We start from the raw sequence: 97,556 nt of genomic DNA, 5'->3' as shown, positions 1-97,556 counted from the left end.
GAACACAGCATCCATGATGAAGCATGGAAATATGACGATACCGAGCACTGGCAGGAATGCTCCTGCGGCGAAAGGCTGAATGTGGCAAACCATATCTACGGCGATTGGAAAGTAACCAAAGAGGCCACCGAGACCAAAGAAGGTTCCAGAGAGCGCGGCTGTGCGGTCTGTGAATATGTGCAGACTGAAGCCATCCCTGCAGCGGGAACCGGCAGCCCCCAGACTGGGGACAGCAGCGATATGGCGCTGTGGATCAGCCTGATGCTGGCCTCCTGCGGCGGCGTGCTGGGAATGCTGTTCTACAGGCGGAAAAAGGCGGCGGCCGGGAAATAAGGCTGAGTAATAAACAAAACCGGCAAAAGCGCCTGCGGGCGGGCTTCGTGCAAAATCCACAGCCCGCTCCGGCGCAGCCGGTATCCTTTTCAAGAAGGAATATCCCTTCTATCCTTTGGTACATACCAAAGGATAAGCAATCTTATTTGACAAGGAGAAACCAAATGCAAGCAAAAAGGAAACTGACGGCGCTGCTGCTTTCCCTGTGTATGCTGCTGGGGATGCTGCCAATGACCGCTTTTGCGGCGGGTGTACCGGCTGCGCCAACAAATCTGAAGCTGGAACTGACAGAAACCGGCTTAAAAGCCAGCTGGGATAAGCCGGAAACCACCGGCGGGCTGGATATCTTTGAGTATGAAGTGACCCTTTACGGACACTTTGACGGCACTGCCGGAGAAAAGACAAAGGTAGAGACAAAGACGGTTCAGCGGGAGACCACCTGCACCTTTACAAACACAGGAAATGCAGAAGGCGTTATCAATCCTACCTACGAGGTAGAGGTAAGAGCGAGAGAGGGCGTCTCCGGCACCGGCGACCCGGACAATCTATCGGGCTACTATGTGACGGAGTGGACTGGCTGGAGCAGTTCGAGCTCAGCATCGTATAAAACGTACGATTTCTCCGTTATAACGTCCGTCAATAAGGACAGTATCTGACGGAGTGGAGCTGAGAGTCCTTTCGAAGACTCCGCCGACCGGGAACGCAGTACAGACAGCGGCAACACTGGAGGATGCATTTCTTCTGTATTTTGGAGAGAAAGCAGGTGATAAAGTTGATGTTGAAATTTGAGCTGAAAAAGATTTTTTCAAAGCGGATTAATCAGGTCTTGCTTGCGGCAGTGCTTGTGGTGACGATTATTTATTCCGGTATGGCGATCGGGAGCATGAGTTATACGGATGAAGAGGGGCAGAGTCACACGGGGATTGAAGCGGGACGGCTTCTGGCTGAAGATAAAAATCAGTGGAAAGGAGATCTGACACCAGAGGTAATTGCTCAGGTGATAAAAGATTACAAAGAATTATCAGCTAAGTATCCCGATGGATTACCGGAGGAGGAATGGGGAAAGCAGGTACAGTCATATTACGATATCTATAGCTTTGTAATTGATGTAATGACTCCGGATTCGGAATGGAATGAAAGTGTAGTGTATCAGCTTTCAGATGAACAACTACAGGATATCTATACGATCTACCAAGACAACATGAAAAAAATGGCGGAAGAGTATGGGACTACACCTGAAAAGAGAAGTTATCTGGAAAGTATTTATGAAAAGATAGAAATACCTCTTATGTTCGAAGCGAAAGATTCCTGGGATACGATGACAATGTATGTACAAACCTATGTACTGTTGATGGCAGTGATCATAGGATTTCTGGCAGCCGGTATTTTTTCCGGAGAGTTCCGTCCGGGAACAGAGGATGTCTTTTTGGCCGCTAAGTATGGGAGATCGAAGGCAATAAAAAACAAGATTATCGCGGGAATCCTCGTGTCAACTGTTGTCTATTGGATCGGAGTGGGAATATTATCTTTCATTTCCTTTGCAGTAATGGGAACGAGCGGATTTTTCACGCCGTATCAGTTAGGAGATCCCTACAGCATTTATGTTATGACGTATGGAGAATATTATTTACTGATTCTTGCAGGCGGTTACATCGCAACAATGTTCTGCGCGGCACTGACTATGCTGGTAACTGTAAAAATGCACACGCCTAATCTGGCGATATGCATTCCGTTTTTCCTGCTTTGTATGATGCCGTTTATCGCAAGGGCATTACCCGCATTTGATGCATTTTTCAATTTGCTGCCGACTGTATTGACCAATATTTTTAATGCTGTAAGGACACCGAACCTTTTCCAGATCGGGCCGTTTGTATTCCGTCAGATTTCATTCCTGATGTTTCTGTACAGTGTATTATTTATTGTTTTGCTGCCTTTTATATTCAGAGGATATAGTCGGTACGGACTTAAAAAAAGATAGAAGCTTCCTCTTGACAAATAGAAAAATCGGAATATAATATGGGTATTGTAAAAAGTAAATGCAAGGAACAGGACAAGATTTCCGGGAAATGTGTTTTCAGAGAGCTTTCGGTTGATGCGAGAAAGCAGCACACCAGGAGAATCATCACCTGCAAGCAGTCAGGATGAAAATCGATGATCGGTAATTCTGAACGGAGTTCCACCGTTAAAGGGAAGCCTGTTGGGACAGCAGTCTGACGTGCAGTGCACCGGATGAAATCAGACAGGACTAAGAGACCGTATGTGTATGCCGGTAATGGAAGTGGTATCGCGGAGAGAAATCCTTCGTCTTCTTACAGAGTAATCTGTAAGAAGGCTTTTTTTATTTCACAGGAGATTTTTCCTTGAGAAATAAAGACTTTGCTGCTTTTTACAAGATAACGCGGCCAATGAGGCAGGACGGTCAGCCTCGGACTATTATGCCGTAAAAAACGAAGGAGAGTGAAAAACATGAACACGTTAATAATTGTTCTGATTGCCGCCGTCTGTCTGTTCGCCGCATATGTATTGTACGGACGCTGGCTGGCAAAGAAATGGGGAATCGATCCCAGGGCGAAAACTCCAGCGGTGAAGTATAATGACGGACAGGATTACGTCCCCACAGACGGATGGACGGTATTTGCCCATCAGTTTTCCTCCATCGCCGGCGCGGGCCCTGTCACCGGAGCAATCCAGGCGGCGGCATTCGGATGGGTGCCGGTGTTTCTGTGGATTCTTCTGGGAGGTATCTTTTTCGGGGCGGTTACTGATTTTGGAGCCCTGTACGCAAGCGTGAAAAATGATGGAAAGTCCATGGGTCTGCTGATCGAAAAATATATCGGAAAGGCCGGGCGAAAATTGTTTCTGGGATTCTGCTGGCTGTTTACGCTGATCGTTCTGGCGGCTTTTGCAGATATGGTGGCAGATACCTTTAATGCATACGTGGTGACCGACGGCGTGAGAAGTCTGTCGGAAAATGCAAGAGTGAATGGGGCGGCAGGCAGTATTTCTCTTTTCTTCATTCTGTTTGCGGCAGTGTTTGGTCTGATTCAGAGGAAGATGAAATTTACGGGCTGGAAAGAAGTGGTAATCGGTCTGGTCTGCACGGTGCTAGCTTTCGTTTTCGGAATGAATCTGCCGGTGACTCTGGGCAAAGAGGCCTGGATCTATATCGCTTTCATCTATATTTTCCTGGCGGCGGTTCTGCCTATGTGGTTCCTGATGCAGCCAAGAGATTATATGTCAACCTTTATGTTTATCGGGATGATCGCGGGAGCAGTACTGGGACTGATCTTTGCGCATCCCACCATGAATCTGCCTGCATATACTGGATTCGACAATGAAAATCTTGGAACGCTGTTCCCGATTTTGTTTGTGACAGTTGCCTGCGGAGCTGTTTCAGGATTCCACAGTCTGGTATCTTCGGGTACTTCCTCCAAAACCATTTCCAATGAAAAGGACATGCTGAAGGTAGGATATGGCGCCATGGTTCTGGAAAGTCTGCTGGCAGTCATTGCGCTGTGTGTGGCAGGCGCCGCAGCAAGCCCAGACGGAACCGCTGCTGTCGGAACACCGTTCCAGATCTTTTCCTCGGGCGTTGCAGGATTTCTGGAGATGTTCGGAATTCCGGTTTATGTGGCCCAGAGCTTTATGACCATGTGCGTGTCTGCCCTGGCCTTTACGACGCTGGATTCCGTGGCACGGATCGGACGAATGTCTTTCCAGGAGCTGTTCAGTGTGGATGATATGGAGCACGCGGAGGGGTGGAGAAAACTTCTTTGTAACAAATACTTTGCAACCCTGATTACCCTGGCCTTCGGCTACATCCTGACACAGGTTGGATATTCCAATATCTGGCCGCTGTTCGGAAGCGCCAACCAATTGCTGAGCGCTTTGGTGCTGATTACTCTGTGTGTATTCCTGAAAGTGACCGGCAGGGAAATGAAAACGCTGGTTCCGCCTTTTGTGATAATGCTTTGCGTGACATTTACGGCTCTGGTACAGCGTACCATCGCCCTGGTGAAAGCTTTTACGGCAGGGACCGGTGTATTCATGGTGGAAGGTCTTCAGCTGATTGTAGCCATCCTGCTGATGATCCTGGGTGTGACCATTGTCTTTACCTCAGGAAAAGAGCTTATCAAAAAGAAAGCGGTAAAGAACAACTGAGGATTCTCTATTATACACAGGGGACCATGTGTTGAACATGGTCCCTGCTTTGTGGTATACTTTATTCATTCCAGACAAGGCTGGTGATCTCATGTAAAAGCATTGACAACAGCCGTGGAAGAAATCTCAGATATTCATGATCCGGTCGCTCTGAGAGCTTATACGGCATGTATTGTGGGACAGACCGTGTATTTCTATCTGTCCCGGAATCTGACCGGCGAGCTTCTGGGAGTGTCCGACATCCGGGGGGATGAGGATATCCGGGAGCTGAGCAGCAGAGTTTATACATTTTCCATGGCGGCTCTGCGTGGATTGAGAGAATGATATTGTTACATTGAGAAAATAAAGTAAGAAGGCACTCTGTTATGAATGGAGAAATAAAAGAAAAAAATCAAAACCGTCTTTTTGACAACCGGAAGCTGGCCGCGCTGCTGATTCCTCTGGCACTGGACCAGCTTCTCAATTCGTTTATGGGAAGCGTGGACACTTTTGTGGTCAGTAATCTCGGCTCCGCGGCGATTTCTGCGGTGTCGCTGGTGGATTCCATCAATATGCTGATTGTGCAGGCTTTTTTTGCCCTGGCTTCCGGAGGTACTGTTGTGTGTTCCCACTATCTGGGGTGCGGGAACCGGAAACTGGCCAATGAGGCGGCTGGACAGCTGGTGTTTATCACCTCTTTTATGTCGGTTATCATAGCGGTGCTCTGCCTGATTTTTAACGGCCAGATACTTGGGCTTATTTTCGGAGATGTGGAGGCGGCGGTGATGGAAAATGCGCGGCAGTATTTCTTTATCTCCGCGATCTCGTATCCGTTTATTGCGCTGTATGACGATGGCTCATCCATTCTGAGGGCACAGGAAAACAGCCGGTTCCCCATGATGATTTCCGTGGCGGCGAACATTCTGAATCTTCTGCTGAATCTCCTCTTTGTGTGGGGGCTGCACTTCGGTGTGGCGGGTTCTGCGTTTGCAACGCTTCTGGCGCGGATGTTCTCTATGGTTGTGGTAATGATCCGGCTCAGAAAGAACGATCTGGCGATCACCCTGCAGAATTATCTGTCTATCCGTCCGGACTGGAAGGAGATCAGGAGAATTCTGAATATCGGTATCCCCTCCGGTGTGGAAAACGGAATGTTCCAGTTCGGAAAGCTGGCGATCCAGTCCACCGTATCGATGATGGGGACGGCTGCCATTGCCGCTCAGGGAATGGCGAGCACGTTCGAGAATCTGAACGGCATTCTTGCCATAGGAATCGGCGTGGGGCTGATGACTGTGGTGGGAGAGACGCTGGGGGCAGGACGAAAGGAGGAGGCAGTCTATTACATAAAGAAACTTTGTGTTGTGTCGGAAATCGTTCTGATTGCATCCTGTCTTGTCATGTACGCGCTTGTCCGGCCGGTTACATATTTCGGCGGCATGGAGCCGGAGAGCGCAGACCTCTGTGTTTATATGGTGACCTGGATTACTGTCGTAAAGCCGGTTGTATGGGTGATGTCCTTCATACCGGCATATGGATTCCGGGCGGCAGGAGATGTGAGGTTTACCATGACCGTATCCGTGATTTCCATGTGGTTCTGCCGTGTGACACTGACGATCATTCTGGCGAGAGTATTCGGTATGGGACCGATGGCGGTATGGATCGGTATGTTTACGGACTGGACCGTGAGGTGTATGATCTTTACAGTTCGTTTCAGAAGCCGGAAATGGCTGAACCATCAGGTAATCTGAGTTTTGAAAGAGAGCAGAAAAGAAGGGAGATAAAAAATGGAACTGATCAGAAATTTTGAGTGGTTGCGGGAACCGGAGAAATGTGAAATAAGTGGCGGGAAAGTTGAAATTACGACGAAGCCGCACACGGATTTGTGGCAGAGAACATACTATCATTTCCGGAATGATAATGCTCCTGTATTTCAGATGGAAACGGAAGAAAAATATTTCAGTTTTACCGTGAAAACAGATTTTACAGGAAGCCATCACAGATTTGACCAGTGCGGAATCGTCATGTATCTGGACAGCGAAAACTGGCTGAAGGCTTCGGTTGAGTATGAGAACAGCGAATTTCAGCATCTGGGCAGTGTGGTGACGAATCACGGATATTCGGACTGGGCAACTACGGAGATCGATGCTTCGGTGAAAACCATGTGGTACCGGTTCAGCCGGAGAGAAGATGATTACTGTGTCGAGTGTTCGTCTGACGGAAAGAGATTTAAACAGATGAGAATCTGCCATATGTTCCAGGGCGCGGGAAAGATACGGTTCGGTATCTATGCCTGCTCGCCGGAAGATTCGTCATTTACGGCGGTGTTTACAGATATGGAGATGTCGGAGTGCCAGTGGAAAGCACATGACGGTCAGCAGCCGGATGAGGCGTAATACCGGAAAGGTATACAGTACTGCAGGAAAATATTATAGGAAAATATCATTTTAAGGAGAATCCGGAGCCGGTGGGCGTTCGCGTTGTGGAAGGCTGGGCACTGTCCGACAGCCCGCTGTCCGCGAAGCAGTAAGCGTGGAAAAATAACAAAATTCATATTTGAAATTTCGAATTCAGATCCGTCCCTCTACCAGATCTTCCAGCGTAATATGATAAAAGAAATCATGGACAAGTGCGTCAAATTTCTTCCACATGGGAAGCGTGACGCACTTGTCTTTTCGCGGACAAGATTCTGCTTCCGGCATCAGGCAAGCCACGGGGGCGAGCGTTCCCTCCGTCATCTCGATGATCTCTCCCAGGGGATATTCCCCGGGAGCGCGGGTGAGCATATAGCCGCCTCCTTTTCCCCGCAGTCCTTTGACGATCCTTTCTTTTACGAGTATTTTCAGGATACTCTCCAGATATTTTTCTGATATTTCCTGCCGCATGGCGATGTCCTTCAGAGGAATATAGCCCTCCTGGCGATGCTGCGCCAGGTCGGCCATGACCCGGAGTGCATAGCGTGCTCTGGTTGAAATCATGGATAATCACTCCTTTTTACCGTATTTTATCTGAAATATATGTTGTTTATTATAAACGCCTGAAGAGGATATTTCAATAAAAACATATAAACCTATTGACTTAGTAGGTTTATGGTGGTACTATTCCGTAAAAAGAGAAAGAAGGAGATTATTATGGCAAACATTTATAAAAGCGCAGCAGAACTGATCGGGAGAACACCCCTGATGGAAGTGTCCGGTATCGAACGGGATCTGGGACTTCCGGCGAAGATTCTGGTGAAACTTGAATATCTTAACCCTGCGGGGAGCGTGAAGGACAGGATAGCAAAAGCTATGATTGAGGATGCTGAGGAGAGAGGGAAGCTGAAGAAAGGTTCTGTTATCATTGAACCCACATCCGGAAATACGGGGATCGGGCTGGCGGCAATCGCAGCGGTGAAAGGATACCGGATTATCCTGACCATGCCGGAGACAATGAGCGTAGAGAGAAGGAATATTTTGAAGGCATATGGAGCGGAACTGGTTCTGACGGAGGGAGCGAAAGGAATGAAGGGAGCGATTGAGAAGGCGGAGGAGCTGGCGCGTGAGATTCCGGACAGCTTTATGCCCGGACAGTTTACCAACCCTGCCAATCCGGAGATACACAGAAAAACGACAGGTCCGGAAATCTGGCAAGACACCGACGGAAATGTGGACATTTTCGTGGCGGGAGCCGGGACAGGCGGGACAATTACCGGTGTGAGTGAGTATCTGAAGAAGCAGAATCCGGCTGTGCGGGCGGTTGTGGTGGAACCGGCAGATTCCCCGGTACTCTCTGAAGGTAGACCCGGGAGCCATAAGATTCAGGGAATCGGTGCGGGATTTGTACCTGAGGTTCTTAATACAGAGATTTACGATGAGATCTTCTGCGTAGAAAATGCAGACGCCTTTGCCGCTGCAAAATATCTGGCGGCCAGGGAGGGAGTTCTGGCGGGAATCTCCTCGGGGGCTGCACTTCATGCGGCGATAGAGCTGGCGAAGCGTCAGGAGAACCGTGGAAAGGTTATTGTAGCGCTGCTGCCGGATTCCGGGGACCGCTATTATTCTACGCCACTGTTTACAGAAGCCTGAGCGAAAGGAACAAAAAGCACCGGTTTTTGACTTTCGGAGGGACGAAATGCACTCGTTTCGCAGCCGGGTATAGAAGTGTGTACCCGGCTGCGTTATACTTTTCTTGTGCTGTTTTGACAGTATTTTTTTAAGAAAGGAACGAGACAGATATGAACATTACCATGAACAGATCAGAGATTATTTCGTCCGTAAACCGTGCTCCTATGCATACACCTTTCGGCGCATATGAGACGGCGGAGCAGGCACTCACGCTGGACCGGACAGCGTCGAAATACATGGTCAGCCTGAACGGAACCTGGCAGTGCGGCGTTTATGAAACACTTGAGCAGGTGCCGGAGGACTGGTATGAAAATATGCCGCAGTGCCGGGAAATAAAGGTGCCGGCCTGCTGGGAGTTTGAGGGGATCGGAAAACCGGTGTACACGAATATTCCCTACCCCTTTGACAGAACCCGTGGAGACCACAGTTTCGAGACGGAAGTGACCCCGGGAAACTATGAGTTGAACGCCCCTTACATACCAAAGGAGAATCTGACGGTATGCTATTACCGGCATTTTGAACTGCCGGAGAGCTTTGCGGGAAGGAAAGTGTTCCTGAATTTCGGTGGTGTGGAGACGGCTTTTGAAGCGGCATTAAACGGTGTGAAGTTTGGATTCTCCGAGGACAGCAAGCTGGACGCGGAATTTGAAATTACGGATCTGATCCGGGAAGGGGAGAATTTCCTGGCTGTAAAGGTGATGAGTTTCAGCCCGCAGAGCTATCTGGAAGATCAGGATTACTGGCATGTACACGGTATTACAAGAAATGTATCCCTATACAGCAAGTCGCCTGTGAGAATGGTGGATTACCAGGTGCAGACCCTGTTTGGAAGTTCTATGGAGGATGCCTTTGTCAGAGTGCGGATCTGGCCGGATCATGACACGCCGCTTTTCGGAACCGGCCGTGTATTCATGACGCTGTATGATGCAGAGGGAAAACCTGTGGCAGAGAAGGAGACGAAGCCGTTCGCGGAATACCGTTCCTATCTGGGACCGGATAAGATTGCAGAAGAGAAGTTCCCGGTGCCTTCACCCTGTCTCTGGAACAGTGAAGAGCCATATCTGTATACCCTTGTCCTGGAAATGCGGGACGGGGAGGGGAATGTCACGGATATCGAGAGCTGCCGTGTAGGATTCCGTGAAGTAAGGATTCAGAACGGAATTCTGGAACTGAACCGGAAACGGCTTGTTATCCGGGGAACCGATCTGCATGAGTGGAGTTCGGATACGGGAAGGACTGTCCCGGAAGATGAATTGAGAAAGACGATCTGTTCCATGAAGGCACTGAATTTTAACGCCGTGCGCACCTGTCATTATCCGAAAGACAGTGCGTTCTATGACCTGTGCGATGAACTGGGAATTTATGTGGTGGATGAGACAAATATCGAGACCCATGGATATGGCGGGGGACTGAGCGATTCGCCGCTCTGGCTGTCTGCCTACATGGAGCGGGCAAAGAGGATGTGCCTGCGGGATAAGAATCATCCCTGTGTAATTATCTGGAGCCTGGGGAATGAGTCGGGAGCAGGGGCAAATCATGCGGCCATGTACGGCTGGCTGAAGGCCTTTGACAATCGTCCTGTTCAGTATGAGTCAGGCGGATCCAGACCGGAGATGAGCGATATCATCTGCCCTATGTATCCGGACCGTGACTGGATCGAGACATGCATGTCAAACGGGGATAACCGTCCGTTTATTATGTGCGAATATATTTATGCAAAGGGGAACAGTAACGGAAACATGGATCTGTACTGGGATATGATCCGGAAATATCCGAGATGCCAGGGCGGTTTCCTCTGGGATTACCATGACAAGGGAGTATACGTGAAGTCGGCGGACGGGAAAAAGCAGCTCCGCTATGCGGGAGCCTTTGGGGAATCCGTGAAAGATCCGGTGCCGGATATGTGTCTGAACGGCATTGTCTTTGCAGATCTCACTCCCAAGCCGGCAGCCTGGGAGCTTCAGTCTCTGCAGTCTCCGATTCAGCTTGTCTACAGGGACTGGCATGGGATAATCGGTTCTTACTATGTTGTAAATGAGAACCTTTCCATGGATACGTCCGCATATGTCTTTGAGTGGGAACTGGTCTGCGACGGGTTTCCGGCAGAGAGCGGCATCCTGGATCTTCCGCCTGTGAAGCCGGGAGAAAGCCGGCGTGTGGAACTTCCGTATGACAGGAACCTGGTAGAGGGAGAAGCATTTTTCAATCTGACTGTACGCCAGAAAGAGGCATGCCAGTATGCGGAAGCCGGACATATCATCTACCGGAAGCAGATTCCGGCAGAGGGAAGCCGGACGTATCGTCCGGAGCGGCTGCCCGAGTACAGGGGACCGGAAAGGCTTACTGTCCGCGGCGAAGAAGATGGAATCCTGCGGATCGGGGATGAGAATAGTCTCGAGATCCGTTTTGACAGAGAAAGAGGTGCTCTGAAGGAAGTAAGAAAAGACGGGAAGGTGATGATGGGAGGAGAGCAGGATGTGTTCTACCGTGCGCCTACCGGAATCGATGAAGGGCAGGGGACAAACTGTTATAATGAGGACTGGATCCGCGAGGGGCTGGACGACCCGAAGGGGAAAGTGGAGTCCTTCCACGTATATCAGGCGGAGGATGCGGTATTCGTGAAAACAGAGCTTTCCCATCTGGACGGAAAGATTTCTCTGGAAAAGATGTACGAGATCAGCGGAAGCGGAATCTCCCTGAAAGTCAGTGCTGTGAACGCTACCTGTCTTGAGACACTTCCGAGAATCGGACAGACCGTGATTCTCCCGGAGGAATTTCATGCGGTCAGGTACTATGGAAGAGGTCCCTGGGAGAACTACAGAGACAGAAAAGAGGCGGCTTTTGTCGGAATATATGATTCAATGGTTTCGGATATGCATGTGCCATACGTCAGATGCAGCGAGTGCGGCGGAAGAGAGGACGTGCGCTGGCTGGAAATCTGCAGTGACAGCGGAGAAGGAATCCGTATTTCCGGCAGCAGGTATTTCCATTTCTCCGCACTTCCCTGGACCATCCGCCAGTATGCGCAGGCGGATTACCAGGATCAGCTCGGAGAAAGCTGCGGGACTGTACTGACGTTGGACGGCGTTCATGCGGGCCTTGGCGGAGATACCGGCTGGACGAAAAATATTCATCCGGAGTACCGGATTACACCGGGATGCTACGAATATGAGTTCCGGTTCCGGTGGATCGGCAGAGAGGACAGAGCGTAAGAAAATTTAACGTTACAGAACGGAACAGTTGTGCTATCCTTATTACAGTAGATTATTTTACAGAAAGAGAGGATTCACAGTATGACATTTCCGGATAATTTTTACTGGGGAGCGGCAAGTGCCGCATATCAGGTGGAGGGAGCGTACAATGAGGACGGAAAAGGCCCGGGGATCTGGGATGCGCTTTCCGAAGGACATGTAAAGCACAGGGAGAATGGAAACGTGGCGTGCGACCACTACCACAGATACAAAGAGGACGTGGCGCTGATGAAGGAGATGGGGCTGAAGGCCTATCGGTTCTCCGTGAGCTGGCCCAGGATCATGCCTTCTGAGGGCGTGATAAACGAAAAAGGCCTGGAGTTTTACCGGAATCTGGTAAAGGAACTGACCGATGCGGGGATCGAGCCCATGTGTACGCTGTTCCACTGGAATCTCCCCATGTGGCTTCATGAAAAGGGCGGATGGTACTGCACGAAGATCAGTGACTATTTTGAAAAATATACAGAGACGGTCGTGGAGGCTCTCTCCGACAAGGTGAGTTACTGGATGACATTTAACGAGCCTGCTTGCTTTATCGGCTGCGGCTATGTGATGGGGAATCATGCGCCCTTTGAAAAATGTATGGATATGGAACATCCCGAAGAAATGGCGCAGAAAATTGCACTCCTGAGTAAAAATGTGCTTTTATCCCACGGGAAGGCAGTACAGGCGATCCGCAGATGTGCGAAAAAAGCACCGAAGATCGGTATGGCGCTGAACGCATCCCTGTTTACGCCGGAGAATACGTCGGAGGAGAGCGTTGAGGCGGCAAGAGCGGCGACGTTCAGCGAACAGGGCGCTTTCTGGAATCTGAACTGGTGGGCGGATCCCATGGTGAAGGGAGAGATTCCCCGGGCGATGAAGGATGTCATCAGCGGGGAAGAGCGGGAGATTATCTGTCAGCCCCTGGATTTCTTCGGATTTAATAATTACAATACAAATGATTATGATGAGTATGAGGGCAGGAATGAGCGTGCATGGCCGGGAATGCCGCGCACGGCCATGGACTGGCCCATCACGCCGGATGCGCTTTACTGGGCGGTGAAGTTTATTTACGGGCGCTACGGGCTTCCGGTGCTGATCACGGAAAACGGCATGGCGAATCTTGACTTTGTCATGAGCGACGGGAAGGTGCATGATCCTCAGAGAGTGGAGTTCCTTAAAGTCTATCTGGCAGGACTGAAAAAGGCAGTCGGCGAGGGGGTGCCGGTGATCGGATACATGTACTGGTCCATTCTCGATAATTTCGAGTGGGCGGAAGGATATGACAAGCGGTTCGGGCTGGTCTATGTGGATTACCGGACACAGAAGCGTACGAGAAAGGATTCTTCTTACTGGTATGCGGAAGTTATAGCAAATAACGGTGCGGATTTATAGAGATTTGCAGAATGACAGTCCGGCGGGAAGTTCAAAAATGGAGCAGCCTGACTGTTCGGGACTTTCAGGAGTCAGGAAATCGTGATATAATAGGGACGCCAGGCGGGATTACCCCAACGGGTGTCCCTGTTATTGTTCCGGATATTTTTTTCGGAGATACATCGCGGTCAGGAGGATATATGAAGGAAATATTTATCAGAAAACTGAGTTTGGAGCGGGTGAGGAATCTTCCGCATATAGAAATTCCCCTTTCGGAAGAGAAAAGGAAACATCTGATACTTACAGGAAAAAACGGCAGCGGGAAAACGACAGTTCTGGAGGAACTTGCATTCACATTAAGTAAAGTTTTCAGGGCGGACGAAATAGGAGAGCCGGAAAATCAGAAAAGCGGAGAAGTGTCTGATTCGATAGATTTTCTCGTCAACGGGATAACGGTCGAATATAGCCGGAATCGTGAAGAACAGAGGAATAAGCGTCTGAAAGCTTATGCAGAGCAGTTAAAGATGATAAAGCCTGCGGTTGAAATATATCTGAATGATTCGCAGAAAGAAGAGGATTTAGATAAGGCTTTTGCATCGGGAGAGTTTATTATCGCGTACTATAAGGCAGACCGTAAATTTGCGGCAGAGGTTCCCAAGCATGTAGCAAAGATTGAACTTCAACCGGTGTACACGATACAGGAGAATCCAAGGAAAGATTTCGTGAAATATCTTCTGGATTTGAAGATGACCCAGGCACTTGCAGCTTCCGGAGGTAAAGAGGAAAAGGCACAGGAAATTCAGAGATGGTTTGACGGTCTTGAACATCTGCTCCGGACGATTTTTGAAAATGATCAGCTTAAACTGGCGTTTGATGAAGATACATTTCGATTCAGCATAAATGAGCCGGGGAAAGATCCCTATGATTTTAATACACTTTCCAGTGGATATGCAGCAATAATGGATGTAGTTGTGGACATTATGATCCGAATGGAAAGGTATACCGGCAGGAAGTTTCAATATAATCTTCAGGGAATTGTGCTGATTGATGAGATCGAAGCACACCTTCATCTCGAGCTGCAGAAGACAGTGATGAAGCTGCTGACGACAGTATTTCCGAATATCCAGTTTATCGTATCTACACATTCGCCGTTTGTGCTGAACAGTCTGGAGGATGCGGTGATCTACGATCTGGAGCAGAAAATCCTTGTACAGGATGGGCTGTCGGATATTCCGTATGACGGGATTGTAGAGGGGTATTTCAAGGCAGACCTGCTATCAGATAAGTTGAAGGAAAAGTTTGCAAGATACAAAGAACTGGTAAAGAAAAAAGAACTGTCGGATGATGATTTTGAGGAAATCGCCGGGCTGGAGATGTATCTCGATGAGATCCCGGATTATCTTGCGTTAGGAATTACAACAGAGTATCAGAAGTTGAAACTGGAGTTTTCAAGGCGGGAGGATATTTGATGGTAAAGATTGAACGGTCATTTCCCGCACCGGAATCGCTGTCCAGAGAAGCCCTGAAAAAGAGTGGAACCTATAATCAGGAAGACGTTTTTAAACGTCTTGTACAGGATTTTCATGGGAAATGTTATATCTGTGGTCTTGGAAATCTCCAGGACCCTCAGATCGAACACCGTCTGCCGCACAAAGGTGGAAAATACCGTGACAGAATGTTTGACTGGGAGAATCTGTTTTTGGCCTGTGGACATTGTAATGGTGTAAAAGCACAAAAGAAATATGATGAAGGCATAATAGACTGCTGCAGGGAAGATCCGGAGCAGTATATTAATTTTCGATGCAACAGCAAAAATGTGGAGCTGACAAGTAAGGTGTCTGAAGAAAACAGGGAAGTGGAGCTGACGATTATGCTGATCAGGGAGGTTTTTAATCTGAGAAGCCCGGCGATGCGCAGTTATAAAAGCGCCAGGAGATTTCAGGGACTGCAGATGGAAATGAACATGCTTCTGGATAATCTGGAGGCACTGAGAGATCAGCCGGATTCAAAAGTTGTTTTGCGAAAATTGAAGGCTTTGCTGCGAAGAGAGTCCCAGTTTGCAGCTTTTAAGAGGTGCTATGTCAGAGATCATTTGTCGGAATATCCCGAGCTTAAAAAGTATCTGGTATAGCGGAGTGAATGATGGAAGGAGAAGATTGATGCAATGAAATATGCAGTTGTCTATGCAAGTTCCACGGGAAATACCGGGATGCTTGCACATGAAATTCAGACATATATGGAGAAAAGAAACGGGGAATGTGTGTGGTTCGGAAAAGCTGCGGACGCAGTATCCGCGACGGGGCTCCCCGGCAGGGATTCAGCAGCCGGTCTTCCGGAGGCAGACATTCTGTTCGCCGGTTTCTGGACGGACAAGGGAAACTGCAGTGAGGAGATGGGGACATTCCTGGAAAGTCTCCATGGGAAAAAGCTCTTTCTTTTCGGCACCGCGGGATTCGGCGGCTCCGAAGAGTATTTTTCACGGATTCTCGGTCAGGTCAGAGGCCATATAGCCGGAGACAATAAAGTGATCGGAACATATATGTGCCAGGGAAAGATGCCCGTGTCCGTGAAAGCGCGGTATGAAAAAATGCTGGAGAGCGATCCGGAAAATGAGCGGATGAAAGCCATGATTACGAATTTTGACCAGGCTTTGTCGCATCCGGATGAGCGGGATCTTGCAGGACTTGCGGACGCCGTGGAAGACAGTATCCGGACCTGCTTTGCTGATTAGTTCCGGCTGCCGGACCAGAAAAGCGGATCAGTTCCGTTTCCCCAGACCGGAGAAATAGCGGATCAGAAATTCTTTAAATTCCAGAGTTGACGGGGAGAGATAGCGGCGGCTGTCCCATTTCAGGATGATGTGGCGGATACATTCCAGATTCCGGACCGGGAGGAGACGGATGGAATCATCTTCCAGACCGGACCAGGTCAGTTCCGGAATAAATGCGATCCCCAGATTCAGGTGGAGCAGGCTGCGAAGGGTGGAGGGACTGTCGCTTTCAAAGACTACGTTGGGAACAAATCCGCACAGATGGCAGTAGTAGTCTGTAATGTTGGAAAGCCCCATTCCTTTCTGCAGACTGATAAACGGTTCTTCTTTTAATTCAGACAGATCTACGGAGGTTTCCCCTGCAAGTCTGTGGGTAGAGGGCAGGGCGATGAGGATATTTTCCCGGAGCAGGGAACAGCAGTCTGTACCGGATGCCGGACTTAAGGAGGACTCAATGGTAAAGTCGTGCTCGGCGGAAGACACGGAAGCAGTACCGGACTGACTCACGGAAAAGCGTACTCCGGGATGGGACTGGCTGTATGTCTGCAGAATCTCCGGAAGAAGTTTCGAGGCGGCTTTGACGCAGAGGGAGATGGAAGGTGCCTTGTTTGTATTGGCCTCTTCAAGCTCACGGCGGGCATTGTCCAGGCTGCAGAATATTTCCCGGACATGCCGGAGGAGAATTTCTCCGTTTCGGTTCAGACGGATATTTTTACCGATATGGTCAAAAAGCGGATATCCCAGTTCTTTCTCAAGAGCGTGGATATTCTTGCTCAAAGCGGGCTGCGAGATGGAGAGCATCTGCGCGGCCTTTGTGATGTGCGAAAGTTCTGCGGCGGCTTTAAACTGTTCCAGCTGATATAATTCCATGGCGTCCTCCTTGCTGACCGTATTGTGCGGGCAGACCTCATGAATGGGTCAAATATATAACTATGTGAATATAAATATATAAAAAAATATAATTTTACAGAATGATAAAATTATTATATTCTTTTTATAAGAACCGTGTCAATGAGAAGATAGAGACATGGGATATAAAGAGAATTCCAAAAGCGGGAGGAGACGGAAGAAATGAATCTTATGGAATTAAACGATCCGGAGAAACTGGAAAAAGTCACACGTGAGGAACTTCTGCAGATGATTTCCGGCATGGGACAGTCTATGTTGGAACGGAGCAGAATGGAGCAGAAGGAGAAAGTCCGTTCCTACCGGGATCTGAACCAGAGAGCCGTGAAGGGACAGATTCTGTTTACCGGTTCTTCCCTGATGGAGCAGTTCCCGGTCAATGAGATCGCCATGAGCGACGGCCACAGCGAAATTATTTACAACAGGGGAATCGGCGGGACGAATACGGATGATTTCCTGGAGGAGATCGACACGGTGCTGCTGGATCTTAAGCCGTCGAAGCTTTTCATCAATATCGGGACAAACGACATGAATGAGCGCCAGGACGGAAAAGACTGGGAGGAACATCTTCTGGATAATTATGACAAGATCATGACTATCATAAATGAGCGCCTGCCGGAGACGAAAGTCTATGTCATGGCATACTATCCGGTCAATCCGGAGGTGAATCCGCAGATGGCAGCCTATATGCTGCGCACACGCACCAATGAAGCTGTGAACCGGGTTAATGGAGAAGTCAGGAAACTGGCGGAGAAACATGGGTTTGAGTATATTGACGTAAATGACGGAATAAAGGATGAGGAAGGAAAGCTGCGGAGTGATCTTTCCAAAGAGGGAATGCATATGTATGCAGCAGCGTACCAGATTATTTATGATGCGTTGAAACCATATCTCTGGGACTGAGAAAAAGTGAGAATAGAAAGAATCGGGACACGGAGTCAATGATGACTGCCGTGTCCGTTTTCATGTCCTCTGCTGGAATTCCCGGAAGTTTCTACAGAACCATCATTGCTGCAGGAACCGGGAATATCCCCGGCATTGTCGGGATCCCCGGCACTGTCAGAAGGTTTGGAGTACTCTTCAATGAGATCCAGGATTTCCCTCATGGACAGATCCCGGACATCATCGGCTGTGACGGCCGGATCCAGCTCCTGGAGTCTGAGAAATGCCTGATATTTGCCAAAAGACATGCCGCATTCGTGGGCGTCGTGCATTTCTGTCACATCCCCGGAATGGCACCGGACATTTTCCTGATCAGAGACGCAGGACTCCACATTTTCCAGAATCGTGCTGCTCTGAGATTCGGATTTCCCGGCAACGGTCAGAGACATGACGGCGTCACCGGAGAGATAGCTTTCAACCGTCTCGTCTTCAAGAAGCTGTTCGATGGCGTCCTGGTAATCCAGAAAACGGATATTCAGGGAAGCGGCGAGAGCAGTCCCGTCATCATTATATCCCTCCACGGAAATAATGCGGTCAAAGCGGTTCACCCCAAGTTCAAGAGACGGATTGATGTCGATTCAGGAACACAGTCTGAAATATGTCCTCTGTGTCAGCATAATTTTTCAGATGGACCATGCAGATACGGCGGACCGTATCCGCATACAGATCCATTGCTCTTTTTGCTTCCGCCTCGCTTCGCATAACCCTTTTCGCAACCCCCTCTGATTTTTGCGGCTGTCTGAGGAAAGGGACAGTTCCGCTCCACCTGCCGTGTGGTTTATCTGTGACCGTAACTGTGATGCCCCTGTCCGCCATGATGCATTCCGTTCTGAAGACTGCTTTCTGTCCCCGAGCCGCAGTAATTGTAGTGATGAGTCTGAGCGTGGGTGCCCGCGTAGTCACAGACGCCGTCCCCGTTGCTGTCTGCAAAGCAGTGCCCTGCATTCAGACAGTATTCACAGACCTGGGAGGAAGTGTTTCCCGGGCTCCCCGCAGCCGGGGAACTGTTCTGACGGTACTGCTGGCCGAACCCGGCAGCCAGCACGGTGGCGCCTCCAAGTACTGCGACACATGCTGTCACAGCGATTCCTGCAACAATTTTCTTCATAATGAATCCCTCCTGAGTGATAACGGTACATTTGTTTTTCCTGTTTCACTATGAATACGATTCACAGGGAAGGTTTCATTCATCAATTACAAAAAAACAGAAAATGACTGCAACAATATAATATCACAGAAGAAGCTGGGAGGATCTATCTTTTGTAAAAATCAGCGGACGTAGTTTATTTTGATGGAAAATTTATACGCCGCATGTTAGAATTGTAATAAATCAGGTCCGGGCGTGACACTGAAGATATGGTAAAGTGCTGATTGAGGCGGTTGTGTAACCATGTCTGGAAGGGAGGTCTTTTTATGCCTTGGAAGCCGTTGCCGATAGGGGTAGATGATTTCAGAAAACTGATAGAAGGCGGATATTATTTCGCAGATAAGACGCTGTTTATCAAACAGCTTCTGGATATGAAAGGCGAGGTAAATCTCTTTACCCGTCCCCGCCGATTCGGAAAGAGTCTGAATATGAGCATGCTCCGGTATTTTTTTGAAAAGAGCAAAAGCGATTATGGAGCTCTTTTCCGGGGATTAAAAATTATGGATGCAGGCGACCGGTATCTTGCGTATATGAACCGGTATCCGGTGATCATGCTTTCGTTTAAATCTATGAAGCAGCCCTCTTTCCATCTTTCTTTTGAGATGATGAAACGGGCGTTGGGAGAAGAGTATTCGCGTCACTGGGAAGATGTGGAAATCAGCGGGAAACTGACAGAGGCCGAGACAGCCCGGTATTTACGGATACGTGATCTTGGGGGTGAAGATGCTGACTATGCAGATGCACTGAAATTCCTGTCAGAGTGCCTGTATAAATGTATGGGACAAAAGGCGGTTATTCTGATCGACGAATACGATGTCCCTCTGGAAAACGCCTTTTTCTGTGGATTTTATGATGAGATGATCGATGTGATCCGATCCCTTTTCGAGTCAGCCCTTAAGACCAACGGAAATCTTGAGTTTGCAGTCGTGACGGGATGTCTGCGGATCAGTAAGGAATCGGTTTTTACCGGGTTAAATAATCTTGCCATTAATTCGGTCATAACGGAGCTTTATTCAGAACAGTTTGGCTTTACTCCGGAAGAAGTAAGGCAGATTCTGAAAGAGTATGGCCTGGAGGATAAAATGGGGGATGTACAGGCATGGTATGACGGATATCAGTTCGGCAGTACGGAAGTGTATAATCCATGGAGCGTGATCAATTATGTGGCATCCACTTATGAAAGCAAAAACATTCTGCCAAAGCCATACTGGTCTAATACCAGTTCAAACAGTATTGTCCGCCTGCTTATTGAACGTGCAGATCTTTCTGCAAAGCAGGAGATCGAGGCTCTGATCGCGGGAGAGACGATCAGGAAACCGGTTCATGAAGATATCACCTATGAGGATATTGAATCCACCCAGGACAATCTCTGGAATTTTCTGTTTTTCACCGGATATCTGAAAAAGGTCAGTGAACATCAGGAAGAGGAGATTCTGTATCTTGAGCTGGCAATCCCGAACCGGGAAGTCCGGTATATTTATAAGACTACAGTGCTCAGATGGTTTGAGGATAAGACGAAGGAAAAAGATCTGACGCCGCTCTTTGAGAGTATTCTCAATGGAGATACCGGGAAAATGGAAGAAATTCTCTCTGAAAATCTGATGGAGACGATCAGTTTTTATGATTATCAGGAGAGTTATTATCACGGTTTTCTTGCCGGTATGCTGAAAAATATCGGCAGTTATATTGTATTGTCGAACCGGGAGTCCGGAAAGGGCAGACCGGATATTCTGCTGAAGTATCCGAGCGTCAGAGGCAAGGCTGTGATCCTGGAAATCAAGGTCGCGAAGACATATCAGGAAATGGGGCAGAAGTGTGAAGAAGCTCTGGAACAGATCCGCACGCAGGATTACGAAGCAGAACTCCGGCAGGAGGGCTATCAGAATATATTAAAATACGGAGTTACATTTTACAGAAAAGAGTGCATGGTAAAGGAAGAGAAAGGAGAGCAGCAATGGGATTGATCAAAGCAGCGGCAGGAGCAGTCGGGGGAACTCTGGCAGATCAGTGGAAAGAATTCTTCTACTGTGAGGCCCTGGACAGTGACGTTATGGTCACGAAAGGAAGAAAGAGGACCGGAGGACGCTCCTCCAACACAAAAGGGGATGACAACATTATCACAAGCGGTTCCGGTATCGCGGTGGCGGACGGACAGTGCATGATCATCGTGGATCAGGGGAAAGTCGTGGAGGCCTGCGCCGAGCCGGGAGAGTTCACTTATGACGCGTCTGCCGAGCCCACGGTGTTTTCGGGAAATCTGGGAGACTCGCTGGATGCGGTGCTTGACACGATCCGGAAGAGATTTTCCTATGGCGGAAGCACAGGACGCGACCAGAGAGTCTACTATATTAACACCAAGGAACTGGTGGACAACAAGTTTGGAACGCCCAATCCGGTGCCTTTCCGTGTGGTGGACCAGAATATCGGACTGGATATCGATGTGTCCATCCGCTGCAGCGGCGTCTATTCCTACCGGATCGCCAATCCGCTCCTTTTCTATGAAAATGTGTGCGGAAATGTGGAGCAGGATTACCGGAGAGAAGAGATTGCCACGCAGCTGAAGGCGGAATTTATCAGCGCACTGCAGCCTGCTTTTGCCAGGATTTCGGCCATGGGAATCCGTCCCAGCGCGATCCCGGGACATGTCCAGGAGCTTTCCGACGCCATGAACGAGGCGCTTACGGAAAAATGGCGGAAGATCCGGGGGCTTGCCGTGGTGTCGGTAGCCATCAGTTCACTGACCCTGCCGGATGAGGATGCAGAGATGATCAAGCAGGCACAGCGCATGTCAATTCTGCGAAACCCGTCCATGGCGGCGGCAGCCATGACCGGCGCCCAGGCGGACGCAATGAAAGCTGCGGCGTCCAACAGCGCCGGGGCAATGTCCGGATTCATGGGAATGGGAATGGCGTCCAAGGCGGGCGGCGTAGATGTGCAGCAGCTCTATCAGATGGGAGCGCAGCAGCAGGCAGCCGGGCAGACACAGTACGGCGGATCTGCACAGACGCCGGGAAACGGCGCCGGACAGCCAGACGGACAGCAGGGCACCTGGCGCTGTAACTGCGGTGCAGTAAACGAGCTTGCGTGGAAGTTCTGCACCAACTGCGGAAGCCCCAGACCGGCGCAGGGATGGATCTGTACATGCGGCGCCCGGAATACGGGGAAATTCTGCACGGAGTGCGGAAAACCGCGTCCCGTATGACAGGGAACACGGATCTGCGTGAAAGAAAACGGAGGCTCCGGCAGCCGGAAAGCGGCTTCTTTATGAGGAGGAATAACACAGATGTCTGAATTATTTGAATACAAGTGCCCGTGCTGTGGAGGGGCGATTTCCTTTGACAGTACGGCGCAGAAAATGAAATGCCCGTACTGCGATACCGAGTTCGACGCGGAGGCGCTGAAAAAATATGACGAAGAGCTTCAGAAGGAAACCGACGACGACGGCGGGATGGAGTGGAAAGAAAAGCCGGGAAGCCGGTGGCAGGAAGGAGAGGCAGAGGGGATACATGTGTATGTCTGCCAGTCCTGCGGAGGGGAGATTGTCTGTGACGATACGACAGCCGCGGCCAGATGTCCGTACTGCGACAATCCGGTGGTGATGAAAGGACAGTTTGCAGATGAGCTGAAACCGGATTATGTGATCCCGTTCAAATTGGATAAGAATGCGGCAAAACAGGGATTTTTAAATCATCTGAAAGGAAAGAAGCTCCTGCCGAAAGTGTTCCGGGATGAGAGTCATATCGATGAGATTAAAGGGATCTATGTGCCTTTCTGGCTTTTTGACGCAGATGCAGATGCGGATATCCGCTATAAGGCAACCAGGGTGAAAAGCTGGAGCGACAGTGACTATACCTATACGAAAACCAGTTACTATGCAGTATACAGAAGCGGCAGGATCGGTTTTCAGCGGGTGCCGGTGGATGGATCCTCCAAGATGGCAGATGAACTGATGGAGTCGGTGGAACCCTATGATTTCCGGGATGCGGTTGACTTTCAGACCGCTTATCTGGCGGGTTATCTGGCGGACCGGTACGATGTGACGGAAGAACAGAGCGTGGACCGGGCAAATCAGCGGATCAGAAAGAGTACAGAGCAGGCTTTTGCTTCTACGGTGAAGGGGTATGCCACGGTTGTGCCGGAACATACATCCGTCCGTCTGGACAACAGCGCGGCAAAATACGCGCTCTACCCGGTATGGATTTTAAATACGACCTGGAAAGGGGAGAAGTACGTCTTTGCCATGAACGGGCAGACGGGGAAATTCGTGGGAAACCTGCCGTTGGATAAGACGGCTTATATGAAATGGTTTTTGGGTCTTGGAGGAATATTTGCAGCAGCGGCATTTGCAGTAAACTGGCTGCTCTGGTTCATATAGGGAGGGCACAGAAGATGAAAGAAAGATCACTTACATATCCCGGAAGGCGCCTGGCAGCTGCCGCTTTTGCCCTGGCAGCAATATCTGCCGCCCTGATCCTTACGGATGGAACTTTTCCCGAAAATACTGTCCTGACGGCATATGCGGAGACAGTGGGGGAATATTCTCTGGAGGGGGAGATGCCGGAAGAAAGGCAGCTTCCCCGTCTGGTGGACAATGCGGACCTGCTGACAGAGGAAGAAGAGTCGGAACTGCTTGCCGAACTTGATGAGATCAGCGAGCGCCAGGCGTTTGATGTGGCGGTTGTCACTGTGGACAGTCTGGAAGGGAGGACACCCCGGGAGTATGCGGATGATTTTTATGATTATAACGGATACGGCATGGGACCCGGCAATGACGGAGCCCTTCTGCTGATCAGCATGGAGGCGCGGGACTGGTATATCACCACAGCAGGATACGGCATCACTGCGCTGACAGATGACGGTCTGGAATATATTTCAGACGAGATTGTGCCGTATCTGAGTGATGGGGAATATAAAGAGGCGTTTGAGACTTATGCCAGGCTGTGTGATGAGTTTGTCACAGAGGCGAGATCAGGCCATCCTTATAAGGGGGATCATATGCCGAGAGGTTCTTTTAACTGGGCGGTGGCGCTGCTGATTTCTCTTGTGATTGGAGGAATCGCGTCGGCTGTTGCAGTGGAAACGATGCGGAGCCGGCTGAAAACCGTCCGGCCCCGGGGGTCTGCCGCAGATTATGTGAGGCCGGGGAGCATGGTTCTGGTAAGACAGGAAGACTGTTTCCTGCATGCGTCTGTGAGCAGGCGGGCGAGACCGAAGGATACGGGGTCCGGTTCCAGTACGCACCGGTCCTCATCCGGAGTAAGCCACGGCGGAAGAGGGGGAAAATTCTAGGGCTGTATCTGTCTGGAGAGGAAAAAACATGAAGGAGACAACGACGATTCTTATCCTTGAGGATGATGTACAGATGAATGAGGCGCTCAGACTCAGTCTGGGGAAAGCCGGCTATGATGCAGTGCAGGCGTTTGACAGTTATCAGGCGGAGAAAATCCTGCAGGACTGCTCTTCACGCAGGCTGCCCGCTCTTCTTCTGGCTGATGTGAACCTTCCGGGAGAATCCGGTATCTCTTTCTGCCGTAGGATACGGCAGAAATACCCGGTCCCGGTTATCTTTCTGACTGCGCGGGACGAGGAGAGGGATATCCTGGAAGGCTATGAGGCAGGATGCGAAGAATATGTAACCAAACCGGTTTCTCCGAAAGTGCTGGTCAAAAAGATCGGAGCTGTGCTCCGGAGAAATCCGGAGCTCCTGACGTATCGGGAGCTTAGTATCGATAAGGACGGACGCAGAGTATGGAGAAACCGGGAGGAGATCTGTCTGACGGCCAGAGAGTGGAAGGTGCTTATGCTTCTTGCAGAGAACCGGGGACGGATCATAACGAAGGAAACCCTGCTTGAAAAAGTGTGGGATGCGGAAGGAAACTTTGTGGATGACCATGCGGTGACAGTGGTGATCAACCGCCTGCGGAAGAAACTGGAGCCTGATCCGGGAAAGCCGGTATATATACGGAACATTTTCGGTGTGGGTTACACGTTCGGGGAGTGAGATGAGGTGGAAAGATGGAGAAAGAAAAGCGGATATCACATATTGTTACAGAATGGATGGTCCCGGTGCTCACTTCAGCATCCGGGGCTTTCTGTGCTGTTCTTCTGATCCTGCAGGGACAGTGGGGGCCGCTGCTGCTTTTCCTGGCTGCGCTGGCGGGCGCGGGATTCCTATTCCGGCACAGCAGGAGAGAGTATGCCCGGGAACTGGAGACGCTCTCGGATCTGGCAGAACAGATTCTGGAGAAAAAAACGCTGCATATGGGAACGGAAGACGTCAGAAAGCGCAGTGCTGAGACTATGGAAGGGAAAATTATAAACCAGCTCGTGCGGCTGGATGAGATGAACCGGGGAGTACAGACAGCACTGGAACAGGAGAGGGACGGGATCCGGGAAATGATCGCGGAAGTTGCCCACCAGGTCAAAAATCCTCTCGCCAATATGGAAGCCTGGCTGGAACTTCTCAGGGATCAGGAGGATTCTGCGGAGCCGCGGCAATGTCTGGACGCCGTGGCGGATTCGGAAAAGAAGATCCGCTTCCTGATTGAAAAATTCATCACCGCCGCAAGACTGGAAAACCGCGTTATCCAGATAAGAAAAGCGGATACGGATCTGAAAGAAACGGTCGCCCGGGCGGTGTTTCAGGTATATAAAAAGGCGGAGGAAAAACATATTTTTATCGAGATCTGCCAGGAGGGAAAACGGCCTGTTCTCGTGCCGCACGACAGAAACTGGATCTGCGAGGGCATTTACAATCTTCTGGACAACAGCATAAAGTATTCTCCCAGAGATTCACGGATCACGGTACTTCTGCGGAAAAATGAGATGTTTACCGAGATCCGTGTGGACGATGAGGGATGTGGTATCCGGGAAGGAGAAGAGAACAGGATTTTCCAGATGTTCTGCCGGGGAGAAAATGTAAATGGCGAAGAAGGCTACGGAATGGGACTTTTTATCACCCGGGAGATCGTGAAGAAGCATGACGGATTCATGAAAGTAAGGCGCAGGGAGAGGGGACTTTCCATGTCTGTCTATCTGCCGGAGGGAACGAAGGGCATGTCTGAAAAATGAACGGACATGCTTTTTTTGTTACTCTTTTGAGAGATTTATCTGTTATGATGCAGGGGAGAAAGCAGAGAGTGGATATTTGCTCTCGGAAATCAGAAGGAAGACAGGAGGAGCAGAAAGGCATGATTATCGCAGAGACAAGAAATCTGAAAAAGACGTACCGGACGGGGAGCACCAGTGTATATGCCCTGCGGGGCGTGGATCTGTCCATAGAAGAAGGAACATTTGCCGCTATCGTGGGCGCCTCCGGAAGCGGGAAATCGACACTTTTGAATCTCCTGGGCGCCCTGGACACGCCGACTGAGGGAGAAGTACAGATCCGGGGGTGTTCCCTGGCAGAGCTGAACCAGGAGGAGAGGACCATCTTCCGGAGGAGGAACATCGGATTTGTTTTTCAGAATTATAACCTGATTCCCGTGCTCAGCGTCTATGAGAATATTGTTCTGCCCCTGAAACTGGACGGCAGGAAGACTGACCGGGAATTTACAGACCAGATGATCGAGTCCCTGGGACTGAAGGAGAAGCGGTATCAGATGCCGAATACGCTTTCAGGGGGACAGCAGCAGAGAGTTGCCGTGGCAAGAGCATTAATTACACGCCCTGCGATTGTGTTGGCAGATGAACCTACAGGAAATCTGGATTCCCATACAGGGATGGAAGTGATTGCTCTCATGAAAGGAATGGCAGAGAAATATTTTCAGACTCTGGCAGTGGTGACTCATAACGAAGAGATCGCCCAGATAGCGGACCGGATCATCCGTATCGAGGACGGCAGGATCTGCGGGAACGGGGAGGAGTGCGCATGAAGGTGAGAAATAATAACCGGACAGTCATAAAAGAACTTGCCCGGGCGTATTACCTTGGAAATAAAAGGAAGAACCGTATCCTGACCGCAGCGGCTGCCATGGCGGTGTTCCTGCTCTATGCGGCATTTTCCATTGCATATGGGAAGATCCGTGCCGATTATCTGATCGACGTGAGGGGGATGGGAACCGTAGCATCCGTTTCTCTGGAAAATGGCAGCAGGCGGCAGTACGAGGCCATGAGAAAACTTTCCTATCTGGAGGATGTAGGCGTGAAGAAGAACGCAGGTACCGGAAGATATGAGGGGACGGAGACGACTGCCGGGGATGGAGAAAACAGCGGAACGCCGGGCGGCGCCTGGGAAGGCAATCTGGTCTTTCTGGATGAGACAGCCTATGAAAAGCTGATGCTCCCGGCATATACGGATGTAGCAGGGCATTATCCCAGGCAGGCGGATGAGATCATGTTCCCTGTGCGGATTCTGGAACAGATGGGGATCACAGAACCGGAGACAGGAATGGAGATTACACTGCAGGTGGAGACGGAGGGCGTGAGCATCCCCGGAGGGGAGCAGGGTGATACTGCATGCGATATACATATGGAATTCACTCTGTCCGGATACTATACGGATTATATCGATGCCTCCGTCTCCGAGCCGGAAGCTTATATTTCAGAAGCCTTTCTGGAAAGGGAAGGAATTGCGATATTCCCCGCGGACCGTATCATGGCGTCGTCGGGAGTCTCTGAGGATGGCAGGAGCGTTGAGAGCCGGGTGTATACCGATGTCCCCATGGAATATGAATCACAGCAGGCTTTCGGTGAGAATCCCATGGCCAGACAGAGCGTGGAAGGTGTGTTCGGAAGTGTTACGATCGCAGGCGGGTGCGGGATCGTTGTGGTCCTGTGTATGTTTCTGCTGATCTTCAATGTCATCGCCGTATCCCTGGGGCGGGATATCCGCCAGTATGGGATGCTCAAAGTGCTCGGGGCGACGAACCGCCAGTTAAAACAGGTTGTATACCGCCAGAATATGAAAAATGCTCTGCAGGGGAGTGCCATCGGGGCTGTCTTTGCAGCTGCGGCTGTGAAACTTTTCCTCTCCCGGGTGCTTGCCGGGCTGTTCCTGGAAGGACTGGGCCCTAGCGACGTGGACGGATTTTATCCGGTGTTTCTTTTCCTGGCTGCCGGATCTGTTCTGGCGGTATCCTGGCTGGCGGGAAGTCTGGCTGTCCGGCGGGTGATACGTTGGGAGCCTGTGGATTCTATCCGGTATGTGGAGGCGGACGTTCCGCGGAAGAAGCAGACGGTATCTTCGGAAGAAGGAACCGGAATGACTGGGCTTGCCTGGAGGAATGTGACAAGGTCGAGAAAACGGCTTGCTGTGAGCATCCTGTCCCTGGCTGTGGGAGGCGTTACGGCGCTTGGAGCCGCGGTGATCACAAGGGGTGTGGATATTACGAACCGGTTAGAGCAGGATCCGGATTTTCAGCTCGGGATCCTCTCCGGCATCGCCAGATTTCCCGAGCTGGTGCCGGAGAAGATCAACGATGATACTCCGGTACTGCCCCCGGAGATCCTGGACGATGTCCTGCAGATGGATGGCGTTGTGCCGGAGAGTGTGAAAGTGACGGCGGGCAGTTATGCGCTCATCGACCTTTCCGCAGACGAGGCCCTCGCCCCGAAGAGAAAATCTCTGGAGAATCCGGAAAAGACACTGGACTTTGCCACACTGCAGGTTGTCGGGAAGGAGGAGGCGGAAAGCCTGGCACAATATATATCCGAATATGGGAAAGAATACGGGCTTTCCGTGGACACAGAGACATTTCTTGACGGAAGGGGATGCATCCTTCTGCATCACCGGGAACTGTCCCGGGAGCTGGAGATTCAGGCGGGGAAAACCGTGGACATGCCGGTTCATTTCTATTCTCTGGAGGCATACGGTCAAGGCAAAACTTCGGAATCTGCAGGGAGTGCCGCTTCTGGAGAAAAAGAGGAAAAGGGAAGCCTGCTCTGCTCCGGTTACCTGGATATGACGGCGAAGCATTTTCCGGTACTGCAGACTACCAGTGTGGGAAATAATATCAGCTATTTCATCATGACGGAGAAGGCTTTCGCCAGTCTGGGTTTTCCGGAAAAATATTTTGATCTGTCTTTTGATGTTTCTGAAAGGGAGCGGACCCGGGTGAACCAAAGCCTCACACAGGTGATACAGAAGGCAAACCGGGAGAGCGGAATTATGGATACCTTCTACCTGACGCCAGGGTATGAACTTCTTGAGGCGGAACAGAACCGGATTCGCACGGCAAATACACTGCTCGGAGGTTTAAGCCTTCTGCTCACTGCCATCGGTATTATGAATTTCGCCAATACCCTTGCAGCAGGATTCGCTTTCCGGAGAAGAGAACTTGCGGTCATGGAGAGTATCGGCATGACGAGAGGGCAGATGCGCAGGATGCTCCTCATGGAAGGCGCGTATTACTGGGGGATTGTCATGTGCGTCCTGCTGACGGTCGGAAGCGTGAGCGCCTGGCTCCTGGGAGAGGCGGTGCGGATGAAACTGGCGTATTTCCGGTTCTTCTATCCCTGGCAGACCATGCTCGCCCTGGCAGCCGGGATGGTGGCGGTCTGCTTTGTATGTGTATGGAATGTTTACCGGGCGGACAGGGAGAGGAGCACGGCGGAGAAACTGAGACAGAATGTTTATTAATTCCGGCACCGGACGGATATCCGTGTCAGATAATCTTCCTCCCGGGCGGAGAGTTCATCCAGGACTGCTTCCTTATATACGAATTCTCCGGTAAGGAGTCCCTGCCGGTCCACATATTCCAACAGGGTGCGGAAGGCTTCTTCCGAGGCGTAATAGTCTCCCCGCAGATAGACCGCCGCATAGGTTCCGGCTTCCTTCCGGTGAACGTCTATGTGGCGGGGGATTTTTTCAGGGGGCAGCTTCGTTTTTGTGAAGAAATATGCATATGTCTCGCAGTCCCCCTCTCTCAGGGAGGAGACGGGCATCATAGCCCCGTAAGGATGTCCGGAATTGAGGTGTGCCTGGCTGCAGGAGGCGATGTGACTGCAGAGCACGGAAAAGATCCGGTCGTGATCGTTACTGTAGAGAGGATCGCTTAAAACCAGGAATTCCTCTTCCTCACAGGTCTCCAGAAAAACTTCTGAGAGATCTGTGACGTCTTCAAGTTCTTCTGCCCGGGCCAGAAGAGAGAGCTTTGTGTCAATGACCGTCTGAATGCGGCTGAGCTGTTCGAGTTCAGCCGCTACTTTTTTCTGCTGTTCTTCAAGGAGACGGCGGATGTCTGCGGGATCCCGGTGGCTGATATACTCCCGGATCTCTTTGAGCGGCATGCCCAGTTCTTTCAGACAGGTGATGGTGAAAAATACATCGCACTGGTTCTCGCTGTAATAGCGGTATCCTTTTTCATCTGTATAAGCGGGTGAAAAGAGTCCGATCTCATCATAGTGGAAAAGAGTTCTCTTGTTTGTGCCGCATAATCTGGCAAAGTCTCCTGTCTTTATGCATGGATTATTGAATTTTTGCATATTATTTGCCCTCTTTTCTGCATATTTATACATTTTCTTCTTGACTATACCGTAACGTTATACTTTATTATATACAGGCTGATACAACGAGTCAATTCATTGGAGAGAAAAGCCGGTTGGAAAAAGTAAATCAGAAAAAAGAAAGGAAGAGTGTATTATGCCGAAATTGAGCGAGCGGGTCGGGACGTTTACAGATTCCGTGATCCGCAGGATGACAAGGATCAGTGACGAGTACGGGGCCATCAACCTGTCTCAGGGATTTCCGGATTTTGACCCGCCAAAAGAGATCATGGACGCCCTGGCGAAAGCCGCATATGCGGGACCGCACCAGTATTCCGTCACGTTTGGAGCCGAGAATTTCCGTGAGGCCCTGGCGGAGAAACAGGGGAGGGCGATCGGGAGGACCATTGATCCGGAAACGGAGATCGTGGTGACGTGCGGGGGCACGGAGGCGATGATGTGCGCCATGATGACGATCTGCAACCCCGGCGATAAGGTTATGGTGTTCTCGCCTTTTTATGAGAATTACGGGGCGGATGCCATCCTCTCCGGAGCAGAGCCCATTTACATCCCTCTTGTACCGCCGGAGTACGGTTTTGATATCCGTCTTGTGGAAGATGGATTCCGGGCAGGAGCGAAGGCAATCATCGTCTGCAATCCCTCCAACCCATGCGGGAAGGTGTTCTCCCGGGAAGAACTGATGCAGATCGGGGAGCTGGCTGTAAAATATGACGCCTTTGTGGTGACGGACGAGGTATATGAGCATATGGTGTATGCGCCGTATCATCATACGTGTATGGCATCCCTGCCGGGCATGTATGAACACACCATCACCTGCAATTCACTGTCCAAGACCTACTCGATCACAGGATGGCGGCTTGGATATCTGATCGGACCGGAAGAAGTGATTGAGGCTGCAAAAAAGGTCCATGATTTCCTGACTGTGGGAGCTGCGGCACCCCTGCAGGAGGCGGCGGTGACCGGGCTGAAGTTCCCGCCCTCCTACTATGAGGAACTTTTACGGACCTACACGGAAAAGAGGAATTATTTCCTCAAGGGACTGGATGAGATCGGGCTGAAACACAACGTGCCCCAGGGAACTTATTTCGTGCTCATCGACATTCAGGAATTTCTCGATCTTCCCATGTTTGCGGGATATACGGATCTGGAGTTCTGCGAGTGGATGATTAAAAATATCAAGGTGGCTGCAGTGCCGGGATCCAGTTTCTTCAAGGAAGAAGTGAATAATCTGATCCGTCTGCATTTTGCCCGCGAGAAGGAAACAATTGACGAAGCACTGCGCCGCCTGGCAAAGTTAAAGGAGCTTGTATCATGAAATCATATACGGTTTATTTTGCAAATTATACGATCGGGGAAGACGCATATGACCTTGTGCCGGAAGTGTGTGCCCCTTATGGAGAGCGGATCCTGCTGATCGGCGGGAAGAAGGCGTTTGAAGCGGCGGAAGATCTGCTTGGGAAGGCTCTGGAAGGTTCCGGGCTTCATATTGTCGGGAGAGGTGTGTTCGGCGAGGACTGCACACCGGGAAACATTGAGAGATGGGCTTCTGAGGCAAAAGAGCTGAAGGCGGATATGATCTTCGGCATGGGCGGAGGCAAGGCTCTGGATACCGCAAAAGGCGCTGCGGACAGGGCGGGGCTTCCTGTATTTACCTTCCCTACGATCGCGGCAACCTGTGCGGCGACAACAGCTCTGTCCGTGGTCTATAAAGAGGACGGCAACTTTGACAGCTTCTATTTCTTTGAGAAGCCGGCGAGACACTGCTTTATCAACACCCGGGTGATCGCGGATGCGCCCTGGAAATACCTGCGGGCAGGCATGGGTGACACTATGGGTAAATTTTTCGAGTGTCATTTTGCAGCCAGAGGAGACCGCCTGGATCACAGCTCATCTCTGGGACGGGAGATCAGCAATCTCTGCTACGGACCGCTCCTGGAACATGGCGTCCAGGCATTGAAAGACTGCAGAGAAAACATAGCATCCTATGATCTGGAACAGGCGGTACTGGCAAATATTGTCAGCACGGGAATGGTATCCCTGATGGTGCTCGACGACTACAACTGTGCCATTGCCCACTCCGTATACTACGGTCTGGTGCTGCTCCCGGGATTTGAGGAGAGATATCTTCACGGGGATGTGGTGGCATATGGTGTGCTCGTGCAGCTTGCAGTGGATAAAGACACAGAGCGCCTGAAAGAGGCAAAGGGATTCTTAAAGGAGCTGGGCATTCCTTCCACCCTGAAAGAGATGCAGGTACCTCTTGACCGGGATTACCTGAAGGACGTATTGAAGGAGACCGTCAGCGGCCCGGATATGGAGCATATTCCGTATCCCGTAACAGAAGATATGATCTTTGAAGCCATGAAAGTGGTGGAAGAACTGGCATAGAAAAGAAGAAGGGAAAAAAGAAGAATGAAAACAGAAGAAAAAAAACCCCAGGCCAGTGAAGCGGGGAAAGAACAGACCGGAATTAAGGCTGCCGGATCGTATGTGAACAGGAAAAACATGATCAAATTTCTTGTGGGCTCGGCTTTCGGCGTGCTGATGTTCCTTGTGCCGATTCCCTATGAGTCGTCATTTACCACACTGCTTGATTTTGTGAAGATGTGGATTCAGGCGCTTCTGGGCGGAAGTCTGATCTACATTGTGACCCTGCTTCTGGTGGTGTCGGCGGCGGTAAGCCTGGCTGATTTCATTTTCAAACCGGACCTGATCCGGAAGAACCGCTACTTGAGCAAGGCGTTCTGCACCACGCCGCTGTACCTTATCTCCAAGATTATCGGCGCGGTTGTGGGCGTGATGGTGCTGTTTGGTGTGGGACCGGAATTTGTGATCTCCGCGGATACAGGCGGAACGATCATCGACCTGTGCGGGACTCTGTTCTGCATCCTGATCGCCTTCAGCTTTGTCCTGCCGTTCCTTACAGACTGCGGAATCATGGAATTCCTGGGTGTGATCACCCGCCCGGTGGTGCGTCCGCTGTTCCATGTGCCGGGGCGGGCGTCCGTGGACCTGATTGCATCCTGGTTCGGCGCTGCCAATGCGGCAGTGATCCTGACAAGAGAGCAGTATATGAAGGGATTCTACACCAAGCGGGAGGCCGGGTATATTATGACGAATTTTTCTCTCGTATCCGTGCCCTTCTGTCTGATGGTGGCGGAGACTATCGGACTGGATTCCAGTTTCCCCATCTTTTATCTCTGCGTCTGTGTGGTGGGAGTGATACTGGCGGTGATCATTGCCAGAATTCCTCCGATCCGCACGATCCCCAATACTTACCGGGAAGCGACGGGAAGACGGGTGGCAGAGGACCGGCCGGAAGAGAAAGGCGTGCTTTCCTTTGCCCTGGAGTCGAGCTGTAAGCGTGCCAGTGAATTCCATGTGGATACCGTGCTGGTCAGCGGGCTGGAGGTTATGATGGGAACCCTCTTTGACCTGATCCCCATCGTGGCATCCTGGGGAGTTATAGCCCTGGCTATCGCCACTTATACGCCCTTCTTTGACTGGATCTCCTACCCCATGGGACTCTACCTTCAGCTCTTCGGCGTGGAGGATGCTTTTGTTGTGGCACCGGCGACCCTGGTCGGATTTACCGATATGTTTATCCCGGCGCTGCTGCTGGCAGGTTCAGATGTGGCAGTTAAGACCACGTTTATTATCGGGGCCCTGTCCCTTGTACAGATCATCTATCTGACCGAGGTGGGAACGGTTGTGATCAAGAGCGAAGTGCCTCTGGGCTTCTGGAAGCTGCTCCTGATTTTCCTGGAGAGGACGCTGATAGCGATTCCGATCCTGGTACTTCTGGCGAATCTGATCTACTGACCGGGAGCGCGGTCGTGCTGCTGACGGTACATAAGCCGGTACTGTCGGGGCGTCATGTGAAAGGAACCTTACACCCGGAAGGATCTTAACTGGATGGACAAAAAAGCCTGGAAGAACACTGCCCGGCAGCAGAATGGAGAGAGGGAAAGCTTCTGAATGGTATCGATATCAAGAGCTGGGTAAAAGAAAACTTATAGATAAAAAAGAAGTGATGGCAGATGCGGTCTTCAGGCGGGAAGATCTGCATCTGCTTTTTCTGTAAGAAATGAGACAAAGCGGAATTTCCGATCTAAAAGTGAGCCTGCCAGTCCCACTGCTTTTCCGGTTGTAAAAGCCGCCAGAACCGTGCCGATTCCGAGCCCGTCCAGATGCCCCAGGAAAACAAAGGTCATGACCGCTGTAATGGCAAGGCAGATCACGTCAAAGCTGATTTTGATTACCGGGTATCCGATACCTGTGATCTGGGAAAGCTCCCGGGGAAAGAGATCGGTAGGTATGATGGGGAGCCCGCAGCGGTTGGAAAGAGCGATCCCCAGACTGATCAGAATGTAACTGATCAGAAAATACAGGATCCGGCATGGCAGAGTATCCGGCAGTACCTGTATCCATGATTCATGCACATCAAGCAGTTCACTGAACACAAATCCAACTGCAAAACTGAACAGATAGACCGGGACAAAATGTTTCCTCAGAATCATCAGGCTTAAGATCAGAAGACCCTGAAAAAGATAAGTCCATGTCCCGAGTGTAAGCTGGGGAAATACATCGGTAAAGGCATATGGCACACTGGAGATGGCAGAGATCCCTGCGTTGGAGTACAACATCAGTACAACGCCGAAACTGTTGATGACCACGGCGACGATAAGGGCCAGTTCACCCCGCCATATGTGCCGTTCATCTTTGTTCATGTTCATTTTCACTCCTTCTGGCATTGAATAATAAAGAATTACGCCGAATTACAGTCTAGCGATTCTGTACAGCTTTGGCAAATAAATAATTTTCATGGAATGATAGATATTTTCTATCAGAGTACGGTGTGATAGTATTCTATTGTATAAAATAATCTTGTGCAGAAGGGATGGGAAAAATTGAATCTGTTTTATCTTCGTTATTTTGTAAAATTAGCTCATGTAAAGCATTACAGGAAGGCCGCCGAAGAGCTTTTTATCACACAGCCAAGTCTGAGCCATGCGATTATGCAGCTTGAGAGTGAACTGGGAGTTCCCCTCTTTGAAAAAAGCGGGAGAAACACAGAACTGACACGCTTTGGGAAGGAATTTCTTGTGTGCGCCGAAAAAACACTGGCGACTCTGGATGAAGGGATCGCTTCGCTTCAGAAGAGCGCGAAAGGGGAAGGACTGATCCGGCTTGGATTCCTGAGGACTTTGGGAGTGGAATATATCCCGGATATGGCTGCACGTTTTTTGAAGGAGAACGAAGGGCGGGACATCCGCTTTACCTTTCATACCGGAATCACTTCAGAACTGATCGAAGGTCTGAAAGAAAAGAAATATGACCTGGTGTTCTGCTCCAGACCATTAGAAGAGACGGGGCTGAATGCCGTGCCGGTCAGAAAGCAGAAGATGGTAGTGATCACACCGCAGGACCATCCGCTGGCAGAGAAAGAAAAAGTCAGTCTTGAGGAACTGCTGCCCTATCCTTTCATCGGTTTTTCCAGATCTTCAGGACTGCGAAGTGTTGTTGATCAGATGTTTGAAAAGGCGGGAGGACATCCCCTGACTGTTGCAGAAACGGAGGAGGATCAGGTTGTGGCGGGACTGACGGCACAGGGATTTGGCGTCTCCGTGGTTCCCTTTATGGATCTGCTGAAAAGACTGAGTGTGAAGATACTGGAGATTGAATTTCCGGAGAACGACAGATATTTTTATATGATCAGCGACGGACGGGCATTTCTCCCGCCTGCTGCACAGCGTTTCCGGGAGTTTGTGATGGACGATGATCATGATTTGTAACCGGAAAAAACGGTTCCCTTCTTGACACTTTTTGCCTGAGTGCTATAATAACGTCGGTACGCGAAAAAGAAAAATGTGAGAGGAGACGAATCGCTGTATGGACGAGACGGCACAGTATGAGACAAGGCTTCATTATACATTATCATTTATCGGAGGATTCCTGGGGGTCTACGCAATCCTTGCAAGATGTGATTTCCTCGGGTCGGCCCAGACATCGAATATGATCTATCTTGTGACTGGCATCCTGGGGCGGAATTTCTACGAAGTTCTCTTAAGGGTGGGAGCGATGCTTCTCTACATGGCAGCCGTTGCGCTGACTGTTTATCTGCCGAAACATACTAAGATCAATATTCAGGTCATGAGTATATGTGTCACAGCTGTGGCGGCAGTTATTCTGGGGTTCCTGCCTCTGGACATGAACCCGATCCTCGGTCTGTACCCGATTTTTTTTGCCACGGCATTTCAATGGTGCAGCTTTAAGGGGGCAAGAGGATTTTCCAGCTCGACGATTTTTTCGACAAATAACTTCCGGCAGTTTACTGCAGCTCTTACGGAAGTGGTTCTTAATCAAAATGAGGAGCAGAAGGACAAGGCAAGATTTTTCGGTGGTACACTTGTTTCTTTCCATGCAGGCGTGGCTGTATCCTTCCTGCTCTGGCAGATGTTCCATGTCCATGATGCCTGGTTTGTCGTGATTCCGGCGGTTGCGGCAGGAGTGCAGATGGTAAGACACCTGGCTGCAGAGAAGGAAAAAGGGAGAAGTAATACCGGAAAGAGCGGTCAGATTCTGCGAGCAGGGCTTTGATAGATAAAGAGACTGCAATGATCTGAAAATATAAAAAGTATCCGCAGCGAAACAGCGGGAGCATCTTTTTACAGATGTATCATCCGTTTCGCTGCGGTTTTATTTTCTCCCGAAGAACTTCAACTTCACAGGAATGTCTTTTATAAGATTTCTCATCCATTTCCCGAAAATCAATGTTATAATAGTAGCTGATATGTTCCCGGCATAACATCCCGGGCCCATCAAAAAACGAAGGAGGCATTATATTATGGACAGAAAAGTAAGGACAGCCGTGGTGGGATGCGGAGCAATCAGCGACATCTATCTCACCAACATGATGAAGAAATATTCCACTCTGGAAGTTGTATCCTGCGCCGCAGCTCATCTGGAGAGCGCACAGAAGAAAGCGAAAGAGTACGGAATCCGGGCGTGTACCTATGATGAGATTCTTGCAGATGACAGCATCGAACTTGTGGTGGTGCTGACGCCTGCCCCCACTCATTTTGAACTGATCCGGCAGGCGCTGGAGGCAGGAAAACATGTCTACACGGAGAAAACTCTCACCGACAGGCTGGAGGACGGAAAAGTGCTCCTTGATCTGGCGCGGGAGAAAGGGCTTCTGCTGGGAGCTGCGCCGGAGACATTTCTTGGCTCCTGCTTTCAGACGGCGCGAAAGGCGATCGATGACGGGCTGATCGGCGAGGTGACTTCCTTTACGGTCTGCGCCAACCGGAATATTGATCTTCTGGCGAGCATCTTTACGTTCCTGCGGATGCCGGGAGGCGGGATCTGTTATGATTACGGCGTCTATTACCTGACCGCACTGGTCAGCCTGTTAGGACCGGTGGACCGGGTATCGGCTGTGGTGGAGAACCGGAAAAAGGTGCGGACGAATATATTCCCGCAGAGTCCGGAATTCGGCAAAGAATATACTTATGACAATGAGAGCCAGGTGACGGCAATCCTGAAGATGGAGAGCGGTGTTGCCGGAACGCTTACCCTCAACGGGGAGTCCCTGATGAAAGATCTGGGTGTATTTACCATATACGGCACGAAAGGGGTTCTCTTCCTTGGCGACGCCAACCAGTTCGGCGGCGAGGTGCAGTATATCCCGGAGATAACCGGTATGGAGGATATGGACAGGGATAACAGAAGAACACTGGAGCCGGTGTCTGATCTGTCTGACAACTGCCGGGGCATCGGACCGGCGGAGATGGCGCGGGCGATCCTCAGAGCCGGAAAAGCGCAGGGCGGAGAAACCGGGAAAACAGCCGGAAAATCTCCGGAAATGCCGAGGATCCGGGTGGACGTGACTATGGCTTACCATGTGCTTGACACCATCTGCCAGATCATGAAGAGCGGCGGGACGGACAGGATGGAACATGTGGAGTCGACCTGTGAGCGGCCGGAAGCGTTTACCGACTGGAAAGAACTGATTGCGGAAAAGAGGGAAGGATCATGTTGAAGACAGCGTTGCTATTTCAGGATCATATGATCATTCAGCGGGAGAAGAAGGTCTCCGTGTGGGGAGAAGCTGCCCCGGGGGCAGAAGTCACAGTGACGATGCAGGGGAAAACGTCAGCGGCCACAGCCGATGCAGAGGGAAAATGGACTGCAGTGTGCGGACCGTTTGACACATCTTTCGGAGAAGAGATGGAGATCGTATCCGGAGAAGAGAGAATTTCGTTAAAGGACGTTCAGGTGGGCGAGGTGTGGCTTGCCGGGGGACAGTCCAATATGGAGTTTCACATGCGCTATGATGCGGACATGGAGACGGAAAAAAGGCAGTGTGCCAATGACGCTGTCCGGTTTTTTGACTATCCGGAAGTGTCTTACGTGGGGCAGATCGACGAGGCGGATTACGGGAAACATTACGGATTCTGGCGGAAGGCAGAGCCGGAGCAGTTGGAGCGCTTCTCTGCAGTGGGTTACTATTTTGCAAAAGAACTTCAGAAGAAATATCAGGTTCCGGTTGGAATCGTGGGCTGCAACTGGGGCGGCACTCCGGCATGTGCATGGATGCCCCGGGAGGCCGTGGCGGAAGGCGGCGGACAGGTTTTTCTGGATGAGTATGACGAGGCAGTGAGCCGGCTGGATCTGGAAAAATATGAGGAAAACTTCCGGAATAATCCGGCGTCCTATCAGACGGATCTGCTTGGAAATCCTATCAGCGACATGATGATGCGGGGCTGTACACAGGAGGAGTTCGCTGCGAAGATGATGGAGCAGGGGATTGACCTTACGAAAATTGATCCGGAGGCTATGGCGCCCCAGATCGGACCGAAGTATGAGCGGCGCCCGGGAGGACTGTATGAGTCCATGCTCTGCCAGGTGGCGCCTTATACGGTGCGCGGCGTGATCTGGTATCAGGGGGAGACGGACGGGGATACCCATCCGGAAGTCTACCATACGCTGTTCCCGGAGATGATCCGTTCCTGGAGGCGACTCTGGAATGAGAATCTTCCCTTCCTGTTTGTCCAGATTGCACCGCTGAACCAGTGGATGCAGTGTATCGGCGAGCCTTATGCGAAAATCCGTGAGGCGCAGCAGTACACGGCGGACACCGTTGAGAATACCGGTATGGCAGTGATCACGGACGTGGGGATGGAGTGGGATATCCACCCGAAGAAAAAGCAGCCGGTGGGGCACAGGCTTGCCCTTCTGGCGGAAAACAGAGTGTATGGGGAGAATGTTCTCTGTGAAGCGCCCACACTGGTAAAGGCGGAGACGGAGGACGGAAAGCTCACTCTTACTTTTGAAAATGCAGGGGAAGGGCTGCACCTGACGGAGAAGGTTCCCTACGGACAGACTGTGGGGAAGAAAAAAGCGGGCGGCCTGCAGGTATTTCAGGATGGAAGAGCGCTTGATCCGGAGAAAATGGAGGCGTCTGCCGCAGGAAGGCAGATGATCATTTCAGGCGATGAGATCCGGGGCGGCGTTCCCACGGAAGTGAGGCTTGCCCGGACGGGATGGTATCTGGTGAATCTGTACAACAGTGCGGATATTCCGGCAAGACCGGCAGAGGTACAGTGCGGATGAAGAAAATACTGATTGTAGAAGATGACAGAGTGCTGCGAAATGAGGTGAAAACGCTTCTGGAAGGGAGCGGTTATGAGACGGCGGTCCTGGAGCAGTTCGACCGGGTGCCGGAAGAGGCGGAGGAGCTTAAGCCGGATCTGATCCTTCTGGACATCATTCTTCCCGGAGCCAACGGGCAGGCGATCCTCCGGGAGCTCCGGGAGAAATCGGATGTTCCGGTGATCATGCTCACCAGCAGGGACGGGGATGTGGAGGAGATCTTAAGCCGCAGCGCCGGGGCGGATGATTATATTACAAAGCCCTATAATCCGACGCTTCTGCTCCTTCGGATCGAGTCGGTGCTTCGCCGTGCATCCGGTCAGCCCAAAGAGGAAGAACTGACATACCGGGGGCTGAAGATCAGTCTGCCCCGGAGTTCAATCATACGGGATGGGGACGAGATCGTTCTCTCCCACAATGAAATGACGATTCTGCACTGCCTTCTGAAGAACAGGGGACGGATCGTATCCAGGGATGAGCTGATGGATTATCTGTGGGATTTCAGTGAATTTGTGGACGACAATACGCTCACGGTGAATATCAACCGGCTGAGGAAGCGCCTGGCTTCCATCGGTCTGGAGGATGTGATTGAGACAAGGAGAAAGCAGGGGTATATGCTGGTATGACATTCGGAGAATACTTGAGAGATCATGTGTACCATATTCTGATCTGGCTTCTCATGACTGCGGTGACGGAGGGGGTGCTGCTGCTTTTCGGCAGCATCCCGGCTCTGTCTGTTTTTGTTCTGGGGATTCTTCTGTGCGGGGGCGCCGGGATACTGGCGTATGATTTTCTGCGGAAAGCGGCATTTTATAATGATATGGCGGAGAAAATGGAACACCTGAAAGAAAAATACCTTTTTGCGGAGATGCAGGAGGAGCCCCGTTTCCTGGAGGGGAAGATCTGGCACAGGAACCTGGAGGATATATCCAAGTCCATGAACGATGAGATTGCGCGGCATGAACGGGTGAGTTCGGAATTTAAGGAATATACGGAGCGGTGGATCCATGAGATCAAGATCCCCATAGCCAGCGCCAAACTGATCCTCCATAACAGCCGTGGTGAGAGCCGCGTCAGTGACGAATCCGGGGAGAACAGCCGGAGGCTCAAAGAACAGATCGGGAGGATCGAGAGCGATGTGGAGAAGGTGCTCTATTATATCCGGAGCGAAGTCCCGCGAAACGATTACCGGATCGGGGAACATACTCTGCGGGAGATCGTCCGGGAGGCGGTAAGAGAGAACAAGGACAGCCTGATTCTCAACCGTTTTTCCGTGCAGATGGAGATCGGGGAGGAGAAAGTGTACACAGACCGGAAATGGCTGGTTTTCATGCTCGGACAGATGATCAGCAATTCCGTGAAATATGCCCGGGAAGAGAAGCATGGTGATTTTCCGGGAAGCGGAAAATCGGATACGGGCAGGGTAATCCGCTTCCGTGCGGAAACAAAAGCGGACCGCATCCGGCTTTTTGTGGAGGACAACGGCATCGGGATCAGCACCGGGGACCTGCCCCGGATCTTTGACAAGTCATTTACCGGAGAAAACGGCAGAAAAACCGCTGCCTCCACAGGCATGGGGCTCTACATCTGCCGGAAACTCTGCACAGAGATGGGACACTGCATCGGCGCAGAGTCTGAACCGGGCGCAGGGACACGGATTATCGTAGAGTTCGGAACCGTGCGTCTGTGAGAAAACTTACAGGATTGTAAGTTTAAGTCAGGAGGATCGATGTTGCGCGCTTACAGGATTCCGTATACTTAAGGTGAAAATACTACTGTCATGAAAGGACGGATATTATAATGAGTGAACTGTTAAAGATTGAACACCTTGTCAAGTATTACGGAAACCGGTCCAGCCTGACCAAAGCGCTGAACGATATTTCGTTTTCCGTGGAGAAAGGAGAATTTACTGCAATAATGGGGGCTTCCGGATCCGGCAAGACGACTCTGTTAAACTGCATCTCCACGATCGACCGGCCGACAGCCGGGCAGATCTATATTGACGGAATCTGTACGTCGGACTTAAAGCGCAATGCACTGGCGGATTTCAGAAGGGACCGGCTGGGATTTATTTTCCAGGACTTTAACCTGCTGGATACGCTGACAGCATTTGACAACATCGCCCTGGCACTGCAGATCCAGAAATGTGATCCCAAAAAGATCCGGGGAAAGGTGGAACAGGCGGCCGACAGGCTCGGCATCCGGGAAGTGCTGGACAAATACCCCTACCAGATGTCCGGCGGGCAGAAGCAGCGCACCGCGGCGGCGAGGGCAGTCATTACCGGTCCTTCCATTATTCTTGCGGATGAGCCGACCGGGGCGCTGGATTCCCGCAATTCCCGTACACTTCTTGAGAGCCTGCGGGCGCTGAACGAGGAGGAGCACGCCACCATCCTTATGGTGACCCACGACAGTTTTGCGGCGAGCTACGCGTCAAGAGTGCTGTTCATGAAAGATGGGGAAATCTTCAATGAACTGCGCCGGGGCAAAGAGGAGCGGAGAGCCTTCTTCGACAGCATTATGGATGTTGTCTCTCTGATGGGAGGTGACCTGAATTATGCTGTTTAGGATTTCCATGAAAAATCTGAAGAAGAGCATCCGGGATTACTCCATCTATTTCTTTACCCTGATTCTGGGCGTCTGCATTTTCTATGTGTTTAATGCAGTAGATTCCCAGACAGCGCTGATGGATCTCTCGAAAAAGCGTTCGGATATGGTAGATATTCTTGTGACAGTTCTGTCTGCCATGAGTGTGGTCGTCTCCTGTATCCTGGGATTCCTCATCGTGTACGCCAGCCGTTTCCTGCTGCGGAAGAGAAAGAAGGAGTTCGGCCTGTATCTGACTCTGGGTATGAAAAAGTCGGACATTGCCAGGATCCTTCTCACAGAGACGGCGGTGATCGGGCTGATCTCCCTTGCTGTCGGTCTGCTGGCGGGTGTGGGGCTGTCCCAGTTTATGTCCCTTTTTGTGGCAAATCTCTTCCAGGCTGACATGACCGGTTTCGTCTTTACTTTATCGGTTCCCACCCTGCTGAAAACAGTGGGATATTTCGCTATTATTTACGTGGTGGTGATCGTGATGAACACCATTGTGGTCATGCGTTCCCAGATCATCGACCTGTATGTGGGAGCGAGGAAAAAAGAGAAAATGCATCTGAAGAATCCCTGGGTCTGCCTGGCGGTATTTCTCTTTGCCTGCGTGATACTGGGCATAGCTTACTATAATGTGACTGCAAACGAGGCGAACATGACGAGCGAGGCGCTTGTGATGGTGCAGATCGTCCTGGGAATCATCGGGACGTTCCTGGTGTTCTGGTCGGTGTCGGGATTTGCCATCAATGTACTGAAAAAGATCCCCGGCATCTATCACCGGCGGCTGAACTCCTTCATTATCAGCGAGACGGGAAGCCAGATCAATACATTTGTGGCGGCTGCCTCGATCATCTGCCTGCTTCTGTTCGTCACGATCTGCCTGCTCTCGTCCGCATTTACGCTGAAGTCATACCGGGAGGGCAGGATCGACCGGCTGGCCCCCATTGATGTGTCCATGAGCCGGAATATGACCGGGGAAAGCGATGATGAAAGCGCCGGGGAAAGTACGGCAGATGTGAAAAACCAGCCGGACGGGAAAACGGTGGCAGATGTGCTTGCAGAGAAGGAATTTGATATGAACTCTTTGGACATTCTTGAAGAGTTTGTCGCTTATAAGACAGAGACCGTGACAAACCAGACTGTCATGGGAAGCTATATGGAAAGCCTTCTGGAAGCGGATTCTTCCTTCCGGTATATGGCGGCGGAAGAGATTGAGATGATCCGGGTCGGCGATTATAACCGGGCGGCGCAGATCTACGGGTTCGATCCGGTCAGCCTGGGCGAAAATGAATATGCCATAAGCTGTGATTACCCCAACATGGTGAAATTCTTCCAGTACGGCCTGGCTGTAAATGATACGATAGAAGTGAAAGGACGGACCCTGACCGCAGCGAAGGATACCTGTCTGGACGGATTCCTCATGATGAACTATTCCGAGTCCAACATGGGAATTATCGTTGTGCCGGATGACATTCCCTTTGAGGAAAATGATGCGGCAAAGAGCTATCTTCTGGCAGATTATTCCGGAGGTTATGATACGAAAGAATTCCGTTCCTATATGGATGACGGGGCGTTTAACAGACAGGTAAACAGTGATGCGGAGGATGGAAAAAGGGTGATTTCCAGTACCCGGTCATATATTGCAGACGACAATATCGGCTCCAGCGGCCTGGTGGTATTCCTTGCCCTTTACCTGGGATTCGTGTTCATTATCAGCGGCGCCGCAATCCTGGCATTAAAAGAAATGTCGGATGCCATTGACAGCCGGGAAAAATACAGAATACTCCGGGAGCTGGGCGTGGGAGACCGGGAGCGGAACCGGGCGCTGTTTATCCAGATGGGCGTGTTTTTCGGACTTCCGCTGATCCTGGCTGTAATCCACTCTGTATTCGGCATCCAGGTCTGCAACAACATGATGACCATCAGTGATTCCGGAAGCATCTCGGTATCTCTGGTAGTCACGGCGCTGCTGATCGTGGCGGTGTACGGCGGATATTTCCTGCTGTCGTACCTGTGCTGCAGAAGAGTGGTCGGGGAGTAAATCTGACAGGAAATTCAGAATTTACGGAGGTGACAGTAATGGATTTCAGGAAAACATTTGACAGGATCCCGGAAAGATTCGAGAAATACAGACCGAGATACTGCGATGAATTATTTCATGAACTGACAGAAAGATGCGTATGATCTTGTCTATTCCGCGGCAACGATACCGTTGTATCTTGTGCAAAAGCCGGTATGGAAGATAAATGGCGGGTGTGGTAGAATGGAATTAAATCTGAAAGAAAAGAAAGGCGGTGGCGTGTGTGAATTATCTGAATACCGGAATCCCCATCGTACGATATCAGAAAACCTGTACACAGATCCCTTATGTGGATAAAAGCGGCATGATTGAACTGCTGAACCAGAAAATAGGAATCAATGACTGTTATGTCTGTGTGACCCGTCCCCGCAGATTCGGGAAGACGGTGAATGCCAATATGCTCGGAGCGTACTATACGAAGGGCTATGATACAGCGGAACTGTTTCAGAACAGACAGATTGCCGCTGCGCCGTCGTTTGCTGACCACCTGAACCGACATAACGTCATATATATTGATTTCAGTCGAAGACCGGATCTGTGCGAGGATTACCACACTTATATTTCAAGTATCAGGGAATGTTTTATTGAAGACCTGACAGAGTGCTATCCGTTTCTGAAAGAAAAGAAATATGACAGTATCAGCAGAATGTTGTGGGATACAAAAGAATCTTTCATTTTTATTATGGATGAATGGGATTCGATTTTTTATGAGGAATATATGTCGGAAAGGGACAAAAATGCTTATCTCGGATTTCTGAAGAATCTGCTGAAAGATCAGCCTTATGTGGATCTGGCATATATGACAGGCGTGCTTCCGATTGCAAAATATTCGAGCGGCTCTGAACTGAATATGTTTGCCGAATACAATTTTATCAATGATAATATATTTGACAGATATTTTGGTTTCAGTGAAAGTGAAGTAAAGGGGGTATGCCTGAATTACTGGACTGAGACGGGACCGATGAATGAGGTGGCAGAATGTGTAGAAAATAATGCTGCAGAGGTCAGGGAAGATGTTGTAAAGATGGTATCAGGGATACCGGTCCGGGTTGAGCTGACCGGATACAGTGCATTACAGCCAAGCATGAAGACAAGGGATGAAATACTTTCAGCGATGGTTGTCTATGGATTTCTTTCTTATCATAACGGATATCTGCAAATACCGAATCTGGAACTGATGGAGAAATTTCAGCAGGTTCTTACACGGTCGAGCATGGGTGAAATACGGGAAATCGTGGAATCTTCCAGAAATATGCTGCAGGCGACATTATCCGGGGATGAAGGAAAAGTTGCATCTTTTCTCGAAGAAGTGCACGACAGAGAGATCCCGTTTCTGGAATACAATGATAAGACTCATCACTGCAGAATAGAAAAATTATAAATGGGTCATGAAAAAATAATGGTGTGAAAGAGAGAAGTTGTATTGCTTTAAAGTTCTAAAAACAATACAACTTCTTATTTTTTTATAAAATGTGACTTTGGTATTTATCAATACTGCGAATTGTTATTAAAGTTGTATTGTTGTATAGTTATAACAGGCAGAAATATCTGTCTGTAATTTAGTATGTTAGGGAAGAACCTGTACCGGGAAAGGAGGCAGAAGCTCATGAAGAAAGACTCTGGCGGACCGGCAGAGAGAGCCGGCAGATCACAGAAAAAATATGAGACAATCGTATCCTGGGTCCATGCACAGCTTGACAGCGGAAGTCTTGTCTGCGGCAGCAGGCTCCCCTCGGAAAAGGATCTGATGGAACAGTTTCAGGTGAGCAGGCAGACGGTCCGGCGTGCTCTGGAAGAGCTTGCATCTGCCGGAATTACGGAGAGCCGCCGGGGAAGCGGCACATATATTGCCGTGAACCGCCGGAAGAAGCCGGGAGATACCGTTCGTATCGCGGTGATGCTGACCCATGTGGATACCTACATTTTCCCTGCGATCGTAAAGGGGATTGAGTCTGTGCTCTCGGGAAAAGGGTGTATGCTTCAGATCTCCATGACGGACAATGCAGTGGAGAAGGAACGCATGCTTCTGAAAGATTTCATCCGCGGGCAGACGGTGGACGGGCTCATCGCCGAGCCGGTAAAAAGCGGTCTTCCGAATCCCAATCTTGAGCTCTACAAAGAGTTGGAAAACGCGGGAATTCCGGTTCTGTTTATCAACAGTTTTTACCGGGACATTGACATCCCCCACGTCAGCCTGGACGACAGGGCAGCAGGATATGCGGCGGCAAAGCATCTGCTGGACTGCGGGCACAGAAAGATCGGCGGGATCTTTAAATCCGATGACGGGCAGGGGCATCTGCGGTACGCGGGATATACCCGGGCGCTGATGGAACAGGATATCCGGGTGAGAGGCGGAAAGATCATCTGGATCGATTCTGATGAGATCCGGGAGATGGAAGAGGAGAGCGCCCGCATTATAAAAAGACTGAAGGAATGTACAGCCTGTGTCTGCTATAATGACGAGATCGCCTACCGGCTGGTGGGAATTCTGCAGAGTGCGGGGATTGCAGTCCCGGGGGATATTTCCGTGGTGGGAATTGACAATTCCAGTCTGGCACAGTTCGGTCCGGTACCCCTTACTTCCATCGAAAATCCGGCGGAAGAGCTGGGAAGGACTGCCGCGGAGCTGATGGTGCAGAAGATACGGGGAGAAGGAGTGCTTGCAACACGGGAATTCCAGCCCCGGCTTGTCATGAGAAATTCCGTCAGAGTATGGAGTGAGCTGTTGTAGAAGAAATTACAGAATAAAGCAGAAAAGAGAGGAGAAGATCACAATGTTAGAAGCACTGAAAAAAGAAGTTTACGAGGCAAATATGCTGCTTCCCAAATATAATCTTGTGACATTTACATGGGGAAATGTCAGCGGAATCGACCGGGAGAGCGGTCTCTTTGTCATCAAGCCGAGCGGAGTAGAGTACGATCTGCTTACTCCCGACGACATGGTTGTGGTAGATCTGGAAGGAAACAAAGTGGAGGGAAGATATAATCCTTCTTCTGACACGCCGACCCATGTGGTGCTGTACAACCGTTTCCCGAACATCGGGGGAATCGTACACACCCACTCACCCTGGGCGACAAGCTGGGCACAGGCGGGAAGAGACATCCCCTGCTACGGGACAACCCATGCGGATTACATTTACGGGGAGATTCCCTGTGTACGCAACCTTACAAAGGAAGAGATCGAGGAAGCCTATGAGAAAAACACAGGCGTTCTGATCGCTGATGAATTCGAGGCGAGGAAGAAGGACTACATTGCAGTTCCTGCCGTCCTGTGCAAGAACCACGGCGTATTTACCTGGGGCAAGGACGCCCACGAAGCTGTTCACAACGCGGTGGTGGCAGAGGAAGTGGCAAAGATGGCGGCGCGCTGCGAGATGATCAATCCGGAGGTGAAGCCCGCACCGCAGGAACTGCAGGATAAGCATTACTACAGGAAACACGGAGCAAACGCATACTACGGACAGAAATAAGGAGGATTTTAGAGATGCTGAAAAGAAAAGATTACAAATTCTGGTTTTGTACGGGATCGCAGGATCTTTACGGGGATGAGTGTCTGGCGCATGTGGCGGAGCATGCGAAGATCATTGTGGAGAAATTAAATGAGTCGGGGGTTCTGCCTTATGAAGTGGTGTGGAAACCGACGCTGATCACAAACGAGCTGATCCGCAGGACGTTCAACGAGGCGAATATGGATGAGAACTGCGCGGGCGTGATTACATGGATGCATACATTTTCTCCGGCGAAATCCTGGATCCTCGGACTGCAGGAATACAGAAAACCGCTTCTGCATCTGCACACACAGTTTAATATGGAGATCCCTTATGATACAATAGATATGGATTTCATGAATGAGAACCAGTCTGCCCACGGCGGCCGCGAGTTCGGCCACATTTTCACCCGCATGGGAATCGAGCGCAAGGTGGTTGTGGGACACTGGTCGGACGAAAATGTGCAGAAGAAGATCGCTTCCTGGATGCGCACTGCAGTGGGCGTGATCGAGAGCAGTCATGTCCGTGTCATGAGAGTGGCGGACAACATGAGAAATGTAGCTGTCACGGACGGCGACAAGGTGGAAGCACAGATTAAGTTCGGCTGGGAAGTAGACGCCTATCCGGTAAATGAGATCGCCGAGGCTGTAAATGATGTCAGCGCGGGAGAGGTAAATGCGCTTGTGGACGAGTACTATGATACGTACCAGATCCTTCTGGAGGGCAGGGATCCGGAAGAGTTTAAGAGACATGTTGCTGTCCAGGCACAGATCGAGATCGGATTTGAGCGGTTCCTGGAAGAGAAAAACTACCAGGCGATTGTCACTCATTTCGGGGATCTGGGAAGCTTAAAGCAGCTCCCGGGACTTGCCATGCAGAGACTGATGCAGAAGGGCTACGGATTCGGCGCGGAAGGAGACTGGAAGACGGCAGCCATGGTGCGCATTATGAAGATTATGACAGAAGGAATGAAGGATGCAAAGGGTACCTCTTTCATGGAGGATTATACATACAACCTTGTGCCGGGCAGGGAAGGAATTCTTGAGGCGCATATGCTTGAGGTGTGTCCGACGATCGCGGACGGCCCTGTCAGCATCAAGGTTCAGCCGCTGTCCATGGGTGACAGGGAAGATCCGGCGAGACTGGTATTTACATCGAAAGAAGGCCCTGCCATCGCCACATCCCTGATCGACCTGGGAGACCGGTTCCGCCTGATTATCAATAATGTAAACTGCAAAAAGACAGAAAAACCGATGCCGAAACTTCCGGTAGCAACTGCATTCTGGACGCCGGAACCGAACCTGCAGACCGGCGCGGAGGCGTGGATTCTCTGCGGAGGCGCACACCATACCGCGTTTTCCTATGACCTGACTGCAGAGCAGATGGGAGACTGGGCGGCAATGATGGGAATCGAGGCTGTTTATATTGACAAGGATACGACGATCCGGAACCTGAAAAATGAGCTGAGATGGAATGATGTTGCATACAGAAAATAGTGAACCGAGAAGGAATGACATTTCACACAGAAAACTGTGAATCGAGAAGGAGGTTAATGGAATGCGTGAAAAAAATCAGATCAGAGAAGCAATCCAAAGCGGTAAGACGATTCTGGGAATCGAACTTGGCTCCACGAGAATCAAGGCCGTGCTGATCGACGAGGACAGATCCCCGGTTGCGGCGGGCAGTTTTGAGTGGGAAAACCAGTATGTGGATCATATCTGGACCTATTCCCTGGAGGATGTATGGAAAGGCCTTCAGGGCTGCTACCGGGATCTTGCGGAAAATGTGGAAAAGGAGTACGGCGTGAAACTGACCCGGCTTGCGGCAGCCGGAATAAGCGCCATGATGCACGGCTATCTGGCGTTTGACGAAAACGATACCCTGCTTGTTCCGTTCCGCACATGGAGGAACACGATCACCGGCGAGGCTGCGGCAAAACTTTCTGCCCTGTTCAACTACAATATTCCTCAGCGCTGGAGTATTGCGCACCTGTATCAGGCCATTTTAAACGGAGAGGAACATGTGGACAGAGTCCGCTTTATCACAACGCTTGCCGGGTATGTACACTGGAAGCTGACCGGGCAGAAAGTAATCGGAAACGGAGACGCTTCCGGAATGTTCCCCATCGATCCTGCAACAAAAGACTACAACGCCAGGATGATCGGACAGTTCGAAGAGCTGGTTGCAGAAAAAGGATTTTCCTGGAAACTCAGGGACATTCTGCCGAAGTCGCTTCTGGCAGGAGAAGACGTAGGAACGCTGACAGAGGAGGGGGCAAAACTTCTTGACCCCAGCGGGAATCTGGAAGCGGGAATCCCCATGTGTCCGCCCGAAGGTGACGCCGGAACAGGAATGGCAGCGACAAACAGTGTGGCGGTCCGCACAGGAAACGTGTCTGCGGGAACCAGTGTATTTGCCATGGCGGTACTGGAAAAGGAACTGACGAAACCGTATGAGGAAATTGATCTTGTGACTACTCCTGCAGGAGATCCTGTGGCCATGGTCCACTGCAACAACTGTACATCCGATCTGAATGCCTGGGTCGGCCTGTTCAAAGAGTTTGCCGACTGCATGGGAATGGACGCAGATATGAACAGGATCTTCGGAACTCTCTACAACAAGGCGCTGGAAGGCGATGCCGACTGCGGCGGGCTTCTGGCATACAACTATTTCTCCGGAGAGCCGGTAACCGGATTCGACGAGGGCAGACCGCTCTTTGTCCGCTCTGCGGAGAGCCGGTTTAACCTGGCGAATTTCATGAGGGTTCACCTGTATACCTCCCTGGGAGCGCTGACTTCGGGTATGGATATCCTTCTGAAAAAGGAGAATATCAAACTGGACAAAATGATGGGACACGGCGGTCTCTTCAAGACGAAAGGCGTGGGCCAGCGGATCCTCGCCGGAGCCATCAACACGCCGGTCTGCGTCATGGAGACGGCAGGAGAGGGCGGCGCCTGGGGAATCGCGCTTCTGGCAGATTACATGGTCAGCCGGGATGAGGGCGAATCTCTTACGGATTTCCTCGCCAATAAAGTATTCGCAGGCACCGCAGGAGAGGAGATGGATCCTGTGGAAGCAGATGTAAAGGGATACGAGGCATTTATGGAGAGATATAAGAAAGGGCTGGCTGTGGAGAGAGCAGCAGTGGAGAGCGGAATATAAAAATAAAGGGCATACTGCATGAGAAAAATAAATTCCCATGCAGCATGCCCTTTTCATGTCATCTTTTATTCACACAGTTCTCCAAGGGGCCGGATCTGATATCCCATTTCTTCCCATTTCGTCAGCAGTTCATCCAGGATTTCCGCGTTGGTGGAAGATGTGCTGTGGAGCAGGACGATGGCGCCGGGATGGATCCTGCCGAGCAGTTTGTCGAAAGCTTCCTCCTTTGAAGGCTGGTCATCCTGGTACCAGTCCACATAGGCAAGACTCCAGAAAAAGGTTGTGTAACCCAGTTCCTGTGCCATTTTCAGGTTTTCTTCACTGTATTTTCCCTGGGGCGGGCGGTAGAATTTCGTCATTTCCTGACCGGTGGCCTCTCTGTAGGCGTTTTCTACATATTCCAGCTCTTTTTTGAAGGATTCCATGGTTGAGATCTGCGACATGTCCGGGTGATGCCAGGTGTGGTTCCCGACAGTGTGTCCTTCTTCCGCCATTCTCCGGATCAGTTCCGGTTCCGAATCTATGTAGGTTCCTACCACAAAAAAGGTGGCGGATACATTGTGCTTCTTCAGTGCATCCAGAATGGGGGCTGTATTTCCGTTTTCATATCCCGCATCAAAAGTAAGATAGATCACTTTCTCATCGGTATCTGCCGCATAATATGCATTGTACTGCGCCAGTTCGGTGGAGGTGGCGTTCCCCACCGGGGGCTGCCCCTCCTCCTGAAAGCTCAGACCCCAGTTTCCTTCAGCGGAGACGGGAAGGGCGTCGTCAGAACCTTCCCCGTCCAGATAAAAGTGTTTCACCGTAAATCCGGCAGTGGCGCCCAGGGCGTACACGGCGATGAAAAAGAGCAGGAGATGGGCGGCCCTGGCAGTCAGAATATGATTTTTCAGAAGGGAGAGGGTTCTGGGCAGCAGGACTTGTTTGAGAAAATGTTTCATGATGTTGTCACCGGAAGAACGTTTGTAAACAGTATATGCGGGAGGAAGAGGGAAAATGTTATTTTCCGGTTATTCCCGTCCACCCGTACAATGGCCAGACTGAAAACCATCTCATAATGCTCAGCCCCATTTGCGCCAGAACCAGCGGAACAGCCAATAATAGCAGCGCTAAAAACAGTGTTTGAAAATAATTTTTTCTCCATTTGGATATGAACAGCACCACAGCACAGATCAGCCCCGTCGATATAAGCTGGCTGAAGACTGTCAGTGTTAAAAACAGTAAAATCGGCAGATTGACAGGAAAGTTCTGGTATTGCGGAATGCTCTGTATTCCTGCCCGGATCTCACCCATGGGATAGACAGATGAAATCGCCAGACCGCGGAAGAACCAGGGAAGCAGCGTAATCCCTGCGCAAGTAACGCTGCACACCATCCATTTATGCCTGACGACCTGTTTTTGTCCCAGCTTCGTCGCAGAAAGAAGGCCCCAGAGTCCTTTGCTGTCTTCCATTGCCATAACATTTGCAAAAGCGAAACAGAAGCATAACGAAAGCAGAAGAAGATTTGTCAGCAGATCGTCGTCCATCCGACCCAGGAGATAGAGGTATCCTGTATCGTAGATAAATACACCGCCATCTGACAGAATCCGTTCATACTGCGTCTGAACCCGCTGAAACCATGGATAGAAAGCTAATTCGCTGTACCATGGTTCTTTCATGCTGTCACCGGTACTTTCACTGATATTTCCGTCCGCTGCCATTTGATCAATTCGCTCAATCTGGGCAAATGCCTCATCATAGCGGGACTGTTCTGCCTTTATGCGGGCTTCCTTTTCCCCGGTAAGCTCACCCTCTAAAGAGAGCATCATACTCTGATAGTACTGCTCGCCGGCTGAAGGGGTGTAGTTCTTCCCAAGCGCGTCCCATCCCAGAAGGACGGCAAAGGCCAGCAGAATCAGAAGCCCGCGGCTGGCAATGAGAATTTTATATCCTTCATGTCGAAACAAGCTGTTATGCGGATGAAACGGCAAACGGAAATGTCCCGATGTCTGTTTGATACTCAGCCGGTTTCCATATCGGAACAGCAGCAGAACGGCTGCAAAGCCTGCGGAAAGCAAAAGGACCAGTAATACCAGAACACAGCTTGTGCGGCTGAATGGGAATCCCATGATATTCAGGTTGAGATAAGTCCCGAATAAGGCATCCGTCCGAAGCATGCTGAAGTAGGAAAGATGTTTCAGCAGATTCAGATGCGAATAGGACGGAATGAAAGTATATAAAATCCAGTTCAGGCCTAAAAAGGCAATTCCCACAAGCGTTGGCGTAAAACTGTGGGCGCTGTAAACTGCACAGGCAGTCAGCAGTAATCCCAGGAGAAATACCACGCCGATCTTTGTGATCAGACATAGGACCAGAAATGCCGCTAAAGAAATCGGGAAACTGCTTTCCATATAGGGAGCCAGGGATTGAAGGGATGCAGATAAATTTCCTATCCCGGCCATTCTGCCGGCATAAATCAAATTGGAACCATAAAGCAGCAGGCAAACTGCTGCGTCATGGATCAGTACGGCAATCATTTTCGCCGCCATATCCGCCCATATTCCCCGTCTGGTGGAACGGGTAACAGTAAATAACCCCTTCTCCTTTTCGTCTGTTATGAGCTGGCCGACGAATAGAAAGACAGAAAGAAGCAGCAACAGGTCGGTTGCCTGACTGTCCACTGCCATTGTAATCCCTTTCGATGGAAACCAGCAGATATTTTCTGAGGACAGCCCTGCATGGTCTGCGGCACTTTTTGCAATATTACGGCTTCCGAAATTTTCTTCCGATGCAGATGATTGAAAAATGGATATTTCCCCAAGTTGACTGCTGTTTTTTTGTACAGAAGCCAGATAGTCGTCATAGCCGGACACAGCAGAAATTTCTTCATACAGTTCGTCAGGCAGAGCGGACTCCTGACATTCTTTTCGATCACGGATAAAGTCAAGCTTTTCTTGTTCTGTCATGCCGGAGATATCCCGGCAGACAGCTTTGTAGGCGGAAAGCGTCGGCTCGTCCTCTGCGGGCCGGTTTAAATACCAGAGGAGGAAGACATTCAGAAAGAGCAGCAACACCATGAGGCTTAGAAAACTCCCTTTCCGCCAGATCTTTTGCAGTTCAAACCGTATGAGTGCCGTCATTTTCTTCCTCCTCTCCAAATACCTGCAGACAGACCTGTTCCAGGTTCTTCACATCTCCGTGCTTTTTACAGAGACCTGATACGGTATCGTGGCCCACAATCTTTCCCTCCCGGAGAAGGATAATCTCTTTCGCAATCGATTCAATATCGGAAACCACATGGGTTGATACCAGGATGATTTTGTCCCCGGAAATGCTGCGGATATTTTCCCGGATTCTCACCCGCTCTTTTGGATCTAATCCGGCAGTAGGCTCATCCAGAACGACCAGATGCGGATCGCCTAAAATAGCCTGGGCAACCAGGATGCGCTGTTTCATTCCGCCCGACCAGGTGCCAATGGGCCGGCAGGCTTTTTCTGTCAGATTCACATAGTCAAGAACCCTCCGGATTTCACCTCTCTGTTCTTTCTTCGGGATGCCTTTCAAGGCAGCCATGTAAGAGAGAAAACGAATTCCGGTAAAAGTATCATAAAGTCCCTGCTGCTGGGGAGCATATCCCAGCAGACTTCGATAGGCTGCGCCCATTTCACGGGCATTTTCCCCATTCCAAAGTACCGTACCGGAAGTGGGTTTCAAATTGCCAATGATGATATTCATCAATGTTGACTTTCCTGCTCCGTTTGGTCCGAGCAGACCGTAAATGCCGTTCTCCAATGTCAGAGATACATGATCCAGTGCCTGTCTGGCGCCATAATACTTTGTAATGTTCTGCAATTCCAGCATCTCTAAATTCCCTCCCCAACCATTTGGATCGGTGTGTAGTCCGGCACACTGTTCAGAAGATCATCCATAGAAATCAAGCCGTATTGATACCGGGTAATATCATAGGAGTCGTCTCCCAAAGGGGTATATTCATAGTCGTATACCACCAATGCACGGTCTCCTGTCATAGCCATCAGATCCAGCCGCCATCCCAGGGCCTGGTTGGTCAGACTACAGTGTGTGATTTCTCCGTTGTCCACATTTACCAGGTAATATCCGTAATCTGCTGTCAGATCATGGCTGGTACAGCACAGATAATTTCCCAGCGTGCCATACAGATAATTGTTTTCCAGACTGCACAAAGTGCTTTTTTCTCCTGTGGCAAGATCAATTTTCACAATGTCCTGGCTTGACTCATTAGAGGCATACAGACATCCACTCAAGACAGCTTCAGAGGAGGAATTTCCTCCGGCCGACTGAGAATACACCTGCGTTTTTTCCCCGGTAGAAAGTTCCAGAGAAGCATAGACAATCTGGCTGTTTTTCAGGAGATCCAGATAGCTGTTTTCATCCAGAGCGGCAGCTTCTTCCTCCGTCATACCATCGGGGTACTGATATGCTTTCAATATAACTTTATCATCTGATGAACCGATGATTTCCCAGTTCAGACCATCGCCAAAATCCAGAGAGCAGACGGATCTGGCCTCGCCACTGTCCGGATCCAGACAGATAAGCTGCCGGTCAGATGTTGTGGTATAGGTACCAGAACCAGAATCACTTGCGCCCAGTTTCTTTGTAACAAAATATAAGCCGCTGTCACTCCCCAGAGCTGCATCCTCCACTGTGGCATCGGCGTCAAAACTGTAAATACGCTCCCGTCCGGAACCGTCCAGATTCATACGATATAACTCAGCCGGATCTGCTTCAATACTGGCAGATCCGGAATCTCCAAGAATATTGAGGATGGTAGAGCCACTGGTATCCGGAGAACGGTCAAGGAAATACAGGTATCCATCCCAGATAAAAATCCGGCCATCCGAAGACGCTCCGGCCAGGACGGAAGTACAGTCTTCTGTGTCGTGCCGACAGCTGCTGTCGCTGCAAAGGTATACCTCCTGACAGGTGGCATAATCCATATACATCAGATGAGGGGCATAACTGCCATCCGCAAGGGGCGAATCTTCTTCCGTCAGGTAATAAAAACCGTCCTTTGTACTGCAATAACGATTGAACAGCCCCGTCCGGTGAATGAGCGACGTCAGACCGCCTTCCGGAGCAGTTCCATCCGATGCCTGCGTATTTTGATTATCCTGATCTCCTGTACTGCTGTACTCGTTTCCTTGGCTGATGTTCTGATCAGAGTTACCGCTACCGCAGGCAGAAAGGTTACAGATGACCAGGCCGGCCAGCAATAATGCAATCCATTTTTTGTGCATAAAAAAGACCTCCTTGTATGATTGCCGTAAACACAGCTTTTTGAATACAAGGAGATCTTAATGGGAAAAGGTCAGATTTTGGTCAAGATAAGAGGACAAATTTTATGACAGCGCCGCCCCGGTCGGAGTTTGACAAGGTCAGCTGCCCGCCGTGTTTCCGGCAGAGAACCCGGCAGATGGACAGTCCCATGCCAAGATGATTTTTGTCATCGCTTCCCATATAGGCATAACTGTCCCTGCTGTCTAAAACCTTTTGGGGAAATCCCGGTCCGTCATCGGATACTGTGACTGTTAAAAGCCCCTGGCAATAAGAAAATTGAACCTTTATTTTTCGGTTGGCAAATCGAACGGCATTGCTGATGAGGTTTTCTAAAATGCGGTACAGGATCTTGGCGTCCAGATTTAATTCTTTCTCATCAACCGTATTTCCCCAATCCAATTCTAAATGCTTTTCTTCTGTCAATAAACTTAAATCTTCGCACATATCGGACGAAAGCAAAGCGAAATCCACTGGCTGAACCTGCACTTCCAGTTCCTCCAGACGGCTGATGGCTCGGAGAGAATCTGTATATCGTTCCAGCCGCTGCGAAGTATGAAGAATATTCGCAGCCACAGAAGACATTTTTTCTCTGCTGAGCTTATCGCCGGAGAGACTGAGCTGAAGATACTGGGCGTATCCCTGAATAATGGCGATGGGATTTCTCAGATCATGAGCTACAGAGTCCTGGAGACGCCTGCGTTCTTCCAGCATATCCCACAGCTTTTGATTGTTTTCTTTCAGGATCTGCCTCATTTGCTCAAAAGAAGCGCACAGCGCGCCCATCTCATCTGCGCAGGGATAAGAAATCTGAAAATCCAGGTTTTGATCCGCAATCTGTTTTGTGGCCGAGGACAACAGCAGGATAGGTGTTTTCAGCTTTCTCCGGTAAAATAAAAGGCCGCAGAGAAGGATTCCTTCCAGGGAAAAAAGTACCGGTAAGGCAATCATGCCGATCCGGCTGGCCTGATAAACAAGCTGCCGTCTGGGGGAAAGGGCGGTAAAACTGTTTTCTATTTTTGTTACAGAGTATTTTACATTCTGCCCGTCAGACGAAATACTGCTTTCCTCATCTTTCATGGAAATCATAGAAGGAATTTCCTTCAACACATCATTCAGGGGCATCGGGACCGTAGTTGTTGTCTCGTTTCCTTCGGAATCGCTTCGCTGGATTGTGAGATAGACCAGATCGGAGTCCGGCAATAAAGTTTTCTGCAGCGTTACACAGCCCCAGATTGTCAGAACGGACAGGACTGCTGCAATTACCAGTGTAGTCAGTACATACAGGATAAAGGAACTGCGAAGTCCGCGGAATTTTATTGTTTCCATCGATAGCCAACCCCCCAGACAGTTTCAATATAGTCCTTTCCGGTCACACTTTGCAGTTTCTGACGGATTTTACGGATATGTTCTTTCACTACGCCGCTGTCCCCGGAAGCATCCAGACCCCACACGGCTTCATAGATCCGTTCCCGGTCAAAGACCTGCCCGGCATGGGTCAGAAGAAGCTCCAGAATATCAAATTCCCTCTTTGAAAATTCGATTTCTGTCCCCTTAAAATGCACTGTGCGGCGGGAAAGATTTACCAGAAGTTCCCGGGAGGCCAGCAATCGTGAAGAATCATGTGTACGTGCTTCTCTCCGCAGGTGAGCAGAAATTCTGGCTGCAACTTCCGGAAGACTGAACGGTTTGGTAATATAATCATCGCCGCCGATGAGCAAACCGTTAATTTTATCCTGTTCTGCATCCCGTGCAGTAAGGAAGAGGATGGGGCAGGTGACTTCATCCCGTATGGTTCTGCAAAGTTCCAGACCATTCATACCCGGCATATTGATATCCAGCAGGATCAGGTCCGGAGATTCTTTCAGTTTTTCCATGGCCTGTACACTATCGGCAGCTGTAAGAGGCAGATATCCCATTTCACCCAGATAGTCGGCCAGAAGCCCGGTCAGCATCGGTTCGTCATCTACGATTAAAATTTTGTATTGCATGAGCAGGACCATCCTTTCGCTGTTTATTTTTTATTATCTCCTGTAAAAGTCAAAATTCAGTCAAGGTGCTTTAAGAGAGAGCATGTTTCTGTGAGAGGACTGAAGACCTGTTTTAGTATACCATACCGGGAGGCCTGTGCTATAATCAAAAATAAGCCGGCAGGCTATCATTATGCGTGCCATAAAGTTATCCAATCAGACAGGTAGGAGGGTACAAAAATGAGCATATCTGACGCAATGAATGCACCAATGTGGATAATCTGGCTGCTTTTTCTTCTGTTCGCAGCACTGTCCGCGATGCTGTTGTCCGGACACGGCAGCTGGTTCATCTCCGGATATAACGTGGCAACAAAACAGGAACGAGAAAAATACAACAGAAAAAAACTCTTCCGAGCCTATGGAATCGGAATGTCGGTAATCGCCCTGGTACTCCTTATCATAGGACTCTTCTGTGATGTCCTCCCGGAAGAATCCATCTGCATATTTACAGCTATTATCCTGATCGACTGCATTATTCTGGGAATCGCCACCGAAACGGTCTGCAGAAACTAACCCCTCGCGTTTCACTCCCAAGCGAAAGCGTGGCCGCCGTGGCAATTCGTACATAACTGCCGGACAATTGCCGTGGAAAACATAGACATTTCCGGAAAAGAGTGCTAAAGTAAGAAAGGATTTTTTTCAGGAGAGGAAACCAGACCAATGGAACGATCAGTTTTATTTTTTGATATTGACGGAACCCTCTTAAGCGAGGTGACTCACGAGGTGCCCGAAAGTGCAGTGCGGGCGCTGAAGAAAGCGCAGAAGAACGGACATCTGCTGTTTATCAATACCGGGAGAACCGTGTGCAGTATTCCTTCGGAGATCAGAAGGATCGGGTTCGACGGATATATGTGCGGGTGCGGAACCTGCATGGTGTACGGGGATGAGATTGTATTTTCCAGTTCCATACCCGAAGACCGTGGAAACGAGATTATCCGGGAGGCCGCTGCGTGCGGGATCGGCTGTGTGGCGGAAGGCATGGAAGATGTCTATTTTCCGGAGCGTATGACCCGGTTCGACAGTCTGGAGATGTCCCGGAGGTATTTCCGGAGACGGGGCATGGGAATGGACCAGCCTCTTGAGCGTGGCGGATTTGCCGCGGACAAGTTTTTCGTCTACAGTGATTCCGAAAGCGATGTGAAGCGTTTCCTGGATTTTGTGGCAGCGGATATGGATATTATCGACCGGGGAGACGGTACGTTCGAGATTGTCCAGAAAGGATATTCCAAAGGAACTGCCTGCGGATACGTGCTGGACAGGTTCGGGATTCCTCTGGAGAGAGCCTATGTGTTCGGAGACAGCAGCAATGACCTGCCCATGTTTGAGTTCGCCATCCATGCGGTGGCGATGGGAAAACATTCTCCGGCTCTGGATCCTTATACGGAGTTTGTGACCAGAACAGTGGAGAAGGACGGAATCGAGCATGCGCTTGTGCATTACGGCCTGATCTGAAGAAAAAAGAATCGAAAAGGGCAGCCGGACAATGATAAGACATCAGGATTTTATGAGGTGAGAACAAGATGAAGATTTTTGTATACAATTACAGAGAATTTGACGAGGCGGAGTATTTTCAGAAGTTTGCAAAAGAATACGGAGTGGAACTGGGAATCTGCACGGATGCGCCCACACTGGAAAATGCGCATCTGGCGGAAGGATACGAGTATGTCAGTATTATCACTTCCAGGATTGATGCAGATCTGATGAAGCGGTTTCACGAACTGGGAGTAAAGATGATCTCCACCCGTACTATCGGGTACGACCATGTGGATCTGGATGCGGCGAGAAAGTACGGAATCCATGTGAGCAATGTGTCCTACTCCCCGGAATGTGTGGCGGATTACACGGTGATGCTCATGCTCATGTCCATCCGTAAGATGAAGAGAATCATGCAGCGGGCAGAGATCAATGACTTCTCTCTCCCGGGAATCCAGGGACGGGAGATGCCGAACTTCACGGTGGGAGTGCTTGGGACCGGGAAGATCGGCAGGTCGGTGATCCGTGATCTCTCCGGGTTCGGATGCCGGATCTATGCTTATGACAAATACGAGAATGAGTCTGTGAAAGAACATGCGCAGTATGCGGATCTGGATACCATTTTCCGGGAGTGTGATATGATCACGCTTCACATGCCTCTGGGAGAGGAGAATTTTCATCTGCTCGATGAGAATGCCTTTGCAAAGATGAAGGATGGAGTGGTGATTATCAATACCGCCCGGGGCGGGCTGATTGACACGAAGGCGCTGATCAGTGCCCTGGAATCCGGAAAAGTAGGGGCTGCGGGACTGGATGTGATTGAGGATGAGTTCGGAATGTATTATTATGATCTGAAATCCGATATGCTGAGCAAGAGAGATCTCTATATACTGAGAGGATTCCCGAATGTGGTTGTGACGCCTCATATGGCGTTTTACACGGATCAGGCAGTGAGCGATATGGTGAAACATTCCATCGAGAGCTGCATGTTCCGGGCGGAGGGAAAAGAAGATCCCTGGGAAGTACTGTAGGAAATGCTGACAGAATAAAAATGCTGACAGAGCAGAAATCATGACAGGATAAAATGTGAGGGAGCCGCCATACCAAAAGCCGATAGTGTCCTGATTGATTTGTGATTTCGTTTCTGTTCTGGCAGACTTTTTCTTACCCATCGTTAAAACCCCAGCTTGTGCAGCAGAGCAACTACATCAGCGGCTTTCAGAACCTTGCCCATAGCGACAACCTTTTCATTGACAACAAGGGCAGGCATACTCATAACCCCGTATTTCATTATTTTCTGCATATCGGTAATGTATTTGACCTCCAGGTCAAGTCCCATACCCTTTATCGCCTGCTTTGTGTATTCAAATTGTTCGTGACAGGATTTGCAACCTGTCCCTAACACTTTGATACAGCAGATTTCGCCCTCTTTCAAATCAGGACAGCAATCTTCTTCCTTTTTCTTTCCAAAGTTAAATAATGCCATAATGACAACCTCCTAAATTAAACAATTAAATATTGTATTGCGTTGAAAAGATAGCCTACAATAATAATACCAGCCGCACAGATTCCAATGAAAATGCCGAGCAGCTTCGGCTTGACTGCCTTGCGAAGCATAATTATTGAAGGGAGCGAGAGCGTTGTAACGCCCATCATAAAGGAAAGGACAACGCCGAGCAGCGCCCCCTTTGCCAGCAGAGCCTCCGCAATCGGGATCGTACCGAAAATATCCGCATACATCGGAATACCGACTATCGTAGCAATAATTACACCGAAGGGATTATTTTCGCCAAGTGCTTTGACAATAAATTTTTCAGGAATCCAGTTGTGAATGATAGCACCAATGCCCACGCCGATCAAAACATATGGCGCAACCTTTTTGGCAGTTTCAACGACCTGTTCCCACGCAAATTTCATACGGTCTTTGAAATGCAGTTCTTCTTGTGGAATGTCAATCGAGTGGCCGTTTCGGATATATTCTTCCACTTGATTATCGAGGTGCAATTTTTCGATTAGAATTCCGCCTGTTACAGCGATAACTAAACCGAATATTACATATAAAACAGCAACTTTCCAGCCGAAAATACTCATCAGTAAGACAAGACTTCCGAGGTCAACCATTGGCGAAGAAATCAAAAAGGAGAATGTAACGCCAAGCGGCAAGCCTGCGGTTGTAAACCCGATAAACAACGGGATAGAGGAACACGAGCAAAACGGTGTTACCGTACCGAGCAGGGCTGCGATGATATTAGCCCATATTCCGTGAAATCTGCCTAGTATTCTTTTTGTCCTTTCGGGCGGGAAATAACTTTGAATATACGAGATAATCAAAATCAAAACACCGAGCAGGACCATAATTTTTACAGTATCATAGATGAAAAACTGAATACTTCCTCCTGTTTTGCCTGTGGTATCTAACCCGCAAGCGTTCAAAAATGTTTCAATGAGATGATTCAGCCAGTTCATACCGAGGATTTCATTTTGAAAAAAGTCCCAAATTGTTTTTAATGTCTCCATAAAAAGCCTCTTTCATATAGTTGTATTGAAATATATCGATTTGTTGTCCCGAATATAAGCCGTGCGGAAAAGTAATCAGTAAACTTCCTCACTTTTCACAGCACGACTTGTTTTCGCTTTCGACATCAGGTGTTGTCAACTGCCGCAAACATTCTTTTGCCTGCTCCACACCTTTTTCTGAAATAGAATAGTGTGTCCATTTCCCCTCTTTGCGCCCGACAACTATTTCAGAGTCACAAAGAATTTTCATATGGTGGGAAAGCGTAGGCTGCGAGACATTAATTTCTTCCAACAGCTTGCAGGCGCATTTTTCACCTGAACGCAGCAGTTTTATAATTCTAATGCGGTTTTCATCACAAAACGCTTTGAAAATTGCCGCAATTCTTTTTTCATCCATCTTTCTCAACCACCGCCCATAGATAAATGTCTATGTGTTATTATATGTAACATATAGAAAAATGTCAATATATTTTTGGCTTAAGTGAAACAGCGGCAGGAAAATCAACTCCTGCCGCTGTTCTTACGAACCAATAGGCTGTTATAATATATTCGCATATAAATCACAGTTCTCAGATTGCCTCACTTTGTTATATCTTGCTGATTTTTTCAGATAACCCCTGCGTCTTTGAAGAAAGAAACATCTGTGGGATATACATAGCTGTCACCGATTTCGCGGAGCAGCACAACGTTCAGTTTCCCGTTCAGGTTTTTCTTGTCCAGGGTGATGGCTTCGATCAGCGATTCTACGGGAAGACCGCAGGATACGGGAAGACCGTAGATCTCAAGGGCATGCCGGATCTGCTCCGCGCAGCCCGGCGCTGTAAGGCCCATTCCCTCGGAAATCTTTGTGATGTGGTACATGCCGATGCCTACCGCTTCCCCGTGGCTTTCCCGCTCATAGTGATAATACTGCTCGAGTGTGTGGGCCAGGGTATGACCGAAGTTCAGAAGCATCCGTTCCCCTGTGTCGAACTGATCCGCCTCCACAACGACACGCTTGATATCCACGCACCGGGCGATGATGGAGACGAGATCGCTCTTCAGGTCCTCAAAAGAGGTATGGGCGCAGAGCGTCCGGAACAGTTCCGCATCTTTGATGCACCCGTATTTGATGACTTCGCCCATTCCATCGCTGATGAAATGAGCGGGCAGTGTATCAAGCACGTCCGGGTCAATGAGCACCATCTTCGGATGGAAGAATGCTCCCACAAGATTTTTTCCCTGGGGAAGATCAACCGCCACTTTCCCGCCCACAGAGGAATCCACCTGTGCCAGCAGGGAGGTGGGGATCTGAAGAAGCTTTACGCCGCGCAGGAAGCTCGCCGCAGCAAAGCCTGCCAGGTCGCCGATGACCCCGCCGCCCAGGGCAACCACCAGGTCGCTTCTTGTCATTTTTGCCTGAAGCAGCGCGGCATAGATACCGGGCAGGGAATCAAAGCTTTTTGTAGGCTCCCCGTGGGGGAGTACCAGGCTGTGGCACTCATAGCCAGACTCCGCCAGGGAATCGGTGAGTGTCTGCCCGTAAAGAGGAAATACGTTGTCATCAGAGATGATCATGATCCGCTTCCCGTGGAAAAACTGTGATACATACTCCCCGGCTCTGGGAAGAATGCCCCGGTCAATATAGATCGGATAACTGTTATCTCCTAAATTTACTGTCAGTTTCATAATGAGATACTCCTTGTATGCAAAAAACTTTTTACAGGATTTTTCCTACAACTTCTGCAATCTGTTTTACCTGTTTGAGCAGGGAGTCGTATTTCTCGGGTTTCAGCGACTGGGCGCCGTCGCACAGCGCACACTCCGGATTATTGTGTACCTCGATCATAAGGCCGTCCGCCCCTGCTGCGATGGCAGCTTTTGCCATAGGCTCCACAAGCCACCATTTTCCACCTGCGTGGCTAGGGTCAACGACCACCGGAAGGTGGGTTTTCTTGCGGAGAACCGGGATGCTCTGGAGATCCAGGGTGTTTCTTGTATAGGTCTCGAATGTACGGATACCGCGCTCGCAGAGAATGACGTTTTCGTTGCCGGACGCCATAATGTATTCTGCGGACATGATCCACTCTTCATAGGTTGCGTTGAGTCCGCGTTTGAGGAGAATCGGGCGGTCAACCTGTCCGAGCTGTTTCAGAAGATCGAAGTTCTGCATGTTGCGGGCGCCGATCTGGATCAGGTCTACTTTCTCATTGAAGATATCCAGATACTGGGGGGACATTAGCTCTGTCACGATGGGAAGACCGGTCTCTTCTTTTACTGCGCAGAGAATGTCCAGACCTTCCAGACCCAGACCCTGGAAGGAGTAGGGGCTGGTTCTCGGCTTGAACGCGCCGCCCCGGAGCAGATTCGCTCCGGATGCCTTGACTGCCTTTGCAACTTCCAGAACCTGTTCGAAAGATTCCACGGAACAGGGACCTGCGATCAGCCCTACATGACCGCCGCCGATTTTGACTCCGGATACGTCGATGACGGAGTCTTCCGGGTGGAATGCACGGTTGGCAAGTTTGTAAGGCTCCTGGACGTGCATGACCTTATCAACGCTGCTGTCCACCTCGAACAGTCTCGGGTCGATCAGCGTGGTGTCTCCAATACATCCGATGATGGTCATCTCCGTACCGCGTACAACATGTGTGTCGAGACCGCGGTTTTTAACCAGGTTCTCCACACGTGTAATGTTTTCTTCACTTGTGTGTGGCTTTAATACAATAATCATAGCTGTAATCCTCCGGTATTTACATTTGTTATTCAAAATTGAAAGCTGATAAAAATTATCACTTATAACTTCGCACTGTAAAATTTTAGTTGTTTAAAGTACGAAAACATATGTATCATAAAATATTGTAAGGGGAATGTCAAGCTGAACTGTTACGCATTTTGGAAGAAATCGACAGAATGTCGTTGACATGCCATATGCCGGGTGGTATCTTTATACATCGGTGGATAAAAGAGACAGCAAAGTTACAGCCAAAGATAAAGTAAGGAAGAGAGTGTGATGGGATTATGAAGATTATCAGACAGGTAGGAATTATATTTGCAGTATGCTGGATCAGCGAGGTGGTGGAGAGATTCCTGCCCTTTTCATTCCCGGCAAGCGTGATCGGAATGCTTCTTCTCTTTTTCTGTCTGGTGACAGGAATACTGAAAGTGGAGCACGTTCAGGAAAAGGCGGATTTCCTCCTGGAAAACATGGCGTTTTTCTTTGTGCCGGCAGGTGTGAGCATCATCAATTATTTTGACATTCTGAAAAACAATGTGCTTCAGATCCTTGCGGTCTGTGTCATCTCCACGGTTGTCACATTTGCGGTGACTGCATATGTGGTGAAAGCGGTGGTGAGACTGACGGCCGGTAGAATGACTGCCGGAAGAAATGCGGCAGAAGAAAGGAGGAGAAAGTCATGAGCGGGATAAGCAGTGTAATAAATGAACTGACGTCCTCTCCCTATTTCGGAGCAGGCATCAGTGCGGCAGCGTTCTGGGTGGGAGTGAAGCTGAACCGTAAGCTCAGAACCCCGCTGTGCAATCCGCTTGTCATCGCTGTTGTCCTGGTGGCAGGGGTGCTTCTGATCTTTCATATTCCCTATGATTCTTATGATGTGGGAGGAACGGTAATCGACATGTTCCTCGCCCCTGCGACAGCCTGTCTTGCTGTGGCAGTCTATGCAAAGAAACAGATATTGAAGGAATACTGGCTGCCGGTTCTGGCGGGGTGCGCGGCCGGTTCGGCTGCATCTATGGGAAGCGTGTATCTGATGTGCCGCCTTTTCGGGCTGAATGAGAACCTGACGGCATCCCTTCTCCCGAAATCCGTTACCACACCCATCGCTGTCAGCATTGCCGGGACTTCCGGCGGTACGCCTTCAATTACCGTGGCAGCAGTGATCTTTACCGGTATTCTGGGAAGCATATTTGCACCGCTTCTGATCCGTGTCTTCCGTGTGAGTGATCCGGTGGCGGCAGGTCTGGCAATCGGTGCGTCAAGCCATGCGGTGGGTACGTCAAAAGCGGTAGAGATCGGCGAGGTGGAGGGCGCCATGAGCGGTCTGGCGATCGGAATCTGCGGACTGATCACTGTGCTCCTGTCGGGAATCCTCTGCTGAGCAGAGTACGGAAGTGTTGGCTGAAAAGAAATGGAGAGAGAATTATGAAGAAAGATACTTCACATACCCTGGACAGAGTCCGGCGCCTTCCTGTTCTGCTGATCGGGGAAGGGCTTCTGGTGGGCGCGGCTGCCGGTCTTGTGGTCCTGCTGTACCGTGTGGCGCTCACGTTCGCAGGGCAGTGGCTGAAGTCAGTGCTCGCATTTATCAGCGGACATCCTCTGCGGATTGCGGGCTGGTTCCTGGTGCTGTTCGTGCTTGCTCTGATCGTCGGAAGGCTTGTGAAGTGGGAGCCGATGATCTCGGGAAGCGGAATCCCCCAGATCGAAGGGGAGATCATGGGAAAGCTCTCAGAGAACTGGAAGAAAGTCCTCCCGGCGAAATTCCTGGGAGGTTTTCTGTGTATTCTGGGAGGACTTTCCCTGGGAAGGGAGGGTCCGTCTATCCAGCTGGGCGCCATGACGGGACAGGGAATTTCCCGCCTCCTCGACCGGGGAAAGACGGAAGAGAACCATCTGATGACATGCGGGGCAAGCGCAGGGCTTGCGGCGGCTTTCCATGCGCCCCTTGCGGGCATGATGTTTTCTCTGGAGGAGATTCACAAGGGATTTTCCACAAGCATTCTGATCTCGGTTATGACTGCTTCGGTGACAGCAGATTATATCTGTTCCCACATCATCGGACTTGATCCGGTGTTTCAGTTCCGCCTGGAACATGTGCTGCCCCAGAATTATTACTGGCTCCTCGTGATTCTCGGGATTATCCTGGGCGTAATGGGAGCTCTCTATAATAAAGGAATGCTGGCAGCACAGGATCTCTATAAAAAACCGAAATTCCTAACCGGGACCGGACGTCTGGTCATCGCGTTCATGACAGCAGGGGGGCTGGGACTGGTCATGCCCTCTGTCCTCGGCAGCGGAAATGATCTGATCGTCTCACTGACCGGAGGGGAGATGCTGCTTGGAGGGCTGATCGTCACGTTTGTTGTAAAATTTCTTTTCTCCGCAGTCAGTTTCGGTTCCGGGGCACCGGGAGGCATTTTCTTCCCGCTTCTGATCCTCGGTGCGCTGATCGGAGGCATCTTCTCCATGACGGGGACAGCTCTCTTCGGTCTGGACCCGGTGTATATGAACAATTTTGTCCTTCTCTCCATGGCGGGATTCTTCACGGCGATTGTGCGCGCTCCGATTACCGGGATTATCCTTCTTTTTGAGATGTCCGGTTCCGTCAGCCAGATGCTCTCCCTGGCGATCGTCTCCGTGGCGGCCTACATCACGGCCCATCTCCTGAAATCGGAGCCCATCTATGAGAGCCTTCTTGGAAGAATCCTAAGCGGAAAAAAGGAGGATGGAAGAGACGGCGGCGCGGCGGACGGTTCCGGGGACGAAGAAGGCGCCAGACGGGAAAATGTTACCGGACGGGAAAAGGTGCTCAGCGAGTTTGTCATCATGAGCGGATCAGTTCTGGAGGGGAAGAAGGTCAGCGATATTACCTGGCCGAAGAACTGCCTTCTGGTGGCAGTGGAGCGTGACGGAAAGGAGCTGATCCCCCGGGGCAGAACGGGGCTCATGGCGGGGGATAAGCTGACGGTCATCACAGATGTGAGAGATGCCGGATATGTACATGACAAATTAGAAAACTTATGTTATACTTCATTTTAGGACAGCGCCGGCGGAAGAGGCGGCGCTGCGCAAAGCAGAGAGACAAAGGAGCCATACAGTATGAAAAGAGTATTATTGAAGCTCAGCGGCGAGGCGCTTGCGGGTGAGAAAAAGACAGGATTTGACGAGGCTACCTGCATCGGCGTCGCAGAACAGGTAAAGCAGCTTGTCGATGACGGGATTCAGGTCGCTATTGTGACAGGCGGCGGCAACTTCTGGAGAGGAAGGACAAGCGAAACCATTGATCGGACGAAGGCGGATCAGATCGGGATGCTTGCGACAGTCATGAACTGTATTTATGTCTCCGAGATCTTCCGTCATGTGGGGATGAAGACGGAAGTGTTTACCCCGTTTGTGTGCGGAGCATTTACCAGCCTGTTTTCCAAGGATGCGGCTGTGGCTGCCCTGGAGGAAGGTAAGGTAATCTTCTTTGCAGGAGGAACGGGACATCCGTATTTCTCCACCGATACAGGAGCGGTGCTCCGTGCCATTGAGATCGAGGCGGACGCCATGCTGCTTGCCAAGGCAATCGACGGTATCTATGACAGCGATCCGAAGGTAAATCCTGCGGCGGTAAAATACGATCAGGTTTCTATCCAGGAAGTCATAGATAAGAAGCTTGCGGCAGTCGATCTGACAGCGTCCATACTCTGTCTGGAGAATAAAATGCCCATGCTTGTGTTCGGGCTGAATGAAGAGAACAGTATCGTGGAGACCATGAAGGGTAATTTCACAGGGACAAAAGTAACAGTATAGGAGGATTTGAAATATGGATGAAAAATTACAGGCATATGACAGCAAGATGACAAAGACGATCAACAACCTCGACGGAGAACTCCTTACGATCCGTGCGGGACGGGCGAATCCACATGTGCTGGACAAGCTGGTAGTAGATTACTACGGAGCGCCGACACCGATTCAGCAGGTGGCGAACGTGTCTGTTCCGGAGGCGCGTATGATTCAGATCCAGCCCTGGGAGAAGAGTATGCTCAAGGCGATTGAAAAGGCGATTCTGACATCGGATATCGGCATCAATCCGACCAATGACGGTACATCCATCCGTCTGATTTTCCCGGAACTTACGGAGGAGCGCAGAAAGGAACTGGCCAAGGACGTAAAGAAGAAAGGCGAGGCTGCCAAAGTTGCACTCAGGAATATCCGCCGGGACGGTAACGTGGCGTTTAAGAAACTGAAAGGAACAGAGATCTCCGAGGACGGCATCAAGGATCTTGAGGACGGCCTTCAGAAGCTGACGGACAAGTACGTGGAGAAGGTAGACCGGATGATTGAGGCAAAATCAAAGGAGATCATGACAGTATAAACTGCTTTGTGAGAGAAGAAAAAGGGGGCTTTTATTACCAGAGCCCTCTTTTGCATGAGCAGATTTAGTCTTTTGTATGACCAGATTTATAATTCGGTAAGGAGAACGAAGATGAAAGTACCACAGCATATTGCGATCATATTAGACGGGAACGGCCGCTGGGCAAAGGCGAAAGGAATGCCCCGCAATTACGGCCATGCCCAGGGAAGCAAAAATGTGGAGAGAATCTGTGAGGAAGCCTGGCGCATGGGGATCAAGTACCTGACTGTGTATGCCTTTTCCACGGAGAACTGGAGCCGCCCGAAAGACGAGGTGGACGCTCTGATGAAGCTGCTCCGCAATTATATGAAGACCTGCCTGAAGACGGCGGCGAAAAACGATATGAAAGTCCGGGTGATCGGTGATATCGAGCCGCTGGATGAGGATATCCGCACGAGAATCCGGGAGCTGGAGGAGGCGACGGTGAACAACGGCGGGCTGAATTTTACCATCGCCCTCAATTACGGAAGCCGGGACGAGCTGACCCGGGCGGCGAAAAAGATGGCACAGGACTGCGCAGACGGAAAGCTGAATCCGGCAGAGATCACAGAAGATGTATTTGCCTCCTATCTTGATACTGCGGGAATCCCGGATCCGGACCTGATGATCCGCACAAGCGGCGAACAGCGGCTGTCCAACTATCTGCTCTGGCAGCTTGCCTATTCGGAATTTTACTTTACGGATGTTCCGTGGCCGGATTTTACGAAAAAGGAGCTTGAGAAAGCTGTGGAGGAATATAATCACAGACACAGACGTTTCGGAGCGGTTGAGGAGGCTTAGAGATCATGTTTAAAACACGGTTGCTTAGTGGAATACTGTTAATGATCATCGCCCTGGTAACGCTGATCGCGGGAGGAAACCTTCTGTTTGCCGTGCTGCTTGCCATCAGCCTGATCGGAATGACAGAGCTCTATAAAGTGTTCGGCATCGAGAAAAAACCTCCGGGAATACTGGGGTATATTTTTGCGGTGGGTTATTATCTGATCCTGTATTTTGAGCCGCTTCTCCCCGGAGAGAAGCTGAACTGGTTCATGATGCTTTTTATGGCATATCTGATCTGTCAGATGGCGGTATTGGTGTTTGCTTATCCGAAATATAACACGCAGCAGATCATGGCGGCATTTTTCGGGATGTTTTATGTGGCGGTCATGATTTCCTATATTTATCAGACGCGGATTCTGCCGGGGGGCGTATTTACCGTGTGGCTGGTATTTGTCTGCTCCTGGGGCTGCGATACCTGCGCCTACTGTGTGGGGATGCTCATCGGAAAGCATAAGATGGCGCCGGTGTTAAGCCCGAAGAAGTCGGTGGAGGGCGGTATCGGCGGCATTGTTGGAGCTGCATTGATCGGCCTGCTCTATGCGCTTGCAATTAACCACTGGGGCTCGGCAGGGGCTAATATTGCGGAGTTTGCGCTGATTGGCGCTGTGGGAGGCGCAATCTCACAGGTCGGTGATCTGGCGGCGTCTGCCATCAAACGCTACCATAACATTAAGGATTACGGGAAACTGATTCCCGGACACGGCGGGATCCTGGACCGGTTCGACAGTGTCATTTTCACTGCGCCGATCATATACTATCTGGCGATCCTGCTCTGAAAAAGGCAAAGAATAATCAAAGAGGAAACAGACATATGAAGAAGATTGCAGTACTGGGTTCCACCGGTTCCATCGGAACCCAGACTTTGGAAATCGTAAGGAACAACGGAGATATCAGAGTGACTGCGCTGGCAGCGGGGAATAACATCGATCTTCTGGAGCAGCAGATCCGGGAATTCTCCCCGAAGCTTGCGGCAGTATGGAGTGAAGAGAGGGCGCGGGAGCTGAGGGAGCGCATCCGCGACCTGGACGTAAAGGTGCTCTGCGGCATGGACGGACTGCTTGCCGTCTCTTCCGAGCCGGAAGCAGAGATCCTGGTGACAGCCATTGTGGGAATGATCGGGATCCTTCCTACTATCGAGGCGATTAAGGCGGGAAAAGACATTGCCCTGGCCAACAAGGAGACGCTGGTTACGGCAGGACATATTATCATGCCGCTGGCGGCGGAAAAAGGCGTGTCCATCCTTCCGGTGGACAGCGAACACAGCGCTATCTTCCAGTGTCTCCAGGGCGGACAGCGAAAAGCACTTCACAAGATTCTTCTGACCGCTTCCGGAGGGCCTTTCCGGGGAAAGAAGAAAAGCGAGCTGGAGAATATTCAGGTGGAGGACGCCTTAAAGCATCCCAATTGGGCAATGGGAAAGAAGATCACAATCGACTCCTCTACAATGGTAAACAAAGGCCTGGAAGTGATCGAGGCAAAATGGCTCTTCGGCGTTACGCCGGACCAGATTCAGGTGGTGGTGCAGCCGAAGAGTATCATTCATTCCATGGTGGAATATGAGGACGGCGCCGTGATCGCACAGCTGGGAACTCCGGATATGAAGCTTCCGATCCAGTATGCGCTCTACTATCCGGAGCGGAGATATCTGCCGGGAGAGAGACTGGATTTTTCCACGCTGACGGAGATCACATTTGAGAAACCGGACCTTGAGACATTTACCGGACTGAAGCTTGCCTTCGAGGCTGCAAGGAGAGGGGGATCGCTCCCCACTGTACTCAATGCGGCAAACGAGCGGGCTGTAGCGATGTTCCTGGACCGGAAGATCCGGTTCCTTGAGATACCGGAGATCATCGGCACCTGTATGGAACAGCACCGGGTGATTGAAAATCCGACAGTGGAAGAGATACTAAAGACGGAACAGGAAACATATGAATTTATTAAAAACAGGTGGTGATTTATGGGCATTATCATAGCGATCCTGCTCTTCAGTTTTATTATCATATTCCATGAGCTGGGTCATTTTACACTGGCAAAACTAAACGGAATCCGTGTCGATGAATTTTCACTGGGACTGGGACCTACGCTGATCGGAAAAGAGATCGGCGGGACCAAATTTTCCCTGAAGCTTCTTCCCTTCGGCGGAGCGTGCATGATGGGGGAGGACGATGCGGACGACATGTCGGAAGGAAGCTTCAACAGCAAGTCCGTGTGGGCGCGGATTTCCGTCATCGTGGCGGGACCGCTGTTCAACCTGATTCTGGCATGGATCTTCTGTATTGTTATTATCCTGTGTGTGGGATACCGCTCGCCGGAGGTCACGGAAGTCAGTCCCGGATACTCTGCGGAAGAACAGGGAATGCAGGCGGGAGACGTGATCAAAGAGATCAACGGCAGAAATGTGTATATCTGGGATGATTTAAGTCTCTATACTCTGGCGCATCCGGATGAGAAGACTTATGAGATCGTCTACGAGCGGGACGGAAAAGAGTACACGGCTGACCTGGAGCTTCGCCAGCTGGACGGGGATGCCTCCCCGCGTCTTGGCGTGACAAGCGGCGGCAAGGAGAAGACAGGATTCCTGGGCGCGATGCAGTACAGTGTCTACACGGTGCGGTACTGGATCACATACACCATAGAGAGCGTGCGCATGCTGGTCACCGGGCAGGTAGGTGTGCAGGATCTTTCCGGACCGGTGGGGATCGTCAGCATGGTGGGGGAGGTCTATGAAGCCTCCGCGCCGGCAGGAATCGGTGCGATTTTCCTGAATGTCCTGAATTTCGGTGTTCTGCTGACCGCCAACCTGGGGGTTCTGAACCTCCTGCCGATTCCGGCTCTTGACGGCGGGCGTCTGGTGTTCCTGATCATAGAGGCCATCCGCAGAAAGCGGATTCCTCCGGAGAAGGAAGGAATGGTTCACTTTGCAGGATTTGCCGCTCTGATGGTTCTCATGATCTTTGTAATGTTCAATGATATTGTGAAGCTTTTCTGAATATATATTAGAGAAACGTAAAAATGCGGAGGCATTATGAAGCATTTGAGTGCAATGCAGAACGAGACTACAGAGACGGGAAGACTTCAGATAAATGTAACATCGTCGGCGAATTCCTATCCGGTGGCGGACGCCCAGATCGCCATCTCTTATACCGGGGTGCCGGAGAATACGCTGGAGATGCTGACGACGGATTCTTCCGGACAGACCGAGACCATCGAACTGGGCGCTCCGCCGGAGGAGTGGAGCCTGAATCCGGACAATGAACGCCAGCCGTATTCGGAGTACACTCTGGATATCAGCGCTCCCGGGTTCGAGCCGGTGAGTATCTCGGGGGCGGAGATTCTTGCAAACACAAAAGCTATACAGAACGTGAGGATGAGACCGAGCGATACGGGCAGGGAAGAGGAAGAAGTATTCGTCATCCCTGCCCATACTTTATACGGCCAGTATCCGCCGAAGATCGCAGAGGATGAAATCAAGCCGACCAACGAGACGGGAGAGATTGTTTTAAGCCGGGTGGTGGTCCCGGAGTACATCGTGGTTCACGACGGTTCCCCAAGGGACAGCACAGCGACAGACTACTATGTGAAATACAAAGATTACATCAAAAATGTGGCGTCCAGTGAAATCTATGCCACCTGGCCGGCGAATACCATCCGGGCGAATGTCCTGGCGATTATGTCCTTTACGCTGAACAGGGTTTATACGGAGTGGTACAGGAACCGTGGATACGACTTTACGATCACCTCTTCCACTGCATTCGATCAGAAGTGGATCCCGGAGAGGAATATATACGAATCTATCTCCGTTATCGTGGATGAGCTGTTTGGAAATTATCTGTCCAGACCCAATGTGCGTCAGCCCATCCTGACTCAGTACTGCGACGGAAAACGGGTGAGCTGTCCCAACTGGATGACCCAGTGGGGGGCCAAGGAACTGGGAGATCAGGGGTTGAGCGCCATTGAGATCCTGCGGTATTTCTACGGGGATGACATGTATATCAATACGGCACAGGAGATATCCGGCATCCCGTCCTCCTGGCCGGGCTACACGCTGCAGCAGGGCGCAAGCGGCGCCAAAGTCCGGCAGATGCAGGAGGAGCTGAACGTGATTGCAGGAGCATATCCGGCGCTTCCGAAGATCAGTGCGGACGGCATTTACGGACCGGCTACGGAGAATGCGGTGCGCAAGTTCCAGTCGGTGTTCGGACTGCCGGTGACGGGGGACGTGGATTATGCCACCTGGTATAAGATTTCCGAGATCTATGTGGGTGTGTCAAGAATCGCAGAGCTCACATAGAAGGGGAGTATCATTCAGAGAGGAGCAGCATGGCGGGACGGAGAAGAAGAAAAAAGAAAAGAAGATTAATCAGGGTAGCAGGCATTGTCTGCATGCTGGGGATCATCGCAGCGGCCGGAATGGCGCTGCGCGGCCTGCCGGAAATTCTGATGACTGCAGAGGAGACCGTAAATATGGTCTCCCGGCAGCAGGTGGAGTTTCCGGAACTTACGGTGACAGTGGAGGAAGTGGCAGGGGATTTCTACTACCAGCAGCTTTCCGAAAAGGAACAGACTGTTTACAGGGAGCTGCTCCAGGGAGCGGGCAATATGGAAGAATGTATCCGTCTGCACGCGGGACAGGAAGATGATACGGCAAAGGTGTACGAATATCTTCTGTATGACCGGCCGGAGCTGTTCTGGTGTGACGGGAGTTCACGGATGACAGTTTATGGAGAGTATACGGAATTCTATCCCGGTTATACCTGCACAGCGGCGGAGAAAGAAGAGAGGCAGGCGCAGATTGACAAGGCGTCAGAGACTTGTCTGGACGGGATCGGAGAAGAGGCTTCCGCATATGACAGGATCCGTTATATCTATGAATATCTGGTCGGGACTGTAGACTATAATGCAGGCGCGCCGGATAACCAGAATATTTACAGTGCTCTGGTGGGAAGAGAGTCTGTCTGCGCGGGATATTCGCGGGCAGCCCAGTATCTCCTGGGAAAACTCGGGATACCCTGTATCTATGTGACCGGCAGGGTGGAAGGACAGGGAGCCCATGCCTGGAATATCGTAAAATGCGGGGAAAACTATTATCAGATGGATGTTACTTTTGGAGATCCGGTGTTCCTGGAGATGGAAGAAGGGGTAAATCAGCCGGAGGGAAGCATTAACTATGATTATCTCTGCTGCACGGACGGGGAACTTTTTACCACGCATATCCAGGATGATTTTGTACCTTATCCTGCCTGTACGGCGGATGATCTGAATTATTACAGAATAAACGGAATGTACTATGAGGGGTATGATGCCCAGGAGATACTGAATGCCATGAACGACAGTATCTATGCGGGAGAAGCTTCCTTTACATGCAAATTTTCTGACAGCGCAGCTTACGGCAGTGCCAGGGAAGGGATAATCGATGACCTTCTTCCGAAAGCGGCAGGAAATCTTGCGTCTTATTACGGTCTCAGCCGGGTAAGGTACACGTATGTGGAAGATGCGCAGCACTGCAGACTGACGGTTTTCTGGGACTACAGTGAACAGCAGTAAAATATATTTTTATTGTTATTCGGACGAAAAAGAGATATGATAATAATAAAAATAAATGAAAGGAAGTGATCAGATGGGAAGTCCTTTTGAAGGCTACAAAAAGAAGAATGAGTATCTGGTCTGCATTGATTCCGACGGATGCGCCATTGATTCCATGGACATTAAACATATCAGATGCTTCGGTCCCTGCATGATTACCGAGTGGGGACTCGAAAAATATCAGGAGGAAATCCTGAAGAGATGGAATGAGATTAATCTTTATTCCATGACAAGGGGGATTAACCGTTTCAAGGGTCTGGCAGCCATGCTGAAGGAGGTAAACGAGAAGATTACCCCAATAGAAGATGTTGATTCTCTTGTGCAGTGGGCTGAGGAGGCGGACGAGCTCTCCAACAGTGCTGTGGAGAAAGCGGCAAAGGAGAAAAACAGTGTCTGCCTGGAGAAGGCGCTGCGCTGGTCCGAGGCAGTAAACCGCGCGATTAAGGCGCTTCCGGAGGAAGATGTAAAGCCGTTTGACGGTGTGAAGGAGAAGATTACCGCACTGCATGAATACTGTGACATTGCGATTGTCTCATCTGCCAACTATGAGGCGGTGAAAGAAGAATGGACCCGCTTCGGCCTGATTGACCATGTGGATATTGTACTTGCCCAGAACGCGGGATCGAAGAAGAGCTGTATTGAGAAGCTGTTAACCTTCGGCTACGATAAAGACAAAGTCATGATGACAGGAGATGCTCCGGGAGACCTGGATGCAGCGGAGAAGAACGGTGTATTCTATTATCCGATTCTTGTGCGCCATGAGGCAGAGAGCTGGGAGAGAATCGAAGAGGCGGCAAAACACCTGACTGAGGGTACATATGCCGGTGAGTATCAGCAGGAGCTGATCGACCGGTTTAAAGCGAACCTGTCCTGAAAAACTAACTGTTGAAATATAAGAACAGTTGTAGTATAATTCATTAGAATATGAGAACGAGGGCGCTCTGGATCAAAAGACTCCAAGAGTGCCTTTCCTATGCAGATTGAAATATACAAAAGGAAAGGGTGGACACATGAAGGCGTTTCTGATTTTGGAAGACGGCACTGTTTTTACAGGCACAAGCATCGGCTCGACAAGAGACTGTATCAGTGAAATCGTATTTAATACTTCTATGACGGGGTATCTGGAGGTGCTGACAGATCCTTCCTATGCAGGACAGGCGGTGGTAATGACCTATCCGCTGATTGGAAATTACGGAATCACACCGGATATGGAATCAAAGAAGGCATGGCCGGATGGATATATAGTAAGAGAACTTTCCAGGATGCCGAGCAATTTCAGGTGCGAGGGAACGATCCAGGATTTCCTTAAAGAGCAGGATATTCCCGGTATCGCAGGAATCGACACCCGTGCCCTTACCAAGATCCTCCGGGAGAAGGGTACGATGAACGGCATGATCACGACAAATGAGAACTACAATCTGGACGAGATCATCCCGCAGTTAAAGAAATATACAGTGGGAGACGTTGTCTCCAGAGTAACCTGTTCTGAAAAATATGTTCTGGAAGGAAACGGGAAGAAAGTTGCTCTTCTTGACCTTGGAGCAAAGAATAATATTGCAAGATCTTTAAACCAGCGTGGCTGCGAAGTGACTGTTTATCCGGCCCACACAACCGCGGAGGAAATCATTTCATCAAATCCCGACGGTATCATGCTCTCAAACGGACCTGGAGATCCGGCTGACTGCACTTCTGTTATCGAAGAAATCAGAAAATTGTACAATACAGATATTCCGATTTTTGCCATCTGTCTCGGACACCAGCTTATGGCGCTTGCTACGGGTGCGTCTACACATAAGCTGAAATACGGCCACAGGGGCGGAAACCATCCGGTGAAAGACCTTCAGACCGGAAGAGTGTACATCTCATCTCAGAACCACGGCTACGTTGTGGATGAGGAGAGTGTGGATCCGAAGGTGGCAGTTCCGGCATTCCGCAATGTAAATGACGGGACGAACGAGGGACTTTCCTATGTGGGCAAGAACATCTTTACTGTTCAGTTCCACCCGGAGGCGTGTCCCGGGCCACAGGATTCCGGTTACCTGTTTGACAGATTTATAGAGATGATGGGAGGAGCGAAATAATGCCCAGAGATTTAAGTATTAAAAAAGTATTGGTTATCGGTTCCGGTCCGATCGTCATCGGACAGGCGGCGGAGTTCGACTATGCAGGAACACAGGCGTGCCGTTCCCTGAAGGAAGAGGGGCTTGAGGTCGTTCTTCTCAACTCGAATCCGGCGACGATCATGACAGATAAAGATATCGCGGACCGCGTTTACATCGAGCCGCTGACCGTAGAAGTGGTTGAACAGCTGATCCTCAAGGAAAAACCGGACAGTGTGCTTCCGACCCTGGGAGGACAGGCGGGACTGAACCTTGCCATGGAACTGGAGGAAGCCGGTTTCCTGAAGGAAAACAATGTGCGTCTTATCGGAACCACTTCCGAGACGATCAAGAAGGCGGAAGACCGTCTGGAGTTCAAGGCGACCATGGAGAAGATCGGCGAGCCTGTTGCCGCGTCTCTGGTTGTGGAAAATGTGGACGATGGCCTGGCATTTGCCAACAAGATCGGTTACCCGGTGGTGCTCCGTCCGGCTTACACGCTGGGAGGAAGCGGCGGCGGTATCGCCCATGATTCCCACCAGCTCGTGGAGATCCTGGAAAACGGACTCCGTCTTTCCCGTGTGGGTCAGGTGCTTGTGGAGCGCTGCATCGCGGGATGGAAGGAGATCGAGTACGAGGTGATGCGGGACAGCGCAGGAAACTGCATTACCGTATGTAATATGGAAAATATCGACCCGGTGGGCGTTCACACCGGAGACAGTATCGTTGTGGCTCCGTCCCAGACTCTGGGCGACAAGGAGTACCAGATGCTTCGTACTTCCGCCCTCAATATTATCAGCGAGCTGAACATCACCGGAGGGTGTAACGTACAGTATGCCCTGAATCCGGATTCCTTTGAGTACTGTGTCATCGAGGTAAATCCGCGTGTGAGCCGTTCTTCCGCGCTGGCGTCCAAGGCAACGGGATATCCGATTGCCAAGGTGGCGGCGAAGATCGCCCTGGGATATACCCTGGATGAGATCAAGAATGCCATCACGAAGAAGACATATGCAAGCTTTGAACCCATGCTTGACTATGTGGTTGTGAAGATGCCACGTCTTCCCTTTGATAAATTCATCAGCGCCAAGAGGACGCTGACTACGCAGATGAAGGCGACCGGAGAGGTCATGAGCATCTGCAACAATTTCGAGGGCGCGCTGATGAAAGCCATCCGTTCCCTGGAGCAGCATGTGGACTGCCTGATGTCCTATGATTTCACCGCACTTTCCAAGGACGAGCTCCTCGAGGAACTTGGAATCGTGGACGACATGAGAATCTGGAGAATCGCGGAGGCGGTCCGCAGAGGAATCGATTACGATACCATTTATAATATCACGAAGATCGACCGCTGGTTTATCGACAAGATCGCCATTATCGTGGAGATGGAAAACGCCCTGAAAACACAGGAGCTGACTCCGGAACTCTTAAAAGAGGCGAAACGCATCGAGTTCCCGGATAACGTGATCGCCCGGCTGACAGGAAAGAGCGAGCGCGAGATTCATGATATGCGCCATGAAAACGGGATCGTTGCGGCGTACAAGATCGTTGATACCTGTGCGGCAGAGTTTGCGGCGGAAACTCCGTATTACTATTCCGTATACGGAAGCGAAAACGAAGTAGAGAAGACAGAAGGGAAGAAGAAAGTCCTTGTCCTTGGTTCCGGACCGATCCGGATCGGACAGGGAATCGAGTTCGACTTCTGCTCCGTGCACTGTACATGGGCATTCTCCAAAGAGGGATACGAGACGATTATCGTCAACAACAACCCGGAAACGGTAAGTACGGACTTTGATATTGCAGACAAGCTGTATTTTGAGCCTCTCACACCGGAAGATGTGGAGAGCATTGTAGATATTGAGAAGCCGGACGGCGCTGTAGTGCAGTTCGGCGGCCAGACAGCTATCAAGCTGACCGAGGCGCTCATGAAGATGGGTGTGCCGATTCTCGGAACTTCCGCGGAAAACGTAGACAAGGCGGAGGACCGCGAACTTTTCGATGAGATTCTGGAAGAGTGTGAGATCCCGCGTCCGACCGGAGGAACCGTATTTACTGCAGAAGAGGCGAAAGAGGTTGCCAACCGTCTGGGGTATCCGGTGCTTGTGCGTCCTTCCTACGTGCTGGGCGGACAGGGAATGCAGATTGCCATCAACGACAACGATGTGGATCAGTTTATCGGAATCATTAACCGGATCGCTCAGGATCACCCGATCCTTGTGGACAAGTACCTGCAGGGTAAGGAGATCGAGGTGGATGCGGTGTGTGACGGAACGGATATTCTGATTCCGGGTATCATGGAGCATATTGAGCGTGCGGGAATCCACTCGGGAGACAGTATTTCCGTCTATCCGGCCCAGAGCCTGACCGAAGGGGCAAAGGCAAAGATTGCCGAGTATACGAGAAGACTGGCGAAGTCCCTGCATGTCATCGGAATGATCAATATCCAGTTCATTGTCTGCGGTGACGAGGATGTATATGTCATCGAAGTCAATCCGCGTTCCAGCCGTACCGTGCCGTATATCAGCAAGGTGACGGGAATTCCGATCGTTCCCCTGGCGACTCAGGTGATCATCGGAAAGAAGATCCGCGAGCTCGGCTATACTCCGGGACTTCAGCCGGAGGCAGACTATGTGGCTGTGAAGATGCCGGTATTCTCCTTCGAGAAGATCCGCGGCGCTGATATCAGCCTCGGACCTGAGATGAAATCCACAGGAGAGTGCCTTGGAATTGCGAAGACCTTCGATGAAGCGCTCTATAAGGCATTCCTCGGCGCAGGAATCAAACTGCCGAAGTTCAAGAACATGATCATGACTGTCCGTGATGAGGATCAGCAGGAGGCTGTGGAGATCGGACGCAGGTTTGCCGATATCGGATACCATATTTTCGCTACAAGCGGAACCGCCCGGGCACTCAACGCGGCGGGAGTTAAGGCCACTCCGGTGCGTAAGATCGAGCAGGAGTCCCCGAACCTCCTGGACCTGATACTGGGTCACAAGATCGATCTTGTCATCGATATCCCGGCTCAGGGAGTGGAGCATTCCAGGGATGGATTCGTCATCCGCCGGAACGCCATCGAGACAGGTGTCAATGTGCTGACTGCCATTGATACGGCTCGTGCGCTGATCACCAGTCTGGAGAATACAGATATTAAGAAACTGACGCTTATTGATATTGCGACAATATAGGCGAATAGAATCGGGAAGTCCTCCCGGGAGGACAGAAAAAAGATAAAGTTGTTTCAAAAAGAAGACCGCAGGACTCTTCGCCGGGGAGAATGTATTCCGGAGCGCAGAGTCCTGCGGTCAAACTGTACTGAGAGAGGGCTCTGAAAATGGACAGAACAAGGGATATCAGTCTGCACTTTACAGAAAAAGGTTCCGGCACACCGCTTATTGAATCCGATGAAGTGAAAGGACAGGAAACCGGGCGAAGATGCGAAAGTTGGATATCGAGGCGGACTTGTAAAGAGAAAGAAAAATGAGTATAATATGTCTAGAATTTACAGAAAGCGGAAGTGAACATATATGAAATTGCAGAATCCATTTTCGGTACGTCAGGAGCAGGAGATTCCGGCGGAATTTCTCGATCTGATCAGCGACATCCTTTCCAATCCGGAGTTCCTCACTCTGGATTCCTACAGCCATCATCCGGGCGCCAGCCGCCTGGTACACAGCATGAATGTGTCTTATCTGGCGTGGAAGATGGCGAAACGCCGGGGATATGATGAACGGGCTGCAGCAAGGATCGGTCTGCTGCACGACTTCTGTCCTTATGATTTTGAGGACAGGACGCCTACGGGAGAGCATCAGGCGTTTTACCATCCGAAAGCGGCAGCGTGGTACAGCAGGGAATACTTTCATATCAGCGAAGAGGAAGAAAGTGCGATCCTTACTCATATGTTCCCTATCGGACCGTTGCCGAGGAACCGCCTGGCATGGATTATCACTCTGGCGGACAAACAGGCATCAATCCTGGAGGTATGCGGCGTGACAGTTGTACCCAGATACGGGATAAGCCTGACGTGAGCCGGGACAGGTGTCAGGTATCATATTTCCGGGCAAGATGTTCGGAAATGCCGAGGAGACAGGATTTGAGAAACAGACTGAAATCTTCCGGCGGCATACAGTCCTTTTTCAGAATCCATTTTTTAATGGCACAGACAAAGGCATCGGCATAGAACTCGGCGTATGAGCTGAGAGGAAAGCCGGTGCCTTTAAAACGTGCCCGGATCAGGTCTTCCTGAATCAGATCGCTGACGATGCTCTCAAAATATTCGGTAAAGGAGTTCTGACCATTGACGCTGAAAATCTTCTGGTACATCTCGCGGTTTGTATAAAAATAGCGGCAGAGATCTTCCAGAAGTTCCCAGGAGCCCTGATGCCCGCTCTCGCTGACCAGGGTGAAAAATTCCGTGTAAAAGACCCAGTTGATTAGATCATACTTGTCTTTAAAATGGTAATAAAAGCTTTTGCGGTTCATTCCGCATTTTTCACAGATGTTTCCGACACTGATTTTTTCGACGGGAAGGGATGCGGCAAGCTTCCTGAAAGCCTGTCCCAGAGCATGCTTTGTAATGTTTGAATCAGCCAAAATAATCCCCTCCTGACCTGTCAGCATTTGCAACGAACGATAAAAAGTAGTATATTATAACATAAAAATTCTTGCAAGTTTCAGTTGAGGTTTTGTTACAAAAGACGGGGAAGTGTTCAGAAATGCAGAGAAAGACGGCTAAACAGGAACTGATGCGGGAGTGTATTTTCACCGCGCTGATGCTTCTGATGGAGAAAGAGGACTACGACAGGATTACCATAACAGACATTGCAAAAAGAGCCGGAGTATCGCGTATGGCGTATTACAGGATGTACCGCTCCAAGGACGACATTCTGACGGATCATATGCGGTGGGTTTTCGACCGGATTGCCGACCAGGTAAAGGAACAGAAGATCACAACGGAAAAAGAATTCTTTATCTGCTATTACCGTGAGGTGCAAAAGAATACAGTATTTCTGAAAAATGTCGTGAAAGCAGGACTCATGGAACAGGTCTGGAGAATCATGAAGGACTATGCGGACGATTTCTATATGTACCGTAAAGAGGGAAAGAATCCGGAAGGGGAAGACCGGTACAGGGTGAGCTTCTTTGTCGGGGGAATCCTTCTGCTCACCAGGGAATGGCTGGAAAGCGGGATGAATGAGAGCGTTGAGGAGATGGCGTCCATTTCTACCAGGACTGCCGACGCTCTGCTTAGTTAAATCTTAATAATTTATCATTAAAAAAATCAGAAACGCTTAATCTCTTTTTGGTATCATTTATATTCAGGAGGACTGTTCCATGAATGAGAAGATACTTGTTGTAGATGATGAAAAAGAGATAGCGGATCTGGTTGATCTTTATCTTTCCAACGAAAATTTTACTGTAATCAAATGCTACAGCGCCGGAGACGCCATGGAGCATATCTCCCGCGGGGAAGTGGATCTGGCGATTCTGGATGTAATGCTTCCGGATATGAGCGGATTTCAGCTCTGCCGGAAGATCCGGGAACACTACTGCTATCCGGTGATCATGCTGACGGCAAAAGGGGAAGAGATCGATAAGATTACCGGTCTGACTCTGGGAGCGGATGATTATATTACAAAACCGTTCCTGCCTCTGGAGCTTGTGGCGCGGGTGAAGGCGCAGCTGCGCCGATATAAAAAATACAATTCGGGAACGGCAAAAGAAGAGGAAATTCTTGTACATTCGGGGCTTGTGCTGAATATACGCACCCACGAATGTACGTTGAACGAGAAACAACTTGATCTGACACCCACGGAATTTTCCATCCTCTATATTCTCTGCAGGCAGAAAGGGGAGGTGGTGAGTGCTGAAGAGCTGTTCCATGAAATCTGGGGAGATGAGTATTACAGCAAGAGCAATAATACCATCACCGTCCATATCCGTCATCTGCGCGAGAAGATGGGGGATTCGTTCGAAAATCCAAAGTATATCAAGACAGTCTGGGGGTGCGGGTATAAAATTGAAAAGTAGATTTTCTGTCACATTCAAAGTGCTGACAGCCTGTTCGTTTGGGTTCAACCTCTGCTGTATCACCTATTATCTGATGGATACGGTGTGGAACGGTTCTTTTGTAGACTGGTTCGAGTCCCGCTTTGTGATCCGGGAAAAAGAGTATATCCCGGAGCTGAAGGGTTATATCCTGACATACAGTATCAACTGGTCACGGTTCAAGCTGCTTCTTCTTGAACTGCTGATTGTGGGAGTGATCATCTGCCTATGCATTGCCGTCTGTGCGGCGGATCGTTACGCGCGCAGACGGGTGACAAAGACGGTGGGAGAGATCAGCCAGATGATCCGGATCTGCATGCAGCAGGAAGGAGGAGAACTCTCGGAAATGTTTCCGGAAAAATATGCGGAAATCTATGTTCAGATGGCAGATTTCAAGGCAATGGTGCGTCATCATGAGCAGATGCGCAAGGAGGAAGTGTCCCGCAAAAACGATCTGATCACCTATCTCGCCCATGATCTCAAGACGCCGCTCACCTCGGTGATCGGCTATCTGACTCTCCTGAAGGAGACCCCGGATATGCCGGAAAAGCAGAGAGCCCGTTACATCAATATTGCCCTGGATAAAGCCAGCCGTCTGGAAGATCTGACCAATGAGTTCTTTGAGATCACCCGTTACAATCTGCAGCAGATCGCGTTGGAGATGGAGAGCATAGATCTGTATTATATGATGGTACAGCTTACGGATGAGTTTTATCCGGTCTTAAGCGCCCACGGAAATACAGTCCGGCTTGATATTGATGAAGATCTGATGATCTACGGTGACGCGGAAAAGCTTGCCAGAGTGTTCAACAATATTCTGAAAAATGCAGTGTCCTACAGTTACCGGGATACAGAGATCGAGATCTGTGCCCGTGCCACAAAGACGGAGACACGGATCTGTTTCCGGAACAGGGGAAAAACGATTCCTCCGCAGAAGCTGGACGCCCTTTTTGAAAAATTTTTCCGTCTGGATGAAGCGCGGACGGCGAACACCGGCGGTGCCGGACTGGGCCTGGCAATAGCAAAAGAGATCGTCACACTTCATGGAGGGACGATTCAGGCGGAGAGTGAGAATGAGACAACGATTTTTCTCATCACTCTGCCGAGATCCTGACAGCGTAAGAAATTTCTAAAATCCTCTTAGGCTTTTCTTAGGAAATAAACAACTGAATATTAAAATACAGGGGACCCCCGGACGGTAGAATGAAACCGTACGGGGGTTTTGATATGGCATGAACTCCGTGCGGTATAAGAAAGTCTGACGAGGTGAGAAGGATGAAAAAAGAGAAGAAAAAGCAGACAGTGGCAGTATTGTTCGGAGGCTGTTCTCCGGAGTACAGTGTATCCCTGCAGTCTGCATATGCAGTTATTACACATATGAATCCGGAGAAATACGATACGGTTCTGATCGGAATCGATGGTGACAGCGGGCAATGGTATCTCTACCGGGGAGATGTGGACCGGATCCCCGAGGATCAATGGATGGATGAGCGCCTGTGCACACCGGTGACAGTCAGCATGGACCGGCGGGAACACAGCCTCTGCTATATGGAAGAGGGAACGGTAAAGAAGATCGCTCTGGATGCGGCTCTCCCTGTGCTTCACGGCAGAAACGGGGAGGACGGGACCGTTCAGGGAGTATTCGAACTGGCAGGAATCCGTGTAGTCGGATGCGGTCTCCTGTGTTCTGCCGTATGTATGGACAAGGAGATGGCGCACCAGATCGTATCTGCGGCAGGAATCCGTACGGCACGGTCGTTTATGGCGGAAAAGCCGTACCGTGAGACGGAGCTTATGTCCCGGGCGGAAGAACTGGGATATCCGCTGTTCGTAAAGCCGCTCCGGGCGGGCTCATCCTTTGGCATCACGAAAGTATGCCGCAGGACAGAACTGATCCCCGCAGTGGAGCGTGCGTTTGAGCACGATTCGCTGATTGTCATGGAAGAGATGATCGACGGCTTTGAGGTGGGATGCGCCATACTGGGAAATCAGGAGCTTACCGTGGGAGAGGTGGATGAGATCGAACTGTCGGATGGATTCTTCAACTTTGAGGAAAAGTATACGCTGAAGACATCGAAGATACACGTACCTGCCCGGATCTCTCCGGAAAAGGCAGAGGAGATCAAAGAGGCGGCAGTTACGATCTATCGTGTCCTGAAGTGTACGGATTTTGCGCGGATCGACATGTTCCTGACCCCGGAGGGGGAGATCTGTTTCAATGAGGTGAATACGATACCGGGATTCACTACCCACAGCAGATATCCGGGTATGCTGAAAGCTGCCGGAATCAGTTTTGAGGAGATTGTGGACCGGATTCTGGAGGGTGTGCGGTAAGTGATGGAGAGAAGTGACTGGAATTATCTGATCCTTGTAAACAGGGAGAACCCGCTGAGGAGATTTCCGGATGCGGATATGCTGGAGCCGGTTCTGGAAGAATACCCGGACGTCCTTATGGAACACAGGGCAGCGCGCGCCCTTCGGGCTTTGCTCGAAGCAATCGGAAACCGGGGAGAGATCATCCCGGTCAGCGGCTTCCGTACTCAGGCGGAACAGCAGAAGATCTGGGATGACACGCTCCTGGAACGGGGCGAGGAGTTTACCCGGAAGTTTGTTGCATACCCGGGCTGCAGTGAACATCAGACCGGACTTGCCATCGATCTGGGCGCCAATCTCCCGGAGATTGATTTTATCTGCCCGGAATTCCCGGATACGGGGATCTTCGGAAAGTTTCGGGAGAAGGCGGCTGACTTCGGCTTTATCGAGCGCTATCCGAAGGGAAAAGAAGCTGTGACCGGGATCGGCGCGGAGCCCTGGCATTTCCGGTATGTAGGGGTTCCCCATGCAGCGGTGATGAAAGCCGGCGGGCTGGTTCTGGAAGAGTATGCAGAGGAGAGGAATGCTTTCGGAGGAGGAGTAAAATGAGACGGGGAAAAGAGTATGCGGGAATCGACTGGTTCCGTCTGCCTGCCGCGCTGATGGTGATCGCCATTCATACGGCGCCGTTCTCAAAAATCAGTGAAAGCCTGGATTTTCTGCTGACGTATTGCCTGGGCAGGGTGGCGGTGCCCTTTTTTCTGATGACTACAGGGTACTTTGTCCTGGCACCGGCATGTTCCGGCGGGCTGCGCCGCTTTCTGAAAAAGAACGTTCTGCTCTATCTGGCAGTAACGCTTCTGTATCTGCCGCTTACGGTCTATGCGGGAAATCTGCCGGAAAGTTTAGCGGGAGCTGTGAGAGATCTTATGCTGGATGGGACATTCTATCATCTGTGGTATTTTCCTGCAGCGATCCTGGGGAGTGTGATTGTATCTGTCCTGCTCCGTGTATGCAGTTTCAGGGCAGCAGGAGTCTTTGCGGTATGTGCGTATCTTGTCGGGCTGCTGGGGGACAGTCTCTATGGAGCGGCACAGGCGGTTCCGGTGCTGCGGGCGTTTTACGGCGGGATCTTTTCCATCTGCAGTTATACGAGAAACGGAATCTTCTACGCCCCGGTATTCCTGATGATGGGTGTGATGCTCCGCAGATCCGAGAAAATGAGGGGACCGGAGAGGATGGCGGACCGCAGGGGAGAACAGCGGCGGAATACAGTGCTTCTGATGATATCGTCTGTGTTGATGATGACAGAAGGTTATCTGTCCTTTCATTTCGGCCTGCAGCGGCATAACAGCATGTATCTCTTTCTGCTTCCGGTCATGTATTTCCTCTACCGCCTGCTTCTGAGCATGAAAGGAAATGCGCCGGTCTGGACCCGCTCCTGCTCCATGCTTGTCTATGTGATCCACCCGGCTGTGATCGTGGCGCTGCGGTGTGCGGCAGGGGCAGCGGGACTGGAGACAGTCCTGGTGGAAAACCCGCTGGTACTGTTTCTCTGCGTAAGTGTAATATCCTTTGCAGCGGCCATGGCTGCAGGATGGGTGTATAGAAAGAAGGTGACAGACAATGAATCAGAAAGGACGCGCATGGATCGAACTTGACCTGCACAACCTGCATCATAATGTGGAGGAACTCCGCAAGGCTGCCGGAGCGGGCTGCGAGCTGATGCCCGCGGTGAAGGCAAACGCCTATGGACACGGTGCAGTACCGGTCTCCCGGGCTCTTGCCGGGGACGGAATTACAAGCTTCTGTGTGGCCTCCCTGGGAGAGGGGATTGAACTTCGGGAGGCGGGCATCCGGGGAATGATCCTGATCCTGGGATATACTTCTCCTGCCGATTTCCCGGAACTGCTGAATTATAATCTTACCCAGACGGTTGTGGATGCAGCCTGCGCAGACGATCTGGACCGGTGCGGGAGAAAACTGGGACAGAGAATCCCGGTCCATGTGGGGATTGACACCGGGATGCACCGGCTTGGAGAGCGCAGCAGTGATCTGGAGCGGATTCTGCCTCTGTGGGAGGTGGACGGGATCCGTATCGACGGGGTATTTTCCCATCTCTGTGTATCGGACGGGATTACGGAGAGGGAGCGCGCATTTACCATGGAACAGATCCGGAAGTTCCGGGAGGTTGTGGAGAAGATTCACAGTGCGGGAAAAAGCGGTTTTAAGACACATCTTCAGGGAAGCTACGGGCTACTGAACTATCCCGGTGCGGGATTTGACTTCGCACGCCCGGGAATCGCACTGTACGGGGCTTACAGCCTGCCGGAAGATGAGAAAAACACTGTCTTCCCGGCTGACCTCCGCCCGGTGCTCTCACTGAAAGCCCGGGTGGAAACGGTGAAAATGCTCCGCGCCGGAGAGTCCGCCGGCTACGGACTCACTTATACGGCTCCATCGGATCGGAAAATAGCCGTTGTATCCGCGGGCTACGCGGACGGTGTGCCAAGGAATCTGTCCAACTGCGGGCATGCCCTTGTGAAAGGGCAGAAAGTCCCCATCGTGGGACGGATCTGCATGGATCAGTTCACCCTGGACGTGACGGAGGTCAGAAATGTGTTTCCCGGAGATGAGGCGGTTCTGATCGGCAGATCCGGCAGCCGGGAAATCAGCGCGGCGGAGATGGCACAGGCCGCCGGTACTATTTCCAATGAAATTTTAAGCCGTCTGGGTTCACGGCCCGAGCGCATTGTTTTTACACAGATTTAACAATTCTCTTACCCTGCTGTTTACCGGTATGTTATACAATGTATGACAGAACCGGGGACGGACAGGGTTTTTCTTTTGTCCGGATATCCGGTGGGGCGTCTGTGCGAAAAGAGTGCAGGGTCTGATATTTTAATGAAGGATGAAGAGGAATATTCTATGGTAAAAATTTATGTGGCAGACACCAGTGTTCTGATCCAGGCCCCGTATGCCATCGAGAGTTTTGAAGACAATCAGGTCGTGCTCCCGATGGTGGTTCTGGAAGAACTGGATCATTTGAAAAAATCGGAAGGCGAAGCAGGGGCGAATGCCCGCAGAGTTATCCGCTATCTGGAACAGCTCCGTTTCAAAGGCAATCTCATCCGCGGAGTGGAACTGGAAAACGGTGGTACACTCCGGGTGGAAAAAAACTATGTGGATGTAGAGCTCCCGGAGGATCTCTCGGAAAAGGTGATGGACAACCGGATTCTGAAAGTCTGTCTCGGGCTGTCCCGGGAGAAAGAGGAACAGGTGATCCTTGTGACGAAAGATCTGCTCCTGCGCATCAAAGCGCAGATACTCGGGATTGATGCGGAGGATTTCACCACAGATCAGGTGCTGGATCATGAGAAACAGTACACCGGCAGGTGCGAGCTGTTCGTCCCGGAAGAGATTTTCAAAGAATTCAAGAAAAAAGGAGTGCCTGTCGATAAAGTGTATGCGATCAATGCGCAGGGGGAAAACTATGTTCCAGAGCTGGAGGAGAATCAGTTTGTGATTCTCAGGGCGGATCAGTCCACGAAAAAGACCCATCTTGGAAGAGTGGAAAACGGCGTGATCCGCAAACTGGAGTACCGCAAGAGTTCACCCTACGGCATCTCCCCACGCAGTGCAGGCCAGTATTTTCTTCAGGAGGCCCTGATGCAGCCCGCGGAAAAAGCACCACTGGTCATCGTTAAGGGAATGGCGGGTACGAGCAAGACATTTTATTCACTGGCAGTGGGACTGGAAAAACTGCTCAACCATCCCACAGGCGAGTACCGGAGAATCCTTGTCTGCCGCCCTAACGCCCAGTTTGACGATGACATCGGTTTTCTTCCCGGGGATGAGCAGGAGAAGATTTCCCCGCTGATGCGTCCGATTATGGACAATCTGGAGCAGCTCATCGATTCCAGTGAGGAAGACCGCTATGCTGACGAAGAAGAACTGCAGGGGAAAATCGAGGAGATTTTTGCCAGAGGCCTGATTCAGACGGAAGCCCTCAACTATATCAGAGGCCGCTCCATTGTCAAGACATATCTGATCATCGACGAGGCGCAGAATACTACGCCGAACCAGATCAAGGGCATTATTACCAGAGCAGGGAAAGATACGAAGATCATCCTTCTGGGCGACCCCAATCAGATCGACCGTCCTTTCCTGGATGAGCGCACCAACGGGTTAAGCTATGCTTCCGAACATATGAAGGGAAGTCCTCTGTGCTGGCAGATCACCATGACCGCCCAGGAATGCGAGCGGTCGGCCCTTGCCATGGAAGCGGCGGGGAGGCTGTAACAGTCCGGATGGAAGAAACAGACCGGGGCGGCTTTGGACCCGGATAAAGATGCGCGGGGAATGAATACAATGGAATACAGGACGAATTTTAAACAAATCAGAAAGAATGAGGAGATTAATCTCCTGATCGAAAAGGGAAATGATATTCTCAATGTGCTGGGCTACACCGAGCACTCGAAAAAACACGCAGCCAAAGTGGCTGAGACCGCAGGCAGAATTTTAAAAGAACTGGGATATGGAAAACGGAAGATTGAACTGGCGATGACCGCCGGATACATGCATGATATTGGAAACAGTATCAACCGCAGCGACCATGCCCACAGCGGGGCGATCCTGGCATACCAGATCTTACGGGAGACGGATATGCCCTTAAAAGACATTCTTACTGTTACGGCGGCGATCGGGCATCACGACGAGGAGACGGGGACAGCAGTGGATGAGGTTTCGGCGGCGCTGATCCTGGCGGATAAGACGGATGTGCGGAGAAACCGGGTGCAGAATCCGGTTCCGTCCAGCTTCGATATTCATGACAGGGTAAATTATGCGGCGCTTTCGTCAAAGTTGATTATTCACAAAGAAAAGTGTATGATACAGATGGACCTGGAGCTTGATGACTCCATCTGTACCGTAATGGATTATTTCGAGATTTTCTTAAACCGCATGATAATGTGCAGGCGTGCTGCGGAATGTCTCGGATGTAAATTTAAACTGGTGGCAAACGGAAATAAACTGTGCTGAATTACCAAGGAGGAAGAGTATGGGACAAATTTATATGAACAGAGAGCTGTCATGGCTGAAATTTAACGAGAGAGTGCTTGAGGAGGCGGCGAATCCGGAAGTGCCGCTCTGCGAGCGGACCACATTTGTATCGATTTATCAGAGCAATCTGGATGAGTTTTTCATGGTGAGGGTGGGATCTCTCCAGGATCAGATGCTCCTGAATACCAAGATCCGTGACAGCAAGACAAACATGACTTCCGAGGAGCAGATCCGCGCGATCTTAAAGGAAGTCAGAAGGCTGAACAGGAAAAAAGACGAGATTTATAAGGATCTGATGAGCCAGATCGAGGGATACGGGATCAAGCTGATTGATTTCTCCATGGCAAAGGCGGATGAGAAAAAGTATCTGGAGCAGTATTTCAATCATGAGATTATGCCTCTGAGTTCCCCGACGGTGGTGGGAAAACGCCAGCCCTTCCCGTTCCTGAGAAATGAGGAGATCTACGCGGTAGTGGTTCTCGAGACAAGAAACAAAAAGGAGCGGATCGGTCTGATCCCCTGTTCCAACAGTATCAGCATGTTAAGCCGCCTGATTGAACTGCCGGGAGGCAAAGGGCGTTATATGCTTCTTGAAGACCTGATCCTCCACTACATCGGAAAGATTTTCAAGGGATATAAGGTGAAAGGAAAATCCCTGATCCGCGTGGTGAGAAATGCCGATATCGATGCGGACGCCCTCTATGACGAGGATCTGGACTACCGTGAATTCATGGCGGATCTGATGAAGGAGAGAAAGAAGCTCTCCCCGGTGCGCCTGGATCTTTCCAGGGAAATGGACGGGGATGTGGTGGAAGCACTCTGCCGGTATCTGGACGTTTCTCCGGAGAGGACTTTCCGCAGTGAGGCACCTCTGGATGTTTCTTTCCTCTTCAAGATCCAGGACATGCTGCGCATGAATCCGGAGCTGTTCTATGAGAAAAGGGTTCCGCAGAAATCGCCGGATTTCCGGGATGGTGCAAGTATTCTGGAGCAGATCAAAGAGGAGGACAAGCTGCTGTCCTATCCTTATGAATCTATCCGCCCGTTCCTGAAGATGCTCACAGAAGCGGCGGAGGATGACAATGTGATCTCCATCAAGATGACACTGTACCGCCTGGCAAAGCAGAGCAAAGTCGTGGAGGCGCTCTGTGAAGCTGCGGAAAACGGAAAAGAAGTGGTGGTTCTCGTAGAACTGCGGGCACGGTTCGACGAGGAGAACAATATCCGTTGGTCGCGCATGCTTGAAAAAGCGGGATGCCAGATTATCTACGGACTGGAGGGGTATAAAGTACATTCGAAACTCTGCCTGATTACGAGAAAAGGAGAGAAGGGCGTGGAGTACATTACCCAGATCGGCACGGGAAATTATAATGAGAAGACAGCGCGTCTCTACACAGATCTTTCCCTGATGACAGCGAATGAGCAGATCGGAATGGAGGCAGCGAGGGTATTCCAGGCATTGGCAAAAGGCGAGGTGATCGAGGATGTGGATCATCTTCTCGTGGCGCCGAAATGTCTGCAGAATAAGGTGATCGATATGATCGAGGAGGAGATCCGCCATAAAAAGAACGGTGAGGACGCCTATATCGGTCTGAAGCTCAATTCTCTGACAGATAAGAAGATTATCGACAAGCTTGTGGAGGCTTCAAAAGCAGGCGTTCACATTGATATGATCGTTCGCGGTATCTGCTGTCTGATCCCGCAGGTTCCGAAGGAAACGGAGAATATCCGTGTGATCAGCATTGTGGGACGTTTCCTGGAACACTCCAGAATCTATATCTTCGGTGTGGGAGAGCGGACGAGATATTATATCGCCTCCGCTGATTTCATGACAAGAAATACGGTGAAGCGCGTGGAAGTTGCGGCGCCGGTTTATTCGGAAAAACTGAAACAACGGATCCGCGGTATCTTTGATCTCATGCTCAGCGACAACAAAAAAGCGCGGATTGAGGATTCTAATGGAACTTATTCTATGGTAAAATGTGAAGGAGAGCCTGTAAATTCCCAGGAAATGCTTTATCAGCAGGCTTATGACAGAGCGGCAAAAAAGACAGAGAATAAGGTGATAGAATGATATTCAAGTTTGGCGGACAGCTTATTCCCACAGATATGGAACAGTGGGAGGCTGACCCGGTTCCGGCAGTTTTTGTGACAGATTCAAAACATGCGGAACAGGTGCTGGCAAAGGCCGGAATTATTTATGAAAATGAAATCCAGATCTCCAAAATCGGTTTCTGCAGACTTGAGAGCCAGCAGGACTGTGTGGTGGGAACCCTCTGTATTCCCAAACTTCTTGACGTACTGGGGAGCAGATACCGGATGTATTTCTTTGTGAACCGCAGCAACGTGGTGATCGTGGATGATGAGGACTTTTCCATCCGCCTCATACGCAGGATCCAACAGAAGAAGACTCATCAGGGGGAGACGAAAGAGCGGTTCCTCTATAACTACATTGCAGAGTTCATGAGCCGGGATCTGGAAATGCTTGTAGCGTATGAGCGCCGGCTTCTGCGCATGGAGGAGGAAGTCAGCCAGGAGCAGACTGCAAACTTTCAGAACAAGCTGATGCCCGTCCGCAGGGAACTTCTGAATCTGCGGAGCTACTACGATGAGATGATGGACTTAAGCCGGGAACTGGAAGAAAATGAGAACGGCTTTTTTCTGAAAAAGCAGCTCAAGTATTTCGGTACACTTACCGACCGGGCGGACCGTCTGATGAGCAAGACCGGGCACCTTCTGGAATATGCCCAGCAGGTGAAGGAGGCTTATCAGGCGCAGATCGATGCCAGACAGAACAGCAATATGCAGTTTTTAACGGTCCTCTCTACGATATTCTTCCCTCTGACATTGATCACGGGCTGGTTTGGTATGAATTTTCAGAATATGCCGGGGCTCAAAGACGGGTATCCCTGGGTGGTGGCGCTAAGTATTGTGGTTATCGTAATCTGTTTGATTATATTCAAGAAGAAGCATATCATATGATATGCTTCTTGATTATCTCAGGAGAATCTGCTGTTTCTGAGGAACTTCGAAAGAGTGAACTCTGGAAGTGTGTAAGCGCAAAGGTTTGCACTTGAGAAGTGGATGAAAAAGGGTTATACTTTCTGAGGAGGGGATAGCCCTTTCTTTATGCATGAAATTATGAAAATATTCTGATAACAGGAGAAAATCGGATGGATTACAGGAGCGCAAAGCAGGTTTTTGAAGAATATCTGGACGGCTATGACCGGGAGAACGACAAGGTAAAGCTGAAGATCATTCATACATATGGCGTTGTGGCACAGAGCACGGAACTGGCGAAGCGGATGCGGCTTTCCCCGGAGGATACGGAACTGGCGAGGATTATCGCCCTGCTGCATGATATCGGGCGGTTTGAACAGCTGAAGCGCTTTGACAGCTTTCTGCCGGAGACGATGGATCATGCGGCATATGGCGTGAAGGTTCTGTTTGAGGAAGGAATGATCCGCCGGTTCGTGCCGGAAGATACATGGGATGAGATTATCCGGACCGCCATCGCGCGCCACAGTGATTTTAAGTTGGAGGAGTGCGGAAAAGAAGAAAGGATCATGCTTCATGCAAAGCTGATCCGGGATGCGGACAAGTTGGACAACTGCCGTGTGAAACTGGTGGATGATCTGGAGACTTTTATGGGCGCTCCGGCTGAGGAGATCGGCGCCTGTGACATTACTCCGAAGGTAAAGGAGGACGCGCTTGCCGGTCGCAGCATTTATTCTCCGGACCGGGTGACGCTGATGGACTACTGGGTGTCCTATGTGGCATACTTCTACGACCTGAATTTCCGGGCGAGCCTGGATATCGTAGAGGAGCACGACTATGTGAGGCGGATCATCGGAAGAATCCCCTATTCCAATCCGCAGACCCGGGAGACTATGGAGGAGTTGGAAAAACGGGTGCTCCGGTATGTCCGGGAAGCATTAAAACCATGCTGAAAAAGTAAAACAACAGCCGGAAAAAAGCGACAGCCGGAAAAAGGAACGGCAGAAAAAATAACAGGAACAGACAGGAGGACGACTATGGAAAAATATCTTGGAGAAACAATACCGAAACTGGGATTCGGGCTGATGCGTCTGCCCATGAAAGAAGGCGCAGTCGATCTGGAACAGACGAAGAGAATGGTGGATCATTTTATGGAGGCAGGGTTCTGCTATTTTGACACTGCATTCGGATATCTTGACGGAGAGTCGGAGAGGGCGGCGAAGGCAGCCCTTGTAGACCGCTACCCGCGGGAGAAATTCCTCCTGGCGACGAAACTTCCTGCCTGGGCCGGTGCAAAGAGCAAAGATGAGGCGCAGCAGATGTTCTACACATCGTTGGAACGGACCGGTGCGGGATATTTTGACTTTTATCTGCTCCACAATCTTGGCGGTGACCGGACGAAATGCTTCGATGAATACGAGATCTGGGATTTCCTTCAGGCCCGGAAGAAAGAGGGGCTGATCCGGCATCTGGGATTCTCCTTCCATGATAAGGCGGACGTGCTGGATCAGATCCTTACCGAGCATCCGGAAATGGAGTTCGTGCAGCTTCAGATTAACTATACGGACTGGGAAGATCCGGATGTGGAATCTCGGAAATGCTACGAGACAGCACGCAGACACGGAAAATCGGTGATCATCATGGAGCCGGTGAAAGGCGGAACTCTGGCAAACCCGCCGGAAGAGGTGATGAATGTACTCAAAGCAGCAGATCCGGAGGCTTCACCGTCTTCCTGGGCGATCCGTTTTGCAGCGTCTCTGGAAGGTGTCATCACGGTTCTTTCCGGTATGTCCAATATGGAGCAGATGGAGGATAATGTCTCTTATATGAGAAATTTTGTCCCGCTCAGTGAGGAAGAGAAGAAGGTGATCGACCGTGCAAGGGAGATTTTCAATTCCTTCCCGAAAGTGCCCTGCACATCCTGTGCATACTGTATCAAAGGATGTCCGAAAAATATCGGCATATTCGGAACATTTCAGGCAATCAACGTCTATAATATCTACAGGGATCTGAATGCGGCAAAAAATAAATATCAGTGGAATACGGAAGGGTCAAAGAAAGCAAAGGCTTCGGAATGTATCGGGTGCGGAAAGTGCGAACAGGTATGTCCGCAGCATATCCATATCCGTGAGGAACTGAAAAAGGCGGCTGAGGTATTGGAGTAAAAAGACAGATAGATTCAGAAGCAGCTTTGGTATATGTGTTCGCCAGGGCTGCTTCTTTTTACAATCAGAGAAAGCCTTTTTGCATTTCGCTGGAAAACATTCTTGTATTTATCCGCAAATTGTGCTAAACTCAACATATCTTAGACGGGATGCGTATCGCAATATTCTACTCCGTCAGAGATTCCGGTAGTTCTTTGCCTCACAGATTTCCGGGGCGAAAATCAACCACTTGTAACTGTAAACCGCATTCGCTATAATGTAGAAAGGAAAAAGCCTATGAAAAATGAACTTGCCGGAGATCTCACTCTGGCGAAAGGAAAAAGTCAGTATGATACATACTGCAAACGGATTCTTGCAAACAAGGTCATCCTTGCCTGGATTCTGAAATACGCGACAGAAGAATTCAGGGAAATGGAGATCAGCCAGATTAAAAAGTGCATCGGGACGGATGTACAGGTGGCTGAGGTAAAAGTCCTGCCCGGCCAGACCAATACACAGACCGGTATGGCAGACAGAATGGCATCCGCTCTGCCGGAAGCCGAGAAGGTCGCGGTGGAATCGCAGGAAGATTCCGTACCGGGAGAAGGAGAACTCTATTATGACATCCGCTTCTCCGTATACTATGCCCGCATGAAACGTCAGATCAAGCTGATTATTAACGTAGAAGC

The 97,556-nt window shown here is 50.4% G+C and carries 87 protein-coding genes, 1 pseudogene and 1 other annotated feature; of the genes and pseudogenes, 70 read left to right on the top strand and 18 right to left on the bottom strand.

The genetic code is table 11. The annotated features are described in order from the left end of the window. From B5F07_RS12935 to B5F07_RS12905, 7 genes are all read left to right on the top strand, one after another. Positions 1 to 333, top strand: a 333-nt coding sequence (locus B5F07_RS12935; RefSeq protein WP_140398019.1) for an LPXTG cell wall anchor domain-containing protein, incomplete at its 5' end; no start/stop codon positions are given. A 164-nt stretch (positions 334 to 497) separates the two neighbouring features. After that, positions 498 to 989, top strand: coding sequence for a fibronectin type III domain-containing protein (locus tag B5F07_RS12930; RefSeq protein WP_087161703.1), 492 nt, complete (start codon positions 498 to 500; stop codon positions 987 to 989). A gap of 119 nt (positions 990 to 1,108) precedes the next feature. Next, the gene (locus B5F07_RS12925) at positions 1,109 to 2,311 is read left to right on the top strand and encodes an ABC transporter permease subunit (RefSeq protein ID WP_242972525.1); all 1,203 of its coding nucleotides are present in this window, start codon (positions 1,109 to 1,111) and stop codon (positions 2,309 to 2,311) included. A gap of 54 nt (positions 2,312 to 2,365) precedes the next feature. Next, positions 2,366 to 2,645: a binding site (T-box leader), on the top strand. A gap of 154 nt (positions 2,646 to 2,799) precedes the next feature. After that, positions 2,800 to 4,494: a carbon starvation CstA family protein gene (locus B5F07_RS12920; RefSeq protein WP_087161701.1), complete on the top strand. Its 1,695-nt coding sequence runs from the start codon at positions 2,800 to 2,802 to the stop codon at positions 4,492 to 4,494. A gap of 114 nt (positions 4,495 to 4,608) precedes the next feature. After that, positions 4,609 to 4,818: a hypothetical protein gene (locus B5F07_RS12915; protein WP_140398018.1), complete on the top strand. Its 210-nt coding sequence runs from the start codon at positions 4,609 to 4,611 to the stop codon at positions 4,816 to 4,818. Positions 4,819 to 4,859: 41 nt separating this feature from the next. Next, positions 4,860 to 6,221, top strand: coding sequence for an MATE family efflux transporter (locus B5F07_RS12910; protein ID WP_087161699.1), 1,362 nt, complete (start codon positions 4,860 to 4,862; stop codon positions 6,219 to 6,221). A gap of 36 nt (positions 6,222 to 6,257) precedes the next feature. Then, positions 6,258 to 6,866 carry a DUF1349 domain-containing protein gene (locus B5F07_RS12905; RefSeq protein WP_087161698.1) on the top strand — a complete coding sequence of 203 codons (609 nt, stop codon included), beginning with the start codon at positions 6,258 to 6,260 and terminating at the stop codon, positions 6,864 to 6,866. 174 nt (positions 6,867 to 7,040) lie between these two features. On the opposite strand, the gene B5F07_RS12900 is transcribed toward B5F07_RS12905, so the two are convergent. After that, a complete protein-coding gene (locus B5F07_RS12900) occupies positions 7,041 to 7,448 on the bottom strand; it encodes an RrF2 family transcriptional regulator (RefSeq protein ID WP_087161697.1) in 408 nt (135 codons plus the stop codon). 153 nt (positions 7,449 to 7,601) lie between these two features. On the opposite strand from B5F07_RS12900, the gene cysK reads away from it, so the two are divergent. From cysK to bilS, 6 genes are all read left to right on the top strand, one after another. After that, a complete protein-coding gene (cysK, locus tag B5F07_RS12895; RefSeq protein WP_087161696.1) occupies positions 7,602 to 8,537 on the top strand; it encodes a cysteine synthase A in 936 nt (311 codons plus the stop codon). 149 nt (positions 8,538 to 8,686) lie between these two features. Further along, positions 8,687 to 11,788 carry a glycoside hydrolase family 2 TIM barrel-domain containing protein gene (locus B5F07_RS12890; RefSeq protein ID WP_087161695.1) on the top strand — a complete coding sequence of 1,034 codons (3,102 nt, stop codon included), beginning with the start codon at positions 8,687 to 8,689 and terminating at the stop codon, positions 11,786 to 11,788. A gap of 81 nt (positions 11,789 to 11,869) precedes the next feature. Further along, complete coding sequence (locus B5F07_RS12885; protein ID WP_087161694.1) at positions 11,870 to 13,204, top strand: GH1 family beta-glucosidase; 1,335 nt, start codon at positions 11,870 to 11,872, stop codon at positions 13,202 to 13,204. A gap of 179 nt (positions 13,205 to 13,383) precedes the next feature. Beyond that, positions 13,384 to 14,652, top strand: coding sequence for an AAA family ATPase (locus tag B5F07_RS12880; RefSeq protein ID WP_087161693.1), 1,269 nt, complete (start codon positions 13,384 to 13,386; stop codon positions 14,650 to 14,652). Beyond that, the gene (locus B5F07_RS22845) at positions 14,652 to 15,314 is read left to right on the top strand and encodes an HNH endonuclease (RefSeq protein ID WP_191404686.1); all 663 of its coding nucleotides are present in this window, start codon (positions 14,652 to 14,654) and stop codon (positions 15,312 to 15,314) included. Before B5F07_RS12880 ends, B5F07_RS22845 begins: the two co-directional genes overlap by 1 nt. 33 nt (positions 15,315 to 15,347) lie before the next feature. Further along, positions 15,348 to 15,914 (top strand): flavodoxin family protein BilS, encoded by a 567-nt coding sequence (gene bilS / locus B5F07_RS12870; protein ID WP_087161692.1) that lies wholly within the window; start codon positions 15,348 to 15,350, stop codon positions 15,912 to 15,914. 27 nt (positions 15,915 to 15,941) lie between these two features. Here bilS and B5F07_RS12865 read toward each other — a convergent pair whose 3' ends face one another. Next, entirely contained in the window at positions 15,942 to 16,823 is an 882-nt protein-coding gene (locus tag B5F07_RS12865) for a LysR family transcriptional regulator (RefSeq protein WP_087161691.1), read from the bottom strand. Between the two features lie 201 nt (positions 16,824 to 17,024). Here B5F07_RS12865 and B5F07_RS12860 point away from each other — a divergent pair, with 201 nt between their 5' ends. Beyond that, positions 17,025 to 17,762, top strand: coding sequence for a GDSL-type esterase/lipase family protein (locus B5F07_RS12860; protein WP_242972524.1), 738 nt, complete (start codon positions 17,025 to 17,027; stop codon positions 17,760 to 17,762). A 35-nt stretch (positions 17,763 to 17,797) separates the two neighbouring features. Here the strand turns inward: B5F07_RS12860 and B5F07_RS12855 are convergent, their stop codons facing one another. After that, positions 17,798 to 18,373, bottom strand: coding sequence for an anti-sigma-I factor RsgI family protein (locus B5F07_RS12855; RefSeq protein WP_442911415.1), 576 nt, complete (start codon positions 18,371 to 18,373; stop codon positions 17,798 to 17,800). A gap of 206 nt (positions 18,374 to 18,579) precedes the next feature. Next, complete coding sequence (locus B5F07_RS12845) at positions 18,580 to 18,909, bottom strand: hypothetical protein (protein ID WP_087161689.1); 330 nt, start codon at positions 18,907 to 18,909, stop codon at positions 18,580 to 18,582. Between the two features lie 305 nt (positions 18,910 to 19,214). Between B5F07_RS12845 and B5F07_RS12840 the strand changes: the two genes are divergently transcribed. The 8 genes from B5F07_RS12840 to B5F07_RS12805 all read left to right on the top strand — a co-directional run bounded on the left by B5F07_RS12840 (position 19,215) and on the right by B5F07_RS12805 (position 29,527). Then, positions 19,215 to 20,912 carry an AAA family ATPase gene (locus tag B5F07_RS12840; RefSeq protein ID WP_087161688.1) on the top strand — a complete coding sequence of 566 codons (1,698 nt, stop codon included), beginning with the start codon at positions 19,215 to 19,217 and terminating at the stop codon, positions 20,910 to 20,912. After that, positions 20,903 to 22,150, top strand: a complete 1,248-nt coding sequence (locus tag B5F07_RS12835) for an SPFH domain-containing protein (protein ID WP_087161687.1) — start codon at positions 20,903 to 20,905, stop codon at positions 22,148 to 22,150. The genes B5F07_RS12840 and B5F07_RS12835 overlap by 10 nt, the downstream gene beginning before the upstream one ends. A gap of 81 nt (positions 22,151 to 22,231) precedes the next feature. Further along, a complete protein-coding gene (locus B5F07_RS12830; protein ID WP_087161686.1) occupies positions 22,232 to 23,323 on the top strand; it encodes a hypothetical protein in 1,092 nt (363 codons plus the stop codon). A gap of 14 nt (positions 23,324 to 23,337) precedes the next feature. Next, positions 23,338 to 24,237: a TPM domain-containing protein gene (locus B5F07_RS12825; RefSeq protein ID WP_242972523.1), complete on the top strand. Its 900-nt coding sequence runs from the start codon at positions 23,338 to 23,340 to the stop codon at positions 24,235 to 24,237. Between the two features lie 28 nt (positions 24,238 to 24,265). After that, a complete protein-coding gene (locus tag B5F07_RS12820; RefSeq protein ID WP_087161685.1) occupies positions 24,266 to 24,949 on the top strand; it encodes a response regulator transcription factor in 684 nt (227 codons plus the stop codon). Positions 24,950 to 24,963: 14 nt separating this feature from the next. Continuing rightward, entirely contained in the window at positions 24,964 to 26,019 is a 1,056-nt protein-coding gene (locus B5F07_RS12815; protein WP_087161684.1) for a sensor histidine kinase, read from the top strand. A 119-nt stretch (positions 26,020 to 26,138) separates the two neighbouring features. Continuing rightward, positions 26,139 to 26,822 carry an ABC transporter ATP-binding protein gene (locus B5F07_RS12810; protein WP_087161710.1) on the top strand — a complete coding sequence of 228 codons (684 nt, stop codon included), beginning with the start codon at positions 26,139 to 26,141 and terminating at the stop codon, positions 26,820 to 26,822. Then, positions 26,819 to 29,527, top strand: coding sequence for an FtsX-like permease family protein (locus tag B5F07_RS12805; RefSeq protein ID WP_087161683.1), 2,709 nt, complete (start codon positions 26,819 to 26,821; stop codon positions 29,525 to 29,527). The genes B5F07_RS12810 and B5F07_RS12805 overlap by 4 nt, the downstream gene beginning before the upstream one ends. On the opposite strand, the gene B5F07_RS12800 is transcribed toward B5F07_RS12805, so the two are convergent. After that, positions 29,524 to 30,372: a MerR family transcriptional regulator gene (locus B5F07_RS12800; RefSeq protein ID WP_162613130.1), complete on the bottom strand. Its 849-nt coding sequence runs from the start codon at positions 30,370 to 30,372 to the stop codon at positions 29,524 to 29,526. The genes B5F07_RS12805 and B5F07_RS12800 overlap by 4 nt on opposite strands. Positions 30,373 to 30,529: 157 nt before the next feature. On the opposite strand from B5F07_RS12800, the gene B5F07_RS12795 reads away from it, so the two are divergent. From B5F07_RS12795 to B5F07_RS12785, 3 genes are read left to right on the top strand one after another with little or no spacing between them, the layout of a single operon-like run. Next, on the top strand, positions 30,530 to 31,708 hold the full coding sequence (locus tag B5F07_RS12795; RefSeq protein ID WP_087161681.1) for a pyridoxal phosphate-dependent aminotransferase: 1,179 nt from the start codon (positions 30,530 to 30,532) through the stop codon (positions 31,706 to 31,708). After that, on the top strand, positions 31,705 to 32,781 hold the full coding sequence (locus tag B5F07_RS12790; protein ID WP_087161680.1) for an iron-containing alcohol dehydrogenase family protein: 1,077 nt from the start codon (positions 31,705 to 31,707) through the stop codon (positions 32,779 to 32,781). The genes B5F07_RS12795 and B5F07_RS12790 overlap by 4 nt, the downstream gene beginning before the upstream one ends. Before the next feature lie 24 nt (positions 32,782 to 32,805). After that, on the top strand, positions 32,806 to 34,215 hold the full coding sequence (locus B5F07_RS12785) for a YjiH family protein (RefSeq protein WP_087161679.1): 1,410 nt from the start codon (positions 32,806 to 32,808) through the stop codon (positions 34,213 to 34,215). Between the two features lie 227 nt (positions 34,216 to 34,442). Here B5F07_RS12785 and B5F07_RS12780 read toward each other — a convergent pair whose 3' ends face one another. Next, positions 34,443 to 35,129, bottom strand: coding sequence for a DUF6198 family protein (locus tag B5F07_RS12780; protein WP_087161678.1), 687 nt, complete (start codon positions 35,127 to 35,129; stop codon positions 34,443 to 34,445). A gap of 174 nt (positions 35,130 to 35,303) precedes the next feature. On the opposite strand from B5F07_RS12780, the gene B5F07_RS12775 reads away from it, so the two are divergent. The 13 genes from B5F07_RS12775 (at position 35,304) to B5F07_RS12715 (ending at position 51,372) form a co-directional block, all read left to right on the top strand. Beyond that, positions 35,304 to 36,188 carry a LysR family transcriptional regulator gene (locus tag B5F07_RS12775; protein ID WP_087161677.1) on the top strand — a complete coding sequence of 295 codons (885 nt, stop codon included), beginning with the start codon at positions 35,304 to 35,306 and terminating at the stop codon, positions 36,186 to 36,188. 97 nt (positions 36,189 to 36,285) lie between these two features. Further along, on the top strand, positions 36,286 to 36,993 hold the full coding sequence (locus B5F07_RS12770) for a YoaK family protein (protein ID WP_087161676.1): 708 nt from the start codon (positions 36,286 to 36,288) through the stop codon (positions 36,991 to 36,993). A 247-nt stretch (positions 36,994 to 37,240) separates the two neighbouring features. Then, positions 37,241 to 38,437 (top strand): Gfo/Idh/MocA family protein, encoded by a 1,197-nt coding sequence (locus B5F07_RS12765; protein WP_087161675.1) that lies wholly within the window; start codon positions 37,241 to 37,243, stop codon positions 38,435 to 38,437. Beyond that, entirely contained in the window at positions 38,431 to 40,011 is a 1,581-nt protein-coding gene (locus B5F07_RS12760) for a sialate O-acetylesterase (RefSeq protein WP_087161674.1), read from the top strand. The genes B5F07_RS12765 and B5F07_RS12760 overlap by 7 nt, the downstream gene beginning before the upstream one ends. Beyond that, positions 40,008 to 40,676, top strand: a complete 669-nt coding sequence (locus B5F07_RS12755) for a response regulator transcription factor (RefSeq protein WP_087161673.1) — start codon at positions 40,008 to 40,010, stop codon at positions 40,674 to 40,676. The genes B5F07_RS12760 and B5F07_RS12755 overlap by 4 nt, the downstream gene beginning before the upstream one ends. Continuing rightward, positions 40,673 to 41,740 (top strand): sensor histidine kinase, encoded by a 1,068-nt coding sequence (locus B5F07_RS12750; protein WP_087161672.1) that lies wholly within the window; start codon positions 40,673 to 40,675, stop codon positions 41,738 to 41,740. The genes B5F07_RS12755 and B5F07_RS12750 overlap by 4 nt, the downstream gene beginning before the upstream one ends. A gap of 110 nt (positions 41,741 to 41,850) precedes the next feature. Continuing rightward, the gene (locus B5F07_RS12745; protein WP_087161671.1) at positions 41,851 to 42,618 is read left to right on the top strand and encodes an ABC transporter ATP-binding protein; all 768 of its coding nucleotides are present in this window, start codon (positions 41,851 to 41,853) and stop codon (positions 42,616 to 42,618) included. Beyond that, a complete protein-coding gene (locus tag B5F07_RS12740; protein WP_087161670.1) occupies positions 42,608 to 44,683 on the top strand; it encodes an ABC transporter permease in 2,076 nt (691 codons plus the stop codon). The genes B5F07_RS12745 and B5F07_RS12740 overlap by 11 nt, the downstream gene beginning before the upstream one ends. A gap of 262 nt (positions 44,684 to 44,945) precedes the next feature. Then, positions 44,946 to 46,103 (top strand): AAA family ATPase, encoded by a 1,158-nt coding sequence (locus tag B5F07_RS12735; protein ID WP_087161669.1) that lies wholly within the window; start codon positions 44,946 to 44,948, stop codon positions 46,101 to 46,103. Positions 46,104 to 46,328: 225 nt separating this feature from the next. Further along, positions 46,329 to 47,453, top strand: coding sequence for a GntR family transcriptional regulator (locus B5F07_RS12730; RefSeq protein ID WP_087161668.1), 1,125 nt, complete (start codon positions 46,329 to 46,331; stop codon positions 47,451 to 47,453). A gap of 43 nt (positions 47,454 to 47,496) precedes the next feature. Further along, positions 47,497 to 48,192 carry an L-ribulose-5-phosphate 4-epimerase gene (locus B5F07_RS12725; protein ID WP_087161667.1) on the top strand — a complete coding sequence of 232 codons (696 nt, stop codon included), beginning with the start codon at positions 47,497 to 47,499 and terminating at the stop codon, positions 48,190 to 48,192. Between the two features lie 14 nt (positions 48,193 to 48,206). Then, the gene (araA, locus tag B5F07_RS12720) at positions 48,207 to 49,706 is read left to right on the top strand and encodes an L-arabinose isomerase (protein WP_087161666.1); all 1,500 of its coding nucleotides are present in this window, start codon (positions 48,207 to 48,209) and stop codon (positions 49,704 to 49,706) included. 61 nt (positions 49,707 to 49,767) lie between these two features. Further along, the gene (locus B5F07_RS12715) at positions 49,768 to 51,372 is read left to right on the top strand and encodes a xylulokinase (protein WP_087161665.1); all 1,605 of its coding nucleotides are present in this window, start codon (positions 49,768 to 49,770) and stop codon (positions 51,370 to 51,372) included. 65 nt (positions 51,373 to 51,437) lie between these two features. On the opposite strand, the gene pdaA is transcribed toward B5F07_RS12715, so the two are convergent. The 6 genes from pdaA to B5F07_RS12685 all read right to left on the bottom strand — a co-directional run bounded on the left by pdaA (position 51,438) and on the right by B5F07_RS12685 (position 58,659). Next, positions 51,438 to 52,316: a delta-lactam-biosynthetic de-N-acetylase gene (gene pdaA / locus B5F07_RS12710; protein ID WP_087161664.1), complete on the bottom strand. Its 879-nt coding sequence runs from the start codon at positions 52,314 to 52,316 to the stop codon at positions 51,438 to 51,440. Between the two features lie 58 nt (positions 52,317 to 52,374). Further along, entirely contained in the window at positions 52,375 to 54,495 is a 2,121-nt protein-coding gene (locus tag B5F07_RS12705) for a hypothetical protein (protein ID WP_087161663.1), read from the bottom strand. Beyond that, entirely contained in the window at positions 54,473 to 55,216 is a 744-nt protein-coding gene (locus tag B5F07_RS12700) for an ATP-binding cassette domain-containing protein (RefSeq protein WP_087161662.1), read from the bottom strand. Before B5F07_RS12700 ends, B5F07_RS12705 begins: the two co-directional genes overlap by 23 nt. A gap of 2 nt (positions 55,217 to 55,218) precedes the next feature. Further along, positions 55,219 to 56,631, bottom strand: a complete 1,413-nt coding sequence (locus B5F07_RS12695) for a hypothetical protein (RefSeq protein WP_087161661.1) — start codon at positions 56,629 to 56,631, stop codon at positions 55,219 to 55,221. Positions 56,632 to 56,713: 82 nt separating this feature from the next. Beyond that, positions 56,714 to 57,997, bottom strand: a complete 1,284-nt coding sequence (locus B5F07_RS12690; protein WP_087161660.1) for a HAMP domain-containing sensor histidine kinase — start codon at positions 57,995 to 57,997, stop codon at positions 56,714 to 56,716. Then, complete coding sequence (locus B5F07_RS12685; RefSeq protein WP_087161709.1) at positions 57,985 to 58,659, bottom strand: response regulator transcription factor; 675 nt, start codon at positions 58,657 to 58,659, stop codon at positions 57,985 to 57,987. The genes B5F07_RS12690 and B5F07_RS12685 overlap by 13 nt, the downstream gene beginning before the upstream one ends. Positions 58,660 to 58,878: 219 nt before the next feature. Here B5F07_RS12685 and B5F07_RS12680 point away from each other — a divergent pair, with 219 nt between their 5' ends. The 3 genes from B5F07_RS12680 (at position 58,879) to B5F07_RS12670 (ending at position 61,202) form a co-directional block, all read left to right on the top strand. Beyond that, a complete protein-coding gene (locus B5F07_RS12680; RefSeq protein WP_087161659.1) occupies positions 58,879 to 59,211 on the top strand; it encodes a DUF3784 domain-containing protein in 333 nt (110 codons plus the stop codon). Between the two features lie 147 nt (positions 59,212 to 59,358). Next, positions 59,359 to 60,150, top strand: coding sequence for an HAD family hydrolase (locus tag B5F07_RS12675; protein ID WP_087161658.1), 792 nt, complete (start codon positions 59,359 to 59,361; stop codon positions 60,148 to 60,150). Between the two features lie 68 nt (positions 60,151 to 60,218). Then, positions 60,219 to 61,202, top strand: coding sequence for a D-isomer specific 2-hydroxyacid dehydrogenase family protein (locus B5F07_RS12670; protein ID WP_087161657.1), 984 nt, complete (start codon positions 60,219 to 60,221; stop codon positions 61,200 to 61,202). 143 nt (positions 61,203 to 61,345) lie between these two features. Here B5F07_RS12670 and B5F07_RS12665 read toward each other — a convergent pair whose 3' ends face one another. The 5 genes from B5F07_RS12665 to aroF form a co-directional block, all read right to left on the bottom strand. Then, entirely contained in the window at positions 61,346 to 61,657 is a 312-nt protein-coding gene (locus B5F07_RS12665) for a thioredoxin family protein (protein ID WP_087161656.1), read from the bottom strand. 17 nt (positions 61,658 to 61,674) lie between these two features. Further along, the gene (locus tag B5F07_RS12660; protein WP_087161655.1) at positions 61,675 to 62,688 is read right to left on the bottom strand and encodes a permease; all 1,014 of its coding nucleotides are present in this window, start codon (positions 62,686 to 62,688) and stop codon (positions 61,675 to 61,677) included. Positions 62,689 to 62,776: 88 nt separating this feature from the next. Further along, positions 62,777 to 63,085 carry an ArsR/SmtB family transcription factor gene (locus B5F07_RS12655; protein ID WP_087161654.1) on the bottom strand — a complete coding sequence of 103 codons (309 nt, stop codon included), beginning with the start codon at positions 63,083 to 63,085 and terminating at the stop codon, positions 62,777 to 62,779. Positions 63,086 to 63,294: 209 nt separating this feature from the next. After that, the gene (aroB, locus tag B5F07_RS12650; RefSeq protein WP_087161653.1) at positions 63,295 to 64,356 is read right to left on the bottom strand and encodes a 3-dehydroquinate synthase; all 1,062 of its coding nucleotides are present in this window, start codon (positions 64,354 to 64,356) and stop codon (positions 63,295 to 63,297) included. Positions 64,357 to 64,387: 31 nt separating this feature from the next. Further along, positions 64,388 to 65,401 carry a 3-deoxy-7-phosphoheptulonate synthase gene (aroF, locus tag B5F07_RS12645; RefSeq protein ID WP_087161652.1) on the bottom strand — a complete coding sequence of 338 codons (1,014 nt, stop codon included), beginning with the start codon at positions 65,399 to 65,401 and terminating at the stop codon, positions 64,388 to 64,390. Positions 65,402 to 65,688: 287 nt separating this feature from the next. On the opposite strand from aroF, the gene B5F07_RS12640 reads away from it, so the two are divergent. The 15 genes from B5F07_RS12640 (at position 65,689) to B5F07_RS12570 (ending at position 82,332) form a co-directional block, all read left to right on the top strand. Continuing rightward, positions 65,689 to 66,087, top strand: coding sequence for a CidA/LrgA family protein (locus B5F07_RS12640; RefSeq protein WP_087161651.1), 399 nt, complete (start codon positions 65,689 to 65,691; stop codon positions 66,085 to 66,087). Further along, on the top strand, positions 66,084 to 66,785 hold the full coding sequence (locus B5F07_RS12635; RefSeq protein ID WP_330397812.1) for an LrgB family protein: 702 nt from the start codon (positions 66,084 to 66,086) through the stop codon (positions 66,783 to 66,785). The genes B5F07_RS12640 and B5F07_RS12635 overlap by 4 nt, the downstream gene beginning before the upstream one ends. 44 nt (positions 66,786 to 66,829) lie before the next feature. Continuing rightward, positions 66,830 to 68,446: a ClC family H(+)/Cl(-) exchange transporter gene (locus B5F07_RS12630; RefSeq protein ID WP_087161650.1), complete on the top strand. Its 1,617-nt coding sequence runs from the start codon at positions 66,830 to 66,832 to the stop codon at positions 68,444 to 68,446. Positions 68,447 to 68,506: 60 nt separating this feature from the next. Beyond that, positions 68,507 to 69,202 carry a UMP kinase gene (gene pyrH / locus B5F07_RS12625; RefSeq protein WP_087161649.1) on the top strand — a complete coding sequence of 232 codons (696 nt, stop codon included), beginning with the start codon at positions 68,507 to 68,509 and terminating at the stop codon, positions 69,200 to 69,202. Positions 69,203 to 69,215: 13 nt separating this feature from the next. Continuing rightward, on the top strand, positions 69,216 to 69,767 hold the full coding sequence (frr, locus tag B5F07_RS12620) for a ribosome recycling factor (protein WP_087161648.1): 552 nt from the start codon (positions 69,216 to 69,218) through the stop codon (positions 69,765 to 69,767). Positions 69,768 to 69,821: 54 nt separating this feature from the next. Further along, complete coding sequence (locus B5F07_RS12615; protein ID WP_275533121.1) at positions 69,822 to 70,586, top strand: isoprenyl transferase; 765 nt, start codon at positions 69,822 to 69,824, stop codon at positions 70,584 to 70,586. Between the two features lie 5 nt (positions 70,587 to 70,591). Continuing rightward, positions 70,592 to 71,404, top strand: a complete 813-nt coding sequence (locus B5F07_RS12610) for a phosphatidate cytidylyltransferase (RefSeq protein WP_087161646.1) — start codon at positions 70,592 to 70,594, stop codon at positions 71,402 to 71,404. A 35-nt stretch (positions 71,405 to 71,439) separates the two neighbouring features. Further along, positions 71,440 to 72,582 (top strand): 1-deoxy-D-xylulose-5-phosphate reductoisomerase, encoded by a 1,143-nt coding sequence (locus B5F07_RS12605; RefSeq protein ID WP_087161645.1) that lies wholly within the window; start codon positions 71,440 to 71,442, stop codon positions 72,580 to 72,582. A 3-nt stretch (positions 72,583 to 72,585) separates the two neighbouring features. Next, positions 72,586 to 73,617, top strand: coding sequence for an RIP metalloprotease RseP (rseP, locus tag B5F07_RS12600; RefSeq protein ID WP_087161644.1), 1,032 nt, complete (start codon positions 72,586 to 72,588; stop codon positions 73,615 to 73,617). 36 nt (positions 73,618 to 73,653) lie between these two features. After that, entirely contained in the window at positions 73,654 to 74,919 is a 1,266-nt protein-coding gene (locus tag B5F07_RS12595; RefSeq protein WP_087161643.1) for a peptidoglycan-binding protein, read from the top strand. 29 nt (positions 74,920 to 74,948) lie between these two features. Further along, a complete protein-coding gene (locus tag B5F07_RS12590; protein WP_087161642.1) occupies positions 74,949 to 76,172 on the top strand; it encodes a transglutaminase domain-containing protein in 1,224 nt (407 codons plus the stop codon). 73 nt (positions 76,173 to 76,245) lie between these two features. After that, positions 76,246 to 77,085, top strand: a complete 840-nt coding sequence (locus B5F07_RS12585) for an HAD family hydrolase (RefSeq protein ID WP_087161641.1) — start codon at positions 76,246 to 76,248, stop codon at positions 77,083 to 77,085. Positions 77,086 to 77,221: 136 nt separating this feature from the next. Further along, positions 77,222 to 78,292 (top strand): carbamoyl phosphate synthase small subunit, encoded by a 1,071-nt coding sequence (locus B5F07_RS12580; RefSeq protein ID WP_087161640.1) that lies wholly within the window; start codon positions 77,222 to 77,224, stop codon positions 78,290 to 78,292. After that, complete coding sequence (gene carB / locus B5F07_RS12575) at positions 78,292 to 81,492, top strand: carbamoyl-phosphate synthase large subunit (RefSeq protein ID WP_087161639.1); 3,201 nt, start codon at positions 78,292 to 78,294, stop codon at positions 81,490 to 81,492. The genes B5F07_RS12580 and carB overlap by 1 nt, the downstream gene beginning before the upstream one ends. A 339-nt stretch (positions 81,493 to 81,831) precedes the next feature. Beyond that, complete coding sequence (locus B5F07_RS12570; protein WP_087161638.1) at positions 81,832 to 82,332, top strand: HD domain-containing protein; 501 nt, start codon at positions 81,832 to 81,834, stop codon at positions 82,330 to 82,332. 13 nt (positions 82,333 to 82,345) lie between these two features. Here B5F07_RS12570 and B5F07_RS12565 read toward each other — a convergent pair whose 3' ends face one another. Continuing rightward, entirely contained in the window at positions 82,346 to 82,897 is a 552-nt protein-coding gene (locus B5F07_RS12565) for a TetR/AcrR family transcriptional regulator C-terminal domain-containing protein (protein ID WP_162613129.1), read from the bottom strand. Positions 82,898 to 83,019: 122 nt separating this feature from the next. On the opposite strand from B5F07_RS12565, the gene B5F07_RS12560 reads away from it, so the two are divergent. The 14 genes and pseudogenes from B5F07_RS12560 to B5F07_RS12495 form a co-directional block, all read left to right on the top strand. Next, positions 83,020 to 83,559 carry a TetR/AcrR family transcriptional regulator gene (locus B5F07_RS12560; RefSeq protein ID WP_087161636.1) on the top strand — a complete coding sequence of 180 codons (540 nt, stop codon included), beginning with the start codon at positions 83,020 to 83,022 and terminating at the stop codon, positions 83,557 to 83,559. 79 nt (positions 83,560 to 83,638) lie between these two features. Further along, the gene (gene vanR, locus B5F07_RS12555; RefSeq protein WP_087161635.1) at positions 83,639 to 84,334 is read left to right on the top strand and encodes a VanR-ABDEGLN family response regulator transcription factor; all 696 of its coding nucleotides are present in this window, start codon (positions 83,639 to 83,641) and stop codon (positions 84,332 to 84,334) included. Continuing rightward, complete coding sequence (locus B5F07_RS12550) at positions 84,324 to 85,466, top strand: sensor histidine kinase (RefSeq protein ID WP_242972522.1); 1,143 nt, start codon at positions 84,324 to 84,326, stop codon at positions 85,464 to 85,466. Before vanR ends, B5F07_RS12550 begins: the two co-directional genes overlap by 11 nt. 161 nt (positions 85,467 to 85,627) lie before the next feature. Beyond that, positions 85,628 to 86,686, top strand: coding sequence for a D-alanine--D-serine ligase VanG (vanG, locus tag B5F07_RS12545; RefSeq protein ID WP_087161634.1), 1,059 nt, complete (start codon positions 85,628 to 85,630; stop codon positions 86,684 to 86,686). Positions 86,687 to 86,689: 3 nt separating this feature from the next. After that, positions 86,690 to 87,274, top strand: coding sequence for a M15 family metallopeptidase (locus B5F07_RS12540; protein WP_242972526.1), 585 nt, complete (start codon positions 86,690 to 86,692; stop codon positions 87,272 to 87,274). Then, a complete protein-coding gene (locus B5F07_RS12535) occupies positions 87,271 to 88,326 on the top strand; it encodes an acyltransferase family protein (protein WP_087161633.1) in 1,056 nt (351 codons plus the stop codon). The genes B5F07_RS12540 and B5F07_RS12535 overlap by 4 nt, the downstream gene beginning before the upstream one ends. Beyond that, positions 88,292 to 89,437, top strand: a complete 1,146-nt coding sequence (gene vanT / locus B5F07_RS12530) for a serine racemase VanT catalytic subunit (protein WP_087161632.1) — start codon at positions 88,292 to 88,294, stop codon at positions 89,435 to 89,437. The genes B5F07_RS12535 and vanT overlap by 35 nt, the downstream gene beginning before the upstream one ends. A gap of 156 nt (positions 89,438 to 89,593) precedes the next feature. Then, entirely contained in the window at positions 89,594 to 90,967 is a 1,374-nt protein-coding gene (locus tag B5F07_RS12525; RefSeq protein ID WP_087161705.1) for a PhoH family protein, read from the top strand. 60 nt (positions 90,968 to 91,027) lie between these two features. Continuing rightward, positions 91,028 to 91,705, top strand: coding sequence for an HD domain-containing protein (locus B5F07_RS12520; protein ID WP_330397811.1), 678 nt, complete (start codon positions 91,028 to 91,030; stop codon positions 91,703 to 91,705). A 19-nt stretch (positions 91,706 to 91,724) separates the two neighbouring features. Beyond that, entirely contained in the window at positions 91,725 to 93,800 is a 2,076-nt protein-coding gene (gene ppk1 / locus B5F07_RS12515; RefSeq protein ID WP_087161631.1) for a polyphosphate kinase 1, read from the top strand. Continuing rightward, positions 93,797 to 94,708: a magnesium transporter CorA family protein gene (locus B5F07_RS12510; RefSeq protein WP_087161630.1), complete on the top strand. Its 912-nt coding sequence runs from the start codon at positions 93,797 to 93,799 to the stop codon at positions 94,706 to 94,708. The genes ppk1 and B5F07_RS12510 overlap by 4 nt, the downstream gene beginning before the upstream one ends. Before the next feature lie 191 nt (positions 94,709 to 94,899). Continuing rightward, the gene (locus B5F07_RS12505) at positions 94,900 to 95,676 is read left to right on the top strand and encodes an HD domain-containing protein (RefSeq protein WP_087161629.1); all 777 of its coding nucleotides are present in this window, start codon (positions 94,900 to 94,902) and stop codon (positions 95,674 to 95,676) included. Between the two features lie 84 nt (positions 95,677 to 95,760). After that, positions 95,761 to 96,888: an aldo/keto reductase gene (locus B5F07_RS12500; RefSeq protein ID WP_087161628.1), complete on the top strand. Its 1,128-nt coding sequence runs from the start codon at positions 95,761 to 95,763 to the stop codon at positions 96,886 to 96,888. A 276-nt stretch (positions 96,889 to 97,164) separates the two neighbouring features. Then, a pseudogene (locus B5F07_RS12495) lies at positions 97,165 to 97,556 on the top strand (hypothetical protein); the annotation flags it as partial.

Source organism: Lachnoclostridium sp. An169, assembly GCF_002160525.1.
Classification (GTDB): domain Bacteria; phylum Bacillota; class Clostridia; order Lachnospirales; family Lachnospiraceae; genus Mediterraneibacter; species Mediterraneibacter cottocaccae.
This window is presented reverse-complemented; position numbering and strand designations above follow the sequence as displayed.

Excerpts from the sequence above, each read along its gene's own strand:
- B5F07_RS12930 (WP_087161703.1), top strand. The coding sequence starts at position 498 with ATGCAAGCAAAAAGGAAACTGACGGCGCTGCTGCTTTCCCTGTGTATG.
- B5F07_RS12925 (WP_242972525.1), top strand. The coding sequence starts at position 1,109 with ATGTTGAAATTTGAGCTGAAAAAGATTTTTTCAAAGCGGATTAATCAG.
- B5F07_RS12920 (WP_087161701.1), top strand. The coding sequence starts at position 2,800 with ATGAACACGTTAATAATTGTTCTGATTGCCGCCGTCTGTCTGTTCGCC.
- B5F07_RS12910 (WP_087161699.1), top strand. The coding sequence starts at position 4,860 with ATGAATGGAGAAATAAAAGAAAAAAATCAAAACCGTCTTTTTGACAAC.
- B5F07_RS12905 (WP_087161698.1), top strand. The coding sequence starts at position 6,258 with ATGGAACTGATCAGAAATTTTGAGTGGTTGCGGGAACCGGAGAAATGT.
- B5F07_RS12900 (WP_087161697.1), bottom strand. The coding sequence starts at position 7,448 with ATGATTTCAACCAGAGCACGCTATGCACTCCGGGTCATGGCCGACCTG.
- cysK (WP_087161696.1), top strand. The coding sequence starts at position 7,602 with ATGGCAAACATTTATAAAAGCGCAGCAGAACTGATCGGGAGAACACCC.
- B5F07_RS12890 (WP_087161695.1), top strand. The coding sequence starts at position 8,687 with ATGAACATTACCATGAACAGATCAGAGATTATTTCGTCCGTAAACCGT.
- B5F07_RS12885 (WP_087161694.1), top strand. The coding sequence starts at position 11,870 with ATGACATTTCCGGATAATTTTTACTGGGGAGCGGCAAGTGCCGCATAT.
- B5F07_RS12880 (WP_087161693.1), top strand. The coding sequence starts at position 13,384 with ATGAAGGAAATATTTATCAGAAAACTGAGTTTGGAGCGGGTGAGGAAT.
- B5F07_RS22845 (WP_191404686.1), top strand. The coding sequence starts at position 14,652 with ATGGTAAAGATTGAACGGTCATTTCCCGCACCGGAATCGCTGTCCAGA.
- bilS (WP_087161692.1), top strand. The coding sequence starts at position 15,348 with ATGAAATATGCAGTTGTCTATGCAAGTTCCACGGGAAATACCGGGATG.
- B5F07_RS12865 (WP_087161691.1), bottom strand. The coding sequence starts at position 16,823 with ATGGAATTATATCAGCTGGAACAGTTTAAAGCCGCCGCAGAACTTTCG.
- B5F07_RS12860 (WP_242972524.1), top strand. The coding sequence starts at position 17,025 with ATGAATCTTATGGAATTAAACGATCCGGAGAAACTGGAAAAAGTCACA.
- B5F07_RS12845 (WP_087161689.1), bottom strand. The coding sequence starts at position 18,909 with ATGAAGAAAATTGTTGCAGGAATCGCTGTGACAGCATGTGTCGCAGTA.
- B5F07_RS12840 (WP_087161688.1), top strand. The coding sequence starts at position 19,215 with ATGCCTTGGAAGCCGTTGCCGATAGGGGTAGATGATTTCAGAAAACTG.
- B5F07_RS12835 (WP_087161687.1), top strand. The coding sequence starts at position 20,903 with ATGGGATTGATCAAAGCAGCGGCAGGAGCAGTCGGGGGAACTCTGGCA.
- B5F07_RS12830 (WP_087161686.1), top strand. The coding sequence starts at position 22,232 with ATGTCTGAATTATTTGAATACAAGTGCCCGTGCTGTGGAGGGGCGATT.
- B5F07_RS12825 (WP_242972523.1), top strand. The coding sequence starts at position 23,338 with ATGAAAGAAAGATCACTTACATATCCCGGAAGGCGCCTGGCAGCTGCC.
- B5F07_RS12820 (WP_087161685.1), top strand. The coding sequence starts at position 24,266 with ATGAAGGAGACAACGACGATTCTTATCCTTGAGGATGATGTACAGATG.
- B5F07_RS12815 (WP_087161684.1), top strand. The coding sequence starts at position 24,964 with ATGGAGAAAGAAAAGCGGATATCACATATTGTTACAGAATGGATGGTC.
- B5F07_RS12810 (WP_087161710.1), top strand. The coding sequence starts at position 26,139 with ATGATTATCGCAGAGACAAGAAATCTGAAAAAGACGTACCGGACGGGG.
- B5F07_RS12805 (WP_087161683.1), top strand. The coding sequence starts at position 26,819 with ATGAAGGTGAGAAATAATAACCGGACAGTCATAAAAGAACTTGCCCGG.
- B5F07_RS12800 (WP_162613130.1), bottom strand. The coding sequence starts at position 30,372 with ATGCAAAAATTCAATAATCCATGCATAAAGACAGGAGACTTTGCCAGA.
- B5F07_RS12795 (WP_087161681.1), top strand. The coding sequence starts at position 30,530 with ATGCCGAAATTGAGCGAGCGGGTCGGGACGTTTACAGATTCCGTGATC.
- B5F07_RS12790 (WP_087161680.1), top strand. The coding sequence starts at position 31,705 with ATGAAATCATATACGGTTTATTTTGCAAATTATACGATCGGGGAAGAC.
- B5F07_RS12785 (WP_087161679.1), top strand. The coding sequence starts at position 32,806 with ATGAAAACAGAAGAAAAAAAACCCCAGGCCAGTGAAGCGGGGAAAGAA.
- B5F07_RS12780 (WP_087161678.1), bottom strand. The coding sequence starts at position 35,129 with ATGAACATGAACAAAGATGAACGGCACATATGGCGGGGTGAACTGGCC.
- B5F07_RS12770 (WP_087161676.1), top strand. The coding sequence starts at position 36,286 with ATGGACGAGACGGCACAGTATGAGACAAGGCTTCATTATACATTATCA.
- B5F07_RS12765 (WP_087161675.1), top strand. The coding sequence starts at position 37,241 with ATGGACAGAAAAGTAAGGACAGCCGTGGTGGGATGCGGAGCAATCAGC.
- B5F07_RS12760 (WP_087161674.1), top strand. The coding sequence starts at position 38,431 with ATGTTGAAGACAGCGTTGCTATTTCAGGATCATATGATCATTCAGCGG.
- B5F07_RS12755 (WP_087161673.1), top strand. The coding sequence starts at position 40,008 with ATGAAGAAAATACTGATTGTAGAAGATGACAGAGTGCTGCGAAATGAG.
- B5F07_RS12750 (WP_087161672.1), top strand. The coding sequence starts at position 40,673 with ATGACATTCGGAGAATACTTGAGAGATCATGTGTACCATATTCTGATC.
- B5F07_RS12745 (WP_087161671.1), top strand. The coding sequence starts at position 41,851 with ATGAGTGAACTGTTAAAGATTGAACACCTTGTCAAGTATTACGGAAAC.
- B5F07_RS12740 (WP_087161670.1), top strand. The coding sequence starts at position 42,608 with ATGCTGTTTAGGATTTCCATGAAAAATCTGAAGAAGAGCATCCGGGAT.
- B5F07_RS12730 (WP_087161668.1), top strand. The coding sequence starts at position 46,329 with ATGAAGAAAGACTCTGGCGGACCGGCAGAGAGAGCCGGCAGATCACAG.
- B5F07_RS12725 (WP_087161667.1), top strand. The coding sequence starts at position 47,497 with ATGTTAGAAGCACTGAAAAAAGAAGTTTACGAGGCAAATATGCTGCTT.
- araA (WP_087161666.1), top strand. The coding sequence starts at position 48,207 with ATGCTGAAAAGAAAAGATTACAAATTCTGGTTTTGTACGGGATCGCAG.
- B5F07_RS12715 (WP_087161665.1), top strand. The coding sequence starts at position 49,768 with ATGCGTGAAAAAAATCAGATCAGAGAAGCAATCCAAAGCGGTAAGACG.
- pdaA (WP_087161664.1), bottom strand. The coding sequence starts at position 52,316 with ATGAAACATTTTCTCAAACAAGTCCTGCTGCCCAGAACCCTCTCCCTT.
- B5F07_RS12705 (WP_087161663.1), bottom strand. The coding sequence starts at position 54,495 with ATGACGGCACTCATACGGTTTGAACTGCAAAAGATCTGGCGGAAAGGG.
- B5F07_RS12700 (WP_087161662.1), bottom strand. The coding sequence starts at position 55,216 with ATGCTGGAATTGCAGAACATTACAAAGTATTATGGCGCCAGACAGGCA.
- B5F07_RS12695 (WP_087161661.1), bottom strand. The coding sequence starts at position 56,631 with ATGCACAAAAAATGGATTGCATTATTGCTGGCCGGCCTGGTCATCTGT.
- B5F07_RS12690 (WP_087161660.1), bottom strand. The coding sequence starts at position 57,997 with ATGGAAACAATAAAATTCCGCGGACTTCGCAGTTCCTTTATCCTGTAT.
- B5F07_RS12685 (WP_087161709.1), bottom strand. The coding sequence starts at position 58,659 with ATGCAATACAAAATTTTAATCGTAGATGACGAACCGATGCTGACCGGG.
- B5F07_RS12680 (WP_087161659.1), top strand. The coding sequence starts at position 58,879 with ATGAGCATATCTGACGCAATGAATGCACCAATGTGGATAATCTGGCTG.
- B5F07_RS12675 (WP_087161658.1), top strand. The coding sequence starts at position 59,359 with ATGGAACGATCAGTTTTATTTTTTGATATTGACGGAACCCTCTTAAGC.
- B5F07_RS12670 (WP_087161657.1), top strand. The coding sequence starts at position 60,219 with ATGAAGATTTTTGTATACAATTACAGAGAATTTGACGAGGCGGAGTAT.
- B5F07_RS12665 (WP_087161656.1), bottom strand. The coding sequence starts at position 61,657 with ATGGCATTATTTAACTTTGGAAAGAAAAAGGAAGAAGATTGCTGTCCT.
- B5F07_RS12660 (WP_087161655.1), bottom strand. The coding sequence starts at position 62,688 with ATGGAGACATTAAAAACAATTTGGGACTTTTTTCAAAATGAAATCCTC.
- B5F07_RS12655 (WP_087161654.1), bottom strand. The coding sequence starts at position 63,085 with ATGGATGAAAAAAGAATTGCGGCAATTTTCAAAGCGTTTTGTGATGAA.
- aroB (WP_087161653.1), bottom strand. The coding sequence starts at position 64,356 with ATGAAACTGACAGTAAATTTAGGAGATAACAGTTATCCGATCTATATT.
- aroF (WP_087161652.1), bottom strand. The coding sequence starts at position 65,401 with ATGATTATTGTATTAAAGCCACACACAAGTGAAGAAAACATTACACGT.
- B5F07_RS12640 (WP_087161651.1), top strand. The coding sequence starts at position 65,689 with ATGAAGATTATCAGACAGGTAGGAATTATATTTGCAGTATGCTGGATC.
- B5F07_RS12635 (WP_330397812.1), top strand. The coding sequence starts at position 66,084 with ATGAGCGGGATAAGCAGTGTAATAAATGAACTGACGTCCTCTCCCTAT.
- B5F07_RS12630 (WP_087161650.1), top strand. The coding sequence starts at position 66,830 with ATGAAGAAAGATACTTCACATACCCTGGACAGAGTCCGGCGCCTTCCT.
- pyrH (WP_087161649.1), top strand. The coding sequence starts at position 68,507 with ATGAAAAGAGTATTATTGAAGCTCAGCGGCGAGGCGCTTGCGGGTGAG.
- frr (WP_087161648.1), top strand. The coding sequence starts at position 69,216 with ATGGATGAAAAATTACAGGCATATGACAGCAAGATGACAAAGACGATC.
- B5F07_RS12615 (WP_275533121.1), top strand. The coding sequence starts at position 69,822 with ATGAGCAGATTTAGTCTTTTGTATGACCAGATTTATAATTCGGTAAGG.
- B5F07_RS12610 (WP_087161646.1), top strand. The coding sequence starts at position 70,592 with ATGTTTAAAACACGGTTGCTTAGTGGAATACTGTTAATGATCATCGCC.
- B5F07_RS12605 (WP_087161645.1), top strand. The coding sequence starts at position 71,440 with ATGAAGAAGATTGCAGTACTGGGTTCCACCGGTTCCATCGGAACCCAG.
- rseP (WP_087161644.1), top strand. The coding sequence starts at position 72,586 with ATGGGCATTATCATAGCGATCCTGCTCTTCAGTTTTATTATCATATTC.
- B5F07_RS12595 (WP_087161643.1), top strand. The coding sequence starts at position 73,654 with ATGAAGCATTTGAGTGCAATGCAGAACGAGACTACAGAGACGGGAAGA.
- B5F07_RS12590 (WP_087161642.1), top strand. The coding sequence starts at position 74,949 with ATGGCGGGACGGAGAAGAAGAAAAAAGAAAAGAAGATTAATCAGGGTA.
- B5F07_RS12585 (WP_087161641.1), top strand. The coding sequence starts at position 76,246 with ATGGGAAGTCCTTTTGAAGGCTACAAAAAGAAGAATGAGTATCTGGTC.
- B5F07_RS12580 (WP_087161640.1), top strand. The coding sequence starts at position 77,222 with ATGAAGGCGTTTCTGATTTTGGAAGACGGCACTGTTTTTACAGGCACA.
- carB (WP_087161639.1), top strand. The coding sequence starts at position 78,292 with ATGCCCAGAGATTTAAGTATTAAAAAAGTATTGGTTATCGGTTCCGGT.
- B5F07_RS12570 (WP_087161638.1), top strand. The coding sequence starts at position 81,832 with ATGAAATTGCAGAATCCATTTTCGGTACGTCAGGAGCAGGAGATTCCG.
- B5F07_RS12560 (WP_087161636.1), top strand. The coding sequence starts at position 83,020 with ATGCAGAGAAAGACGGCTAAACAGGAACTGATGCGGGAGTGTATTTTC.
- vanR (WP_087161635.1), top strand. The coding sequence starts at position 83,639 with ATGAATGAGAAGATACTTGTTGTAGATGATGAAAAAGAGATAGCGGAT.
- vanG (WP_087161634.1), top strand. The coding sequence starts at position 85,628 with ATGAAAAAAGAGAAGAAAAAGCAGACAGTGGCAGTATTGTTCGGAGGC.
- B5F07_RS12540 (WP_242972526.1), top strand. The coding sequence starts at position 86,690 with ATGGAGAGAAGTGACTGGAATTATCTGATCCTTGTAAACAGGGAGAAC.
- B5F07_RS12535 (WP_087161633.1), top strand. The coding sequence starts at position 87,271 with ATGAGACGGGGAAAAGAGTATGCGGGAATCGACTGGTTCCGTCTGCCT.
- vanT (WP_087161632.1), top strand. The coding sequence starts at position 88,292 with ATGAATCAGAAAGGACGCGCATGGATCGAACTTGACCTGCACAACCTG.
- B5F07_RS12525 (WP_087161705.1), top strand. The coding sequence starts at position 89,594 with ATGGTAAAAATTTATGTGGCAGACACCAGTGTTCTGATCCAGGCCCCG.
- B5F07_RS12520 (WP_330397811.1), top strand. The coding sequence starts at position 91,028 with ATGAATACAATGGAATACAGGACGAATTTTAAACAAATCAGAAAGAAT.
- ppk1 (WP_087161631.1), top strand. The coding sequence starts at position 91,725 with ATGGGACAAATTTATATGAACAGAGAGCTGTCATGGCTGAAATTTAAC.
- B5F07_RS12510 (WP_087161630.1), top strand. The coding sequence starts at position 93,797 with ATGATATTCAAGTTTGGCGGACAGCTTATTCCCACAGATATGGAACAG.
- B5F07_RS12505 (WP_087161629.1), top strand. The coding sequence starts at position 94,900 with ATGGATTACAGGAGCGCAAAGCAGGTTTTTGAAGAATATCTGGACGGC.
- B5F07_RS12500 (WP_087161628.1), top strand. The coding sequence starts at position 95,761 with ATGGAAAAATATCTTGGAGAAACAATACCGAAACTGGGATTCGGGCTG.